This window comes from Marinimicrobium sp. LS-A18, assembly GCF_000463525.1.
In the GTDB taxonomy this organism is placed as follows: domain Bacteria; phylum Pseudomonadota; class Gammaproteobacteria; order Pseudomonadales; family Cellvibrionaceae; genus Marinimicrobium; species Marinimicrobium koreense.
In genome coordinates this window covers 55,020-170,362 of the sequence record NZ_AWEP01000003.1, presented here as the reverse complement: position 1 = coordinate 170,362, position 115,343 = coordinate 55,020, and the positions used below count along the sequence as shown (strand labels likewise).

Annotated in this window: 94 protein-coding genes and 1 pseudogene (2 of these 95 cut by a window edge); 46 read left to right on the top strand and 49 right to left on the bottom strand. The window is 59.2% G+C overall.

Features of this window, described 5'->3' with window-relative positions:
- From N645_RS0107035 to rhlB, 3 genes are all read left to right on the top strand, one after another.
- Positions 1-391, top strand: partial view of a DUF3617 domain-containing protein gene (locus tag N645_RS0107035; RefSeq protein WP_024460799.1) — the 3' portion only. Its footprint begins 137 nt before the window's first position; the window shows 391 of its 528 coding nt (coding positions 138-528); its start codon lies beyond the left edge, outside the window; it ends in the stop codon at positions 389-391.
- Positions 392-506: 115 nt separating this feature from the next.
- Positions 507-2,180, top strand: a complete 1,674-nt coding sequence (ilvD, locus tag N645_RS0107030) for a dihydroxy-acid dehydratase (protein WP_024460798.1) — start codon at positions 507-509, stop codon at positions 2,178-2,180.
- A 595-nt stretch (positions 2,181-2,775) separates the two neighbouring features.
- On the top strand, positions 2,776-4,476 hold the full coding sequence (gene rhlB / locus N645_RS0107025) for an ATP-dependent RNA helicase RhlB (RefSeq protein ID WP_024460797.1): 1,701 nt from the start codon (positions 2,776-2,778) through the stop codon (positions 4,474-4,476).
- Between the two features lie 78 nt (positions 4,477-4,554).
- Here rhlB and rrtA read toward each other — a convergent pair whose 3' ends face one another.
- The 5 genes from rrtA to gatC form a co-directional block, all read right to left on the bottom strand.
- Positions 4,555-5,091: a rhombosortase gene (gene rrtA / locus N645_RS0107020; RefSeq protein WP_024460796.1), complete on the bottom strand. Its 537-nt coding sequence runs from the start codon at positions 5,089-5,091 to the stop codon at positions 4,555-4,557.
- A gap of 60 nt (positions 5,092-5,151) precedes the next feature.
- Positions 5,152-5,451, bottom strand: a complete 300-nt coding sequence (locus N645_RS0107015) for a PA4642 family protein (protein ID WP_024460795.1) — start codon at positions 5,449-5,451, stop codon at positions 5,152-5,154.
- A 32-nt stretch (positions 5,452-5,483) separates the two neighbouring features.
- Positions 5,484-6,929: an Asp-tRNA(Asn)/Glu-tRNA(Gln) amidotransferase subunit GatB gene (gatB, locus tag N645_RS0107010; RefSeq protein ID WP_024460794.1), complete on the bottom strand. Its 1,446-nt coding sequence runs from the start codon at positions 6,927-6,929 to the stop codon at positions 5,484-5,486.
- Between the two features lie 337 nt (positions 6,930-7,266).
- Positions 7,267-8,721 (bottom strand): Asp-tRNA(Asn)/Glu-tRNA(Gln) amidotransferase subunit GatA, encoded by a 1,455-nt coding sequence (gene gatA / locus N645_RS0107005; RefSeq protein ID WP_024460793.1) that lies wholly within the window; start codon positions 8,719-8,721, stop codon positions 7,267-7,269.
- 101 nt (positions 8,722-8,822) lie between these two features.
- Entirely contained in the window at positions 8,823-9,110 is a 288-nt protein-coding gene (gatC, locus tag N645_RS0107000) for an Asp-tRNA(Asn)/Glu-tRNA(Gln) amidotransferase subunit GatC (protein WP_024460792.1), read from the bottom strand.
- A 384-nt stretch (positions 9,111-9,494) separates the two neighbouring features.
- Between gatC and N645_RS0106995 the strand changes: the two genes are divergently transcribed.
- The 9 genes from N645_RS0106995 (at position 9,495) to N645_RS0106955 (ending at position 20,898) form a co-directional block, all read left to right on the top strand.
- Positions 9,495-10,529, top strand: a complete 1,035-nt coding sequence (locus tag N645_RS0106995) for a rod shape-determining protein (protein ID WP_024460791.1) — start codon at positions 9,495-9,497, stop codon at positions 10,527-10,529.
- Positions 10,530-10,591: 62 nt separating this feature from the next.
- The gene (mreC, locus tag N645_RS0106990) at positions 10,592-11,479 is read left to right on the top strand and encodes a rod shape-determining protein MreC (protein ID WP_081665954.1); all 888 of its coding nucleotides are present in this window, start codon (positions 10,592-10,594) and stop codon (positions 11,477-11,479) included.
- Positions 11,472-11,963, top strand: a complete 492-nt coding sequence (mreD, locus tag N645_RS0106985) for a rod shape-determining protein MreD (RefSeq protein WP_036160409.1) — start codon at positions 11,472-11,474, stop codon at positions 11,961-11,963. Before mreC ends, mreD begins: the two co-directional genes overlap by 8 nt.
- A 48-nt stretch (positions 11,964-12,011) precedes the next feature.
- Positions 12,012-12,632 (top strand): nucleoside triphosphate pyrophosphatase, encoded by a 621-nt coding sequence (locus tag N645_RS0106980; protein WP_024460788.1) that lies wholly within the window; start codon positions 12,012-12,014, stop codon positions 12,630-12,632.
- A complete protein-coding gene (gene rng / locus N645_RS0106975) occupies positions 12,629-14,095 on the top strand; it encodes a ribonuclease G (RefSeq protein WP_024460787.1) in 1,467 nt (488 codons plus the stop codon). Before N645_RS0106980 ends, rng begins: the two co-directional genes overlap by 4 nt.
- 82 nt (positions 14,096-14,177) lie before the next feature.
- Positions 14,178-18,152, top strand: coding sequence for a YhdP family protein (locus tag N645_RS0106970; RefSeq protein ID WP_024460786.1), 3,975 nt, complete (start codon positions 14,178-14,180; stop codon positions 18,150-18,152).
- Position 18,153: 1 nt separating this feature from the next.
- The gene (gene msrB, locus N645_RS16735) at positions 18,154-18,714 is read left to right on the top strand and encodes a peptide-methionine (R)-S-oxide reductase MsrB (RefSeq protein ID WP_024460785.1); all 561 of its coding nucleotides are present in this window, start codon (positions 18,154-18,156) and stop codon (positions 18,712-18,714) included.
- A gap of 169 nt (positions 18,715-18,883) precedes the next feature.
- Positions 18,884-20,338, top strand: coding sequence for a phospholipid carrier-dependent glycosyltransferase (locus N645_RS0106960; RefSeq protein WP_238559216.1), 1,455 nt, complete (start codon positions 18,884-18,886; stop codon positions 20,336-20,338).
- Positions 20,335-20,898 carry a PA14 domain-containing protein gene (locus N645_RS0106955; protein ID WP_024460783.1) on the top strand — a complete coding sequence of 188 codons (564 nt, stop codon included), beginning with the start codon at positions 20,335-20,337 and terminating at the stop codon, positions 20,896-20,898. Before N645_RS0106960 ends, N645_RS0106955 begins: the two co-directional genes overlap by 4 nt.
- A 144-nt stretch (positions 20,899-21,042) precedes the next feature.
- Here N645_RS0106955 and N645_RS0106950 read toward each other — a convergent pair whose 3' ends face one another.
- A complete protein-coding gene (locus N645_RS0106950; RefSeq protein ID WP_024460782.1) occupies positions 21,043-21,330 on the bottom strand; it encodes a hypothetical protein in 288 nt (95 codons plus the stop codon).
- Positions 21,331-21,717: 387 nt separating this feature from the next.
- Complete coding sequence (locus N645_RS0106945) at positions 21,718-22,917, bottom strand: lytic murein transglycosylase (protein ID WP_024460781.1); 1,200 nt, start codon at positions 22,915-22,917, stop codon at positions 21,718-21,720.
- Positions 22,918-23,060: 143 nt separating this feature from the next.
- Here N645_RS0106945 and N645_RS0106940 point away from each other — a divergent pair, with 143 nt between their 5' ends.
- A complete protein-coding gene (locus tag N645_RS0106940) occupies positions 23,061-24,710 on the top strand; it encodes a glycoside hydrolase 43 family protein (protein ID WP_024460780.1) in 1,650 nt (549 codons plus the stop codon).
- A 200-nt stretch (positions 24,711-24,910) separates the two neighbouring features.
- A complete protein-coding gene (locus tag N645_RS0106935; protein ID WP_024460779.1) occupies positions 24,911-27,013 on the top strand; it encodes a hypothetical protein in 2,103 nt (700 codons plus the stop codon).
- A gap of 93 nt (positions 27,014-27,106) precedes the next feature.
- On the opposite strand, the gene N645_RS0106930 is transcribed toward N645_RS0106935, so the two are convergent.
- The 4 genes from N645_RS0106930 to N645_RS0106915 all read right to left on the bottom strand — a co-directional run bounded on the left by N645_RS0106930 (position 27,107) and on the right by N645_RS0106915 (position 29,647).
- Positions 27,107-27,799 carry an RES family NAD+ phosphorylase gene (locus N645_RS0106930; RefSeq protein WP_024460778.1) on the bottom strand — a complete coding sequence of 231 codons (693 nt, stop codon included), beginning with the start codon at positions 27,797-27,799 and terminating at the stop codon, positions 27,107-27,109.
- Positions 27,793-28,194 (bottom strand): antitoxin Xre-like helix-turn-helix domain-containing protein, encoded by a 402-nt coding sequence (locus N645_RS0106925; protein WP_024460777.1) that lies wholly within the window; start codon positions 28,192-28,194, stop codon positions 27,793-27,795. The genes N645_RS0106930 and N645_RS0106925 overlap by 7 nt, the downstream gene beginning before the upstream one ends.
- Positions 28,195-28,343: 149 nt before the next feature.
- A complete protein-coding gene (locus N645_RS0106920; protein WP_024460776.1) occupies positions 28,344-29,249 on the bottom strand; it encodes an OmpA family protein in 906 nt (301 codons plus the stop codon).
- Positions 29,246-29,647 carry a DUF4398 domain-containing protein gene (locus N645_RS0106915; RefSeq protein ID WP_024460775.1) on the bottom strand — a complete coding sequence of 134 codons (402 nt, stop codon included), beginning with the start codon at positions 29,645-29,647 and terminating at the stop codon, positions 29,246-29,248. The genes N645_RS0106920 and N645_RS0106915 overlap by 4 nt, the downstream gene beginning before the upstream one ends.
- 136 nt (positions 29,648-29,783) lie before the next feature.
- Here N645_RS0106915 and N645_RS17705 point away from each other — a divergent pair, with 136 nt between their 5' ends.
- From N645_RS17705 to N645_RS0106895, 4 genes are all read left to right on the top strand, one after another.
- Positions 29,784-29,942, top strand: coding sequence for a DUF3309 family protein (locus N645_RS17705; RefSeq protein WP_036160407.1), 159 nt, complete (start codon positions 29,784-29,786; stop codon positions 29,940-29,942).
- 44 nt (positions 29,943-29,986) lie between these two features.
- Complete coding sequence (locus N645_RS0106905) at positions 29,987-30,715, top strand: Crp/Fnr family transcriptional regulator (RefSeq protein ID WP_024460774.1); 729 nt, start codon at positions 29,987-29,989, stop codon at positions 30,713-30,715.
- 355 nt (positions 30,716-31,070) lie between these two features.
- On the top strand, positions 31,071-31,796 hold the full coding sequence (locus N645_RS0106900) for a Crp/Fnr family transcriptional regulator (RefSeq protein ID WP_036160404.1): 726 nt from the start codon (positions 31,071-31,073) through the stop codon (positions 31,794-31,796).
- A 185-nt stretch (positions 31,797-31,981) separates the two neighbouring features.
- Positions 31,982-32,929 (top strand): alpha/beta hydrolase, encoded by a 948-nt coding sequence (locus N645_RS0106895; RefSeq protein ID WP_024460772.1) that lies wholly within the window; start codon positions 31,982-31,984, stop codon positions 32,927-32,929.
- 76 nt (positions 32,930-33,005) lie between these two features.
- Here N645_RS0106895 and N645_RS17950 read toward each other — a convergent pair whose 3' ends face one another.
- The 6 genes from N645_RS17950 to N645_RS0106865 form a co-directional block, all read right to left on the bottom strand.
- Entirely contained in the window at positions 33,006-34,160 is a 1,155-nt protein-coding gene (locus N645_RS17950; RefSeq protein WP_024460771.1) for a family 16 glycosylhydrolase, read from the bottom strand.
- 145 nt (positions 34,161-34,305) lie between these two features.
- Complete coding sequence (locus N645_RS0106885; protein WP_024460770.1) at positions 34,306-35,478, bottom strand: AraC family transcriptional regulator; 1,173 nt, start codon at positions 35,476-35,478, stop codon at positions 34,306-34,308.
- A 155-nt stretch (positions 35,479-35,633) separates the two neighbouring features.
- A complete protein-coding gene (locus tag N645_RS0106880; protein WP_024460769.1) occupies positions 35,634-36,248 on the bottom strand; it encodes a class I SAM-dependent methyltransferase in 615 nt (204 codons plus the stop codon).
- A gap of 64 nt (positions 36,249-36,312) precedes the next feature.
- Positions 36,313-36,576, bottom strand: a complete 264-nt coding sequence (locus N645_RS0106875) for a MoaD/ThiS family protein (protein WP_202960778.1) — start codon at positions 36,574-36,576, stop codon at positions 36,313-36,315.
- A gap of 20 nt (positions 36,577-36,596) precedes the next feature.
- Positions 36,597-37,781 carry a sialidase family protein gene (locus N645_RS0106870; protein ID WP_024460767.1) on the bottom strand — a complete coding sequence of 395 codons (1,185 nt, stop codon included), beginning with the start codon at positions 37,779-37,781 and terminating at the stop codon, positions 36,597-36,599.
- 116 nt (positions 37,782-37,897) lie between these two features.
- On the bottom strand, positions 37,898-38,137 hold the full coding sequence (locus N645_RS0106865) for a TIGR02647 family protein (RefSeq protein ID WP_024460766.1): 240 nt from the start codon (positions 38,135-38,137) through the stop codon (positions 37,898-37,900).
- 168 nt (positions 38,138-38,305) lie between these two features.
- On the opposite strand from N645_RS0106865, the gene N645_RS0106860 reads away from it, so the two are divergent.
- From N645_RS0106860 to N645_RS0106850, 3 genes are all read left to right on the top strand, one after another.
- The gene (locus N645_RS0106860) at positions 38,306-38,722 is read left to right on the top strand and encodes a globin (protein WP_024460765.1); all 417 of its coding nucleotides are present in this window, start codon (positions 38,306-38,308) and stop codon (positions 38,720-38,722) included.
- Between the two features lie 213 nt (positions 38,723-38,935).
- Positions 38,936-39,913, top strand: coding sequence for a hypothetical protein (locus N645_RS17405; protein WP_024460764.1), 978 nt, complete (start codon positions 38,936-38,938; stop codon positions 39,911-39,913).
- 8 nt (positions 39,914-39,921) lie between these two features.
- Positions 39,922-40,287, top strand: a complete 366-nt coding sequence (locus N645_RS0106850) for a hypothetical protein (RefSeq protein WP_024460763.1) — start codon at positions 39,922-39,924, stop codon at positions 40,285-40,287.
- A 21-nt stretch (positions 40,288-40,308) separates the two neighbouring features.
- Here N645_RS0106850 and N645_RS16715 read toward each other — a convergent pair.
- Positions 40,309-40,959, bottom strand: a pseudogene (locus N645_RS16715) (HAD family hydrolase).
- Between the two features lie 351 nt (positions 40,960-41,310).
- Between N645_RS16715 and N645_RS17400 the strand changes: the two are divergent.
- Positions 41,311-44,013, top strand: coding sequence for a GDSL-type esterase/lipase family protein (locus N645_RS17400; RefSeq protein ID WP_024460762.1), 2,703 nt, complete (start codon positions 41,311-41,313; stop codon positions 44,011-44,013).
- A gap of 73 nt (positions 44,014-44,086) precedes the next feature.
- Here the strand turns inward: N645_RS17400 and N645_RS0106835 are convergent, their stop codons facing one another.
- The 9 genes from N645_RS0106835 to N645_RS0106795 form a co-directional block, all read right to left on the bottom strand.
- A complete protein-coding gene (locus tag N645_RS0106835) occupies positions 44,087-45,484 on the bottom strand; it encodes a hypothetical protein (RefSeq protein WP_024460761.1) in 1,398 nt (465 codons plus the stop codon).
- A gap of 117 nt (positions 45,485-45,601) precedes the next feature.
- Entirely contained in the window at positions 45,602-46,327 is a 726-nt protein-coding gene (locus N645_RS0106830; RefSeq protein WP_024460760.1) for a spermidine synthase, read from the bottom strand.
- 84 nt (positions 46,328-46,411) lie between these two features.
- Positions 46,412-47,248, bottom strand: coding sequence for a fumarylacetoacetate hydrolase family protein (locus N645_RS0106825; RefSeq protein ID WP_024460759.1), 837 nt, complete (start codon positions 47,246-47,248; stop codon positions 46,412-46,414).
- 16 nt (positions 47,249-47,264) lie between these two features.
- Entirely contained in the window at positions 47,265-48,590 is a 1,326-nt protein-coding gene (locus N645_RS0106820) for a GntP family permease (RefSeq protein WP_024460758.1), read from the bottom strand.
- Between the two features lie 66 nt (positions 48,591-48,656).
- On the bottom strand, positions 48,657-50,378 hold the full coding sequence (locus N645_RS0106815; RefSeq protein ID WP_024460757.1) for an IlvD/Edd family dehydratase: 1,722 nt from the start codon (positions 50,376-50,378) through the stop codon (positions 48,657-48,659).
- Positions 50,375-51,964: an aldehyde dehydrogenase (NADP(+)) gene (locus N645_RS0106810; protein ID WP_024460756.1), complete on the bottom strand. Its 1,590-nt coding sequence runs from the start codon at positions 51,962-51,964 to the stop codon at positions 50,375-50,377. The genes N645_RS0106815 and N645_RS0106810 overlap by 4 nt, the downstream gene beginning before the upstream one ends.
- Positions 51,965-52,127: 163 nt before the next feature.
- The gene (locus N645_RS0106805) at positions 52,128-54,605 is read right to left on the bottom strand and encodes a ThuA domain-containing protein (protein WP_036160396.1); all 2,478 of its coding nucleotides are present in this window, start codon (positions 54,603-54,605) and stop codon (positions 52,128-52,130) included.
- Positions 54,606-54,789: 184 nt separating this feature from the next.
- The gene (locus tag N645_RS0106800) at positions 54,790-56,763 is read right to left on the bottom strand and encodes a 5'-nucleotidase C-terminal domain-containing protein (RefSeq protein WP_024460754.1); all 1,974 of its coding nucleotides are present in this window, start codon (positions 56,761-56,763) and stop codon (positions 54,790-54,792) included.
- Between the two features lie 188 nt (positions 56,764-56,951).
- A complete protein-coding gene (locus tag N645_RS0106795) occupies positions 56,952-57,359 on the bottom strand; it encodes a GFA family protein (protein ID WP_024460753.1) in 408 nt (135 codons plus the stop codon).
- A gap of 197 nt (positions 57,360-57,556) precedes the next feature.
- Here N645_RS0106795 and N645_RS0106790 point away from each other — a divergent pair, with 197 nt between their 5' ends.
- Entirely contained in the window at positions 57,557-58,141 is a 585-nt protein-coding gene (locus N645_RS0106790) for a hypothetical protein (RefSeq protein WP_024460752.1), read from the top strand.
- A 13-nt stretch (positions 58,142-58,154) separates the two neighbouring features.
- Positions 58,155-58,496 carry a hypothetical protein gene (locus N645_RS0106785; RefSeq protein ID WP_024460751.1) on the top strand — a complete coding sequence of 114 codons (342 nt, stop codon included), beginning with the start codon at positions 58,155-58,157 and terminating at the stop codon, positions 58,494-58,496.
- A 1-nt stretch (position 58,497) separates the two neighbouring features.
- Here N645_RS0106785 and N645_RS0106780 read toward each other — a convergent pair whose 3' ends face one another.
- The 7 genes from N645_RS0106780 to N645_RS0106745 all read right to left on the bottom strand — a co-directional run bounded on the left by N645_RS0106780 (position 58,498) and on the right by N645_RS0106745 (position 69,136).
- Positions 58,498-58,818, bottom strand: a complete 321-nt coding sequence (locus N645_RS0106780) for a HigA family addiction module antitoxin (protein WP_024460750.1) — start codon at positions 58,816-58,818, stop codon at positions 58,498-58,500.
- 173 nt (positions 58,819-58,991) lie between these two features.
- Positions 58,992-61,079 (bottom strand): elongation factor G, encoded by a 2,088-nt coding sequence (fusA, locus tag N645_RS0106775; protein ID WP_024460749.1) that lies wholly within the window; start codon positions 61,077-61,079, stop codon positions 58,992-58,994.
- A gap of 216 nt (positions 61,080-61,295) precedes the next feature.
- On the bottom strand, positions 61,296-61,595 hold the full coding sequence (locus tag N645_RS0106770; RefSeq protein WP_024460748.1) for a DUF6122 family protein: 300 nt from the start codon (positions 61,593-61,595) through the stop codon (positions 61,296-61,298).
- Between the two features lie 140 nt (positions 61,596-61,735).
- Positions 61,736-62,575: a hypothetical protein gene (locus N645_RS17395; RefSeq protein WP_024460747.1), complete on the bottom strand. Its 840-nt coding sequence runs from the start codon at positions 62,573-62,575 to the stop codon at positions 61,736-61,738.
- Positions 62,576-62,770: 195 nt separating this feature from the next.
- Positions 62,771-64,228, bottom strand: coding sequence for a hypothetical protein (locus N645_RS0106760; protein WP_024460746.1), 1,458 nt, complete (start codon positions 64,226-64,228; stop codon positions 62,771-62,773).
- Between the two features lie 466 nt (positions 64,229-64,694).
- A complete protein-coding gene (locus N645_RS0106750) occupies positions 64,695-65,972 on the bottom strand; it encodes a ribonucleotide-diphosphate reductase subunit beta (protein ID WP_024460744.1) in 1,278 nt (425 codons plus the stop codon).
- A 212-nt stretch (positions 65,973-66,184) separates the two neighbouring features.
- Positions 66,185-69,136 carry a ribonucleoside-diphosphate reductase subunit alpha gene (locus N645_RS0106745; RefSeq protein WP_024460743.1) on the bottom strand — a complete coding sequence of 984 codons (2,952 nt, stop codon included), beginning with the start codon at positions 69,134-69,136 and terminating at the stop codon, positions 66,185-66,187.
- A 460-nt stretch (positions 69,137-69,596) separates the two neighbouring features.
- On the opposite strand from N645_RS0106745, the gene N645_RS0106740 reads away from it, so the two are divergent.
- From N645_RS0106740 to N645_RS0106700, 9 genes are all read left to right on the top strand, one after another.
- On the top strand, positions 69,597-70,514 hold the full coding sequence (locus tag N645_RS0106740) for an AEC family transporter (RefSeq protein ID WP_024460742.1): 918 nt from the start codon (positions 69,597-69,599) through the stop codon (positions 70,512-70,514).
- 86 nt (positions 70,515-70,600) lie between these two features.
- Positions 70,601-71,461: a formyltetrahydrofolate deformylase gene (purU, locus tag N645_RS0106735; RefSeq protein WP_024460741.1), complete on the top strand. Its 861-nt coding sequence runs from the start codon at positions 70,601-70,603 to the stop codon at positions 71,459-71,461.
- A 70-nt stretch (positions 71,462-71,531) separates the two neighbouring features.
- The gene (locus N645_RS16700; protein ID WP_152521646.1) at positions 71,532-72,434 is read left to right on the top strand and encodes an ABC transporter substrate-binding protein; all 903 of its coding nucleotides are present in this window, start codon (positions 71,532-71,534) and stop codon (positions 72,432-72,434) included.
- Positions 72,435-72,560: 126 nt separating this feature from the next.
- A complete protein-coding gene (locus N645_RS0106725) occupies positions 72,561-73,154 on the top strand; it encodes a TetR/AcrR family transcriptional regulator (protein WP_024460739.1) in 594 nt (197 codons plus the stop codon).
- Between the two features lie 175 nt (positions 73,155-73,329).
- A complete protein-coding gene (locus N645_RS0106720) occupies positions 73,330-74,523 on the top strand; it encodes a lipid A deacylase LpxR family protein (protein WP_051174333.1) in 1,194 nt (397 codons plus the stop codon).
- A gap of 75 nt (positions 74,524-74,598) precedes the next feature.
- Positions 74,599-75,015, top strand: a complete 417-nt coding sequence (locus tag N645_RS0106715; RefSeq protein WP_024460737.1) for a hypothetical protein — start codon at positions 74,599-74,601, stop codon at positions 75,013-75,015.
- A complete protein-coding gene (locus tag N645_RS0106710) occupies positions 75,012-75,716 on the top strand; it encodes an ABC transporter ATP-binding protein (RefSeq protein ID WP_024460736.1) in 705 nt (234 codons plus the stop codon). Before N645_RS0106715 ends, N645_RS0106710 begins: the two co-directional genes overlap by 4 nt.
- Before the next feature lie 6 nt (positions 75,717-75,722).
- Positions 75,723-78,083, top strand: coding sequence for an ABC transporter permease (locus N645_RS0106705; protein ID WP_024460735.1), 2,361 nt, complete (start codon positions 75,723-75,725; stop codon positions 78,081-78,083).
- A gap of 60 nt (positions 78,084-78,143) precedes the next feature.
- Positions 78,144-79,334 carry an efflux RND transporter periplasmic adaptor subunit gene (locus N645_RS0106700; RefSeq protein WP_152521645.1) on the top strand — a complete coding sequence of 397 codons (1,191 nt, stop codon included), beginning with the start codon at positions 78,144-78,146 and terminating at the stop codon, positions 79,332-79,334.
- Between the two features lie 10 nt (positions 79,335-79,344).
- On the opposite strand, the gene glgP is transcribed toward N645_RS0106700, so the two are convergent.
- From glgP to ppsA, 4 genes are read right to left on the bottom strand one after another with little or no spacing between them, the layout of a single operon-like run.
- The gene (glgP, locus tag N645_RS0106695; protein ID WP_024460733.1) at positions 79,345-81,858 is read right to left on the bottom strand and encodes an alpha-glucan family phosphorylase; all 2,514 of its coding nucleotides are present in this window, start codon (positions 81,856-81,858) and stop codon (positions 79,345-79,347) included.
- Position 81,859: 1 nt separating this feature from the next.
- The gene (locus N645_RS0106690; protein ID WP_024460732.1) at positions 81,860-84,589 is read right to left on the bottom strand and encodes an HAD-IC family P-type ATPase; all 2,730 of its coding nucleotides are present in this window, start codon (positions 84,587-84,589) and stop codon (positions 81,860-81,862) included.
- Positions 84,590-85,585: a 2-hydroxyacid dehydrogenase gene (locus N645_RS0106685; protein WP_024460731.1), complete on the bottom strand. Its 996-nt coding sequence runs from the start codon at positions 85,583-85,585 to the stop codon at positions 84,590-84,592. It lies immediately after the preceding gene.
- The gene (gene ppsA, locus N645_RS0106680; protein ID WP_024460730.1) at positions 85,582-87,969 is read right to left on the bottom strand and encodes a phosphoenolpyruvate synthase; all 2,388 of its coding nucleotides are present in this window, start codon (positions 87,967-87,969) and stop codon (positions 85,582-85,584) included. The genes N645_RS0106685 and ppsA overlap by 4 nt, the downstream gene beginning before the upstream one ends.
- Before the next feature lie 216 nt (positions 87,970-88,185).
- On the opposite strand from ppsA, the gene N645_RS0106675 reads away from it, so the two are divergent.
- A complete protein-coding gene (locus tag N645_RS0106675; RefSeq protein WP_024460729.1) occupies positions 88,186-89,352 on the top strand; it encodes an endo-1,4-beta-xylanase in 1,167 nt (388 codons plus the stop codon).
- Between the two features lie 67 nt (positions 89,353-89,419).
- Here N645_RS0106675 and wrbA read toward each other — a convergent pair whose 3' ends face one another.
- Entirely contained in the window at positions 89,420-90,022 is a 603-nt protein-coding gene (wrbA, locus tag N645_RS0106670) for an NAD(P)H:quinone oxidoreductase (protein ID WP_024460728.1), read from the bottom strand.
- Between the two features lie 183 nt (positions 90,023-90,205).
- Here wrbA and N645_RS16695 point away from each other — a divergent pair, with 183 nt between their 5' ends.
- Positions 90,206-91,201, top strand: coding sequence for a sensor domain-containing diguanylate cyclase (locus tag N645_RS16695; RefSeq protein WP_024460727.1), 996 nt, complete (start codon positions 90,206-90,208; stop codon positions 91,199-91,201).
- A 29-nt stretch (positions 91,202-91,230) separates the two neighbouring features.
- On the opposite strand, the gene N645_RS0106660 is transcribed toward N645_RS16695, so the two are convergent.
- Together N645_RS0106660 and N645_RS0106655 are read right to left on the bottom strand one after the other, a co-directional pair.
- Entirely contained in the window at positions 91,231-91,599 is a 369-nt protein-coding gene (locus tag N645_RS0106660; RefSeq protein ID WP_024460726.1) for a YqjD family protein, read from the bottom strand.
- A gap of 112 nt (positions 91,600-91,711) precedes the next feature.
- Positions 91,712-93,979: a heavy metal translocating P-type ATPase gene (locus N645_RS0106655; RefSeq protein WP_024460725.1), complete on the bottom strand. Its 2,268-nt coding sequence runs from the start codon at positions 93,977-93,979 to the stop codon at positions 91,712-91,714.
- A gap of 121 nt (positions 93,980-94,100) precedes the next feature.
- On the opposite strand from N645_RS0106655, the gene N645_RS0106650 reads away from it, so the two are divergent.
- Positions 94,101-94,859, top strand: a complete 759-nt coding sequence (locus tag N645_RS0106650; protein ID WP_024460724.1) for an ABC transporter substrate-binding protein — start codon at positions 94,101-94,103, stop codon at positions 94,857-94,859.
- Positions 94,860-94,864: 5 nt separating this feature from the next.
- On the opposite strand, the gene N645_RS0106645 is transcribed toward N645_RS0106650, so the two are convergent.
- From N645_RS0106645 to N645_RS0106635, 3 genes are all read right to left on the bottom strand, one after another.
- The gene (locus N645_RS0106645) at positions 94,865-95,272 is read right to left on the bottom strand and encodes an NIPSNAP family protein (RefSeq protein WP_024460723.1); all 408 of its coding nucleotides are present in this window, start codon (positions 95,270-95,272) and stop codon (positions 94,865-94,867) included.
- A 74-nt stretch (positions 95,273-95,346) separates the two neighbouring features.
- A complete protein-coding gene (locus N645_RS0106640) occupies positions 95,347-97,038 on the bottom strand; it encodes a GMC oxidoreductase (protein WP_024460722.1) in 1,692 nt (563 codons plus the stop codon).
- A 2-nt stretch (positions 97,039-97,040) separates the two neighbouring features.
- Positions 97,041-97,628: a gluconate 2-dehydrogenase subunit 3 family protein gene (locus N645_RS0106635; protein WP_024460721.1), complete on the bottom strand. Its 588-nt coding sequence runs from the start codon at positions 97,626-97,628 to the stop codon at positions 97,041-97,043.
- 328 nt (positions 97,629-97,956) lie between these two features.
- Between N645_RS0106635 and N645_RS0106630 the strand changes: the two genes are divergently transcribed.
- The 7 genes from N645_RS0106630 to N645_RS0106600 all read left to right on the top strand — a co-directional run bounded on the left by N645_RS0106630 (position 97,957) and on the right by N645_RS0106600 (position 105,703).
- Positions 97,957-99,312, top strand: coding sequence for an MBL fold metallo-hydrolase (locus tag N645_RS0106630; RefSeq protein WP_024460720.1), 1,356 nt, complete (start codon positions 97,957-97,959; stop codon positions 99,310-99,312).
- 37 nt (positions 99,313-99,349) lie between these two features.
- Entirely contained in the window at positions 99,350-100,066 is a 717-nt protein-coding gene (locus tag N645_RS0106625; RefSeq protein ID WP_024460719.1) for a DmsE family decaheme c-type cytochrome, read from the top strand.
- Positions 100,067-100,074: 8 nt separating this feature from the next.
- Entirely contained in the window at positions 100,075-102,192 is a 2,118-nt protein-coding gene (locus N645_RS0106620; RefSeq protein WP_081665943.1) for an MtrB/PioB family decaheme-associated outer membrane protein, read from the top strand.
- A gap of 31 nt (positions 102,193-102,223) precedes the next feature.
- Positions 102,224-103,522 carry a ferric reductase-like transmembrane domain-containing protein gene (locus N645_RS0106615; RefSeq protein WP_024460717.1) on the top strand — a complete coding sequence of 433 codons (1,299 nt, stop codon included), beginning with the start codon at positions 102,224-102,226 and terminating at the stop codon, positions 103,520-103,522.
- A gap of 22 nt (positions 103,523-103,544) precedes the next feature.
- The gene (locus tag N645_RS0106610; protein ID WP_024460716.1) at positions 103,545-103,922 is read left to right on the top strand and encodes a cytochrome b5-like heme/steroid binding domain-containing protein; all 378 of its coding nucleotides are present in this window, start codon (positions 103,545-103,547) and stop codon (positions 103,920-103,922) included.
- A gap of 83 nt (positions 103,923-104,005) precedes the next feature.
- Entirely contained in the window at positions 104,006-105,331 is a 1,326-nt protein-coding gene (locus tag N645_RS0106605) for a sensor domain-containing diguanylate cyclase (RefSeq protein ID WP_024460715.1), read from the top strand.
- A 3-nt stretch (positions 105,332-105,334) separates the two neighbouring features.
- Entirely contained in the window at positions 105,335-105,703 is a 369-nt protein-coding gene (locus tag N645_RS0106600) for a DUF6164 family protein (protein WP_024460714.1), read from the top strand.
- A 1-nt stretch (position 105,704) separates the two neighbouring features.
- Here the strand turns inward: N645_RS0106600 and N645_RS0106595 are convergent, their stop codons facing one another.
- From N645_RS0106595 to N645_RS0106585, 3 genes are read right to left on the bottom strand one after another with little or no spacing between them, the layout of a single operon-like run.
- Positions 105,705-106,700 (bottom strand): lyase, encoded by a 996-nt coding sequence (locus N645_RS0106595; protein WP_024460713.1) that lies wholly within the window; start codon positions 106,698-106,700, stop codon positions 105,705-105,707.
- 43 nt (positions 106,701-106,743) lie between these two features.
- Positions 106,744-107,547, bottom strand: coding sequence for a general secretion pathway protein GspB (locus N645_RS0106590; RefSeq protein ID WP_024460712.1), 804 nt, complete (start codon positions 107,545-107,547; stop codon positions 106,744-106,746).
- Positions 107,547-109,265 carry an ExeA family protein gene (locus tag N645_RS0106585; RefSeq protein ID WP_024460711.1) on the bottom strand — a complete coding sequence of 573 codons (1,719 nt, stop codon included), beginning with the start codon at positions 109,263-109,265 and terminating at the stop codon, positions 107,547-107,549. The genes N645_RS0106590 and N645_RS0106585 overlap by 1 nt, the downstream gene beginning before the upstream one ends.
- Positions 109,266-109,539: 274 nt before the next feature.
- On the opposite strand from N645_RS0106585, the gene N645_RS0106580 reads away from it, so the two are divergent.
- The gene (locus N645_RS0106580; protein WP_036160387.1) at positions 109,540-111,657 is read left to right on the top strand and encodes a methyl-accepting chemotaxis protein; all 2,118 of its coding nucleotides are present in this window, start codon (positions 109,540-109,542) and stop codon (positions 111,655-111,657) included.
- A gap of 441 nt (positions 111,658-112,098) precedes the next feature.
- Here N645_RS0106580 and N645_RS0106575 read toward each other — a convergent pair whose 3' ends face one another.
- Complete coding sequence (locus N645_RS0106575; protein WP_024460709.1) at positions 112,099-112,311, bottom strand: DUF2892 domain-containing protein; 213 nt, start codon at positions 112,309-112,311, stop codon at positions 112,099-112,101.
- A 283-nt stretch (positions 112,312-112,594) separates the two neighbouring features.
- On the opposite strand from N645_RS0106575, the gene N645_RS0106570 reads away from it, so the two are divergent.
- Both N645_RS0106570 and N645_RS0106565 read left to right on the top strand, forming a co-directional pair.
- The gene (locus tag N645_RS0106570) at positions 112,595-112,930 is read left to right on the top strand and encodes a metalloregulator ArsR/SmtB family transcription factor (RefSeq protein WP_024460708.1); all 336 of its coding nucleotides are present in this window, start codon (positions 112,595-112,597) and stop codon (positions 112,928-112,930) included.
- A gap of 164 nt (positions 112,931-113,094) precedes the next feature.
- Complete coding sequence (locus N645_RS0106565) at positions 113,095-113,979, top strand: MBL fold metallo-hydrolase (protein ID WP_024460707.1); 885 nt, start codon at positions 113,095-113,097, stop codon at positions 113,977-113,979.
- Between the two features lie 110 nt (positions 113,980-114,089).
- On the opposite strand, the gene lnt is transcribed toward N645_RS0106565, so the two are convergent.
- Positions 114,090-115,343: the 3' portion of an apolipoprotein N-acyltransferase gene (gene lnt / locus N645_RS16690; RefSeq protein ID WP_036160384.1), read on the bottom strand. The gene runs 255 nt beyond the window's last position; only the last 1,254 of its 1,509 coding nucleotides appear in the window; the start codon falls outside the window, past its right edge; it ends in the stop codon at positions 114,090-114,092.

The following is a 115,343-nucleotide window of genomic DNA, read 5'->3' as shown; positions in this document are numbered from 1 at the left end:
CCAGTTGGAGCAGCAGCTGGAAATGGTGCGCCAACAGATGGAAGCCATGCCGCCGGCCCAGAAAAAGATGATGCAGGACATGATGGCCGAGCAGGGCCTGTCCATGGATTTCAGTAACCAGACCGTACGCAATTGCCTGACCGAAGAAGAGGCCGCTCGAGGTGAGTTCCAGTGGGGCGATAACACCGACTGTGAGCACAACGTGGTCAGCCGCGGCGACCAGACCCGCATCGAGTTTACCTGCCCGGACGAACAGGCCCAGGGTGAGATGGTGCTGGATGGGGATACGGCGTATACCGGTCAGTCCACGGCGCTGATGGATTTTGGCGGGTCCCCGGAAAAGGTCACCATTACCCACAGTGGCCAATGGGTCAGCGCTGACTGCCCCTGACTGGGGGGGGCTCTCTCCACCACGGTTGCGAAAAAGGCCTGGCTCACCCACTATATTGGCTATTCAGGATAAGTAAGCACGCGTGAATCATAGTCAATCATAGGAGCCATCCCGTATGAGCCAGGACCATCGCCGCCGATACTCCAGCCCCGTGGTGGACGGGGTCGGTAAATCCGCCAGTCGCGCCATGCTGCGCGCCACCGGGTTTACCGATGAGGATTTCCGCAAACCCCAGGTCGGTATCGCCTCGACCTGGAGCAATCTAACCCCCTGCAATATGCACATCGACGGTCTGGCCCGGGAAGCGGCCGACGGGGCCGATGGCGCGGGTGGAAAGAGCCTGATTTTCAACACCATCACCGTCTCCGACGGCATTGCCAACGGCACCGAGGGGATGAAGTACTCTCTGGTCTCCCGTGAGGTCATTGCCGATTCCATCGAGACCGTGGCGGGCTGTGAGGGCTTTGACGGCCTGGTGGCCATCGGCGGTTGCGACAAGAATATGCCCGGCTGTCTGATGGGCCTCGCGCGGCTCAACCGTCCGTCCGTTTTCGTCTATGGCGGCACGATCAAGCCCGGTGCCAATCATACGGATATCGTCTCGGTGTTCGAAGCGGTGGGTGCGCACGCCAAGGGTGATAAAACCCTGATCGAAGTGAAGCAGATCGAGGAAACCGCCATCCCCGGTGCCGGCTCCTGTGGCGGCATGTACACCGCCAACACCATGGCCTCGGCCATCGAAGCCATGGGCATGAGCCTGCCCGGCAGTTCCGCCCAGAACGCCGAGGACAACGACAAACTGGCCGACTGCCGCGCCGCCGGCGCCGCGGTGCTTACTCTGCTGGAAAAAGACCTCAAGCCCCGGGACATCATGACCCGCGAGGCGTTTGAAAACGCCATTACCGTGGTCATCGCCCTGGGCGGCTCCACCAACGCCGTGCTGCACCTGCTGGGCCTGGCCCACACCGTGGACGTGGATCTGACCCTGGAAGACTTCACCCGCATCGGCGCCCGGGTCCCGGTGTTGGCGGACCTGCGTCCCAGCGGTCACTACATGATGAGTGAGCTGGTCGCCATCGGCGGTATCCAGCCCCTGATGAAGATCCTGCTGGAGGCGGGCCTGCTGCACGGCGACTGCATGACCGTTACCGGCCAGACGCTGGCGGAAAACCTGGCCAGCGTTAAACCCTACCCCGAAGAGCAGGACATCATTCACGCCCTCGACAACCCGGTGAAAAAGGACAGCCACCTGCGCATTCTCTACGGTAACCTGGCGCCCACCGGCGCGGTGGCCAAGATTACCGGCAAGGAAGGTACCCAATTCACCGGCCGGGCCCGGGTGTTTCACTCGGAAGAGGAAGCCACCGACCGGATCATGGATGGCACCGTGGTGGCCGGGGATGTGCTGGTGATCCGCTACGAGGGCCCCAAGGGCGGCCCCGGCATGCGCGAGATGTTGACCCCCACCTCGGCGATCATGGGCAAGGGACTGGGGGATTCGGTGGCGCTGATCACCGACGGCCGCTTCTCCGGCGGCAGCCACGGTTTTGTGGTGGGGCACGTCACACCAGAAGCGCAGGACGGTGGCCCGATTGCCCTGGTGGAGGACGGTGACGAAATCGTGATCGACGCTGAAGCCAACACCATTTCGGTGACGGTGGACGACGCTGAGCTCGACCGCCGCCGCAAACTCTGGCAGGAACCACCACTACGCTACACCCGAGGCGTCCTGGCCAAATACGCCAAAACCGTCAGCTCAGCCTCGGAAGGCGCCGTGACCGATAAGTGATTGTGGAGCTTCGTGGAAGAGTGCTGCGGGAGGGTATACCGTTCCGAGACACGCCGCTCGGATGGAGGGGTATACAATCTGCATCACGTCCGGGCCGGGGAGGGGAAGCCCTTTCAAGACACGCCGTAAACCCATCCCTGGGGGCTCGACGCGCGGAGTCCCTCCGCTTACGGTCTTGAAAGGGCTTCCCCTCCCCGTCCCTCAGTGGCATATATAACTCACGGACGCACTGTCACGGCGGATGCGCCTTGCTCCGAGACGTCGGACCGATCCGCCCTACGCGACCTGCTGTGCTATCCGTAGGGCGGATAAGCCAAAGGCGCATCCGCCGTTACCCAAGTGGCAGTTCGAAGGGTGCTATTTCCCGAAACGTTATGCAGGCACAGCGGAGGCTGGGTACCCCCTTGTGAGACCGTCGCCTGCCTGGACGGCAGGCGATCGAGCCTACAGGGATGTATTTACGGCGTGTCTCACAAGGGGGTACCCAGCCGTAGCGCTAGATCCGAAGTAACCACGCCGGACTCCTGTTCCACGGTGGGAGAGGGCGGCGGTTTCCTGTATACTTCGCGCAAAGTTTGTACAGTAGGTGATCGTTTTGATTGGAAAACTCTTCAAAAAGCTGGCCGGGGACTCCAAACCGGCCAACAACTCCGAGACCCGCAAAGGGCGCAGCCCCAAAAATCAAACCGACAACCCGCGCAGCGGCGCCGAGCAAAAGCCCCGCAACGGCAAGCCCGACGGCAACCGTCGGCGAAAGCCGCGCCGTGCCCAAGGCTCCGGCGGGCGTGCAAACTCGCAGGAAAAGCAGGGCCATCCGGAGCAGAAAAGCCAGAAGGGCCAGCCGGAGAAGGCCGGCAACGCCGAGGCCAACAATGAGCCCGGAAACCAAGGCTCCGGCAAGAAAGGTGGCAACCGCCGCCGGGGCCGGAACAACAATCGCCGCCGAGGCGGCCAAAACAAGAGCAACAATAAACCTATGGCCAACCAACCCTGGGATATCTCACAGTTTCCGGTGCCCGAAGTCGAGGGCAAACTGCGCTTTCACGATTTCGGGCTTGAAAATGACCTGATGCACGCCATTGCCGACCTGGGCTTTGAGTACTGCTCCCCGATTCAGGCGCAATCCCTGCCTCTGGCCCTGCAGGGCAAAGACGTGGTGGGCAAGGCCCAGACCGGTACCGGTAAAACCGCGGCCTTCCTCACCGCGGTGATCGACGACCTGCTCAAACACCCCATTGAAGAACAGCGTTATGCCGGCGAGGCGCGGGCCCTGGTGATTGCGCCCACCCGCGAGCTGGTCATGCAGATCGCCGATGACGCCAAGCTGCTGTGCAAGTACACCGACCTGCAGATCCACACGCTGGTTGGCGGTATGGATTACGGCAAGCAGCAGCGCCGCCTGCACGACAGCCTGGTGGATATTCTGGTGGCCACCCCGGGTCGTCTGCTGGACTTCTGCCGCCAGCGCGATGTGTTTCTCGACCAGTTGGAGATTCTGGTAATCGACGAAGCGGACCGGATGCTCGATATGGGCTTCATTCCGCAAGTGCGCCAGATCGTGCGTCAGACACCCAAGCGGGAAGACCGGCAGACCCTGTTCTTCTCGGCCACGTTCACCGAAGAGGTTGAGCGTCTGGTAGAGCAGTGGACCCACGAGCCCACCACCATCGAAATTCAGCCAGAAAGCGTGGCGACCGACACGGTGGAGCAGCATGTCTACCTGGCGGCGACCGAAGAAAAGTATCCGATGCTCTACAACCTGATTCAGCAGGACGATGTGGAGAGCCTGATCGTGTTTGCCAACCGCCGGGACCAGTGCCGCGACCTGCACGAGAAGCTGCGCCGCCACGATATCAAGGTGGGTTTGCTGTCGGGCGAGATTCCCCAGAACAAGCGGGTCAGCACCCTGAATGCCTTCAAGGACGGTGATCTGAAAGTGTTGGTCGCCACCGATGTGGCGGGTCGGGGCATCCATATCAGCGGCATCAGCCATGTGGTGAATTTCACCCTGCCGGAGGAGCCGGAAGATTATGTGCACCGCATCGGTCGTACCGGCCGGGCGGGCAAGCACGGCACCTCGGTCAGTTTTGCCTGCGAGGACGATGCGATGTTGTTGCCGCCGATCGAGGAGCTCTTGGGCGAGTCGATCAAGTGCGAGCAGCCGCCGGAGGAGTTGTTGGTCGAAACCCCACCCATGAAACCCGCCGCGCCCCGGCGCCGTTCGTCGGGCGGCAGTGGTGGTCGCCCAGGCGGCAATCGCAGCGGCGGCGGACGCGGTCGGCCTCGTAGTTCGTAGCGTTTGATTTGGGTTACGGCGGATGCGCCTTCGGCTTATCCGCCCTACGCGAGTTTATACCGCTGCGCTCGGCCGTAACTAAACGTGACGGCTTCGCCAAGTTCGCCACAAGAAAACCCCAACTCCCCAAACCAACCCAATCACCGCCCCATACAAATGTGCATCCACCGCTACCGGGACGGGCAAAAGCTCATGGGACGTGTCATACCCGGGCCACTGTTCCCGCACAATTTTATAAGCCACCACCGCCAACGCCAGACCGCTCATCCAGGGTGTCTGCCTGAAGGTGATGATCACTCCCGCTACCAGCAGTCCATGCAATGCACCGGACAGCCCCGCGTAATAATCCAGGTCGGTGTTGAACCACTGAATCCCGATGCCCACGCCCAGTAAACAGGTCAACAACAAAAGGCCATAGTGGCGCAGCGAAATATCCTGAAACAGAATCCAGCCGCACAACATGAAAGCGCCCAGGTTCATCGCCAGGTGGTAGGGGCCGTAGTGAATCCAGTGGCCGGTGAGCAGCCGCCAGAGTTCGCCCTGGCTGACGGCGTCGCGGTTGAGTTCAAGCAGGGGCTCGGCCACGCTCTGCAGTGCGCCGAGCAATACCATCATCACGCTCAACCCCAGTGTGAGCCAGAGGCTGGGCGTGAAACGGAGGAAGGGCAAGGCCGGTTACTCGGCGCCGGCCTGTTTCAGGGCGGCAATATACTCGTCCGCCAGGCGGTGGTCTTTGATGGTCTGCAGAAAGGTCTTGCCGTCGGGGCCGGGGGCGTCCAGGTTGTGGCCGCGCTCGACAAAAAACTGCACAAAGGTGGCGAAGTTTTCTTCACGCATACCGCGGTAGGCTTTCTCCAACAGGTGAAAGTCCGGGTCCATGCCCTCCGGAGCCGGGTATCCGAAAAAACTTTTGATGCGCTCATCATCAAACACTTCGCCCAGAACTTTCTTTTTGTCTTTCTTCAATTCGCTCATGACTGCTGTTGTCTCCACGTGGCTGAAAGGGTTTAACCTTCCAGCTTCTTGATCAGAATTTCGTTGACCGCTTGGGGGTTCGCCTGGCCTTTGCTGGCTTTCATGATCTGGCCCACAAAGAAGCCGAGCATTTTGGGTCGCTTGGCCGGGTCGGCGTTGCGGTAATTGTCCACCTGTGCCTGGTTGTTGGCGATCACCTCGTCCACCATTTTTTCCAGTGCACCGGTATCGGATACCTGTTTCAGGCCCTGTTTTTCAATGATGGTGTCAGCATCGCCTTCACCCTGGGTCATGGCCTCAAACACTTTCTTGGCGATTTTGCTTGAAATGGTGCCGTCTTTGATGCGCTCGATCAGGCCGCCCAGTTGCACCGGAGTGACCGGTGATTGCGCGATGCCGATTTCCTCTTTGTTCAGGTAGGCGGACAGGTCTGCCATGATCCAGTTGCCCGCCAGTTTGGCTTCGCCGCAGGCTTTGACCGTGGCTTCAAAGTAGTCCGCCGTGGCACGGTCGCCGGCCAGTTGGCCCGCGTCGTATTCGGGCAGATCGTATTCCTTGATGAAGCGGTCACGCCGCGCTTCCGGCAGTTCGGGCATGTCTTTGCGCACGGCTTCGATGAACTCATCGTCGATGATCACCGGTAGCAGGTCCGGGCAGGGGAAGTACCGGTAATCGTTGGAGTCTTCCTTGGTGCGCATGGAGCGGGCGGTTTTGGTGTCGCCGTTGTACAGGCGGGTTTCCTGTACGATTTTGCCGCCGTCTTCGAGCACTTCGATCTGCCGTTCGACTTCCAGAGCAATGGCTTCTTCCATAAAGCGGAAGGAGTTGAGGTTTTTGGTTTCGGTGCGGGTGCCGAGTTCTTCCTCGCCTTTGAGTCGCACGGAGATGTTGACATCAAAGCGCATGGAGCCCTGGGACATGTCGCCGTCGCAGATTTCCAGGGAGGTGACGATGTTGTGCAGTTGTTTGGCGAAGGCTACGGCTTCTTCGGCGCTGCGCATATCCGGTTCGGTAACCACTTCGATCAGCGGGGTGCCGGCGCGGTTCAGGTCGATGCCGGTCATGCCGTGGTAGTCTTCGTGCAAGGATTTGCCCGCGTCTTCTTCGAGGTGGGCGTGGTGGATACGCACGCGCTTGGTCCGGCCTCCTTTCAGTTGCAGGTCGACGTAGCCCGGGCCGACGATGGGTTCGGCCAGTTGGGTGGTCTGGTAGCCTTTGGGCAGGTCCGGATAGAAGTAGTTTTTCCGTTCGAATACGGAGCGCTTGCCAATTTCGGCGTTGACCGCGAGGCCGAATTTGACGGCATTTTTGAATGCCTGTTCGTTGGCCACGGGCAGGGTGCCGGGCAGCGCCAGGTCGACGGCGCAGGCCTGGGTGTTGGGCTCAGCGCCGAAGGCGATGCTGGCGCCGGAGAATAATTTGGTGTTGGTGGAAAGTTGCACATGCACTTCCAAACCAATGACTGTTTCCCATTCCATCTTTAATAACCTTAATTCGGTTGGTCTTGGGTACTTTGTATTTGAGTCCGGTGAGCGGTGGGGTACACCGTTTGGAGACCCGCCGTGAATACATCCCTGTAGGCTTCTCGTCGGCTCCCTGCCTCCGAGAGTCTCCAAACGGTGTACCCCACCGCTCACCTCAATGCCAAAATTCGGCGTAGGGCGGATAAGGCCGAAGGCCGCATCCGCCGTAATTACACGTTATGCCTCCACCAAACGTTACGCTTGGCAACGGCGGATGCGCTGCGCTTATCCGCCCTACGCGGGCCGCCGTGTATATGTCGTGCCGTATCCGCCCCGCGCGAGGCCCTTGGGGCTATTCGATTCCGGGCGCACTCTGCTGGTGAAAATCCGTCGCCTGTTGGAACTGGTGGGCGACGTTCAACAATTTGCCTTCGGCGAAATAATTACCGATCAACTGCAGTCCCACCGGTTTTCCATCCACCTGGCCGCAGGGGATGGATAGGCCGGGTAGGCCCGCCAGGTTGGTGGGGATGGTGAAGACGTCTTCCAGGTACATGGACACCGGGTCTTTGGTTTTTGAGCCAAAGGCGAACGCCGGTGAGGGCGATGTGGGGCCGAGGATGACGTCGACTTCGCTGAAGGCGTCGACAAAGTCCTGTTTGATCAGGCGGCGCACTTGCTGGGCCTTGTTGTAGTAGGCGTCGTAGTAGCCCGCGGACAGGGCGTAGGTGCCTACCAGGATGCGGCGTTTGACTTCTTCGCCGAAGGCTTCGCTGCGCGAGCGTTCGTACAGGTCGTTCAGGTCTTTCGGGTTTTCACAGCGGTAGCCGTAGCGTACGCCGTCAAAGCGCGACAGGTTGGCCGAGCACTCCGCCGGGGCGATCACGTAGTAGGCGGCGACCGCCAGGCCGGAGTGGGGCAGGCTGATGGTTTTGATGCTGGCGCCGAGGCTTTCATAGACTTTAATGGCCGCTTCTACCGCTTTGGCGGTGTCCGGGTCCAGTCCGTCGGTGAAGTATTCTTTGGGGACGCCAATTTTCAGGCCGTCGAGAGGCTTATCCAGCTCGGCGGTGTAATCCTCCAGCGGCTGGTCCACGCAGGTGGAGTCCTTGGGATCGAAGCTGGCCATGGCGTTGAGCATCAGCGCGGAGTCTTCGGCGGTGCGGGTCAGGGTGCCGGCCTGATCGAGGCTGGAGGCGAAGGCGATCATACCCCAGCGGCTTACCCGGCCATAGGTGGGCTTGAGGCCGGTGAGGCCGCACAGGGCCGCTGGCTGGCGGATGGAGCCGCCGGTGTCGGAGGCGGTGGCGCCGGGGGCCAGGTGGGCGGCCACCGAGGCGGCGGAGCCGCCGGAGGAGCCGCCCGGCACGCAGCCGGTGTCCCAGGGGTTTTTCACTGGCCCATAGAAACTCGTTTCGTTGGAGGAGCCCATGGCGAACTCGTCCATATTGGTTTTGCCCAGCATGACTGCCCCGGCCGCTTCGTAATTGTCGACGATGGTGGCGTTGTAGGGGGCAATGAAGTTGTCCAGCATTTTGGAGCCGCAGCTGGTACGCACGCCAGTGGTACAGAATATGTCCTTGTGGGCAATGGGTACGCCGCACAGCGCGGGCGCATCCCCCTGGGCCAGCCGCTCGTCGGCTTTGGCGGCCTGGGCCAGGGCCCGCTCTTCGGTCGGGGTGATGTAGCTGTTATAGGTCGGGTCCAGGCGCCGGATGCGGTCAATATAATGCCGGGTCAGCTCGGTGCTGGAAAACTCCCGGTTGCGCAGTCCCTGAACCAGTTGGGCAATGGTGTGTTGGTGCATTGCGATTTACATCCTCAAATAAGTGTCTGGGCTCAAGCCGCTTCAATGGCGCAGGGCGCTATAGAGGGCGGGCCGGTCAAAGGTCGGGCCGGGCGCGGCGATCATTCGATGACGCGGGGCACCAGGTAGAGCCCGTCTTCGGTCGCCGGGGCAATGGCCTGGAAGTGCTCGCGCTGATTGGGCTCGGTCACCTGATCCGCGCGCAGGCGCTGGGTGGCGTCCAGCGGGTGGGCCATGGGCTTGACGCCTGTGGTATCGACCGCCTGCAACTGGTCGACCAGATTGAGGACGTCAGAGATGCGCTCGGTGACTTGACCGACTTCATCGTCGGAAACAGCGATGCGCGCCAAATGCGCCAGCTTGGCGATGTCGGAAGAGGCGATGGCCATCAAGATGCTCCAGATTGGTGTGGCTCCGGGTCAAAAAGTGCTCAACCGGTGGCCAAAAAGGTCCAAAAGTTCGCGTTTGTGCAATAAGCCGCTAAAGTTATCACATTTGCGCCTTGCCCTAAATCCCTGCCGTTGATAGAGTGCCAGCATCTGCGCCGACGCTTCGGGCCCGCTCATGGGCCGGGCGCCCGCCAAGCCGCGTCGGGTAAAGCTGTTCAACCTCGTGTAAACTGCTTGAGCCGCGAGTGAATTCGCAGGCGGGGTGTCGGTCTAACCGCCGTCCGGACCGGGTCTGGCAGCACGGCGGACCATCCGAAAGAATTTTAGGCAGCAGGCCGGTTCCGGCCTGCTGCGAGACAGAACAATATAGGGTTGCGTGAACCAATGTTAAAACACCTGCGTGGAGCCTTTTCCAACGATCTTTCCATAGACCTGGGTACCGCCAATACACTGATCTACGTACGCGGCCGGGGCATTGTCCTGGACGAGCCCTCAGTGGTTGCCATCCGCCATCACAATGGCCACAAGATTGTCGAGGCCGTCGGCACCGAAGCCAAGCGTATGCTGGGTCGTACCCCGGGAAACATTACCGCAATCCGCCCCCTGAAAGACGGTGTCATCGCCGATTTTCAGGTCACCGAGAAAATGCTGCAGCACTTCATCAAAAAGGTACACGAGGCGAGCTGGTTCCAGCCCAGCCCCCGGGTCCTGATCAGCGTTCCCTGTCTGTCGACCGAAGTGGAAAAGCGGGCCATCCGCGAATCCGCCATGGGCGCCGGTGCCCGGGAAGTGCGCCTGATCGAGGAGCCCATGGCCGCCGCCATCGGCGCCGGTCTGAAGGTATCGGAAGCCAGCGGTTCCATGGTGGTTGATATCGGTGGTGGTACCACGGAAATCGCCGTGATCTCCCTTAACGGCGTCGTTTATTCGGATTCCGTGCGCATCGGCGGGGACCGGTTTGATGAAGCCATCGTCAATTATGTCCGCCGCCATTACGGCAGCGTCATTGGTGATGCCACGGCCGAGCGGATCAAGCAGGAAGTCGGCTGTGCCTTCGCCGGCAGCGAAGTGCGTGAAATCGACGTGCGTGGGCGCAACCTGGCCGAAGGGGTGCCGCGCAGTTTTACCCTGAACAGTGACGAGATTCTGGAAGCCCTGCAGGAGCCGCTGGCGGGCATTGTCCAGGCGGTGAAGAGCGCCCTGGAACAGTCCCCACCGGAGCTGGCGGCCGATATTGCCGAGAGTGGCGTTGTCCTGACCGGCGGTGGTGCGCTGCTGCGCGACATCGATCGGCTGTTGTCCAACGAAACCGGTCTGCCCTTCATTGTGGCAGAAGATCCGCTGACCTGCGTGGCACGCGGTGGTGGCCTGGCAATGGAAATGATGGACAAACGGAATATCGATCTGCTGTCTTCCTGACGGGTTGCTGGGCCCAGAGTTAACGGGATCCACACTGAGCGGGAGAGGGTGTTATTAAAACGCTGTTTACCAAAGGCCCGGCGGTTGCCTCGCGTGCGTTGTTCTTCAGCGTGGCGGCCGTCGGCCTCATACTTGTCAGTCTCTACACCGATTGGCTGGGGCCGGTGCGCGCCCAGCTCGGTGCCGTCGCTACCCCTTTCTATTGGGTGACCAATCTGCCCCAACGCATCGGAGCCTGGGGCGATGATACCTTTGCCGGCCGCCAGGCGCTGCGCGAGGAAAACGAAGCCCTCAAATCCGAACTGCTGATTCTCCAGCGCAAATTGCAACAGATGGCCGCTCTGGCCGCCGAGAACGTGCGCTTGCGCCGCCTGCTCGGTTCCAGTGACATGCTCCAGGATAACGTCCTGGTGGCGGAGCTGGTGGGAGTTTCCCCCAATCCACTGAGCCACTCCGTGGTCATCAATAAAGGCGCCCGAGACGGCGTCTATATGGGGCAGCCGGTGTTGGATGCCTTTGGTCTCATGGGGCAGGTGGTGGAGGCCAACCCGGGCAGCAGCCGGGTGCTGTTGATCACGGACACCAGTCACGCGTTGCCGGTGCAGGTCAATCGCAACGGCGTTCGCGCAATCGCCGAGGGCACCGGGCACATCAACCGCCTGCGCCTTCGCCACGTATCCAATACCACCGACATCCGGGTCGGCGACCTGCTGGTCAGCTCCGGGTTGGGGGATCGCTTCCCGGTGGGTTATCCGGTGGCCGAGGTCGAACAGGTGGTCCGGGATCCCGGGCAATCTTTCTCCACGGTCATTGCCCGCCCCATGGCACGCCTTGACCGCAGCCGACACCTGCTGTTGGTCTTTGCTGGCGGCACGTCCGAGCGCGGCGGCGCCGAGCAACCCGCCCCGGAGCTTCCGACTGAAGAGGCCGGGGGCGAGGCCAATGATTGATCTGACCCGGGGCCACAATCGCTGGCTGGTGCTGGTGGCTCTGTTGCTGGCCCTGACCTTGGCGGTGTATCCGCTGCCTCTGGATTGGCGCTGGTGGCGCCCGGAGTTTGTCATGCTGGTGGTGGTCTATTGGGTGTTTACCCTGCCGGATCACGTCAGCCTGACCCAGGTCGCGCTGCTCGGTCTGATTCAGGATCTGGTGGAGGGCACACCTCTCGGACAGCATGCGCTGGGGTTGGTGATCGTGACTTACATTGCGCTGCAATCCTATCGCCGGTTTGGCAACTACGCCCTCTGGCAGCAGGCCTGTTGGGTGTTTGTCCTGGTCGGCATTGCCCAGATGACCAGCAATTGGGTACACAGTCTGGCCGGGGGCCAGGTGTCCGGCCTGCAGTTCCTGTACCCGGCACTGGTCAGCGCGCTGCTGTGGCCTCTGGTCCACATCGGGTTTGAGGGCCTGCGTCACCGCTACCGCATCCAGTAGCTGGGGCGTCAGTTCTGGCCCACACAACAGACACTGGAGAGATGTGACATGACGGATCTGTATCTAGCCTCCCAATCCCCGCGCCGTCGAGAGTTGCTCGGTCAGCTGGGCGTACAGTTCGAGCCCCTGACACTGTCGGTGCCGGAAGAGCGGGGGGCGGATGAACCACCGGCTCAGTACGTCGAGCGCCTGGCGCTGGAGAAAGCCCGCGCGGGTCTGGCCCTGCTTGGTGAGTTGGGGCTGCCTGCCGCGCCAGTGCTGGGGTCCGATACCATCGGGGTCTGTCTGGGAAAAGTGCTGGAGAAGCCCCTCGGGCGTGACCATGCCCTGACCATGTGGCGGCTGATGTCCGGGCGCGAGCACCAGGTGATGACCGCCGTCGCGGTCTGTTCGCCGGAGCGCGAAGCGGTCTGCCGGGTTACCACCACCGTCTGGTTTCGGACCCTCGATGAGCGCGAAATGGAGGCCTATTGGGCCTCCGGCGAGCCCCGGGATAAAGCCGGTGGGTACGGCATCCAGGGCCTGGGCGGTGTCTGGGTGGATCGAATCGAAGGCAGTTACAGCGCGGTTGTGGGCCTGCCAATGGCTCAGACCGCCGAGCTGCTCAATCAATTTCAGGTGCCCTGGTGGGGCCATCCCGCCGGCGCACCCACAGGCGAGCGTCCATGAGTGAAGAACTACTGATCAATGTCTCTCCCGTGGAAACCCGGGTGGCCCTGGTGGAAAACGGGGTGGTCCAGGAACTACACATCGAGCGCAGTCACGGCAAGGGCTACGTCGGCAATATCTACAAAGGCAAAGTGGTCCGGGTGCTGCCCGGCATGCAGGCAGCGTTTGTGGAAATCGGGCTGGCCCGCACCGCTTTCATTCACGCCTCGGATATGGCCGAAGCGGATGAAGATGAGGGCCGCCGTGGAGAGGTTCCGGACATCCGTACCCTGGTGCGCGAAGGCCAGACCCTGCTGGTGCAGGTCAGCAAAGACCCCATCGGCACCAAAGGCGCCCGCCTGACGACCAACCTCAGTCTGTCTTCCCGTTATCTGGTCTACATGCCCAATAGCGCCCACATCGGGGTGTCGACCCGCATTGACGATGACGCCGAGCGTCAGCGGTTGCGCGGGCAGGTCGAATCGCTAGCCGAGGAAGCCGGTGTGTCCGGCGGCTTCATCCTGCGCACCGTGGCCGAGGGCGTCGGGGCGGACGAGCTGCGCAATGACATCGACTTCCTGCAGAAGCTGTGGCTCGATTTTCAGGATAAGTGCACCAATGCCCCGGTGCCCAGCGCCATTCACACCGACATGCCGCTGTTTCTGCGCGCCCTGCGGGACCTGGCCCGGGCACCGATCGAGAAAATCCGGGTGGATTCGCGCATGAGCTGGACTCAGATGCGCGAATTCGCCACCAGTTACTACCCCGAGCTGGTGGATCTGATTGAATGCTACAGTGGCGAACGCCCGTTGCTCGACCTGTACGGTGTTGAGGATGAAATTGCCCGGGCGCTGGACACCCGGGTGCCGCTAAAGTCCAATGGCTACCTGATTGTCGAGCAGACCGAAGCCATGACCACCGTGGATGTGAACACCGGTGCATTCGTGGGGCGGCGCAACCTGGAAGAGACCATCTTCAAAACCAATATGGAGGCGGCCAGTGCGATTGTGCGACAATTGCGGCTGCGCAACCTCGGGGGGATCATCATCCTCGACTTCATCGATATGAAGGACCCGGAGCACGAGCGTCAGGTGCTGCGGACGCTGGAAAAAGCCCTGGAGAAAGATCACGCCAAAACCAGCATCACCGGGGTGTCTGAGTTGGGGCTGGTGGAAATGACCCGCAAGCGCACCCGGGAGTCCCTCGGCCAGATGCTCTGCGAGCCATGCCCGCTGTGTTCGGGGCGCGGACTGGTCAAGTCGGCCGAGACGGTGTGCTATGAAATTTTCCGGGAAATCCTGCGCGAGGCGCGCGCTTACGATAACGACAAGTTCCTGGTGCTGGCCTCCCAATTGGTGGTGGATCGCCTGCTCGATGAGGAGGCGGCTTATGTGGCCGATCTGGAAGCCTTTATCGGTCGCACCATTGAGTTCCAGGTCGAGAGCCTGTTTACCCAGGAACAGTATGACATTGTGCTGGTCTGATGATCAGCCCGGGTAGAGAAGCGGATTCTGGCGCCCCCGCTGCCCCCTCGACCGGTTTGAGGAAACCCTCAGGTATGTTTCGGTGTTAGCTTACCTACTGAAAAAATTCTACATCCTCTGCGCGGTGCTGGTCATCGCTTTGGCGGTGGTGGTGCAGTCCGGGCGGAGCCTGTTTCCGCTGCTGGCCAACTACGACCGGCAGTTGACGGCGTATCTGTCGGAGCAACTGGATCTGTCCGTGTCGGTAGAGCGCCTGACCGCCGACTGGCAGGAGCTGAAGCCCAGCCTCACCCTTTACGAGCTCAGTGTCAGTGATCAGGAGGGTCGCCCTCTGCTCAAGGCCGACCGGGTCCTGCTTCGGCTGAATCTGGTCAGCAGCGCGCTGGAAGGGCGACTGGCCTGGGACAAGATCGTGCTGCGTCGCCCCCAACTATCCCTGTCCCAGGGGACCGATGGGTATTGGGGGCTGCCAGACTTCGTCGCCGATCAGGAGCGCCCGTCCGCCGATGAACCGCTCGCGCCAGACGATCTGCTCACCCTGTTCGAAGTCGGCACCCGGGTCGAGCTGCTCGATGCCAGTATTGACCTGTCTTTTGCCAGTGGTCACCAGCAGACCTTCTCCGCCCCGTACTTGTTGCTGGAGCATGAGGGGGACTTCCACCGGCTCTCCTTGCAGGTGGACCTGGAAGGGCGTGACCGTGCCCTGGTGGCCATCCTCGAAGGCCGGGGTGATCCGCGAGATCCGAAAAACTTCCAGACCGAAGGCTATCTGAACCTGCGCGACTTCCCCACTCTGGAGCCACTGACCGCGATTGGCGGCATCCTGGTGGGCGAGAGCAAACACCGTGACTGGTACCGGGAAGGGCGAATGAACGCCAGCCTCTGGTTCTCCAGCCAGGAAGACGGTGGCGGCTACGACTGGGTCGGCAATCTGGGGCTGGACGACGTCGCTCTGCCGTTGGAAGAGCTCACGCTGGACCGGGTCAGCGCCACCATCGGCGGCGAATGGCGTCGCTCCGGCCGGTGGCGGGTGGCATTGCAGGATCTCTCGGCGGAGTGGCGCGATCGGGCTCTGGAGCCGCTGCAGGTGTCTGTGTCCACCGCCCGGACCAACGCCCCGATCCACTGGATGGTCGATCACATCGATCTGCGCTACTGGACCACCCTGGCGGACCAGCTTGGATTGCTGGGGGACGGGCGCCTGCAGGAAGTGGTGCGCACCCTCAATCCCCAGGGTGACGTCCGGCATCTGCAGCTTACGGTGCCCCAGGACGACTGGCGGGGCTGGGAGCTGATGGCCGAACTCGGTGACGTAGCGGTGGAACCCTGGCAGGGCGTTCCGGGCCTGAGCGGCGTGACCGGGTTTGTTGAGGCCAATCAGCGCGGTGGCCATGTCGATCTCGATAGCCGCAACGGTTTCGAGATGTTCTTTGCCAAAACCTACGATGAGCCGATGGCGTATCAAAGCGCCCGCGGTCAGGTCGCCTGGCACTTGCGGCCGGAAGAGAATCAGATTTACGTCAATAGCGGGCCGCTGTCATTGCGCGGGCCGGGAGAGTCCGCCACGGGCAGTATGTGGTTGTCGCTGCCCTGGGAGCGCAACACCGGTGACATCGACCTGTACCTGGATATCCATGGCGAGGACCTGAGCGCTAACGTGTACGACAAGTACTTGCCCAAGGTCGTCCCGGCCTCGTTGACCGACTGGCTCACTCGCAGCCTCGGTGAGAATAACCCCGGCACTGCCCGCTCGGCGCACTTTCTGTTCCGTGGCACCCTGAATCGTCCGGGCCAACCCCGAATGCTCAGTTACCAACTGGCACTGGACATGGCCGGCGCGGACCTCAACTATCATCCGGATTGGCCCGCACTCAGTGATCTGACCGGTCAGCTCGTGCTCGATAATAACCGGGTCGATGCCCGGGTGGAGCAGGCCCGGCTGTACAACAGTACTCTGGAAAATGCTCGGATTCAGGTGGCAGAGAACCCCGTGGGCGAGGGACTGTTATTGAACATTGACGGACAGCTGCAGGCGCTGGCCAGTGATGGGCTGCAACTGCTCAGAGAGGGCTACCTGCGCCGATACGTCGGTGACAACATGGATGCCTGGAGCGTACAGGGCACCATTGATGCCGAGCTGGATCTGGCTATCCCCCTGCAACCGGATCAGCCCGGCGCCGCTCAACAGGTGGCGATGGATCTGACCTTGCCCCGACTGACCATGAACGACCTGAATTTGAGTGCAAGGGATCTGTCGGGCCCCCTCCGTTACGACAATGAGCAGGGGCTGAGCAGTGAGGGCCTGACCGGGGAGCTGTTTGGCGAACCGCTCACGCTGGCCATCGCCAGCCGGCAGGAGGAAGACCGATCGGTGACGGCCATTGATCTCAATGGTCGGGCCTCTGGCGCGGTGCTGGCGGAGTGGACTCAGCGCCCCGCACTGCAGTTTCTGGATGGAGCCTTTGCGTTCGACGGCGAGCTGGAACTCAGTCATTACCGGGATCCCCAGCCCGATCGCGACCAGCAGCTGGCGGCGTTCACGCTCAGCTCGGACCTGCGCGGGGTGTCGCTGAATGTCCCGGCACCGATCGGAAAGACCGCCGAGCAGACGCGGGAGCTTACCGCCAGCGTGATTCTGGGGCGTCAGAGTGCGCAGGCCGAGTTGTACTACAACGATCATTTGCAGGCCCGGGCCCAGATTGATCTCGAGCGGCAACAATTGCAGCGGGTCAGCGTGGGCCTGGGGGTGCCAGCACAACTGCCGGAGGCTCCCGGTGTGCATCTGAGCGGCGCCATGGAGACGCTGGATCTGGAGGGATGGCAGGATCTGCTTCGTCGCTATCAGGATCTGGTCGCGGACGATGAACAGCCGACACCGGAGACCGCCTTTGAGGGGCTCCCGGTCGAAGTGGACCTGGCGCTGGCCCGGTATTCACTGGGCCCACTGGAACTGGAAGAGATTGAGCTTGGGGCCGTCTCCACCGAGCGCGGCTGGCGCCTGACCTTCACCAATCCCGAGCTGGCGGGCGAACTCGACTGGGAGCCGGGGCAGCCTCTGGCGCTGCGTCTGGCCCGGGTTGATCTGCCCCGGTCGGTGCTGGAGTCGGCCGTCGGTGCGACGGAGTCGGCTGACCCATTTGATCCGAGGAACCTGCCCGAGGCCCAGGTCAGTATCGAGTCACTCATGCTCGGTGGTGAGGATTACGGGCAGTGGGAGTTCCGGTTGGCTCCAGTGGATCAGGGAGTCATTGTCGATCAGTTGCAAGGCCGTATCCGAGGTCTGACCGTCACCGGACAGGATGAAGGCACGGGTGGTCGACTGCTCTGGTCGCAGGCTGAAGACAGCCCCGAGCGGACCTATCTTGCTGCCAGCCTGCGTGCCGGTGACCTGTCGGAGGTGATGCAGCGCTGGGGGCAGTCCGACATTCTCGAAAGTGAATCGGCCAATTATCGGCTCGATGTCAGTTGGGCCGGGGCGCCCCAGGCGTTCGATCTCCAGACGCTGGAGGGCGACGTCCGGTTCAATGTCACCTCCGGGCGCTTCAAGCGCAACCCCGCCGCCGGTAGCGATGGTATTCTGCGGCTGTTTGCGGTGCTCAATTTCGACTCCCTGGCGCGTCGGCTGCGGCTGGATTTTTCCGATCTCTATCAAAGTGGTCTGGCGTACGACAGTATTGAAGGGCTCATGACCTTCGACAAAGGGACACTGGTGTTCTCGGAGCCGGTTCAGGTGCGCAGCCCCTCCAGCCGTCTCCAGCTCGCCGGTCGCGCCAATCTGGTGGATGAAACTCTGGACACCCGGTTGATTGCAACGCTGCCCGTCGCCGGTAATCTGACCTTTCTGACCGCGGTGGCGGCGGGGCTGCCCGCGGCGGCCGGGGTATTTCTGGTGAGCAAGCTGTTCGAGAAGCAGGTGGACCAGGCAACCAGCATCAGTTACACCATTCAGGGCGACTGGGATGATCCGACCATCAAGTTTGATCGAATGTTTGAGGGTGGGGCTGGTCTAACGACCGAGAACGGCTCCACAGAGCCTCAACCCCCCGAGGAGCCCTGATATGCGCTACATCAATCAGCATCGAATTCTGGCCAGCCTGCTGCCTCTGGCGCTCGGATTGCTGTTACTGGCGGCTCTGCCAGCGGCGTCCCAACCGGCTGTAGAACAGGCCCGTGCCTGGATCAAAGCCGGCGAAAATCTGGAACAGATCGACCAGAGCACCTGGCGCGAACTGCTGACCGACGAGCAGTACGACATTCTCTGGGAAAAAGGCACTGAGCGGGCCTACACCGGCGAGCTGCTGGACAACAAGCGGGACGGCGTCTATGTCACTGCCGGTTGTCGGATTCCGGTGTTCGATTCCCGGCACAAGTATGATTCCGGTACCGGGTGGCCCAGCTTCTGGACCGTCTTCGAGGACGATAACATCCGGCTCGAGGATGATTACAGTTGGTTTGGTCGCCGTCGGGTGGAAGTGCTCTCCGCCTGTGGCGAACACCTGGGGCACGTGTTCCCCGATGGCCCGGAACCGACCGGTAAACGCTACTGCATCAACTCCCTGGCGCTGGAGTTTGTCCCCCGCGAGGAGTGGCAAGCCGAGCAGAGTCGTCGCACCGACTGAGCCGCTGGGGCTCCTGTTTCCCGGCAGATTGTGATAACGTTCGCAGACCCTGAGGCGAGCGGGCCCTAGACTGCCCGCTCTTTATGGAAAGCCGTGACCCAACGGTTGGGCCTGACAACGACACAATAAGATCATGTTGCAATCCATCGCTCGAACCCGGCGCTTTTGGGTGCCTGCTCTCGTTCTGCTGGTCTCGTTACTGGTGTACGGTGTGAACTACGGTTCGCCCAAGGCCATGTTCTGGGACGAAAACTATCATGTGACCTCCGGACAGAAATACCTGGACGGCACCCTATTCATGGAGCTGCACCCGCCCCTGGGCAAGCTGCTCATCGCCGCCGGGGAAAAGCTCTTCGGAGGCAACGAAGACCTCGACAAAAGCCGCTTCAACCGCACCGATTACCTGCAGGGCTCCGCCGTCCCGGAGGGGATGAGCTACACCGGGTTCCGCTTCGCCTCGACCTTCCTGATGGCCCTGTCCGTGCTCTTTTTCTACGGTATTGTCTGGCGCGTCACACGACGGGTCTGGGTCGCCGCCGGCTTCAGTGCGCTACTGATTTTTGACAATGCGTTGGTGGTTCACTCCCGGGCTGCCATGCTCGAGGGCATACAGCTTTTTTTCATCCTCGCTGCACTTTATTACTTCGTCCATGTGCTCACCCGGGACAGGCCCATCCGCTTGCCCCAATACGCCATCCTGGGGGTATTGGTGGGGCTGGTGGTATCGGTAAAGCTCAACGGGGCGGTTCTGTTGCTGCTGTTTGTCATGCTCTGGGGCGTGGATCAGTGGGAGAACCTCAAGGCCTTTCACTGGAAAGCGTTGCTGCAGCGACTCGCCACCACCGTACCTGCGGCCGTGCTGCCGTTGCTGGCCGTTTTTGCCAGCATTCTGTACGTGCATATTGCCCTGGGCGAAAACATTGTGGGCAACCGCACCTACAAGGCGTCGGAGCCCTACCTCGAAGAAGTGCGGGCCGGTCGCAGCCACAGTCTCAGCGCGTTCTATCACGGTTTTCAGGACAACCTGCGTTACATGCTGGAATACTCCGACGGTGTGGCCCGGCTGGACATCTGCAAACCCGGCGAAAACGGCAGCTACGCGATTGGCTGGCCCCTGGGGAACAAAAGCATCAACTATCGGTGGGATAAAAACACCGTCGATGGCGAAGTGCAGGTTCGCTACATTCAGATTATTGCCAACCCGATTGTCTGGTTTTCGGTTGCCCTGGGGGTGATCTTGTCCCTCGGGCTGGCGATCAGCCGGTTTGTTTACGGCAACCCGGTCAAAGACGAGCGCCAGTTTTACTGGGTCATGGCATTTACCACGCTGTATGCGAGCTACATGATCGCCATCCTGCAGATCGAGCGGGTCATGTACCTGTATCACTACCTGGTGCCCCTGGTATTCGGCATGCTCAATCTGGCCATGTTGTTCACCTATATCTTCCGCGATGAGGTGCTCGCCAACCGGCGGCACACCATGGTGAACCTCGGGTTGTTTGTGGTGTTGGTGGTGACGATGTTTGCCTACTTCTCCCCGTTTACCTATGGGCTGCCCATCAATGAAGACCAGTTCGAGGCGCGCAACTGGTTTCATCTCTGGCAAATGAACGTGGTGCGATGATCATGCGGACCTGGTGGAATAAAAATACCGTACTGACTTTGTTGCTCGCTCTGGTGGCTCTGGCCATCGTGGTGCGAATCACGCCGCCCTACGTTCCCAAAGTGGTGGAGTTGACGCTGGTCAAGAACAAGGGGGCCATCCGGCGCATTGACCAGGAGCGGGAGGTGGACTTCCAGCGCACCCTCTGGGTGGACCGGTTGGACCTGTCCCGCAAAAACCAGCTACGTCACACCAAGCTGGGGCAAATCGGCTATGCCGACAACTTCTTTGTGGATATTGACCATACCTTTGAGGTGTTGGTGCCTGGGGAGTATCGCTTTCTGATTGGCAGTGACGACGGTTTTATCGCCAAGGTGGACGGGCGGGAAATTTGTCGGTTCAACCGGGATCGAGGGTATCGCAAGCAGAGTTGTCGGACGCGGCTGGATGAAGGTGAACACCGGTTTGAGCTGACTTACTTCCAGGGCGGTGGACACGCCGGTTTGACCGTGGAGTATCGGTTGAAAGACGGTACTCAGGCCTATTTCTTTGGTGAGGATTCGCAGTTGATGCGTTTCTGATACCCAGGGTAGCGCGCATCATCAGGGGTCAATCGAGAATAAAAAAAGCCCCCGAAACCGGGGGCCAAAAGAAAAGCGGGTTGAGGCCAGGGCCTCAGGTCTAACAAGGGGGCAAGCGCCCCGAATCTTGCAACAGCTCGCGTCTTAGTTGGACGCCAGCTTGAATTGACGTACCGCCTGGTTGAAAGAGTCGGCGTAGGCTTTCAACTCTTCCACCGCCTGACGCTTCTCGCGGTTGCTCATGCTTGAGCAGTTCAGGAATGCTTCCTGAGCCTGAACATACTGCTTTACTTCATTGTTGGTTTTGACCATCTGCGCGGTCACTGCCGTTGCCGGATCCGGGATCGCGGGCTTATTGGCCGGCGCTTCACAAGCCAGGGCGGAAACACTGAACAGAGCGGATGCACAAACAGCAAACAAAAACTTTTTCATAGTAAAACACCTGAATATTTTAACCGTCGGCCCTGCGGAGATATTGGCCGCAGAACCATATTTGACTGACTAGGTCTGTGACCGACTTCGCAACTTCCTGATCACGGGGCGCATTCTCCCACATGGATCATTGTTTCAAAAGGTTCTAAAAAGAACATTTTGTTATCGACATAAAGAATAAACAGGGAAAAAGTTATCAATCTTCCATGAAGTGGTCACATTCACCCTGAAAGTGCTGGAAGGTTGACGCGCGGCGGAATGCGGGTGGGTGGCTCGGGGAGCCTGACGAAAAGTTGGCGGCTTCGGAAGGTTAGGGGTGGCGGCTCCGGAAGGATGGAAATAGTACCCTTCCGGAGGTTTCGGGCCGACGGTTTTTGGGGGTCCGTGTTACCGGTCGATACCCAGCGCACTCAGTGTGTTCGGGTCCGGGAAGCCGTCCGGCACCAGATCCCGTTCACTCTGGAATCGACTCAGGGCCTGGCGGGTAGCGGGCCCCCAGATGCCATCCACCTTGCCCGCCTCATGGCCTTCGGTATTGAGCTTCTCCTGAATGGCCATTACCTGGTCCCGATTCAGCCGCGGGCTGTCTTCCGGGGGCGTTCTGCTCAGTGTGCCTGCGCCGGCAATCCGGTCCGCCAAATGGCCCACGGCCAGGGCGTAATACTCGGACTGGTTCCAACCCATGATCACCTTGAAGTTGTCGTACACCAGGAAGGCCGGGCCGCGATGGCCGGACGGTACCAGCAGGGCGGCTTCGATATCCGCGGAGGGCAGGGTGGTGCCATTGGTCTGGCGAATACCCATCTCGTGCCACTCCGACAGTGGGCGGCGCTGTTTCAGACCGGCTTCCAGGTACGGGAAGTTCTCCGGCAGGCGGACTTCCCGCCCCCAGCGGTATTCGTCGTCCCAGCCCATGCTGCTGAGGAAGTTGGCCGCCGAGCCCATGGCGTCCGGCAGGCTGTTCCACAGATCCCGCTTGCCGTCATTGTCATAGTCCACGGCGTGGCGAATAAACACCGACGGCATAAACTGCACATGCCCCATGGCGCCCGCCCAGGAGCCTTCCATACGCTCCGGTGCAATGGCCCCCTCGTCAACGATGCGCAGGGCCGACATCAACTCCCGGGTAAAGTAGGTGCTACGGCGCTCGTCGCAGGCCAGTGTGGCCAGCGAGTCGAGGACGGACATTTTGCCGAAGTAGCGACCAAAGTTGGTTTCCAGGCCCCAAAAGGCCACCAGATACGGCGCGGGTACGCCGTACTCCCGCTCGACCCGGGCGAGCAGGTCCCGATGCTCGCGCAGCAGGCGACGGCCGTCCGCCACTCGCTGGTCGGTGACGCGGCGACTCAAGTAGTCAGAGAAAGGCGTGGTGAATTCCGGTTGGCGGCGATCCAGTTCAATCACCCGCTCGACCCACTTAAGGTTCGCCAGGCTATCGCGGACGACCGCCGAATCCAGCCCCTGGGTTTTGGCCTCCTGGGAGAAGCGCTCGATACACTGGGCAAAACCCTCCTGGCTCATGGCCAGGGACGGTGCGCTGGCAGTGAGTGCAATCGCACCCGTCAACAATAAGGAACCCCAATACATACATACTCCAATGGGATAAAAAATGGCCCCGTGTGGATCGCTCCGGGGTGGAAGTGGCTCTGCGCCTGAAATTGACCAGTGCAATTGCGCCGTGCCATGATTCCGCTGGTCAATAAAGCATAATGCAATGAGAGAAATCAACCATGAGACAACGCACACTTCTGGCCGCGCTCGGCGCGGCGAGCCTGTTTTTGTTTGGCTGTCAGTCCACTCCGTCGTCAGACTCATCTACGGTGACCGCACCCTGGGTATCCGACCTCGGGGATGGTACCTATAAGAACCCGGTCATTTACGCCGATTACTCGGACCCGGATGTGGTTCAGGTCGACGGTACTTACTACATGACCTCTTCGAGCTTCAATAGTGCCCCCGGCCTTCCGCTGTTGACCTCCAAAGATATGGTCAATTGGGAGCTGGTGGGACACGCGGTTGACCGGCAAATTCCGCGCAAGGTGTTCGATGTGCCGCAACATGGCAATGGCATCTGGGCGCCCTGTCTGCGCTACCACGATGGCAAGTTCTGGATTTTCTGGGGCGACCCGGATTTTGGCATCTATCAGGTTCACGCCGAGGACTTTGCCGGCCCCTGGAGCGAGCCGCACCTGGTGGTGCCGGGCAAAGATGCCGGGCTGATCGACCCGACGCCGCTGTGGGACGACGACGGACAAGCCTATCTGTTGCACGGCTGGGCAAAGAGTCGCGCCGGGCTCAATAACATTCTGACCCTTCGGCGCATGGCACCGGATGCTTCGAAAGTCTACGACGAAGGCGAAACCGTGATTGACGGCTTTCAGTTGCCCGGCTATCGCACGCTGGAGGGGCCCAAGTTCTACAAGCGCAATGGCTATTACTACATCTTCGCCCCGGCCGGTGGTGTCGAGCCGGGTTGGCAGTCCGTATTCCGTGCCCGGAACGTTGACGGCCCCTACGAGGACCGGATCGTTCTGGCCCAGGGCGACACCGAGGTCAATGGCCCACACCAGGGCGCCTGGGTGCAGACCCCGGAAGGCGATGACTGGTTTATTCATTTCCAGTCCAAAGAAACCTACGGGCGGATTGTGCACCTGCAGCCGGTGCGCTGGCGCGATGACTGGCCTGAAATGGGCCAGAACGTGAACGCCGACGGCCTCGGGGAGCCGGTACTGCGGCACCGCAAACCCGTGGAAGGGTTCCTGGTCAAGGTACCGGTCACCACCGACGAATTTTCCGGTGACCAATTGGGTGTGCAGTGGCAGTGGAACGCCAATTACTACGATGAATGGTTTTCCCTGACTGAGCGGGCGGGGCACCTGCGCCTCTTTGCCCATGACTTTGACTCCCCCAATGGCGAGGACAACCTCTGGCTGAACCCGGCGCTGGTCATGCAGAAAGTGCCCGCGCCCGCATTCACCATGACCACGGTGCTCGAAGTGAATACCCGGCATAACGGTGACCGGGCCGGCCTGGTCATGTTTGGTGAGGATTACGGATGGATCGGGCTGGAACAGCGCGATGGGCAGGCCCGGCTGGTGCAGAAAACCTGTGTCGATGCCCGCACCGGGTGTGACGAACAGACTCAGGGCGACATCGCCTATGCCGGCGAGGGGCGCATTTACCTGCGGTTGCACTTTCACGATGATCAGACGGTCGATTTCGAATACAGTCTGGAGGGCGACGACTACCAGCCCCTGGGTGAGCGCTTCCAAACCCGGCGGGGCCGCTGGGTGGGCGGTAAAATCGGTCTGTTCGTGGAAGGCGGCGAGGGCGCCTATGCCGACGCCGATTACTTCCGGGTGACACCTCCCGCGCGTTAAGTCCGTTTCACCCCCGGATTGTAAACAGGCCACCACTGGGTGGCCTGTTTGCGTATGCGCCGCTAAAAGGTTTATTCAGGCGACGTGAACTTGGTCATGGCCCGGCGGCTGAGCTTCTGGCAGAATATGGCGGCGTTCTTACGCGCAGATCCTACGCCTTATCAGGATGTTAAATACGGAAAAACAAGGAATCTTCTCTTATGCAGAAAATAACCAAAATTTCGCTCGTCGTAGTGGTGTTGGTGGGAGTGGCCGTGGCGTTTGCCACCGGCGTTTTCACAGGCTCCCGAACCTCGGGCAACGGGCTGGATGAACTGCTCACCTTTATCCCGGCGGACAGCCCCGTGGTGGTGGTAGGGCAAACCAAGGCAGACTATACCGAGCTGTCCAACAAAACCCTTCAGAACATGAACCCCAATGATATCCAGCCGCTGATTGACCTGCTGGATGCCAGCGAAGAGGGTTCCGGTGCACAACTGGTACGCTGGTTGATCGATGACTACATTCAGACGGCGGCCACTCAGGGGCAGCAAGGTCTGGTGGATCGCTACGGTGCCAATCCCACCGGCCCTTATGGTTTCTACTTCAGCGGTGCTGCACCGGTAGTCCGCTTCTCGCTGACCAGCGCCGAGCCTCTGATGGCCGTACTGGCTGAAGCCGAGCAGGAAACCGGCGTAACCGCGGAGCAGAGCACCCTCGGAAGTGCCACCCTGTACGCCTGGTCTCTGAATGAAGAAAAGCCGGAGATCAAGCTGGGTCTGGCGCTGGATGAGCGCAGCCTGACGCTGTCTCTGCTGAACAGCAAGGATACGCCGGAGGCGCGGATGCTGCGCTTTGCCCGCCAGCCCCAGGCGGAGCCGCTGGCCGGTACCGAGCGCCTCAAACAACTGCGTAAGGACTATGCCGATGCGGATCAGTTCATGGGCTATGTGGACTTCCAGCAAATTGTGACCGCCCTGTTCTCGCCCGAGCAGAATGGCACTGGCCGTGAGCTGCGCACCTGGTTCCCGGAGTTTGAACAGGATTTCGCCCAGGACATGAGCGATGCCTGTCGTAACGACTATGTCGCGCTGGCGAGCCATATGCCGCGCATCACCATGGGCTCGGACGGCTACTCCGTCAACGGCAACGAGCTGGGGCAGGATCTGAGTTTCCTCTGGCACATCAACAACGAAAGCGTGGTCACGTCTTTGCATAAGCTGCAGGGCCATGTGCCGGGCTATGCCCGCACCGTGGATGACAAGCTGGCGGCTTACGCCCTGGGGCTGAATGTCAGTCAACTCGTGCCGGTGTTGAGCGAATTCTGGACCCAGTTCACCCAGGCCGAGTTCCAGTGCGAGCAACTGCAGGCGATGCAGCAACAAGCCCAGAGCTATAACCCGGCCATGCTCGCCATGGGTACCGCCATGGTCGACTCGGTGCGTGGTGCCGGTATTGCGCTGTTCAATCTCGAGTCCAGTAACGCCACGCCGGTGGGCCTGGATGGTTCCGTGCTGGTGTCCATCAGCTCTGAAAACCCCGCCGCATTGGCTTCCATGGCCAGCTCGTTTGTGCCGGGTATGATGGGCTTGAGCATTCCCTCAGACGGCACCGCGGTGGAAATTCCCGACCCGATGGGCCTGGGCGGTAACTTTGCGGCGATCAAAGGCAAGCATCTGGTGGTCTATCGCGGCAGTGCTGCCGAAGCAGCCGCTAACAACCTGGCCGGCGAAACGCTGGAAACCAACGGGCTGTCGGCACTGGCGCTGAATCTGCGCGAGCCCATGAAAATGTTCAACACCGTTGAGCCGGTGATGCAGACCATGGGCAACCCCGGTTGTGCTGAGACCTTTGTCGGCCTGCTGAACCTTACCCAGACGCCCATTTCCATGGGGTATCAGGAAGCGTTGGGTCAGCGCGGCTGGCGTGGTGACCTGTCCATCGAAATGGAAGTGGCTGATCCTGTCACTCCGGGTGATATCGCCGGAGAGTATGAACTGGCACTCCTGGATGACAGCAGCTGCTACTGGGAGCCGCTCGGTCAGGAAACCCTGGGCGAGGATCAGACCGGGGGCTTCGCATCCGAGTCGGCCGATGGCGCCTGCGATGAGTACCAGAGTGAATTCACCTGGAGCATGACCGGTCGCCTCTTGTCCCAGTCCACCCACGTTGAGCGTCAGCGTGACGCCTGTGACAGTGACTGGAACACCATGGAAACGGCGGAGAACTTCGAATGCGGTGTGATTGCTGCCGAAGGAGACCACTTCTACTGCAGCACCATGACCGACGGTGTGACCGAGCTGTATCGGTACAGCCGCCTGTAAGTCGCGCTGGTATTGGATGTTGAACCGGGCAGGGAGGCCCGGTTATCTCACGCTTGATGGAATGGCAGTCCTCGCCAGATCCGTACTCCCTCGTTAGCGTTTCGAAATTCGGTTTACGCTGGAAATTCCCTCGCCATCCCAGATCATTTCATAATGTGCTGACTGCACCATACTTTTGACTCCACGTGGGGTGAACAAAGCCCAGCAGGTGGCCCCAGGATTGCGCACCGAGAGGTAAGTCAGGCCTTTTGTTCCCTGTTGCCGCGCGGCACCGCCCAGCGACTGGCTGGCGGAGTAATCCTCGGGATGATAGATCTGGTGGTCCGGCGCCAGCCTGGTCAGATCCAGCAGGGTTTCCGAAAATCCGCACACCAGCGAGCGAAACACCAGACGGTCATAGCGCAGACCTTCCACCCGACTCAGGTATCGCTGCTGATGGTAGCGAACCTCGGCAATCGCCGTGGTGACGGATTCTGCCAGGTACAGTACGCCGAAGGCGCCATTGCTGAAGCGGCTGCCGTCCGGGTTTACATGAGTAAACGGTGCTACGGCGTAGGAACAGCCCCGAATCCCGAAGGGAATCTCACCCCGGGGAATCAGCCCCAGGTCGCCGGCTTCAGCCAGTAATCGGGGATTGGTCCGCGCCTGCAACTGGTACAGTGCCTCGAAATCCTCCGGATCGGCCACATCCTCGAACAGCGTAATCGGCGGAAACCGGGAGGGAATCAGCCGGTGGCAGGCCAATTGATCGACCTGCTGTTCGGGTACGTCGAGCGGTGCTACCACTGTGCCCCCCGCAGGGCATCCACGCGTTTGAAGGTCTCATATAACGCCGCCAGGGAGCCGGTACTGATGACCTCCATGGGAGTTTTGCCGCTGAAGTAGGGGTTGTGGTTCTTCATGCGCATAAAGCCGTAACGGTTTTCCGGGTTGTCGAATACCGTGTTCAGACTGGCATGAATGTTCAGCAGGTAGCTGATCCGGTCCAGATGGTCCCGGTCCAACTGGGCTTTGTCGGGCTGACTGCGGTACTTGTAATAGGTCGCTTTGGGCAGGCTGAGAATCGCTAACTGCTCATTCAGGCTGCAGTCCCACTTTTCCAGAATATTGAAGGCCGCCTTGAGCCCGGCGGGGCCCAGGGTAGCGGTATCTGGCTGTCGACGGGGCGTTGCGGTTGCCATGGGATCACCTCCCGAGAGACGGGGTTGCTGAGCGCTACTGGTCTCATTGTGAACCTTTATTTTAATTTTGTCTAGATGTGTAATGGTGGGGCAGTTCCCGCCAAAAGAAAAGGGGGAGCCGGTGGCTCCCCCTTTTGATCATCACGCGTTTAGCGTAGTTGGCTGGTTGATGCGGGTTGTGGGTTTTCGATGATGATCTCGACTCGCCGGTTTTGCTGTCGTCCCATGGCATTGTCGTTACTCGCCACCGGTTGGTTCATGCCGATGCCTGTAGCCGAAATCCGTTGGGAAGTGATTCCGTGCTGAACCAGATAGCGGCTGACAGAGTCCGCGCGCCGCTGCGAGAGCGCCTGATTGTACTCGGCGCTACCTACGCTATCGGTATGTCCTTCGACCTGGACTCGCCGCTCGGGATACTCGTTCAGAAAGTTCACCAGTTTGTCGAGATTGCTATTGGCGCCCGGTTGAAGATCGGCGCTACCGGTGGCAAACAGGACGTCGCCCAGCGTCAGAACCAGGCCGCGATCGGTCACCTCGGCCTGCAAGGCGTCAATCTGGCGCTGATACTTCTCGGCCTGCCGGGTCGCCTCGGCCGCACCCTGAGCCTCGGAATAGCGGGCTTGTTCGGCATCATCACGGGCTCTGCTCACTTCCCGGGTTCGGGATTCCAGGCGGGCTTCACTGCGTTCCTCGCCCAGTTGGGCCCGTTGATCCTCAGCGTAGCGGGTGGTCGCTTTGGCTTGGGCGATGGCGACTTTTTGTGTGGCCATGTAGACCCGGTGCTCACCTAATGCCGCATCCGAGGCGGGCAACGGTTGCTCGGCCAGACGCACCGCCGCTTCCGCTTCTCGTAGCTCGATCCGGGCCCGGGAGGCAAGATTGGGATCATTCTGTAATGTGGTCAGCTTGCTGCGTGCTTGCGCTGCCCCCAGGGGGCTGTCGGGCGCAGTGGCACATGACGCCAACACGAGCGCCGCGATGGCGAGTACCGTCAGAAACACCAGCGCTGCCAAAGCTGACTTGAATTTAAGTGGTTGAATGGTTGTCTTGTTCATCGCTGTTCTCCTGTCCGCCGCATTTCTTCGTCAAGGGCATCGGCGCTGCGGCGCATTTCCTCATTGATGGCGACCGCTTTGGCGGCCTCAGTCCGGGCGGATGCCAGCTCAGCAACAATCATCGCTTCCCGGGCGAGACGCTCAGCCTCAATCATCTGCTCACTGCTCACGGATCGTTCCGCGAACATCAACTTCTGTTGTGCTTCGTCCAGCTCGGCGCCGGCAAACTGCCGGGCTCCGGCTTGCTCGGCCGTGGCAATAGCTTCACGCGCTTCGTTCAACGCTGAAGTCGGCGCCATTGGCGCCGAAGTACAGGCGCTTAGCAAAACGACCGCCATCGCCAGACTCAAGGCGCCGGGTAGACGCTGTCTGGAACGTTGGGTGCTTACCTGTTTCATAGTGGTGCTCCTGAGGTGGGACTGCTTCAGGTCAACTGTATAAGGATGTGTGGTTGGTATCTGTACGATAGCGCACCGAAGTTTGGCTATTTGTTCGCTATTGTTCGAATTTCAGAGACTCCAAGGAGTAATGGAAATGAGCGTTTCAACGATTTTACTGATCATCTTGATTCTGGTGTTACTCGGCGCACTTCCTGCGTGGCCACACAGCAGGAGTTGGGGCTATATGCCAAGTGGGGTGGTAGGCGTCATTGTGGTGGTGTTATTGATTTTGTTGTTGACCGGAAGGATCTGAACCAGAAGTGACCGCCCAGTTCGAATTATGAAGAGGAGAAGGCGATGCCATCGTTGTCTGGCGAGCGTAGCCCGGGCGAGCCGTTGAAAAACGGAAACTCCTTGATTGACAGTCTGCCGGTTCGGCAAAGGAAAGGTGTGCTGGCCCTGTGCGATCGGGTAGACATTGCGCTCGGCACGGTGCTGTGCAAAGCGGGTGAACCCTTCCAGTATGTGTACTTTCCCATCAGCGGAAGTGTTTCCCTGATGCGCTCTCACCACGGGCGTGACCCTCTGGAGACGGAGAGTGTTGGTAGCGAGGGTATGCTGGGAGCGGTGTTGGTTTTGAATATCAATCGTGCCTTTCAGTCAGGTGTTGTTCAAACGCCCTGTGTTGCGTTGCGTATGACGGGGGCAAGAATGCGGGCGGCACTGAAAAACCAGCCGGCTCTTTTCCGTGCTTTGCAGCGTTACCTTTATGTGGTGTTGTCGGAACTGCCTCAAACTGCCAGTTGCATCAATTTTCATGATGTGGGGAACCGCCTCGCAAAAAGTCTGTTACAGGCTCACGATCGATCTCCGAGTGACCAGTTATCCCTCACTCACCAAAGGCTTGCCGATATGCTGGGGGTGCAACGAGGAGCCGTCACCATCGCCGCCATCAAATTACAGCGGGAGGAGATTATTCGCTATAGCCGTGGCAGGATTACTATTCTAGACCGAAAAAGGTTGGAGGAGTCATCCTGTGGTTGTTACAACGAAAGCTTGAACAACTATTCAGCCATATTCTCCTAAGTCGATTATCTGTAAAGCGTATTTTTTACTTCTATTAATGCCAATGTTCGATAGCGTACAGAGACTGTCAGAGCAATGCGTTATTCTTCTTTTTAATGGGTCTGAAAGCGATGGGCTATCAGTTTCCCGGACCGTTCTCGGGCAGGACGACTGAGAACGAGCCTACAGGGAAGATAGGGAACACAACTATACACTGAAGGACGACATGGACGTATGTATGGCGCGTCCGGGAAACTGATAGCCCATTGCCCCCGGTGGCTGGGATAACTTGGCCTTATGCCATGGTATCGCGCATAACCTCCAAAGATAGGCTAAACTGAAGCTCACCCGCCAGGACAGCAAGGAGATGTCACCGATGCCCATACCGCTTCAGCCGACGCAAAACCAGCTTCTTGCCGCCTTGGCGCCTGACGTTCAGCAACGAATATTCTCCCACCTCGAAGAAATTGACCTGCCCCTGGGCAAGGTGCTCTATGAGCCTGGCGATAAAATGCGCCATGTGTATTTTCCCACCGACTCCATTGTGTCCCTACTTTACGTCATGGAGAGCGGCGCTTCGGCCGAAATTTCTGTGGTGGGGAATGAGGGACTGGTTGGGATCGCGCTGTTTATGGGAGGCGAAAGCACCTCCAGCCGAGCCCTGGTTCAAAGTGGCGGTAGCGGCTACCGGCTGTTGGGGCAGAGACTGATAGACGAGTTCAACCGCCACGGTCAGTTGATGTCATTGGTACTTCGCTACACCCAGGCGCTGATTACCCAGATGGCACAGACGGCGGTCTGTAATCGCCACCACTCCATCGACCAGCAGTTGTGTCGTTGGCTTCTGCTGTCGCTGGATCGTTTGCCCACCAATCATCTGGTCATGACCCAGGAGCTGATCGCCAATATGCTCGGCGTACGCCGGGAGGGTGTGACCGAAGCTGCGGGCCGATTACAGAAGCTCGGAGTGATCGAGTATCGTCGTGGCCATATCGAAGTCATCGACCGTCCCAAACTCGAGAGACTCAGTTGTGAGTGCTACTCCGTGGTCAAAAAGGAGACGGACCGTCTGCTCAAGCCCAGCCTGCTACAGGCTCACTAACGGAGTGTCGGGCTGATGAAAACGACTAGTATACATTTACGCCGGGGCTTTACGTGTGTGGCGTCTTGTCTTATTGTCCATATGACTGATAGACGCTTCGGTACTGGACCCTGGTTTTGGAGCGAGCGTTCAATCAGTGAATGTTCCCAATGAAAGCCCAATAACAACGCACAGGCAGGAAAGTCATGAGCAAACACCCAATCCCATTTTTGAGTCAATGCCTCGCGGTCGCACTGATCGCCTTCAGCACCGCCGTCTTCGCGCAGGACGGCAAAATGTATCCGATCGACGCCCCCGATGAGCCCGGCGCCATTCCGCTGGAGACCGGAGGCGTGGAAGGGCAGACCGCGCCGGAAAGCTGGTTTCGCCAGTGGGGCGACCCCATGGCCCGCAATATTTCCAAGGCGACTCTGACGCCGGTACTGGCCGATCCGGAAAAAGCCAATGGCACCTCGGTGATTGTGGCGCCGGGCGGTGGCTTCATGTGGTTGTCCATGGGCAACGAGGGCTGGGAAGTGGCCGAAGCGTTGGCCGAACAAGGCATCAACGCCTTTGTCCTCAAATACCGGCTGCAACCCACGGCTCCCTCCCTGGAGGACTTTGAAAACCAGATGAACCGCCGGTTCGAAGAAGCCGACGAATCCTCCGAGGGTGGTGAACAGAACGAAGCACCCGAGCGCCCGCGCTGGGACCTGTCAAACCAGATTGCAGATGTTGAGGCGGCTTATTCGATGATACTCGAGCGCGCTGATGACTGGGGCGTTGATCCTGAACGAATCGGCATGATTGGTTTCTCTGCCGGCGCAGGCCTGACTATGGCCACCGCACTCGAATCCGAAAAAGTCGAGCTGGCGTTTATTGGTCCGATTTACGGCGGTATGAATGCTGTCGATGTGCCAGAGAGTGCGCCGCCGATGTTTGCGGCCATCGCTTCCGACGACTTCCTCTTCAACGGAAAATTCGGCCTGATCGAATCCTGGTACGAAGCGGGCATTCCGGTCGAGTTCCACCTGTACCAGAATGGCGGTCACGGCTTTGGGCTGGGCAATCCGGACCGGACCAGCAACAAGTGGTTTGGTTCGTTCATGTACTGGCTGGAAGTGAATGGCTTTCTGAAATCGGCAAAAGACTGAGGGAAAGCTCAAAGTCACTGCGATGAAATAGGGCTTAGCGATAAGCCCTATTTCAGTGTCTACCGCCTCTGGCGTATCAGTTGGCCGTGGCGGTACAGTCCGGCGTGCTGATTGATCCATTGGCATTGCCGAGAACCCCAAAGGTGGCGGTGCTCCCTGGAGCCAGGTTGGCGTTCCAGCTCAGGCTGCTGGCCACAATGTCGGAAGCGCTGGCCTGTACATTGGCGCTCCAGCTATTGGTCACCTGTGGGTCCTGATCAAAACCGAGTGTGGCGACCCAGCCGTTGATGGCGCTATTGGTGTCATTGGTTACCGTTACATCCATCTGATAACCCGATCCCCACTGATTGAGCCCCGTTACGCTGCAGCCAATAGTACCGGGTGTGGGCTCTGGTTCCGGTTCGGGCTCGGGATCGGGTTCCGGCTCGGGATCTGGCTCGGGCGTACCTCCGTCGGTGTCTTGTGGCGGCGTACCGTTATAGCCTTCCTGCCCTTCATGCGTCATGCTCAGCACCAGATAGCCATCGCGAGTGGTGACGTTGCTCGGGGTGAAATCGGCGCTGTTTTCCGCAAACGTCCAGTCGGCTGTGCCCCAGCGGGAGGGATCCAGCGAATCAAAATCATCACGCCAGCTAAGCTGGAAATTCTGTCCATCCCAGCGATGGTATTCCATCCAGTTTATGTACATGTGCACCGGTAGAATGCTGTCATCGAAGGGACCAACCCACTCGGCGATATTCGCCGGCCAGAAGTTCATGCGCGCCTGGGCGGGGCTGGTCAGGGCACTGGCCTGATTGCCATTCACTTCGCGTACCAGCTGCCCATCAATCAGCCAGCGAACCCGATCCGGGGTCCACTCAAGCGTGAACGTATGGTAGCTATCCCCCAGGCCAGACGCTGGGTGTACCTCCTCAGAGGTGATCTTGGTGCCCAGACCGGTAATGATGTTGCTCTGCCAGGCGTTGGCGCCGTCTTTGCCGAGCACCTCAATGTCTACCTCTTCCCAGAATACATCCTCGAGCTCCGAGCCTTCTTTCCAAAGGAAAAACGCCGAGATCAGGCCGCTGCCTTTACCGGCCCGCATGCGAATCACGTATTTGCCGTAGAGCTCCGAGTCCAGAGTAAACACTTCAGCGCTTTTGTAGGGTTTGGCATCTGCCAACAAAGGCGCCATGAGTAATAGCCCGCAGACGGGCACCGTGCGGGCGAGTCGCCGTAGAGAGGAAAACATAACGAACTCCTTAAAGTTATAAGAATGAAGATCGTAGGCGCCTGGCTCCCCGGGGAGAGTGGCGGCCGACCGGGCAATTTTCCGGTGGGGAGCGCGTGAGGAACAGTCTCAATAGGCGTTTTGCAGAAATTGAGACAGGGTGGGATCAGGCGGTACGAGAGCTGGCCGGCAGGCCGTCACAGTCCGGGTGGTGTTTCTGCCGGTAGGCGCATGGCGTGATGCCTTCGGTTTTCTTGAAGAACCGGTGGAAGGTGGCCTTGCTGTTGAATCCCGCCGCTCGGGCGATATCGGTAATGGTCTGATTCCTGGTTGCCGGGTCGCGTAGCTGACGTTTTACTTCCTCGAGGCGATAGCGACTGACAAAATCGTGAAAGTTCTGCTTGAAGCGGCGGTTTATGATGGTTGAGACGTCTCGCGGCGAACAGTCAACCTTCGCCGCAAAACGCTCCAGGGTAAGCTGAGGGTTCAGGTAGGCTCTATCTCGGGTCATGGCCGCTGTAATACGCGCCACGTCGGCATCGTCGATGGGGGCGGCACTGGCCGGGGGCGTGCTCTGTTGTGCTGTGAGGGTAGGGAGCGGTGTGAGCAATTCCCGGTAGAGCAAAAAGGCGACCAACGCCAGGGTGGCGTAATTGCCGACTACGCCCATGGCATCGCTGACCGGACCGGAATGCGCGCTGCCCACAAAGTGGGTAACGGCGCTCCACAACCACACCATGGTGAAGCCGCTTACGATACAACTCTGTTCACGAAAGACGTCTTTGTCGACGATCGTCGCTGAAACTTCGTGCCTGGAGCGAACAACGATGGCCAGACACCACAGGCCATAGGCAAGCGGCAATAATTTCTTCAGGGTAATAAAGTCGTCGTAATAGGCGTTCGGCTGCTGATACAGCTGCAGGTTCAGTAGCAGGTCCCTTTGTACCGCGTGGGGAAAACGGAAGCACTCAAGGTAAAGGTATATCAGCGCCAGCACCGCAGGGGTCAGATGCCACCACTGCCAGCGGGTCAAGCGGAACCCCGGGCTCATATGTGATCTCAACTGCCAATAGAGCAGGGGCCCCAGCAGAAAGCCCACGGCGCCCAAGACGAGATACAAGTAGGGGAGCAGCGCAAACACCGGGTGGCGAATGGGCTCTGCCCAGACAATCAGTGTATTCACGGCGACCAGCGCATTGATCGCGAGAAACAACCCAAAAAGATAACCGGAGCGCTTCGGTCGACGCCAGCCGCCAATGTGTCGGGAGCCCAGCAGCGCACAGGCGATGACTGTCACAATCAACGCAATATCATGAACATTGAACAGAACGGCTTTCATCCCCATCCGTGCCTGGTCCTCATCGGTTCAGGTCTCGCAACGCTGAACGATATTAACGGCCCATGACACGGCTTACTATGAAGCTCATCGCAAATCGGGTGGGTGCGATTTACCAAGGCAGAGTTCTCTACCAGCAATAATCTGCCATTGTCTCGCTACTTACGAGCGACGATAAAGATCGAGGCCTTGTTGGGCTGCCACTCGCGCTCGATACTGAACCCCGATCTGGTCAGTTTGGAAAGTAACGCTTCCTTGCTCAGGGCATTGACGTAAGGTGCCATGCCCACCCATTGCATAACGGGGATCAGCAATCGCCACAAGAAAAACAGGTCGCCCACCAGCGCGGTACTGGAAACGAAAACGCCGCCCGGTTTCAACAGCTTGTGGACGGTTGCGAGAGTGGCGTCCACATCCTCAAGCAGATGCAGAATATTGAGCCCCAGAATGACATCAAAGCGTTCTTTTTCGAAGCTGAGATCATTCAATGTGCCCTGCTGGAACTGGATGTTTTCAACCCCAGCATCCCGCGCCTTCTGCTCCGCGATATCGAGCATCTTCTGCGATATGTCGGTGGCGATAATCTGTCTGACATGGGGCGCGTGCACTAATGCCGTACTTCCGGTGCCGCACCCGAACTCCAGTACCGACGAGTCCGGGCGGAAGTATTTCTGAGTAATGGCCAACTTTTCCTGGTACACCGCTTCGTCCCGAACCGGGCTCTTGGCGTAGCGGGGTGCGCTCTTGTCCCAAAACTCTCTTGATGCTTTCATGGTTTGATGTTTCGTTTCTTTGAGAAAAGCCTATTGGTGGCAATGGTTTTATTGAGCCGTATCTTTAACCGCCACTCAGCGCTTGAAAGATAAACAGAGTATCACCGTCTTCAACCTGATCCGCGAGGGTTTTTCGATCAATCACAATGGTATCGTTAATGCACAGCTTCACGTGTCGCCGCACCGCACCCCGTTCGTCGAGAACATAGTCGGTGAAACCGGGCGCCTGCTCATTAATGGCATGCAGCACTTCGGCGACCGAGCCGGGTGGTGCGGTCAGCGTTCGGTCCTGTAATTGAGGAAAGAACCGGTACAGGTGTGAGGTCATCTTTACCGTAGGCATAGAGGTCAACCAAACCGCACGGAGTAAATGGGCGGAAAGTTGTTGCCCAGGCACTGCCAGGTTTCGCCCCGGTCTTCCGAAAGGTAGGCATTGCCGGTAGTGCTGCCAAAGCACAGGCAATCACCTGAGACGTCCAGGGCGTGGCGCAGCACGATGTCGTGGGCATTCTCCTGGGGCAGGCCGTTGCGCAGTGCCTGCCAGGACTGGCCGCCATCCTCGGTACGGGCGACAAACAGCCCGCCGTCGATGGTCATACGCTGGGCGTCGCTTCGGCCCGGCACCACCCAGGCGGTGCGGCCATCCTGTTCATCCACGGCCACCGGGAAGCCAAAGTTGACGCCCGTGTCCGGGTCGCTGACCTTCTTCCAGCTTTGAGCGCCGTCGTCACTGTAGAACACGCCACAGTGGTTTTGCTGCCAGAGGTGGTTCGGCTGCCCGGGGCAATGGGTTACAAAGTGCGGGTCGTGCCCCCAGTCGGCTTCTGGGTTCGGCAGATAGTCCATCAGCATGCCACGGTTGCGCCCGGCCCAGGTTTTGCCGCCATCCGTCGATTCAAGTACTCCGGCGGAGGAAACCGCCACATGCAAGTGATTCGGGTCGCGCGGATCGACAATGATGGAATGAATGCCCGGCTCAAACACCCCGTAATCAATACTCGCGGGGGTTCCACCCCATTGGTTTTCACTGGTGGCATCCCCGGCAAACAGATCGCCGCCGCGACTCTCATGGTTCCACAGCGGCCGGTTGAGCTCCCAGGTATCCCCGCCGTCATCACTGACAAACAGCCCCCCGGGAATGGTGCCGGCGTAAAGTCGACCTGGCTGGTCTGGCCCGCCAAAGGCCAGATGCCAGATCTTGTACACCGTCGCATCGGCGTATTCCGGCGTCCCGGCGGGCGCCTCGGGATCGAAATCCGGGGTGGGCAGCACCTGGGCGATATGACGCGCACCCCCCGGGTACTTCAGCGACGAGATATCCTCCCAGGTCTTACCGCCATCCCGCGAGCGAGATAGCTTGGGCCCCCAGTGGCCGTGATCCAGGGAGGCCCAGAGGGTGCCATCGCGAGGGTCCCGGGCGGCATAGCAGACCGGAACGCCGGAGTGAAGGATAGGACGGGGTCGCCAGCCCGCCCCCTGTCGGTCGATCATGACGGTACCTTTACGGGTACCCAAAAGGATGGTGTCGGTCATCAGTGTGCCCTCATGGTGTCCAGATACGAGTAGGGCCCGGTCAGTCAGCCCCGGTAACTGGTCGAACGGCACCTCTGATTATAGACAGGGGTTGAAAAATTGCCCGGCGTCGGTGTTCAGCTACTACGAAGCACGGCCTGGATTTTCTGTACATGCTCCACGACGTCACTGCCTAGCGGCGTGAGGTACCCACCGTCCTTCTGGGTAATCAGGCCCTTTTGGTGGAGTTGCTCCGCTGCGGCCACCATCGCGGGGTCGGCGGAGTGCTGGTGTACTTTGAGGCCCTCCTGAGAGGATGCTGAGTCGAACAGGGCCAGCAGGTTGAGTTCGTTGAGGTGGTCTTCAAAAAAGTTCATGGCACTTTCCTCGCGCAGTGTTGATACAGCTCAAATAAACGTCGTTTAACGTTGGTCATTAGGTAAATATGGACGACACTTGAGGTTTAAACAACAGGAATCAGCCCTTGCATAGGAAAATGCAGCTTCAGGCGTCAGCCCGGCTGTGGCATACCTTCGGAGTCTACGATGAGCTACGAACGGTTGTTTGACGAAAGCTATGAACGCGTAGCCGTTGGAGTACGGGACGGGCAGCCGTTTTTTGAGAGCTTTTATCATCGTTTCCTTGCCGCCTCTCCTCTGGTGCGTCACAAATTCCGCCATACGGATATGGTTCAGCAGCGCACCATGTTGAAAAAGTCCTTCTACAGCTTGCTGACCTTTTATGCGAGTGGATCGGTCGATAACGTGCTTGAGCGTATCGCCGCCAATCACAGCCGCAAAAGCCTGGATGTCCCCCCGTTTCTGTATGATCTCTGGCTGGAGTGCCTGATGGACACGGTCAAACGCTATGATCCTCTATTCGACGATGACGTGGAACTGGCCTGGCGGTTGGTGCTGAGTCCGGGTATTACTTATATGAAATTCAAATATGATCACTGCTGATCGGAGCCTTAAGAGATTGATTCGAACGATCTTCAGTTCAAAGTGGCGATCCTCATAAGGTATTTGATGTGTGAGTTTTTGTGACAGGGCTCACATGCCAGCCGCAGTCACAGCCACTATGTTTACTTTTTCGTTTGAATTAAGTAAATTTCGAACCTGAATTTTCGTCAGTGTAGACGAGGAGACCCGGTAAACCTACAAGGAATCGTTGCCATGTCAGAATTCTTTTTCCCGCATCAGCATATCCCTGCCAAAGATCTGTTCGCCGCCGGCGATCAAGAAGCCATTGATCGATTTCTTCAGCAAAATGCCGAATGCCGTAGTGGGCTGTATGCTCATAGTCCGTATTGTGAGGGCTCTGGTGGGGTGCAGGACTCATTCATTCTGAATCAGCTTCACCAGATCCCCAGCTCACACAGAGAACAGCTATCTTGTGCGATCGATGAATTCGGTGATGACACCCATATCATTGCCGAATTCTATGATCGACACCTTGCCAATCTGGACTTGGAGGCTACGTCCACTTTGGTGGGTGCCGGTGCGACCGCCAGTGGACAGCGATTGACCCGGTTTCAGCGCCTGCTGATCGATTATCAGGCGGCCCTGATTAAACTCAATGACCATAAATACGCTGGTCGAGCGGGTATGGCAGGCAAAGTGGAATTGGAAGCCATGGCACGCCGTAAATACGCTACTATGGCTCGGCAGTATCGGGCAGAGCTGAATAGTATTGCTCGCCCGGAGTTCAGAAACTCCAACCGCGGTCACATTCTGAATAATGCTGACCGTGGGATTACTCTGGCAAGGCACCATCGCAGGTCCAAACTCTCTATCGACAATGTCGCTCAGGTCCAGCGCCTGGATAGGCTGGCCCGAGGTGTACGCTTTGCGGGCAATGGTGTTTTGGTGCTTGATGCAGGGATGCGTCTTCATGGGGTGCATGAGAGTTATCAGAGGAATGAAAATTGGCAGCGGGAGTTGGCACTGGAAGCGACGGCTTTCGGGGCGGGTGGCGCCGCAGGGCTTTATGTGGGCAAGGCAACTATTGGTGCGTTAACCATGGTGGGACTTGGAGCAACGCCTCTCGGATGGGTGGTCATGATAGGGGCTGGAGTCGCAGCAGGGTACTATGCGGGTAGCCAAGGGACTGGTTTTGGTCGGTGGTTCGCATCCATAATTTTTGATAGATAAGGTGATCCATGAATTTCGATCTTGAAACATGGTTCTTTTGGTTGTCCCTTCCTGTGGTTATAGCCGCTTTCGGTTCCCTGCTGGTTTTTGGTCGTATGACGATGGCACCGCTTGAAAAGCGAATCAAACGAGACGGTCTTCCGCGCCCCTGTCCGTGGGATGGCCCCGGTGCAAGAATTTACTGGTATGCATGGGTTATAGCGATTCCCGTCGGTAGAGCGAATCGGGAGGACGACCCGCTGATAGACGTTCCATTGGTAAAGTCCTACGCCACTAAGGGAGATGTAACTAGGGCGGTTGTGTTCATGGTTGCTCAGACCTTGTTTCTAATTATGCTCATATTATTTAGCATACTTGATATCGACTCTTTATGACCTGCTCTCAAGACGTGAGCGTTAAGCATTTTCGATAATAGACAACAACTCAGCGTAACTTCGACATACGGCATCCGCTTCGGAACATTTGGCACCATGCAAGTCGCTGGGAATAAAAACGGTATACATTCCCATGTTCGCGGCGCCCCGGATGTCGGCAACTGGACTGTCTCCGACGAAAATGCACTTTTCAGGCGAAACTGACAGCTCCTTGCAGGCCAGCTAAAAAATGGCGGGTTCGGGTTTTCTGCAGCCTACTGCCTCGGAAACGATAATCGAATCAAAGAAGTCGGCTATGCCGAGCGCTGATAGGTTTTCTTCCTGTAAAGGGCTCTTACCATTAGAGATCAAGCCAATTTTATAGCCTTCGCGACCAAGCTGCCGAACTGCATCCGAAGCCCCTGGTCTTTCGGTACAAAAATTTCGAAAGTGGTTAAGGTACTCGTCCACCAGCTCGTCAACGCTCTGTGGAATAGAGAATTCGTCTTTCAGGCATTGGTAAACCTGGTCCTTCCAAACCGATCCATTGCTATCGAGCTCGACAAACCGTCCCACAAACTTCTCCGAGTTGTCGATTCCCAGTGAGCTAGTGGCTTGCCAGTGACAGAATCCGATAAGGGAGCTCGCTCTGTCCAGCAGGGTGTTGTCGAGGTCAAACAGTATGCTTTTCATGGGTTGCTCGTAGGAATGGAGTCAAGTGCTGTCTTGTCACTATATAGCATCGAAAACCTTTATCACGAGTGCACTCCTTTATAAATAATCCTAATAAATAACAAAGCCACTAATTTCAAATATTGATAACCACTCTGATTTCATTCGAGCCCAGATGTTCTGATTGATTCTGATCAAATCCGCCATAATAGTGAATCAACCATTCGTTCATAATGAATATATGACTTAATATTAATTTAAATGATCTAAAATGCTTGCAAATGACCTAGAATAGAATAATAGTGTGCGGTGAATCAGTTGACTGCTCTTTTAGGTTGTTACTACATAACATAAAAATTCAAGAGGAATAACATGAATAAATACCTATGGCTGCTACTCCTGACCATCGCACTTGCCGGATGTGGTGGGGGCAGTAACTCCACCCCCGACAACACTCCCAATGAGCCGCAAACACCGACCACACCTACCGCTCCCGAAGAGGAAGATGAGAACACCGGGGACGTCCCGGACGACGAAGAGCAGACGGAAGAGGACCAGACAGAGGAGGACCAGACAGAGGAGGACCAGACAGAGGAGCCAGTGGTTGACGAGCCGGGTGCCGATGTTCAGCTGTTTGTAGTCGGGGACTCAACGGTTGCCAGCTATAACTCGTCCTCCTATCCACAGGCAGGCTGGGGTCAGGTTCTCCAGCATTATTTCGATGAGAGTGACATTGAGGTTCTCAACCGGGCTCGAGGTGGTCGCAGCTCCAAAAGCTACAAAGTCGATGGCATCTGGGATGACGTTCTGGCCGAGGTGGACGAGGGCGACTATGTGATGATCCAGTTTGGGCACAACGACCGGGACTGGACCAAAGAAGAGCGCTATACCTCCACAGACGATTACGAAGTCTATCTGACCGAATACGTGGAAGAGACTCGTGCGAAGTCGGCGACACCGATACTGGTCAGCCCGATGGTCATGAATGCCTACCGCGACGGTGCACTGCGCAATGTGTTCACCGAGGAGGGCAATGACTATGCCGGTTCCATGGCCAAAGTGGCGACGGATCTGGACGCTGCCTATATCGACCTGAACGCCAAATCCTGGGAGTTGGTGAACTCCCTTGGGCAAGAGCAGGCATCGCATTACCTCTACCTGATTCTGGACGCTGGCGAGTACGAGAATTACCCAGAGGGCAGCAACGATGGCACTCACTTCCAGGAGTCCGGGGCTGTGGAAATGGCTCGTCTGGTGGTGGAAGGCCTTGAAGAACTGAATGGTAATGAGTCCCTGATGACGCTGTTGGACGGAGTAAAGCAACGATACGCCCTGACGGTCGAGCAGGAGGGCGCCAGCGACAGCCTTTACACCCAGGGGAACAACTACCCGGAGGGTACGCCGTTGACCCTCAAGGTGAGAGCTGGGGATAGCGATACCTTTGACGCCTGGTATACCGCTGGCCAGGTGGCCAGTGAAGTCAACCTGTATCAGACGACCATGCCGGTTGGAAAGCTCACCCTGATCGCCGCGTTCAACGGGGTTGTGCCTGAGTTCAATTTTGAGGCCGCGACCGCTTACCTGATTGGTGATTCGACCGTTGCCGATTACGCCGACGGTTACTACCCGCAAACCGGCTGGGGGCAAGTGTTTCAGCATTACTTTGATGAATCCAAAATCACCATCGACAACCGGGCCCTGGGTGGGCGCAGCTCAAAAAGCTACTATGAAAACCACTGGGCCGATGTCAAAGCCAGCGTTCAGGAAGGTGATTTCGTCTTCATTCAGTTCGGCATTAACGACCGCGCGCAGGATGAAGAGCGCAGAGCGCCCACCGGCGGCGTGTTCGAAGGCTATATGACCAATTTCGCGGAAGAGACCCGGGAGCTGGGCGCAACGCCCATCTTTGTGACCACGGTGCGTCGCAACCAATGGCAAAACGGCGTTCCCTACGATGCTTACCATGAACATCCAGTGGTCACCCGTGAGCTGGCCGCCGACCTTGGCGTGCCGCTGGTTGACCTCAACGCAAAAAACAAAGCGCTGCTTGAACTGGTTGGCGAAGACTACGCTAACGAGTTTTACTACATGGGCTTCGGTGCCAACCAGTACGGAAACGCCACGGCCGCCTCGGACACCGTGCACTTTCAGAAGCAGGGCGCCGTCGAAATGGCACGCCTGGTGGCGGAAGGGCTGGAGGAGTTGAGCGGGGTCAATTCAGTGGCACCCCTAGTCAGTGCGCTGAAACCAACTTTTGCCATGAGCGTCTCGTCACCCACGCCCGCTGCAGGCACTTACTCACAAGCGTTCGAGTATCCTGAAGGTGCTCCGATGACGCTCAAAGCGCTGGCCAACGAAGGCGATGAGTTTACTCAATGGCTGGATGGTGATCGAGCCGAAGCATCTGCGGACTTCATCTATGAGTTTGATACCGCGGCCATGGCTACCAGCTACGAGGCGGTATTCAACAACAGCGAAGGTCTGGGGTCGGTGATGACCAACCTGACCACCGAGTTCGAAAATACGAACATCGTGCTGAACTGGTCACTGGAGAATTTCAGTGGCGAGATTACCTATGTTGAAATCTACCGCAATGATCAGGCGAATTTTGATGGTCGCGAGCGTATTCTCGCCGGTGCCGCCACCAGTGGCCGCTTTGTCGATGAAACCGCCGAAGCCGGCAAAACCTATTGGTACATGTTCAAGGTGGTGCACGATGGCGAAACCACCAACACCGAGGCCGAAGGCGAAATCAGAAAGCCGTTTGTCGATGAAGTGCCCGTGACCAACTTGACAGCCACCATTGTCAACGGCACCTCCGTTCAGGTTTCCTGGAATCTTCAATACTTTGAGCCGGAAATTACGTATATCGAAATATACCGGAACGACGTGCAGGAGCTCTTGGGGCGCGACCGTATCGTTGCCGGTGCCGGCATGAACGGTACTTACCTGGATGAGGCTCTGGAGCCAGGTAAAACCTACTGGTACATGGTCAAGATTGTTCAGAACGGCAATACGATCAATACGGACCCGGAAGCGGAAACCACCATTCCTGAGGATGCGGTTGCCGAATAAGGGGGTGTTGTGCCAGTGAGGCTGGCACCCAAAAAAAAGAGGGCTCGCTTACTGCGGGCCCTCTTTTTTTGTGTCAATTGTAGCCAAACAACTTCTGGCGTTTGATTTTCTGGGCCACCACATCCGGAACCTGATGTTCCCACCCGGATTGGCCAGAGCCGATCTGTTCAAGCACGTTCGGGGAGAAAATATCCAGGTAGTCTTCGTTGTACCGCTCCAGTTGCACGATATGGCCATTGTCCAACAGGTGCTGGTAGAGGTGACGAAGAGGCTTGGGAACCTCAAGGTTGTCCGCTTTGATCAACTGGGTAGTTTTCGGGTCGCGATAGGGGTAGATATACAATTTGACCTTGTTTTTGAACAGCCTGCCGAAGCCTTCCAAAAGGCCGCCGGGTAGGTCTTTATAGTAGCTTTCCTCAAACAGCTCGGCGAGGCTGTGGGCGCCCATGGTGATGCCAATGCGGCCCTGAGTGTTCCGGCTGAGGTAAGACGCCAGGCGGTGATATTCCGGGTAGTCAGAAATCATTACCGTGTGGCCGGCGGCCTCCAGTACCTCGGCTCGGCTGATGAAATCGTCCAGATCGACGTCGCCCCCGGCGTTCAGGTTCTTCAGGGCCATTTCCATAATGGCGACCGTCTCTCCGGATTCGGCTCCGGTCTCGGCTTCCATGGCGGTCAATGCGGAGTCCAGCATGTCGATATTCACATGGGTCACCGGGCGAAAACGTCCACGCTCCACCAGCACGGATTTCTTGCGCAGGTGCTCGGAGGGCTGAAGCACGCGGCCGTCGGCGGCAAACATGGCGGCATCACTCAGGCCCAATTGGACCAGGCGCAGGCTGAGAACACGGTTGTCCACCTGCTCAAAGGCAGCGCCCGAAAAATCCACCATATCCACTTCCAGGCGATTCACACTGAGGCCGTCGAGCAGCGATTGCACCAACAGGTCCGGATCATCGCTCAAAAAGCAGGCGCCATAGACGAGGTTCACGCCGACGATGCCCAGGGCCTCCTGCTGCAACGCGTTTTCGCTGTCGAGCATGCGCACATGAATAATGATTTCGCTGGCCTGGGTGCCGGGCTCGGCCTGGAAGCGTATCCCCAGCCAGCCATGGCACTCGTTGGTGCCATGGTAGTTGCGCGCGGAGACGGTGTTGGCAAAGGAAAAGAAGGCGGTACTCTCACCCCGGTCTAGCGCCAGGCGCTCCAGGGTAAGGTCGTACTCGTAGGTGAGCATGGATTCCAGCCGCTCCCGGCAGACGTAGCGGGCGCATTTGCCGTAAATGGCATCGCTCACTGTCATATCGTAAGCGGAGATACTCTTCGCGATGGTCCCCGCCGCGCCGCCGGCCTGAAAGAACCAGCGCACTACCTCCTGACCTGCGCCAATTTCGGCGAAGGAGCCGTATCGGGTGTCCTCGAGGTTCACTTTCAGGGCTTTTTCGCGCGGATGCTTGGGATGGGGATCCATAGGGGCAGTCTCTCCTCGGGCTGGGTGGATGAGGCAAATGTGCAATCCTCATCCTAACCCACAAGCGGCCGTGAGGCTATGGCAGCGGCTTTACCCCTCACTCCCGGATTGTCCGTCTTAGCTGCCCTTCATGCAGACGTATACCGAGTTGGTCGATTCGCCGCTTTGAAACGGGTTATAGAAAGAAACCACGTGGGATTCCACACGCTCGAACACTGTTTTCAGTAAGGCCTCAAAGCGCTCCTCCGGCAGATTCTGGGACCACATGGCGAACACCCCCTTGGGTTTGAGCTTCTCTGCCATCAGCCCCAGGTTTTCCGTGGTGTAAAACCCGGCGTTACCGGCATTCAGGTATTCGGTGGGGGAGTGGTCGATATCCAGAAGAATCGCATCGAAACGCTTGTTCGGGTCATCCGGATCAAAACCGGCCTTGGGGTCCGTTGCCAGGTCGAAAAAACTGTCCAGCACATAGTGGTTGCGCGCATCGGCATTGAGTACTTTCCCGAGCGGTACTTTTTCATCTCGATGCCAGCCAATCACGGTATCCAGCGCCTCGACCACAAACAGCTCGGAAATCCGCTCGTCCTTCAGCGCCGCCACGGCGGTATAACCCAGACCCAGGCCGCCCACCACAACACTGAGCGGGTCGCCCTCCACGGCCGCCAGGCACAGCGTGGACAGGGCTTCTTCGGCTTCCACAAACATGCTGGACATCAGGAATTCATCGCCCAGCTTGACCTCATAGATATCCCGGTCGCCAAAGGCGGGCATGCGGCGACGACGAAGGGAGATCTCCCCGAGCGGGGAGTTCTGGCTGTCGATTTCCTCGAACAGTGCTGACATCGGAACCTTATCCTATTTGACACTCCTCCTGGCGAATTCCAGAGGAAACCCGAGAGTATCCCCTAAATCGGTATGGTTTCTCAACTAGGCGACCTGATTCGTTAAAGTGCCGATCTCCGGCACGGTAATGCTGACAATATCGCCGGACTCAAGGGTGAAGTCGCCGCCGGGCACAATGCCGGTGCCGGTCATCAGGAGGGCACCGTGCGGGAAGCTGCACTCGCGAAACAGAAATCCGGCCAACTCCTCAAAGCCGCGTTTGATCTGATTGATTTCAACATCCCCGGTAAAAATCGGTTCCTGATTTCGGCTGATGGTCAGCTGTATTTGGGTGTCACTGGCGAGGGGCGATTGCGTCACGAGAATGCAGGGTCCCAGGGCCGCACAGCCGTCGTAGGTTTTGGCCTGAGGCAGATAGAGCGGGTTTTCACCTTCAATGCTGCGGGAGCTCATATCGTTGCCGATCGTGTAACCGATGATTTTTCCGGAGCTGCTCAACACCAGAACCAGCTCCGGCTCGGGGACATCCCAACTGGAATCCCTCCGGATACGGACCTTGCCCCCGTGGCCGACCACCCGGTGGCGGCTGGCCTTGAAAAACAGCTCGGGGCGCTCGGCTTCGTAAACCCGGGCGTAAAAATCCGAGCCGCCGGTTTTCTCGCTCTCTTCCTGCCGGCCCTGTTTGCTGCGCATATAGGTAACGCCACTGGCCCAAAGCTCCTGACTCTGCATGGGTGCGTCCAGCGAGCTCGCCAACAGATTCTCGGCATTATCAATAGCGGTCATCCCGCTGACCAATGCTTCGGTTTGCCCGTACAGGTTATCGTCGTTAATAAACTCGTCCCAGGACTGGTCCTGCACCCGGTACCACTGGCCGTTGTGCTCAATCAGTATGCTGTCAGTCAATTTATGGATTTTCATGGCTCGATACCTCCCCCTACACCAATAGGCTGATGATGAACACGCAAGTCGCGGCACTGGTACCCATCACCAGTGTGCCTAACGTATGAGTTTTATAACCGGTCTTGGCATCCATGCCGGACATCTGCGTCACCACCCAAAAAAAGCTGTCATTGGCGTGTGAGACGACGGCCGAACCCGCGCCGATGACCAGCACCACCAATGCTTTTTCCAACCCGCTCACAAATCCCAGCGTCTCCATGAGTGGTGCCATGATGGAGGCAGCGGTGATCAACGCCACAGTGGACGAGCCCTGGGCAGTTTTGATGGAGGCGGCCAGTAAAAACGGGAGCCATATGCCAAGGTTCCAACTGGACACCGTTTCACCCAAAGTATCAGCGATTCCGGAACGCTGGAGCATATGGCCGAAAATACCCCCAGCGCCGGTAATCAGGATAATGGACGCTGCATTAGCCAGGGACTTTCCGATCCAGCCACTGGTGGACCACATTTCGACTTCCAGCTTCTTGGGCAACAAGAGCGACAGAAATACGCCGATCAACAACGCCACAAAAGGCTCGCCGATAAAGTTGACGATCTGAGTGAAGAGCGAGGGCGACAACTCAAAAATACTGAGCAACGACTTACTGACGATTAGCAGAATTGGAACCACTATGGGCAGAATCGATTTGACCAGAGAGGGCGCCTGGCGGGACAGCTCTTCCAGGCGGGCTTCATCCAGATCCGGCAAAGGGTCCACCTGAAACCGCGCGACGTACTTGGAGGCAAAGAGAATACTCACCGTCAAGGCAATCAGGCTGACCGGTAAACCCACCAATAGTACCTGCCCCAGATTCGCACCGAGAATGCCTGCGGCGGCAATGGGGCCGGGCGTGGGCGGCACCATGGTGTGCGACACCGTCAGACCCAAGCTCAGGGCAATGGCCGCGCCGGCCAGAGTGATGCCAGCCTTTTTGCACAGGGATTTGTTCAGGGGAGAAAGCAGAATAAAACCACTGTCGGCGAAGACCGGAATGGATACCACATAACCCATGATGCCCATGGAGGGCGCAATGTTCTTTCGCCCCAGCAACGCCAGTAGCCGATCGGCAATACGGTAGGCGGCGCCGGTGTGCTCCAGAAAACTGCCGATGATGATACCCAGAATGATGATCAGCCCGATCCCACCCAGCGTTCGACCGAAACCCTCATTGACCGCTGCGATAATATCGTCCGCCGGCATGCCCGCCAGAAACCCGTATAGCAGGGCTACCAGCAATAGGGCGATAAAGGGGTGCACTTTCAATCGGGAGGTAAGAAACACGATCAAAACGACACAAAGCACCAGATAGCCAATCAGCATACTCACTCCTACTTATTATTGTGGAGCGATAAACAGCCTGTCGCGTTAGCGCGACTTATCGCGGTATCAATGCAGGTCCCGGTCCACCTTCGCTCCGGATTTGCCTACCAATACGTCAAGGTCAGCCCCTCGATCGGCCTGTTCCACATGGTCGAGGTAAATTCTCACGTAGCCTCGGGTCGCCATGGGATCCGGCGCCTGCCAGTTTGCACGTCGTGCGGCCAACTCTTCGTCGGAGACGTGCAACTGCAACAGACGGCGTTCGACATCCAGCTCGATTTCATCGCCGTCTTGCACCAGCGCCAGGGTACCGCCGATGGTGGACTCGGGTGATACATGCAGCACCACCGTACCGTACGCGGTGCCGCTCATGCGGCCGTCGGAGATACGGACCATATCCTTGACACCCTGCAATGTCAGTTTTCGAGGCAAGTCCACATTGCCCACTTCGGGCATGCCCGGATAACCTTTGGGGCCCACGCCTTTCAGAACAATCACACTGTCCGCATCAATGTCCAGATCGGGCTCATCGATACGGGCGTGGTAGTCTTCCATGCTTTCGAAGACCACGGCCTTACCTCGGTGCTGCATCAGTTTGGGCGTGGCCGCGGAGGGTTTGATCACAGCACCGTTCTCGCACAGGTTGCCTTTCAATACCGCAATACCCGCCGCCGGATTCAACGGCTGGTCCCGGGAAACAATCACCTCCCGGTTGTAGCACCTGGCGTTGACATAATTGTCGGCCAGGTGTCGGCCATTGGCGGTCATCAACTGGCCGTGCAACAAGTCGCCCAGCTCGTTCATCACGACACCCAGACCGCCCGCGTAAAAGTAATCCTCCATCAGATACTTTCCCGACGGCATAAGATTCACCAGCAGCGGCACATGTCGGCCGATGCGATCAAAATCCTCCAGCTCTAGTGGGACGCCCATACGACCGGCAATGGCCTGCAAATGGATAATGAAGTTGGTGGAACCACCGACGGCGGCGTTGACCACGATCGCGTTTTCAAAAGCTTCCCGCACCAGAATATCGCTGAGCTTCAGATCGTTCTTGACCATCTCGACGATACGCCGGCCAGACAACTGCGCCATGGCTTTTTTGCGTGCATCCACCGCTGGAATCGACGAGGCGCCCGGCAAAGTCAGACCGAGGGTTTCGGCCATGGTGGCCATAGTGGAAGCCGTGCCCATGGTATTGCAGTGGCCGGCGCTTCGGGCCGCGCAGATTTCCGCCTCCAGAAAGTCCTCGTCGGTGAATTCCTCGGTGTCTTTCTTGGCCTTGATCTGCCAGTTGAACGAGCCCGAACCGATTTCGCCACCGCGAAATTTCCCGTTGAGCATGGGGCCACCCGGCACCACCAGGGTGGGTAGGTCGACGCTGCAGGCGCCCATGATTAACGACGGTGTGGTTTTATCGCAGCCGGTCAGCAGGATGATGCCGTCCAGGGGATTGGCCCGGATAGACTCCTCCACATCCATGCTCGCCAGATTGCGAAACAGCATGGTGGTCGGGCGCATGATGGTTTCGCCCAACGACATGACGGGAAATTCAAAGGGCACGCCCCCGGCTTCCAGAACGCCTTTTTTGACCACTTCGGCGATATCGCGCAAGTGGCCGTTGCACGGGGTCAGTTCTGACCAGGTGTTGCAAATACCGATGACCGGGCGGCCGCGAAAATAATCGTCGGGATAGCCCTGGTTGCGCAGCCAGGAGCGGTGCACAAAGCCCATCTTGTCATTGCCGCCAAACCATTCCTGACTGCGCAGTTTCTTCTTATGGCTCATAGGGCCTCCTGGGAAAGCGTGCCATTGACCACTCTGGTCAGCTTCAGTGGATTACTGTCGCGCAGCGCGTCGGGCAATAACGGCTCGGGAAAGTTCTGGAAGCACACAGGACGTAAAAAACGCTGGATGGCGGCGGTGCCGACCGAGGTAAAGCGCGCGTCGGTAGAGGCGGGGAAGGGGCCGCCGTGCATCATGGAAGGGCAGACTTCCACACCCGTCGGGAAGCCATTGATCACAAGGCGGCCCACTTTTTCGGTCAGCAGGTCCACTAACGCTTTGTGGTGGGCCAATTCCTCCTGGGTGCTATGAATAGTGCCGCTCAACTGTCCGTCCAGGGTATCCAGTACGCTACGCAGTTGGTTGGAGTCCTTGCAGACCACCACCAGGGATGCTGGGCCAAAAAGTTCGTCGTGAATCTCGGGATGTTTAAGAAAATCCTCGGCACGGGTTCGCAGCAGGGTGGGGCGGGCATGGAAGCCTTGCTCGCTCTGTGCCTCTCGGCCTTGGGCCAGCACCTGCACAAAATCCTGATTGAGATAACCGGTCAGCCCTTTGTCATAGGACGAACAGATGCCCTCGTTCAGCATCACCCCCGCGTCAGTCTGCTGTAACTGCTCACTGGCGGCATTGAGGAATGCTTCCAGTTCGGCCCCCTCTAGGGCCAGTACCAGGCCGGGTTTAACGCAAAACTGGCCGGTGCCCATGGTCATCGAACCCACGAAGCCTTTGGCAATCGTCTCGGCGGAATCTTTCAGCGCCTCGGGCAGCAGCACCAGTGGATTGACGCTGCTCATCTCCGCAAACACCGGAATCGGGTCCGGGCGCTCGTTGGCCAGCTTGTGCAGGGCCATCCCGCCCTTGAAAGAGCCGGTAAAGCCCACGGCTTTAATCTGGGGCGCCTGAACCAGTCGGGCACCGACTGCGTTATCGCCCCGCAAGAGGGAGAAAACCCCGGCGGGCATGCCTGACTTTTCTGCCGCCGTGGCCATGGCTCTACCCACAAGCTCGGACGTGCCCGGGTGAGAGGGGTGGCTCTTTACCACCACCGGGCAGCCGGCCGCCAGGGCCGAAGCGGTGTCGCCGCCGGCCACTGAGAACGCCAGGGGAAAGTTGGCCACCCCGAATACCGCCACCGGCCCCAGGGCCTGATTCACATAGCGAAGGTCGGGTTTGGGTAGGGGCTGGCGGTCGGGCTGGGCGGTGTCGATGCGGGCGTCCAGGTGGTCGCCGCTTTCGATGTAGTCGGCGAACATGCGCAGTTGGCCGCAGGTTCTGGCCCGCTCGCCTTCGGCGCGGGCGGTGGGGTAGCCGGTTTCGGCACTGACCCGGTCCGTCAAAGCCTCACCCAGGTTCATGATTTCATCAGCGCAGCAGCGCAGAAATCTGGCCCGCTCGGTCAGGCTGGTGTTCCGGTATTCGGCAAAGGCTTCGGCCGCGGCCTGAGCGGCGGTATCCACCTGGGCTTCGCTGGCGGCGGACATGACCGGCTCCAACGATTTGCCGCTGGCTGGATCGAGCGCCTGATATCCCTCGCTCTCGCCTTTGTGCCACTCCCCCTGATAGTAGATATCTCCAGAAATACGCATAATGCCCCCGTTTGCCGATGCTTATGGTTTGTAGGACATTATGACAATAGTCGATAACCAAAGCGCAGGCAAACCGTCGTTGGGTCAAATCGCCCCAACCAGGCATTCAGAGCAGGGGGTCGGCATCGTCGGGTTGCCCAGAGCGATGCCGGCCGAAGTGGCGTTATTCCTCGCCTTCCGGTGTGATGGATAAGATGTAGGCCGCCAATTTTTCCCGGGTCTCCTGTTCCAGGAAGTTATGGGCAGGCATAGCGTGTTCGCCCCATTTGCCGGAGCTGCCATTGGCGATGGCGCTGGCGATGTAGGCTGTGGGGTCATCCAGGTCGCCGTATTTCTGCTTGATGGCCAGGAAGCTCGGGCCCACGGAGTCAGCGCGTTCCTGGTGGCAGGCCACGCAGCTGGTGTTTTTGGCGGCTGCTTTACCTTCCGCGATTTCAAGCTGGGCTTCATGCCCGATGCCGTCGTTGCCAGCGGCGGGGGTTGCCTCATCTTCGTTCAGCTCGGCCAGCTCAGCGCCCGCGTCGTATTCCACCACACTCAGCTTGGCTTCTTTACCGCCGGCCCACCACTGGGAGCCGTATTCCAGCACCCACAGGCGGCCATCGGGGGTAATTTTCAGGTCCAGGGGCCCGGCAAAGTCGACCGCTGGGGCCAGGTCCTCGATTTTGACCACATTGTCGTACTCATCAAGGGTGACCACCTTGATCCAACTGCGCATAAAGTCGCCGATGATCAGTTTGCCCTTATAGTAAGCGGGGTAGGCCAACTCTCCAGAGTCCGGATACACGCCGGCCACCAGGGCATTGCGGCCGCCCTGGCCCAGTTCGGGGAAGCGCTCGGTGTTGTTGTAGGGGTACCAGATCAGCGCCGGTTGGGCCGGTGGCAGCACCTCCAACCCGGTATTGCGCGGCGAGAAGTTCTCCGGCGCCAGGGGGTTGAACAGCTTGCCACTGGTTTCTTCCTCGTAGTCGTACATGCGGTAGGGAATATTGTTGCCCACCATGGTAGGCCAGCCGAAATTACCGGCTTCGGTCACCTTGTTGATTTCATCGTAACCGCGCGGGCCGAAGTCGGCCGTCTCTTCCTTGGCGTCGGGGCCGATATCGCCGTAATAGAGTGTACCGGTGCTGTCATCCACGGCAATGGTGTAGGGGTTGCGGGTGCCCATCACATAAATTTCAGGTCGGCCCTGTACTGGGTCGGCGAACAGGTTGCCCTCGGGAATGCGGTAACCGCCGTTCTTGTCCGGCTGGATACGCAGGATCTTGCCGCGCAGGTCCTGAGTGTTGCCCGCGCTGCGCAGGGCATCGTGATGCGTGCCTTTGGCGGTGTTGTTGATCGGGCCGGAACCGTTGGACTCGAAGGGGTTGGCGTTGTCCCCCAGGGCGACGAACAGGTTGCCGTGCTGATCAAACTCCAGGTTGCCACCGGTGTGGCAGCAGGTGTCGTCGTTGGGGATGTCCATCAACACCTGCTCAGAGGCCATGTCCACGGTTTTTCCGTCCACCTTGAACTGCGCTAGCCGCTGCAGCAGATCGTGCTCGCCGCTCTCGTCCGGGAGGTTGTACATGGCGTAGATCAGCCCGTTCTCGGCAAAGTCGGGGTCGAAAGCCACCGCTATCAGACCAAACTCGATGTTCTTGGCGGGCGCGAACACTTCAAACTCGGCCATTTCGGTCATTTCCCGGGTGCCCACATCCACCCAGAAGAGCTTGCCCTGGCGCTGGGCGATCATGGCGGCGCTGTAGTCCTCGGTGACATCAAAGCTCACCGGCTCGTTCAGGTCATCCACCAGGATGTCGCGCTTGAAGCGGCGGGGGTCCGGTTTCACCTCGGCGTAGTCCAGCGGTCGACGTTCGGCCAAGGCATACTCAAGCCCGCCGTCCAGGTGCTTCAAAAACAACGGTTCGCTGAACATCTCGATGGTATGGCCCAGGCCGGTGTAGAAGGCCCGCCCGCCGTCAAAGTCGTGGTACCAGGCGATGGGGTGGTAAGCGCCGTGCTGGCCGCCCTGGTAGCTGAGCTCGTCCAGTGTCAACAGGTCGGTGCGGCGGTCGGACAGCTGCTGAAAATCGTACCACTCGTCCGCCAGCCGGAACTGCGCCGGCAGCGTTTCGGTGGCCGGGTGATGGGGATTGACCACCTTGACGGTGGCTGTCTGGACGTCCGCCGGATCACTCGGGTGGGACTTGAAGGTCGCACCCAGCAGGCGACGATACCAATGCCAGTCGCCCTCGGTGTCCGCCGCCGAGTGGATGCCCACAAAGCCGCCGCCCGCTTGAATGTAGCGCTCGAACGCCAGTTGCTGCTGTGTGTTGAGCACATCTCCGCGGGTGTTGACGAACACCACCGCCGCCATCGTCTGGAGCTGTTCATCGGTAAACACACTGGCGTCATCCGTTGCCACTGGTGTCAGACCGCGTGCCTCAACCAGATCGGTCACTGCCTGGACCCCGGCCGGGGTCGACTCGTGCTGCCATTCGGGGGATTTGGAGAAGATCAGCACAGAGCCCAGCAGGTCGCTCGGCTGGCCTGACAAGGGCTTTTCGGCGCTCTGCTCAGAGTCGGAGCACGCAGTGGTCAAGGCGCCCAGGAGTACCAGGGCGAAAACAGCGAAAATACGAGGGGTATTTACAGTCATGGGAAAGTTCACATTGCCGTTGGGATGTTATTGCTCTCCTGTTTATTGGGTACAGGCTGAGTGTGGAAATCGGTAGGGTGCCACTATAAACCAGACGTGGGAGCGATGCGAGTCGGGGTGACTATTAGGGGGCAGGCATAAAAAAAGGCTCCGAAGAGCCTTTTACAGGGTAGATCAACCGTTTTTATAGGTTATCGTCGTTCGCGCAGGTCGCCACAGCACTGTGGTCGCAGCCACCGGAATCGATGTAACGCTGAGTGGAGTACTCGGCTTCGGGCAGTTTGATCAGGTTCTGGCCGTCAGCGGTCAGGGCTTCGACGTAATCGATAAAGCCCTGGGCGTATTCGGTGAAGGTATCCTCGTAATCCCCGGCGTCGAAGGGAATCGCAAAGGTATCGTAGCCATCCTGCCCGGAGGCGATAAAGTCATTGGTGACCACGGTGTAGGTGGCCGAGGTATCAATGGCGGTCCAGTCACCGGCTACCTGTGAGTTCACTTCCACGTTGGACACGCGGCTGCCTTTCTCCTGAGAGGCATCCACTTCAAAACGCAGGCCGGAGGCGTAAGGGTAGGAGCCGGAAGAGCCGCCGTTGTCGAGGGCATTGGCCAGCGCGTCTTCCAGCACATCGATAATCTGCTGACCGGTCATGTCCAGCGTCACCAGCGTGTTGGAGAACGGCAGCAGAGTAAACGCATCGGCAATGGTATAGGGGCCGGTTTCCACATCCACCCGCACACCGCCGCCATTCTGAATGGCGATGTCGGCCGTTGGGGTCACCGTGAGAAAGGCTTTGGCAACGATATTGGAGATGTCACTACCGCGCTCGTAGGTCGCCGAGCCATCACACAGGGAAGACCGCCCCTGTCCCGGGAAACGCTCCAGGCACAGGTCTTCAGCGCTACTGCCAATCACGGTCTGTTCCAGCACGCTTACCTGAGCGTCGTAAATCGACAACAGGTTGGTGGTGTTCGCGTCCGGCTGGGTAACCACCACTTCCGGGTGGGCGGTCAGCGCCCGGACCACGGAGAACTGATCCGCAGCGTTCAGGCTGCGCGTCTCTTCTTCGTTGTATTCATAGACAAAGTTATCGCTGATGGGCATCAGCGGTATACCCGCGCAGGAAGAGACCACACCGGCCTCGTCAAAGCTCACGTGAAGCTTGCCCATCAGGTGAGCGTACTCCCAGGCCTGAACCACACAGACGGGCTCGCCATCGGCGTTGTTCACCTGTGTCGGGTAGCCACCGGCCGGGTTAAAGCCCAATTCTGTGAAAGTCTCGTCGCCCAGCAGCGTGTGGGAGTCGCCGCCTACAATTACGTCGACGCCACTCAGGCTGGCTGCCAGATCGAGATCGTTCTGATACTGGTAATGGGTCAGCAGAACGATCTTGTTGACGCCCATTTCGGACAGGGTGTCGATGTTGGCCTGGGCCGTCGTCACCTCGTCCAGGAGCTCGGTACCCTCGTCGGGATTGGACGAATTCTTGGTTTTACCGGCGATATCAATGCCGATAATGCCAATCTGCTCACCGTCTCGTTCGACAATGGTGTAGGGCTCAATATAGCCGTCGGCAATGGCGGAATCCTCCGCCGGCTCCACATTGGCCGCCAGTGCCGGGGTTTCGCAGGCGGTGGAATTCAGGGCGTCCAGGAAGGTCGCCAGGCCGCTGTCGCCATCATCGAACTCATGATTGCCCAGTGCAAAGGCGTCGAAACACACCTCGTTCATCACCGCCGCATCGGCCGCGCCGTTGAACAGCGAGTAATACAGTGTGCCGGTAATGGCGTCCCCCGCGTGCAGCTTCAGGACGTTTTCGTGTTGCCCAGCCACCGTATTGAACAGGCTGACCAGCATCGGGAAGCCGCCGTAGGTCACCTCGACCTCGGTGACGGCATCGCCGGCCTCATTGGTGGCATCCACCAACCCGGTCACGTCGAAATCAAAACCCTCGGCCGCGATATGGGAATGGTGATCGTTCATGTGCAGGATGGTCAGGTCGATGGCTTTCGGCGCCGGTTCACCCTGAGGACCCTGTTCCCCTTGAGGGCCTTGCTCACCCGGTTCACCCCTCGGGCCGACGTCCCCGTCGTCGCCGCTACAACCTACCAGTACCGCCTGTGCGAGCAGGCTCAATGCAAATACTCTGAAAACGCTCATGTTGTCCTTTACCCCTGATTTAACGAAGTCGTCGATGGTCAGGGGATGTTACGGACGCATTTTGAAGCTCTGGTGACAGTGGGGACGGCGGGAGTCCGTTCACTGAAAATTCATTGATTGGTAACAAAACTGAAATGCCCGCTTTTGTAGGCCCAAGAGCGGGAACCGCCTAACGTCATAAGTTCAGGCTAATCGTCTTTATTGGAAAATTGGGCGATCAGATCATCACCACTCATGGTTGGGGTATCATTGGCGAACTCGTAAAAGTCCGGCTTTTCATCGAAGAACACCTGGCCACTCAACTGGAAGTCCTCACCGTCTCCGAACAACCCGGCCGGCAGCATATAATCTCCCGTAGGGAGCAGATGGTAAAACAGATGCGTTCCGCAGGTGGGGCAGAAGCCGCGCTCGGCCCAGTCGGAGGAGCGATAACGGGCTGGCTCCAGGCTTCCGTCGAAGGTAACCTCCGGCCCGCAGTGCACCGCAAAAAAAGGGCCACTGCCCCAGCGCCGGCACATGGTGCAGTGACAGACGTCGACGTTATGTTTGCTCTCGGCAGTAATTTCAATGGCGCCGCATAGACAAGAACCTTTCATAAGCCAATTCCTATTCGTTGAGTGATGCGACAACTGCCTTGACTGACAAATCGCCCGGTTGTCTTTCGCGACAGCTCGTTACGAGAACGGAGTCACATTAATCGATAGTGACCCTCAAGGCGCTTTAGAGTAACATCTGTCTGCTCTGCGTGAATAGAATATTCAGTTTTAGGATGTTACTTAAAAGGAGGTTGTCTATGAATTCCGCAATACTTGATCAGCTGCACGAGCTCCGCCCCGAAACCGGCATTAAAGTGCTGGGTGACATGAAAGGTCTTAGGTTGTACCTGCAAGACATGGGACGCTCACCTCTTTTGCTGATAAATCCCAAAATTGATCGAGGTAGGGTGGTGTATGAACCAGCCGTTCCTCTGCCGAGCTTAGCGTCCAAAGAAGGCCGCGTTGCACAACGCAGGGCCATGACACTACCCAATGTAGTTGAAGATAATTACACATTCATGCTCAATAACTCGCTGCTGGGAGGCCGGGACTATCCTCTTCTGACATCTATCGCAGGCTTCGGCGCCGGGCTTGTCTCGGGTGGGGCGGGGCTTATATTCAGTGCTGCAGCGACAGGAGTGAGTCTTGGTAAAACCACTCACCGGATTTTGGCGCGTGGGGGAGACGAGCTGTGGCAAATGGAGGAAATAGGAAAATCCAAAAAGGGGAGCTCTTACGTGCCCATGCATGTACTCTCATACTTTCTGGTTGATCCGTTTCGAGGCACAAATCATCGGAAGGTCTGGTTGATACATGAAGAGCGCAATGAACTTGTTTTATAGGAGGGCGAGAGTAATGATTAAATCTGTTGAACAGGCATATAAGATTTTCGTCGTTCTTTCTTTCCTGGCAGTGGCTGGTTGTAGCAATGGTCAGGCGGAGGATACAGTTAGTCCTTATGATCGCGTTTGCTCCATATACGAAGAAGAACTGGACGGTAAAGCTTCAGCGGGGCCTTCGACCTTTCAGAAGTTGTCGGACAGGCTGTCTGAAGAAGTTCCTGAGCTGGAGGAGCAGCTGAATCACTTGACGAATTTCCCTAAAGAGGGGTTTTATCTGGCGCTTAAAAGTATGGCTGAGCACCACACCGGAAAATCCTGGGAGTGTAAATTTATTAAAAATCGCTATAAGCATTAAACTAAAGGCTCCCGTTATCCAGTGGCTCGATTCGGGCCACCTCATCTTTAGCTGACTGGGAGGCCTCCCATAGATCAACGGCTCTCTGCGCGTTCAGCCAAAACTCGGGAGAGTTGCCAAACAGGCGGCCCAGTCGCAGCGCCATTTCGGGGCTGACCGAGCGTCGCTCGCGCAGCAACTCGTCCACCGACTGGCGAGAGACCCTCAGCAGCTCGGCTAGCTTCGCGACACTTAAGCCGTAATCCGGGATAAAGTGCTCCCTTAGCATCTCACCAGGGTGGGTCGGTTTGCGAAGAATACCCTCAGTATTGGGTATCGCCATAGTTGTCACCTCACTTCAATGATAGTCACAGACTTCAACGTTTTACCCCTGGAGTATAGTTCCTGGGTGGGGGCTGTCGACTAGCCTGACCGGTGAGAGCTATGCTTTCTGATACCCAAAAAAAAGCCCCACCAGCTTTCGCAGGCGGGGCTCCGAGTGACACCAATCCGAGGTTACTTTTCGGCGGCGGCCTTCTCTTTTTCTTTGGCGATCACGGCCTCGGCCACGTTGGCCGGGCAGGCCGCGTAGTGCGAGAACTCCATGGAGAACTGACCGCGGCCAGAGGTCATGGTGCGCAGGGTGCTGATGTAACCGAACATTTCTGAAAGCGGCACATCGGCTTTAATGCGAACGCCGGTGGCACCGGGCTCCTGACCGGAGATCATGCCGCGACGACGGTTCAGGTCGCCAATAACATCACCCACGTGGTCCTCCGGGCTGTAGACGTCAACCTTCATAACCGGCTCGAGCAGCTGCGGGCCGGCCTTGGGCATAGACTGACGGAAGGCGCCCTTGGCGGCAATTTCGAACGCAACGGCCGAAGAGTCAACGGCGTGGTAAGCACCGTCTACCAGCTCAATATCCACGTCCAACACCGGGAAGCCGGCCAGAGGGCCAGAACCCATCAAGGACTGGAAGCCCTTTTCAATGGCGGGGAAGAATTCCTTGGGAACGTTACCGCCCACAACCGAGGAGCTGAAGGTGAACCCCGTGTTCGGCTCGCCCGGCTTGATGATGTAGTCGATCTTACCGTACTGACCGGAACCACCGGATTGTTTCTTGTGGGTGTAGCTGTCTTCGATCTCTTGGGTAATGGTTTCGCGGTAGGCCACCTGCGGCTGGCCGACGGTCAGATCAACCCCGTAGGTGCGCTTGAGGATATCCACTTTAATATCCAGGTGCAGCTCGCCCATGCCCTTGAGGATGGTTTCGCCGGAGTCAGCGTCGGTTTCGACACGGAAAGAGGGGTCTTCGGCGACCATCTTGCCGATGGCAATACCCATCTTCTCGGTGGCGCCCTTGTCTTTCGGGAACACGGAGATGGAGATGACCGGGTCCGGGAACACCATAGCTTCCAGGGTGCAGGGGTGCTTGGGGTCACACAGGGTATGACCGGTCTGCACGTTTTTCATGCCCACAATGGCGATAATGTCGCCCGCGGTGGCGAACGACAGCTCATTACGCTCGTCGGCCTGCATCTCGACCATCCGGCCCACACGCTCGGTTTTGCCGGTGAAGGAGTTAAGGATGGTGTCGCCTTTGTTCAGTTGACCTGAGTAGATCCGAACGAAGGTCAGGGCGCCGAAACGGTCGTCCATAATTTTGAACGCCAGGGCGCGGAAGGGCTCGTCGGGAGACACGATGGCGTGCTCGCCGGTCGGGTTACCTTCTTCGTCGGTCAGCGGCTGCGGGTTCACTTCCTGCGGCGCCGGCAGGTAGTCGACAACGGCGTCCAGCAGCAGCTGCATACCCTTGTTTTTGAAGGCCGAACCACAGTAGGTGGGGAAGAAGGCCAGCTCCAGGGTGCCCTTGCGGATGCAGCGCTTGATGTCCTCTTCGCTGACTTCCTCGCCTTCCATGTAGGCCATCATCAGGTCGTCGTCCATCTCGACGGCGTTTTCAATCAGCTGGTCGCGGTACATCTCGACGTCATCCACCATATCGGCGGGTACATCGGTGATGGTGTAGTTTTCCGGCAGGCCGGTCTCATCCCAGACGTAGGCCTTGCGGGTCAGCAGGTCCACCACTCCCGAGAAGGTGTCTTCGCGGCCGATCGGCAGGGTCATGATCAGCGGCTTGGCGCCCAAAACCTTTTTGACCTGATCGGTGACGCGCAGGAAGTCCGCACCGATGCGGTCCAGCTTGTTGACGAAGATCAGTCGAGACACCTTGGATTCGTTCGCATAGCGCCAGTTGGTCTCGGACTGGGGCTCCACGCCGCCAGAGCCACAGAACACGCCGATACCGCCGTCGAGTACCTTCAATGAACGGTACACCTCTACGGTGAAGTCAACGTGCCCGGGGGTGTCGATGACGTTGAAGCGGTGCCCCTTCCAGAAGCAGCTGACGGCGGCCGACTGGATGGTGATGCCGCGCTCGGCTTCCTGTTCCATGAAGTCGGTGGTGGATTCACCCTCGTGCACTTCGCCGAGCTTGTGAATTTTACCCGTCAGCTTGAGGATACGCTCCGTGGTGGTGGTTTTGCCGGCGTCTACGTGGGCGAAGATGCCGATGTTGCGGTAAAGGGATAGATCAGTCATAGCGCTCTCTGAAGCTGGGTTGAACACGGGGGTGAAAATAGGCAGCGAATATACAGGAACGGGAGAAATTTTGCTCGTTGAAAATGACGATTTTTCGACCAGCGGCCCAGTTTTGGCCCCTCAGGAGCCAATTTTGGTCAAATTCGCCTCTTTTTGGCCGGTCCGAACCGGTGAAAGCGTGGTTGATGTGGGGGGGGGAAGCCTTATTCCTGGGGCTCAGACGAAGCGGTCTATTCCGTCCAGCGCCATGTGAATCAGCAGGCCCAGGCCAATCAGCCTGGCTTTAGGCCTGGCAGCCAAGCCGGCATAGGCCGCTATGGAGGGCCAGCCATGGAGCGGATGATAGCCGATACTGCAACGGTCAGGATCGTAGATGGGGTCAGCCAGTAAGTGATCGAGGTTGACCACCATAGTCGCTACCATGATCAGCCAGGCTTTTAGCCATTTATCTTTAAAGAACACTCGGGCGACGATCGCCGGAACCGCGAAATGAAGGAAAATGTGAAAAACCGACATGAATGACCTGGTTGGGATGGGGCATTTTCGGGTTAGTGGATGGGCAAAAGGGGACTCGCTTTTTCTAGCAAGGCCGAGCTTGAGTGCGATGTGTGCTCGGGGTTTTCAAGGCATGGGCGTCCAGCTGAAAAATCATGTGGTTATGATGCACTTTTAAGGTTAAATTCATTGGCTAGATCACCTAAATACTTTCTGTGATTTTTTGAGCTGCAGATCGCTGTGAATTTTTCAACATCTTTATATACGAATGAAGTGTCATAAGGGATACTTTTGGCATCGCAAAACGCTTTGAGACGATCAAGGTGTTCAGATCGCTCTACATAGACAGAAAACTCCATATAACTGTCTCCCGCTAGAGCGTTAGAAAGTGGGCTATTCTTTTTTCGTAGATAAATTCTTTTTGACTGGTCGGCATCCAATAAAGATCGAAGGCCTGCTTTGAGTTCATCTAGTTGATTTTCAATCAACGAGAATTTTTTGTCTGCTAGCACTGAGACATCTGGTGTGCCTTCGGGGAGTTTTATTAAATCGACGTCGACCACTCTATATACCGGGTTATCTGTTGTGTCCTCGTCAAGAGTCTTTGGGATCATCTTTCTTAGCTGATCCTTTAGCTCTTCAGCGCCGGTCATGTCGTTCTGGAAAAATATAGTTCGCTCATCACTTAGATCAAAAGGAAGGGTGGTGCCCTCTCTGGCAACCACAATCATTGGTTTCCGGGCGCAATGTCTAATTCCTACTTCATACATGACATTCGGGTTTAGGTTGGTCAAGTTGGCAATGACCAAATCAGATTCGATAATTCTCTTTATTACTTGTCTGGTGATGCTGCCTGTTTCAGATATTAGGTGTGCTGGTACTGGCTGTAGGTCAAATTCAGAAAGTACTGGGCTAAGGACGCTAGCGACAAGGCCGTCTGTTTCTCGTCTAATGTCTGATCCAGAGCCTCCAATTGGTGTGATAATGAAGCACTCTTTCATGTCATTCCTTACAGTTGGTTTTTACTCAAATAGTAAATGTCTTGGTTAAGTGTGCAAGCCTACTATTATTTCTATCTCTGCGTAGCTTCTCGAGTTCCATAGTGCCCTCTATGCCTCGATTCAACGGAGTGCAAAATCAACGACTCTGACTCCAGAGGTTTCTGTCGTTTTAAAGGGTCGGTGTTCGAAATCATTTTAAGTAAAGACTTTTTTTACTTTTTCCATTGATGAAATTAACCCGTCGACGCCTTCGTGAGCTGGAGTTTTATCTCCGTGTTTGCTGTCTAGTGTATCGGACGCATTTTTTGAGACTGCGTCAATGGCTGAGATAAGCAGCTTTTTCATTAATTCTGGATCTGTCTGATTTAGTGCTTCAATTTGAGTTTTGAAGTTCTGGTATGACTTTGCCAGAGCTTCCTTGTGTGCGTATTCTTGCTGCAATCTTAAGCTTTCACTTCTTCTTTTTGATGCGAAAAGTGTTAGCCATAAAACAGGTATGATGATTGGAAGTTTGTACAATATGTTTGAAAATAATTTGCTGAAGTTGGTAACGTCAACGAATCTCACATAAAGCCAACCTGCTTCTTGAGTTATGGATATGAGTGCAACTAACATTAATGTTGCGATAGAAGCATAGAATAACCTTGAATAGTTTTTGATTGGTTCATCAAATGATTTCTTAAGCTCATAGTAAGCCGAGGCTAGTCCCGCACTTGTGGCACCAGGGAGTAAGCTTTCAATTTCTTCATTTAGAGTTCTATATTTAAGCTCTTGCTTCTTTTTGAACTCGTCTAAGTGTTCTTTTCTTGCGTTAATCTCGTCTTTTAATCCGCCCTTGAAGTTACCTTCATCGTCTTTGGTTCCAAAAACATCAGCGTGATACTGCTTAAAATCCAATAGCTTACTCTTGACGTCGGAAAGCAATTGATTAATATTTTCAGAATCCTGTTCTGCTAGTTCTAGTGCATCCTTTATTTCAGATGAGATTGAGTTGTTCTCGGAGTCGCCATCAAATAGCTCCATTTTATACTGATTAAATCTTTTATAGTTTTCCTCAATGGAGCTCTCAAGATGAGTAATTCTTGTGTTTAGGCTTTCTTGTTCGGAGTCATCAAAATAATATGCTTCAAGCTCCTTTATTCTTTCATTGGCTGCTTCTGCCGCATTGGCCTTGTTGAGAGCGTCTTCGTTATGTCCGGATATTTCCGCTAATATTGAACGAGCCTTTTCATGAAAAGAGTCCATGCTTGAATCGATTACTTTTTTATATGCAGTATATGATGCGCTAGCTGACTTGGCGGCTTTTCCAGCAACAACTTGATACGGCCTCAGATAAGATAATAGGTTGTCTAGATGATTGTTGGCATTATTGATATGTCCAATATTTCTATTGTTTTGATAGTTGTTGATGTGCTCTAAGCAAGAGTTGGATTGAGAGTGGAAGTTGTTCCATGTCGTGATTGGGATTAATTCTGGATCGCAGGCTTCTATTAAGCTATCTAGGTATGTGACTACTTTTTTAAGGCGGGCAATTTCTTCGACGTTAGTTGCGACGGTCTCGTCGTCCACAAAGATCTTTTCAGTGACTGCTAGGATTTTTCTCCATGTAGATTGAAATCCATGGTTTTCAAACTGTTCAATCCAGCGGCTCATATAATCCTCTAAATTTCATCTTATATTTGCAAGAGCAAGAATTTAGCGCTAAGGCGTACAGTGCTGTCAGTATTCTTCGCCCCGATTGAGTTGGGTTTCTTTTATGCTAGAAGTATTAGTGTTGACTTGCTTTTCGCCCTAATGCGTTCACGAATTTAATATAGAGGGAAGTGCAGAAGGCCATCACACCCAAGTTATAATCAATTGTTCTATAAATGAAAGCCTGAGTTGCAGACATTCTCCCTATGGCGTTGATATATTGCTCTGTTGAATAAATGTTGGTGCTGTCCATTTTATGAAGTTTTCTGCAAAAGCTCATGGGCTTTGCAGCGAGGCGCAATTCAAAGCTGCGGGCCACCATAAGCAAAGCTCACTTGGGAATAGCGCGCCCTAAATACGCCTTTACGTGCCTAGCCCTCCTTGGCCAGATTTTGGGGGCTTGCGCGGAGGGATAATTAATTACCAATCAATCCCAGCTCAAAGCACCACCCGTCTGATACTCAATCACGCGCGTCTCAAAGAAGTTCTTCTCCTTACGCAGGTCCATGATTTCGCTCATCCAGGGGAAGGGGTTCTGGGCGCCGGGGTACTGCTCTTTCAGGCCGAGCTGCGCGAGGCGGCGGTTAGCGATGAAGTGCAGGTACTCTTCCATCATACCGGCGTTCATGCCCAGTACGCCGCGGGGCATGGTGTCGCGGGCGTAGGCGATTTCCAGCTCGGTGCCTTCCAGGATCATCTGGGTGACTTCTTTCTGGAATTCCGGGGTCCAGAGGTGCGGGTTTTCCAGTTTGATCTGGTTGATGACGTCGATGCCGAAGTTCAGGTGCATGGACTCATCGCGCAGGATGTACTGGAACTGCTCGGCCACGCCGGTCATTTTGTTGCGACGGCCCATGGACAGGATCTGGCTGAAGCCGCAGTAGAAGAAGATGCCTTCGGTGACGGCGTAGAAGGCGACCAGGTTGCGCAGCAACTCTTGATCGTTTTCCGGGGTGCCGGTGTTGAAGGTGGGGTCGCCCAGGGTCTGGGTGTGCTTGAGGCTCCAGGCGGCTTTGGCGGCCACGGAGGGCAGCTCACGGTACATGTTGAACACTTCCGCTTCGTCCATGCCCAGTGACTCGATGCAGTACTGGTAGGCGTGGGTGTGAATGGCTTCTTCAAACGCCTGGCGCAGGATGTACTGGCGGCACTCCGGGTTGGTGATCAGGCGGTAGATGGCCAGCACCAGGTTGTTGGCGACCAGGGAGTCGGCGGTGGAGAAGTAGCCCAGGCTGCGCATGATGATGCGACGCTCGTCGTCGGTCAGACCGTCGCGGCTTTTCCACAGGGAAATGTCCGCAGTCATGTTTACTTCCTGGGGCATCCAGTGGTTGGCGCAGCCGTCCAGGTATTTCTGCCAGGCCCAGTCGTATTTGAAGGGCACGAGCTGGTTGAGGTCGGCGCGGCAGTTGATCATCATTTTGTCGTCAACTTCGATGCGCGAGGCGCCCATTTCGAGTTCTTCGAGGCCGGGGGCGACGTCGAGGTGTTCGAGGGATTCTCGGGCCTGGGCGACGGCGTCGGAGACGTTGCCGTTGCTCTGGGTGGCTTCCGCGGCGGCTGCGGCCTGTGCAGGGGCGCTGTCGTAGCTGGCGGCCGGTTCCTGGACCTTGGGCTCGGGTTCCGGGGCGCGCGCGGGTTGCGGGGCCGGTTTGGCTTTTTGCGGGGTTTCTTCGGCGGCGTCGAAATCGTCCCAACTTAGCATGGCGCTTTCCTCTGTTGTTTGGTTTTGCGGCACGGTTTGGTGGCGCGTTGAGTTTGGGTTACGGCGGATGCGCTTTGCTTATCCGCCCTACGCGGACTTTTGGTGCCGCGTTGGGTTTGGTTACGGCGGATGCGGCCTTTGGCCTTATCCGCCCTACGCGGGGTTTGGGAGCGAGTATCGGTCGGTCCCAAACCCCGCGTCGGTCATTGCCGTTACTGGCAGGCTTCGCAGTCTGGGTCGTCCAGGGAGCAGGCCTTGGGTACTGGCGCGGCTTCGCCATTGCTCGGGGCTGTGCTGGCCGCCGATGCGCTGGCGGCGGCTACGCCGTTGCCGCCACTGGAGGACACGGCGTTGTGCGTGCCGGTGGTGATGGTGGATTTTTCGGTGGTGCTGGCGGCTAGGGCACGCAGGTAGTAGGTGGTTTTCAGGCCACGGAACCATGCCATGCGGTAGGTGATGTCCAGCTTTTTGCCGTTGGCGCCGGCGATGTAGAGGTTCAGGCTCTGGGCCTGGTCGATCCACTTCTGGCGGCGGCTGGCGGCGTCCACGATCCACTTGGGTTCAACTTCAAAGGCGGTGGCGTACAGCGCTTTCAGGTCGTCCGGTACGCGGTCGATGGGCTGCACGGTGCCTTCGTAGTATTTCAGGTCGTTGACCATCACGTTGTCCCACAGGCCGCGCGCTTTCAGGTCGTGCACCAGGTAGGGGTTCACGACGGTGAATTCGCCGGACAGGTTCGATTTCACGTACAGGTTCTGGTACGTGGGTTCGATGGACTGGCTCACGCCGGTGATGTTGGCGATGGTGGCGGTCGGGGCGATGGCCATGACGTTGGAGTTACGCATGCCGTTGGTTTTCACCTCTTCGCGCAGGCTGTCCCAGTCCAGGGTTTCGCTCAGGTCCATTTCGATGTACTTGCTGCCGCGTGCTTCGGCCAGCTTTTCAATGGAGTCTTTGGGCATGATGCCCTGGCTCCACAGTGAGCCTTCGAAGGTGGCGTAGCGGCCACGCTCTTTGGCCAGTTCGCAGGAGGCCTTGATCGCGTGGTAGCTGATCGCTTCCATGGAGATATCGGCAAACTGCACCGCTTCGTCCGATCCATAGGCCAGGCGCTGACGGTACAGAGCGTCCTGGAAGCCCATCAGGCCCAGGCCGATCGGGCGGTGGCGCAGGTTGGAGTTGCGCGCGCTGTCCACGGAGTAGTAGTTGATGTCGATGACGTTATCGAGCATGCGAATGGCGGTTTTCACGGTCTTCGCCAGTTTGTCATGGTCGAGCTTGCCGTCGACGATGTGCTGAGCCAGGTTCACGGAACCCAGGTTGCACACGGCGATTTCTTCATTCGCCTTGGTGTTCAGGGTGATCTCGGTGCACAGGTTGGAGGAGTGCACCACACCGGCGTGCTGCTGCGGGCTGCGCAGGTTGCAGGCGTCCTTGAAGGTGATCCAGGGGTGGCCGGTTTCAAACAGCATGCCCAGCATCTTGCGCCACAGGTCCAGCGCGCGCACTTTTTTGTACAGGCGCATCTCGCCGGTGTCGCACATACGCTCGTATTCGTTGTAGCGCTCCTCGAAGGCCTTGCCGTACAGGTCGTGCAGGTCCGGCACGTCGTTCGGGGAGAAGAGGGTCCACTCTTCATCGTCGAACACGCGCTTCATGAACAGGTCCGGTACCCAGTTGGCGGTGTTCATGTCGTGGGTGCGACGGCGGTCGTCACCGGTGTTTTTACGCAGCTCGACGAACTCTTCGATGTCCAGGTGCCAGGTTTCCAGGTAGGCACAGACGGCGCCTTTGCGCTTGCCGCCCTGGTTCACCGCCACGGCGGTGTCGTTGGCGACTTTCAGGAAGGGCACCACGCCCTGGGAACGGCCGTTGGTGCCTTTGATGTAGGCGCCCAGAGAGCGTACGGGAGTCCAGTCGTTGCCCAGACCGCCGGCGAATTTGCTCAGCATGGCGTTGTCCTGAATCGCGCCGTAAATGCCGTGCAGGTCGTCCGGTACCGTGGTCAGGTAGCAGGAAGACAGCTGCGGGCGCAGGGTGCCGGCGTTGAACAGGGTCGGGGTGGAGCTCATGTAGTCGAAGGAGCTGAGCAGCTTGTAGAACTCGATGGCGCGCTCTTCGCGGTTGTCTTCTTCCACCGCCAGGCCCATGGCCACGCGCATGAAGAACACCTGGGGCAGCTCGATGCGCACATCGTTGCTGTGAATGAAGTAGCGGTCATACAGGGTCTGCAGGCCCAGGTAGGTGAACTGCAGGTCGCGCTCGGCGATGATCGCCTTGCCCAGCTTCTCCAGGTCAAAGCTCAGCAGTTCCGGGGCCAGCAGCTCCAGTTCTACCCCTTTCTGAATATAGGCGGGCAGGGCCTGGGCGTAGTAGGTTTCCATTTCTGCCTGGGTGGCGAAGTCGGCCACACCCAGGAAGCTCAGCGCCTCGGCGCGCAGCTTGTCCAGCAGCAGGCGGGCGGTGGCGTAGGTGTAGTTGGGCTCTTTTTCCACCAGGGTGCGGGCGGTGATCACCAGGGAGGTGTTCACATCGCGCAGGCTCACGCCGTTATAGAGGTTGCGCATGGCCTCATCGAGAATGGCCTTTTCGCTCACGTCGGTCAGGCCGGCGCAGGCTTCACGCACGATGGTGCGCAGGCGCTGGGTGTCCAGCGGGGCCTTGCTGCCGTCGTCCAGGGTGACTTCGATGGTGGGGTATTCCGGGTCTTCGGCCTGGGTGTCGGCGCTGGCGGCCGGCTGCTTCTCGGCGCGCAGGCGGGCGTGCTCTTCGCGGTAGAGAACGTAGTCCCGGGCGATTTTGTGCTCACCGGAGCGCATCAGTACCAGCTCGACCTGATCCTGCACCTCTTCAATATGGATGGTGCCGCCGGAGGGCATGCGCCGCTTGAAGGTGGCAGTGATCTGGCCGGTCAGGTTTTCCACGGTCTCGCGCACCCGGCGCGAGGCGGCGGCGGTACCGCCTTCCACGGCCAGGAAGGCCTTGGTCATGGCCACGGCGATTTTGCTGGGGTCGTAGGGGACCACGGTGCCGTTGCGCTTGATGACCCGAACCTGGCCCGGCGCGGTGGCCGAGAGGTTGGAGGCGCTGCGCTGCTGCGATGAGCCTTCCGTGTGGGGCTGGGAGCCGGTGGTGGTGTTCTGTGAGTCGGTTTCTGTGTGCATGGACGTCTCCGCGAGCGATCTGAATTCCGTGACTGTAAGCGGTCACCCTGGGCAGGTGACAGGTGTTTGGTGAAACTGGATAACCCGGTACCGCGCACAGCGTGAAGCGTTGGGGCGGGGTATCGAAAAACCCTATATATAGGGGTACCGGGTGAATGCGCTACAAGATAATGCGCTTTGGGCGGGAATGCAAGCGGACAAAAACGGGGATGGCCTGTGGATAAAATGTGTGTAAATCGTCAGGTCAGTGACCACTATCCTGCGGGCCGTGTCCTCAGGGAGGGGTACCCTGAAAGTGGTGTAAAGTTGGCCAATGTGGGCTGAATAGATTTTTTTATTCTACCGGCTTTGGCTGTTATCGCCAAAAATAACATAGCGGCCTTTTTGCGCTAGTGTGTCGCTCGCATTCCGGTACAATGGGTGTTGACCGTCCTGACCACCACGCGACATTAGGAGCGACATGTTCGCGGAATTAGCGGCCATTATGGCCCCGCTGTTTATCGGAACCGCTATCGGCTACGGCTGGGTGCGCTCCGGTGCCGACTACCCATCCGAGTTTGTCTCCCGCGCGGTGATGAACATCGCCACCCCCTGCCTGATTGTCTCGGTCATGGCGCGGGTCGAGGTGGAGCCGAGCATCATGGGCGGCGTGGCCCTGGCGGCGGCCGTGGTGATTCTGAGCATGGGCGTGATTGGTTACCTGCTGACCCGCTGGCTGAAGCTGCCGCCGGTCCACTATATTCCCTCTCTGATGTTCCCCAATAACGGCAACCTGGGGCTGCCGCTGTGCCTGTTTGCCTTTGGCGATACCGGGCTGGCCCTGGCGCTGGCCGCGTTTATGGTGATGACCCTCAGTACCTTTACCGTGGGCATCATGATGGTGTCCCGCGCCGAGGGGCTGGGCGCACGGCTCAAGGCGCTGGCGCGCCAGCCGGTGCTCTACGCCATGGTGCTGGCGGTGGCGCTGTTGCTGACCGATACCACGCTACCGCTGTGGCTGGCCAATACGGTGGACCTGATGGGCGGTTTTGCCATTCCGCTGATGATTCTGACCCTGGGGGTTTCTCTGGCGCGCCTGAAGTTGGTGGCCTGGCGGCTGAGCCTGGCGTTCAGTACCTTGCGGGTGTTGGGCGGCCTGGCGCTCGCCTATCTGGCCGCGCGGCTGATCGGGTTGGAAGGTGAAGCACTCGGGGTGGCGGTGCTCCAGGGCGCCATGCCGGTGGCCATCTTCAATTACCTGCTGGCCCTGCGGTACGACCGGGCGCCTCAGGAAGTAGCTGCCATGGTGCTGATGTCCACGCTGTTGGCGTTTGTGGTGCTGCCGATTGTGCTGGTGTTTGTTCTGCCGCTGGCTGGCACTACCCTGGCCGCGCCATAAAGCACTTGAGCCCCTTGTCCGCAATCCAGTAGTCTTGCAGCCTTTCATCTATTGTTCATTCTCTATTCGATATCAGGAATTGTTCCATGGCCGGTGTGCGGGAAGTAGTACTTACCTTCAGTTGTCAGGATGCCCAGGGTCTTGTGGCGGCGGTGGCCAGTCTGTTTGCCCAGCGCGGCTTCAATATCCGCGAGTCCTCCCAGTTTGAGGATGTGACCCAGCGGCGCTTCTTTATGCGCACCGTGTTTGAATGCCCCCAGGGCTATGAGCTGCCCGCAATCCGCGAGCTGTTCCAGCCGGTGGGCGAGAAGTACGGCATGGACTGGGCGATTTACGATGTGGACTGCAAGCCCAAGGTGCTGATTGCGGTGTCCCAGTGGGGCCACTGCCTGAACAGCCTGCTCAACAACTGGAAGAACGGCTCCCTGCCCATCGATATCGTCGGGGTGGTGTCCAACCATGAAGTCATGCGGGACCTGACCGAGTGGTACGAGCTGCCGTTCCACTACTTGCCGGTTACCCCCGATACCAAGGCCGAGCAGGAAGCGCAGATCTGGTCCCTGATCGAGGCGCATGAGGTCGAGTGCCTGGTGTTGGCCCGCTACATGCAGATTCTCTCCGATGACCTGTGCCGTAAACTCAATGGCAAGGCCATCAATATTCACCATTCCTTCCTGCCCGGTTTCAAGGGTGCCAAGCCATACCATCAGGCCTATGAGCGCGGGGTCAAGCTGATCGGTGCCACCGCCCACTTTGTGACCGCCGATCTGGATGAAGGCCCAATCATCGAGCAGTCCGTGGAGCGTGTCTCCCATGTGAATCTGCCCGAGGAAATGGCGGAAATCGGTCGTGACATCGAAGCGGTGGTGCTCAACCGCGCGGTGCGCTGGCACGCCGAGCACCGGGTATTGCTCAACGGCAGCAAGACGGTGGTGTTTGCCCGCTAGAGGGTTGCCGGGTCGGCGCATAACCGTTAACTTGTCGGTCTATGTTGAATCACAATAAAGACAATAAAATATGCGACCGCTCCGTAAGACGCTGTTACTCGCTCTGTTGCTGGGCGCCGGCTCTGGCTGGTGCGCTGAGGGAAATGAGTCCTCGGTTATGGATGTCCGGTTCTGGGACAGCACCGAAGGGCGACTTAACTACGAGTACGAACTGCTCCAGCTCGCCCTGGAGAAAACCGCCGATGATTACCCCGCCTATGACCTGAAGCGCCACGACGAGGATTTTGGCTCGCTGCGCGGGCGTCGTGCGCTCGCCGAGGGGCTGCAGATCAATGTCTATGCGGCGCCAGCGCGGGATAAAGAGGGGCCGCTGGAAGCGCAGATCATCTCCATCCCGGTTCCGATTCTCGGTGGCCTGATGGGCTACCGGCAATTGATCGTCCGCGAGGACCGCTTGCCGGCCATGGCCGAGGTGACCTCGGAGGATCAACTGAAGCGATTGACAGTAGGGCAGGGGCAGCGCTGGCCGGACGTGGCCATTTTCCGTCGCAACGGCTATTCAGTGAACGACACCGGTCGTTACAGCAATCTGTTCACCATGCTGGAGCAGGACCGCTTTGATTACCTGTCTCTGGGCATCATCGAGGCGCGCCGGGAGCTGGCCAGTCACCAACCGGTGAATGGAGGCTTGGCGCTGGTACCGGACCTGTACCTCTACTATCCCTTTCCGGTGGTGTTTCATGTCAGCGCCAAAGCGGGTCCCCTGGCGGCTCGCCTGGAGCAGGGGTTAAAGCAGGCAATGCAGGATGGCTCGATGGAAGCGCTGTTCCAACGTCATTATGCTGAGGAACTGGCGGCCATACACGGTGAGAACCGGCGGCTGATTGTGCTGGAGGCGCCACTTCCCGATCTCGACTGGATACCCCAATCCCGGTTGCCGCCGGTCATGCGGCTCAGAACCTCGGCCCAATGAAGGCATCCTTTTGGGGTTTTTGACGAACGGAAAACGGGCTATTATGCCCTGGCCTATGGTGCTTATAGAAAACAACCATAAGCGATCCCCTTGTAAAACCAGACGACCGGTCATATATTGATGGGCATGAGCAAGCGCGAGTTAAAAAAAGACCTCTTACTGGAAGCTGGCCTGGGTGTCATGGCGACCCACGGTTATAACGGCACCAGTATCAAGGACATTGTCGACGCCGCCGAGGTGCCGAAAGGGTCTTTTTATACCTACTTCAAAAGCAAGGAGGACTTTGCGCTGGAAGCCCTGGAGCGGGCCACCGAGGCGCGCAACCAGGAGAGCCGGGCGTTGCTGGAAGATACCAGTCTGCCGCCGTTGGAGCGCTTGACCCGGTATTTCCGGGACTACACCGGCGCCTGTGACAGTGGCGTCACCGGCGGCTGCTTTATCGGCAACATGTGCCAGGAGATGTCGGATTCCAGCGAGGTCATTCGCCTGAAGGTGCGCCAGCTACTGCGCAACAATACCGAGGCGATCGAAGCGGTGCTGGAAGAGGCCCGCCGGCAGGGTAGCCTGAGCAGCCCGCAGCCCTCATCGGTGCTGGCGGAGTATCTGTTCAATGCCTGGGAGGGCACGGTCATGCGGATGAAGGCCGCCAAATGCCGCGAGCCGCTGGATGCCTTTCTCGCGCTCTTGCCTATCGTCGTCGGACAAGTAAACGCCAACTGACGTGCTGGCGGACCAGAACTCGTCTTTATACCCACAATAATACCCGCTACAGCGCTTCATAAAATGGTCTCCGTCAGTGGCGGGGCTGATAAGCGCTGCGCGGTGTAAGACTGTGCTTTTAAAGACGACTGGTCATCTATAGTTGATTGGAATCTGAACTTGGGGGAACACGGTAATGAATTCGGAGCAATTACAAACGGAAAAAAGACGACCGGTCACTTTATTTTGGGCGGCAACGCTCTGGACGGTGGTGTCGCTGTTGATGATGGCGGAGCCCGCCGACGCACAGACGCTGCAGGCCGAGGCTGTCCCGAGCGCTCGCGCCCAGGAACCGTTGCAGGTGGCCTGGTTGATCGAGGATCAAAAACGACCTGCCGCGCCGATTCGCTCGCTGCCTTATACAGAGCCGGAGCGTTCGAGCTGGGCGCTGGCCATTGATAATGATTACATCGCTCTGGGGGGCAAGGATCAGGATTACACCTATGGTTTCAATTTCACCTACACCGGCCGGTCCGCGAAAGACGGCTGGCTCTCTCTGGACGCGCCGCTCGGCTGGCTGGACTCGGCGTTGGGCTTTGAGCATCTCTCTCCCGTAGGGGTCAGCAAGCACAGCCGCGAAGCGGGGCTGTTCGGGTTTACCCCCAGCGAGATCGAGGTGGCCCAACCGCAGTATGGCGATCGGCCCTATGCCGGCCTGGTATACCTGGCGAACTCCCGAGAGCGGCTGGATATCCGCAATCGGGTGGCATGGAAAAGCACCTTGACCGTGGGGGTTCTCGGGCTTGATCTGGTGGGGGATGTGCAGAATGAATCCCATGCGATTCTCGGCAGTACGCCGGCCCGGGGCTGGGACAATCAGATCAGCGACGGCGGCGAACTGACGGCCCGCTACACCGTGGCGCGGCAACACCATGTCGCCACGCTGTTCGACAACCTGGAAATCAAAAGCACCGTACAGGGTTCCGTGGGCTACCTCACCGAGGCGAGCTGGAGTTTGTCGGTTCGTGGCGGCGACTATCACACCGCCTGGTCTTCATTTAACCCGGAGCTGGTGAGCTATGGCGAAAAATCCTCCTACACCAACAGCGGTATTTCGGTCGATGAGCATTACTTCTGGGGCGGAGTGTCGGTTAAAGCGCGAGCTTATAACGCGTTTCTGCAGGGGCAGTTTCGCGACAGTGAAGTCACTTTTGAGCGTAGTGAACTGCGCTCAGTCATGCTCGAAGCCTGGTTGGGTTATACCGTGGCCTTTGCGGAGGGGTATCGCATCAGCTACGTCGTGCGCGGCCACAGCTCGGAGATCAAACAGGGCCCCGGGGACCGCAATCTGTTGTGGGGTGGCCTGATTCTGGCCCGCACCTTTCGCTGATGATGCCCGTGCAGATGCCGCCGGGATATGTAAAGATGAGGAACACACCGCGACATTAGGTAAAAGGAGCGAGCGATGTATCGACTGATGTTTACCGGCGACCTGGTCACAGGCTTTCAGCGCCAGGAAGTGATCGGCAACATGGCCAGGCGACTGGAGATGTCCCCGGATAAAGTGCGCGAAACCTTCTTTACCGGTTCGCCGGTCGAGTTCAAAACCGTCGATGACAAAAAAGCCGCCGACCACTGGCGCCGGGATTTCGCGGATGACGGCGCACTGCTGATCGTGCTGCCCGGTGATGAAGACACCCCCGGCGGCTCCCGCTACGCCGGCGCCGACCCCGCCAACACCAACATCGAAGAGCCCACCATTGCCTCAACCACCGCCCGGCTCGATGCCGTGCGCCGGCGCAATGTCGCCTTTATGAAACTCGGAGGCATTGCCGGCCTGATTGCCCTGGTGATCATCGTGCTCGCCTGGATCATTGGATGACACCGGTATTCCGCACCCGGGGCCTCACCCGGGTGTTTCGTATGGGCGAGGTGGAAATTCACGCGCTGCGCGGCGTGGATATGGAGCTGTACGCCGGGGAGTCTGTGGTGTTGCTCGGGGCCTCGGGCAGTGGCAAGTCCACCTTACTCAATATTCTCGGGGGGCTGGACAGCGGTACCGAAGGGGAAGTGTGGTACCGGGATACCGACCTGAGTCATGCGACTGAGCGGGTGCTGACGGACTTTCGTCGTCACCATGTCGGGTTTGTTTTTCAATTCTACAATCTGATTCCCAGCCTGACCGCGCGGGAGAATGTCGCCATCGTTACCGACATTGCCCGCCATCCCATGGACCCGGCCGATGCCCTGGCGCTGGTGGGACTTGAGGAGCGGTTGGATCACTTTCCCGCCCAGCTTTCGGGGGGTGAACAGCAACGGGTGGCCATTGCCCGGGCCATCGCCAAAAATCCCGAAGTGTTGTTGTGCGATGAACCCACTGGTGCACTGGATTCAAAAACCGGTATCAAGGTGCTGGAAGTGTTGCGCCGGATCAACCGGGAGTTGGGTACCACCACAGCGGTGATTACCCACAATGCGGTGATTGCGGATATGGCCGAGCGGATGATTCGCCTGAGCGACGGGCGGGTGAGCGAAGTCACGGAAAACCCGCACCCCGTTGATCCCGACCAGTTGCACTGGTAACCCGCCATGCGCGCTCTCAATACCAAACTGCTGCGCAACCTCTGGACCCTGAAAGGGCAGGGCCTTGCCATTGCGGTGGTGATTGCCACCGGCGTGGCCATGTTTGTGATGTCCTTTACCGCCCTGGATGCACTGCGCCTCAGCCAGCAGAGTGTGTATCAGAGCCAGCGCTTTTCCGAGGTGTTTGCCAATCTCAAGCGCGCGCCTGAATCCCTGGCCGATCGTCTGCGCGCCGTGCCCGGCGTCGCCACCCTGGAAACCCGCGTGCAGGCGCCGGTGAAACTGCAGGTGCCCAGGTTCGATCAGCCCGTTACCGGCCTCGCCCAATCCATTCCCGACGGGCGCCAGCCCCAGCTCAATCAGTTGCATCTGCGCACCGGCCAGTTGCCCGAAGCGGGCCGCAACGATCAGGTATTGTTGAGCGAAGCCTTCGCCGAGGCGCATGAATTGCAGCCCGGTGATCGCCTGTCGGTGGTGATCAATGGTCGCTACCAGACGCTGTGGATCAGCGGCATTGCCCTCTCGCCGGAGTACATCTATCAGATTCGCCCGGGGGATCTGTTTCCGGATTTTTCCCGCTACGCCATTCTCTGGATGAATCGCGATGCCCTGGAATCCGCCTTTGATATGGAAGGGGCCTTCAACAACGTTACGCTGACGCTATACGCGGGGGCCAACCCGCAGACCACCATCGACCATCTGGATGGTTTGCTTGAGCCCTGGGGCGGGCTCGGCGCCTATGGTCGCGACGATCAACTGTCACACCGTTTTATTGAACAGGAGCTGGAACAGATTGCCGCCATGGCGGTGTTTCTGCCGTTGATTTTTATTGGCGTGTCCGCGTTTTTGTTGAACGTGGTGGCGGCCCGATTGATCCGCACCCAGCGCGAGCAGATCGCGGTGCTGAAAGCCTTCGGCTACGACAGCCTGACCGTGGCCGGACACTACCTGATGTTGGTGTTGGTGATTGTCCTGATCGGTTCAATTCTCGGGGTATTGTTGGGCACCTGGCTGGCCAGTGCCCTGGCCGGTCTGTATCAGGACTTTTTCCGCTTTCCCTGGCTGGAGTTCCGGCTGCGGGCCTCGGTGGCGCTGACCGCTATTGTTATCGCCGGCGGCGCGACGGCGCTGGGTACCTTGACTGCGGTGTACCGGGCGTTTCGATTACCTCCGGCGGAAGCCATGCGCCCGGAACCGCCCACCCATTTTCGTCGCACGCTCATCGAGCGGCTGGGCATTCGGGGCCTGAGTCAGCCAACCCGAATCATCCTGCGCAACCTGGAACGACAACCGGTCAAGGCGGGCCTGTCAATTCTGGGTATCAGTCTGGCGGTGGGCATGATGATGCTCACCGGGTTTCAGAAAGGCTCCATCGATTACATGATGGATGTGCAGTTTCGCCTTGCCCAGCAACAGGATATGACCGTCAGTTTTATTGAACCCACCCAGCGCGGTGCTCTGCACGAGCTGGCAGCGCTCCCCGGCGTTCGTTACGTCGAGGGCTTTCGCAGCGCCTCGGCGATTCTGCAGTACGGACATCGTTCTTATCGGGGTGGGGTCCAGGGTTTTTCCGAGCCCCGGCATCTGGTGCAGGTGCTCGATGATCAATTGCAGCCCATCGCCATTCCCGACGAAGGGGTGTTGCTCACCGACCATCTGGCGACCATGCTCGGTATTGGTGTGGGGGACACCCTGCAGGTCAAGGTGCAGGAAGGGCGGCAGCCGGAGCTCGCCATTCCCGTGGCCGGTTTGGTCACCGAATTTATCGGCGTGGGCGCGTATCTGCGGCAGGACACCCTGGCCCGACTGCTGGGTGAGGGCGATACGGTGAGCGGCGCTTTTCTGGCGGTGGACCCGGAGCTGGTGGACGAGGTCAATCGCCGCCTGGAGGCCATGCCCCGGGTGGCGGGAGTGAACCAGCGGGACACCACCATCCGCGCGTTCGACGATATGATGGCGGACAGTATGCTGGTATTCACCTTTTTCAGTGTGTTTATGGCCGGGTCGATCGCCTTTGCCGTGGTGTACAACAACGCGCGCATCGCCTTTGCCGAGCGCAGCCGGGAGTTGGCGACCTTGCGGGTATTGGGTTTTACCCGGGCGGAAATTGCATTTATTTTGTTGGGTGAACTGTTGCTGCTGACCGTGCTGGCCATGCCGCTCGGCTTCCTGCTGGGAGCCGGTCTGTGTCAGTTGCTCACCCTGGGCATGCAGACCGATCTTTACCGGGTGCCGCTGGTGCTGACCGCGGACACCTATGCCAGCGCGGCCCTGGTGGTGCTGGTCGCGACCCTGTTGTCCGCCTTGATGATGGGGCGGGCACTGGTCAAACTGGATATGGTGTCGGCCCTGAAGTCGGCGGAGTAAGTAAACCTTCTGGCGCCGGAGCGAACCTCCTGGCTCAAGACAGTCCAAGGACTTATGGCTATGAAACGCCCGAACCGTCGTACCCTGATTTTTGCCGCCATCACCTTGCTGGTGATTGTGGTAATGATCATCAGTTTTCGCGATCCGCCCGCGCTGGTGGACTCGGCGCAGGTGATTCGTGGTCCCTTCCGGATTACTGTCGAGGAGGAGGGGCGCACCCGCCTGCCGGATCGCTTCGAGGTCTCGGCGCCGGTGGCGGGTTACCTCAATCGAGTACTGCTTGAGCCCGGCGATGAAGTGGCTCAGGGCGATACCCTGTTTACTCTGAATCCGGCACCGGCTGACGCGCTGGATGCCCGCACCGGCGCCCAGGCCCGGGCGGCTCTGGCGCGGGCCGAGTCGGCTTTGGCCGCCGCGGAATCCGCCGTTGAAGTCCAGCGCGCCCAGGCCGAATTGGCGGACCGGGAGCTGGTACGGGTACAGCGGCTGGTGGATCAGGGCCATCTGTCCCGGGAAGCATTGGACCGGGCGCTGGCGGAAGCACGCAGTGCCAGTGCGCGTCTGCGCACGGCACAGTTTCAGGTGGATGTGGCGCGGCACGAGCGGGAAAACGCCGAGGCGGCGTTGACCATTTCCGGTGGCGAAGTCCGTTCGGAGCCGCTCAAGGTCACCGCACCCACGGAGGGCGTCGTACTCACCCGTGAACGACAGAGTGCCGGGCGGGTTCAACCGGGTGAACCGATACTGACCCTGGGTGATTTGAGCAGCCTGCAAGTGGAAGTGGATCTGCTCTCACCGGACGCCGTGCGTCTGAGCCCGGGAATGCGTGTGGAATTGGAACGCTGGGGCGGCGACGAGGTGTTGCCGGGACGGGTGCGCCGGATCGAACCAGCGGGCTTTACGCACATTTCCGCGCTGGGAGTGGAAGAGCAGCGCGTCTGGGTCATTGTCGATTTTGATGCGCAGCGCGAACGCTGGAAAGACCTGGGTGACGGTTACCGGGTGGAAGCGCGCTTTATTCTCTGGGAAGGTGACGATGTCTTGCAGGTGCCGGCCAGCGCCCTGTTCCGGGAAGAGGAACGCTGGGCGGTGTATGTGATTGAGGACGGTGAGGCCGTGCGCCGAACCGTGACGCCGGGACGGCGCAGTGGGCTGTTGACCGAGATTGAGGATGGCCTGGAGCCGGGCGAGCGGGTGATCCTCCATCCCGGCCAGGATATTGAACCGGGCCGACGCGTAGAGGCTCGCTGAGGGTTCAACGCTACCGCGATTGCCAGATGATTTTCTGGTGCTCCGCCGGAATCATCGCCGCCGGATGTCTGGGAACCACTCGGGCGGTGAAGTCGCCATCCGGGCGCGCGCTGTCCAGCTGCCCTTCATACCGGTAACTGTGAGTGGCGCTCTGCAAGGTACTCGCCGGTGTCAGTGCCAGGGTGATGGCGCTCTCCGCGTCGGTGGGGTCGGCGATCAACTCTACGGTCAGATGCTCTGGGTTCAATCCGCCGAGTTGTACATTCAGCCCGACCCGACGATGCCCATCCCGCTCATCGAACTGCAGCTCACCCAAGTGGATTTCGTGCCAGTGTTGGGACAGGCCTGAATGCCATTGAAACAGTTCGGCCGCAAGGGCGCCTTTTTCCTTTGTGCGGTTCGCCAGTAATTGGGCGGCCGGGAGATAGTAGCCTTCAATGTATTCCTGAAGCATCCGGTTGCAACTGAAAGACGCGGTCAGTTGGGCCATGCTGTGTCGTACTCGTTCCAACCAGTCAGTGGGTATATCGGCGTCGTCTCGATGATAAAAAAAGGGCGCGATATCCTGCTCTAGGAGTTCATACAGCGCCGTGGCATCGTCATCGTCCTGCTCCTCGCCGTGGACGTCACCATCTCCCAGGGCCCAACCCACTTCCGCGTGCCAGGCCTCGGCCCACCAGCCGTCCAGGCTGGACAGGTTCAGGCCACCGTTGACCAGCACTTTCATGCCGCTGGTGCCGCAGGCCTCCCAGGGGCGGCGCGGTGTGTTCAGCCAGACATCGACGCCCTGCACCAGATGTTGTGCCAGCTCGATATCGTAGTCCTCCAGAAAAACCACACGGTCTTTAACGTCGGCGCGACGGGCAAACCGGTACCAGGCCTGTAACGCATTCTTTCCCCACTGGTCCGCGGGATGGGCTTTGCCAGCCACAATCAGTTGCACCGGGTGCTGAGGGTGGTTGAGCAGGGCGGCGAGTCGATCCGGATTGTGCAGCAACAGGTTGGGTCGTTTGTACTCGGCAAACCGTCGGGCGAAGCCCAGGGTAAGGACATTCGGGTCCAGCGGTTGTTCGCTGAATACCGCACACTGACCGGGGTCGCTTTCGCGGCGCCACTGATGGCCCAGACGTCGGCGTACGTAGTCCACCAGTTGTGCCCGGCCCTGACCCTTCATCTGCCAGAGGCGGTGATTGTCCAGCTGCTCAATGGTGTCGGTGGGCATGCGCTCCAGGTCCTGACGCCAGCGGTCCGGACCGAACAGTTGGCGCCACTCGTTATCGGCCCGGGAGGAATCCCAGGTGGGCACATGGACGCCATTGGTGACGTGGCCAATGGGCACTTCGCGCTCTGGCCAGCGGGGGAAAAGGGGCTGAAAAATGGTTCGGCTGACGGCGCCATGCAAGGCGCTGACGCCGTTGGCAAAAGCGCAGGTGCGCATGGCCAGCCAGGCCATATTGAACCACTCTGTCGAGTCCTCTGGATTGGCTTTGCCCAGTGCCAATAACCGTTCCGCCGGGACGCCGAGTTGTTGGGAGAATTCGTCAATATAGCGACGCAAGACTTCGATGGGATAGCGATCGAAACCGGCTGCCACTGGCGTGTGAGTGGTGAAAATATTTCCCGCACGGGTGGCCCAAAGTGCTTCATCAAAGGAGACTTTGTGTCGCTCGCAATAGGTGCGCATGCGCTCCAGTGTGGCGAATGCCGCATGTCCCTCGTTCAGGTGACAGACGTAGTCTCCACAACCGAGGGTGTCCAGCAATCGCCAGCCGCAAATGCCCAGAGCAATTTCCTGCACCAGACGCAGCTCGCGGTTGCCGCCGTAGAGTTGACTGGTGATGCCCCGGTCGCCCGCCTGGTTGCGCGGATCATTACTGTCGAGCAGATACAGGGTGATGCGTCCGACCGTGACCTGCCAGACCCGAAAACGCACCCGCCGACAAAGAAATTCGGTATCAATATGCAGCCAGCTGCCGTCTTTCGCCTGAGCCCGGCGCAGGGGCAGGCTGCCCGGGTCGTTGTACAGATAGGTTTCCCGTTGCCATCCGGTGTCATCCAGGCTCTGGTGGAAATAGCCCTGCTGATACAGCAGCCCCACGGCGACCACCGGTACACCCAGATCGCTGGCGGTTTTCAGGTAGTCCCCGGCGAGCATGCCCAGCCCCCCGGCATAAAGCGGCAGGGCATCGCAGAGGCCGTACTCCATACTGAGATAGGCAATGCCTTTGAGCGCCGAGTTGGCGTAGTGCTGTTGATACCAGCTGGTGTCGGTGAGGTAGGCATCCCTCGCCTGAGTCAGAGTGTTCAGTGCGGCGAGGAAGTTTTTGTCCCGGGCGATTTTCTGTAGTTGTTCGTCGCTGGTCAGTTGCAATACCTCCACCGGGTTTTGGGTGTGTTCCCACACCTCCGGGTTCAGTTGTTGCCAGAGCTGGTCGCCATCGTGATTCCAGCTCCAATACAGATCCAGGGACAGCTCTCGCAAAATGGCGAGGGCTTCCGGTAACGGGCGAGAGGATAGGGCCATGTCAGTGTCCGCGCAGGTGTCGGGTCAGAAACTTTTCCAACTCGACGATCAATAGAATCGGACTGGTCGACAGCACCAGTACCAGCCAATGACTCACACTCAAAGCGCCGACATCAAAAATACGTTGACTGATCGGCCAATAGGTAAACACCCCCTGAAACAACAGCACCAGTGCAATGGCCACCAGTGTCGGGCGTAACCCCTGCCAATAGCGACGGTGCCACAGGGAATCGTTCAGGGTACGCGCACTCAGTAAATAGAATATTTCAAACAATACCAGAGCATTGACCGCAACGGAGCGTGCCAGAGCCTCGTCTCCCGAGGCCGACATCTGCCACTCAAACAGGGTGAATACCGTGAGCGCGCCAAGACCACCGACCAGCAGGATCCGGTAGAGCAGCGTGCCGGTAATCAGGCCCTGGTTACGGGGGCGGGGCGGGCGCTGCATGATGTTGGCTTCGCTCTGCTCGAAAGCCATGGCCAGTGCGAGAGTGACCGCAGTGACCATATTGACCCATAGAATCTGCACCGGTGTAATCGGCAACAGCCAACCGAACAGAATGGCGAGCACGATGACGACGGCCTGGGCCAGATTGGTGGGCAGGATGAACGCAATGGCCTTCACAATATTGTCGTACACAGTGCGCCCTTCTGCTACGGCATGCGTAATGGTGGCAAAGTTGTCATCGGTCAGTACGAAGTCGGCGGCCTCCTTGGCGGCATCGGTGCCTTTCTGGCCCATGGCGATGCCAATGTCAGAGGAGCGCAGGGCGGGGGCGTCGTTGACGCCGTCGCCGGTCATGGCCACGGTATGCCCCCGGGCTTGCAGTGATTCCACCAGTTGCAGTTTGTTGGCCGGACTGGTGCGGGCGAACAGATCGACCTGATCGACCACGGCGGTGCGCTCGGCATCATTCATCCGGTCGAGCTCCGCTCCGGTAACCACCCGCTCACCGTTCAGGCCCAGCTCGCGGCCGATGGCGGCGGCGGTTACCGGATTGTCGCCGGTAATCATCAGAACCCGAATACCGGCCGCGTGACACTGGGCGATTGCCTCGACAGCTTCGGGGCGGGGCGGATCGCTGATGCCGACCAGCGCCACCATGACCAGACCGCTTTCCATATGGTGGTGATGCAGCTCGGTCTGTTCGCTGTCCATCGGTTTGCGAGCCAGAGCCATGACCCGCATCCCTTTCGAGGCGAGCTGCTCCATCTGGCGGTGCCAGTAATCCCGGTCCAGGGGTTCCGGGCCATTCGGACCGAGCTGCTCGCGGCACAGCTCTAACAGCCGATCGGGCGCGCCCTTGATCGCCATTTCCCGGTCGCCGTCGGGGTGGTCATGCAACACGGCCATATAGCGTTTTTCGGTTTCGAACGGGAGACTGTCAATGCGCGGCCATTTGCGTCGACACTGATTGGCCTCCAACCCGTGTTTCATTGCCAATACCAGCAGAGCACCCTCGGTGGGGTCGCCGTGCAACTGCCACTCGCCCTGCTCCTCGGTCAGGTTGGCATCGTTGCACAACAGGGCGATGCGGGAGGCGGTGGTAACGGAGTCACTGCCGGCACTGTCGCCCGAGGAGTGAGGCTCCGCCTTGATATCGCCTTCCGGCGTGTAGCCCTCGCCGCTTACCGTGTACCGGTGGGTGCTGGTGACCAGCGCACGCGCGGTCATGGCATTGGCGGTGAGGGTGCCGGTTTTATCCGAACAGATCACGTCCACCGAACCGAGCACTTCCACCGCGGGCAGGCGCCGCATCAGTGAGCGTTTGCGGGCCATGCGCTCCACCCCGAGCGCGAGGGTGATGGTGACCACGGCGGGCAGGCCTTCGGGAATGGCCGCAACGGCAATACCGATCGCGCCCTGAAACAGCGTGGCCAGGCTCTGGTTATGCAGCAGCGCACCCAGAACAACGGTGGCGACGGTGATCAACAGAATGGCCAGGGTCATTTGTCCGGCGAAGCGTTGCAGTTGGCGCTGCAGCGGCGTCGAACTCAAGGTCACGCCCTGAACCATCCGGTTGATGGTGCCAATCTCGGTGTGTGAGCCGGTCTGAGTAACCACACCGCGACCGCTGCCGTAGGTGATCAGGGTGCCCATATAGGCCATATTGAGCCGTTCCGCCAGGGGCGCTTCGGCGCTTACCGGTGCGGTGACTTTATCAACGGCCTGGGATTCACCAGTGAGTAACGCTTCGTCACAGCGGATGCTTTTACTTTCCAACAGACGGATATCGGCGGGGACTTTGTCACCGGCTTGCAGCAGTACCACATCACCCGGTACCAGTGCTTCGCTGTCGAGCGTGAGAGTCCCCCCGTCACGCAGCACCAGGCACTGGCTTCGGCTCATGGACAGAATGGCGCGCAGGGCCTGCTCGGCTTTGCCCTCCTGCACAAAACCGATGGTGGCATTGATCAATACCACCCCGGTAATAACGCCGGCATCCACCCAATGACCGAGAAACAGACTGATCAACCCGCTGACCAGCAGAACGTAAATGAAGAGATTGTGAAATTGCCGCAGCCAGCGCTTCCAGCCCGGTGTTGGCGGTTGGGTGGGCAGGGCATTCGGCCCCCACTGTGTCAGTCGCTGTCGGGCATCATCGGTGCTCAATCCGTTTGGGGTGCTGTCGAGTTGCTCCAGCGTCTGTTCGGCGCTGAGCGCGTGCACCGGCTCTCCGTCCGACGAGGGCGGAGGCGTTGTGGCGTTGCGGGTGTCCATGGCGGTCATTCACGGTGACTCGATCAAGTGCATCAGGGACCGGTCTTGCTGTTCGAATCCGGTGAGGTTCTTCAGGGTGGTGTCTGCAATGGCGGCCAGTGCCTCGCGGGTGAAGAACGCCTGGTGTCCGGTGATCACGACGTTGGGGAATGTCAGCAGTCGGGCAAACACATCATCCTGCAACAGTTGGCTGGAGTGATCTTCAAAAAACAGATCGCTTTCCTCTTCATACACGTCCAGCCCCAGGTAACCCACCTGTCGGGATTTCAGTCCGGCAATCACCGCTTTGGTATCGAGCAGGCCGCCGCGACCGGTATTGATCAGCATCACCCCCGGTTTCATTTTTAGCAGGGCATCGGCGTTGATCAGGTGATGGTTGTCCGGGGTCAGCGGGCAGTGCAGGGAGATGATGTCGGACTGCGACCAGAGGGCGTCGAGTGCCACGTAATCCACGCCGGCGGTTTGCAGCGCCTCGTCGGGAAATGGGTCGTAGGCGATCACCCGGCAGCCCAGCCCGAGCATGATCCGCGCAAAGGTAGCGCCGATTTTACCGGTGCCGATCACCCCGACCGTTTTGCCGAACAGGTCGAAGCCGAGCAGGCCGTCAAGTGAGTAGTCGTTTTCATGAACACGGTAGTGCGCCCGATGCAGTTGCCGGTTCAGCATCAGAATCAGGGCGAGTGTGTGTTCGGCAATGGCATGGGGAGAATACTCCGGCACCCGGGTCAGGGTGATTCCCAGGGTCCGGGCGGCGTCCAGATCAATCTGGTTGTACCCGGCGCAGCGCATGGCAATGAGTTTTACGCCCTGCTTTGCCAGAATCTCCAACACGTCCGCGCCCAACTGGTCGTTGACGAAACAACAGACGGCGGTGCAGTCCTGGGCGAGAAGCGCGCTGGCGGCGTTGAGCGCGGCTTCGTGAAACACCAGCTCGTGGCGCCCCTGATTGGCACTGGTCAGAAACGCTTTGTCGTAAGGTTTGCTGCTGAATACGGCAACTTTCATTGTTTCTCCGCTTGGGCAATATGTTGGCTGGCCCGGATGATGGAATCCGGGTTGAGGGAAATGGAATCAATGCCGCATTCCACCAGAAACGCGGCAAAATCGGGATGGTCGGACGGAGCCTGGCCGCAGATGCCGACCTTGCGATGGTGTTCGTGAGCGACCCGAATGACCTGGGCGATCAGTCGTTTGACGGCCTCGTCCCGGGCATCGAACAGCGGACGCAGGGCTTGTGAATCCCGATCGATGCCGAGCACCAGTTGGGTCAGATCGTTGCTGCCGATAGAGAAGCCGTCGAACCGCTGGGCAAACTGCTCGGCGAGAATGACGTTCGAGGGAATCTCACACATCACGTAAACCTGAAGGCCGTTCTCGCCGCGTTTGAGCCCGGCGTCGGCCATCACCGCCAGCACCTGATCCGCCTCGGCCGGTGTGCGGCAGAAGGGAATCATGGCGATGATATTGTCAAAGCCCATGACCTCCCGGGCGCGCTTCAATGCCTGGCACTCAAGCTGAAAGGCTTCCCGGTAGCGCTCGTGATAGTAGCGCGAGGCGCCGCGCAACCCGAGCATGGGGTTGTCCTCTTCCAGTTCGAAGTCTTCACCACCAATCAGCCCCCGGTATTCGTTCGACTTGAGGTCTGAAAAACGCACGATGGCCGGGTGGGGGTAACAGGAGGCGGCAATTTTGCCAATGCCGGTGGCCAACTGATCGACAAAGTACTCACTCGGGGTGGCGTAGCGCTGAGTCAAGGCGGCGATGGTGTCCAGGGTTTCAATCGGGGTGACCCGCTCCGGGTGCAAAAGGGCCATGGGGTGAACACCAATCTGGCTGGAGATGATGAACTCGATCCGGGCCAGGCCGATTCCCCGGGTCGGCAGCTGCCACCAGTACAGCGCGCCGTCGGGCATGGCGACATTGATCATCAGATCGGTGCGGGTGGGCACCACTTCGTCCACCCGAATCTGCTTTACCTCAAAGGCCAGCTTACCTTCGTACACCTTGCCCTGGGCGCCTTGGGAGCAGTCCAACGTGACTTCCGCTCCTTCGGTCAGACGCTCCGTGGCGTTGCCGGTACCGACGATGGCGGGCACCTTCAGCTCCCGGCTGACAATGGCTGCGTGACTGGTGGCACCGCCGCTGTTGGTGATGACGCCTGCCGCGCGGCGCATGATCGGTACCCAGTCCGGGTCGGTCCGGTCGGTGACCAGAATGGCGCCTTTCGGGAACTGCTCGCTCTGGTCGTGTCGGTCCAGCTTGCATACCGGGCCGGTGGCGATGGCGCTGCCGACACTGGCGCCTTCCACCAGGACAGTGCCCTGTTCCTTCAGTTTATAGCTGGAGAAGACCGCGCGGTCTTTTTGTGACTCGATGGTTTCCGGGCGCGCCTGGACAATATAAAGCTGTCCGGTATCACCGTCCCGCGCCCATTCGATATCCATGGCGCGCTGGTAGTGCTGTTCGATCTGTATCCCCCAACGGGCCAGGGTGAGAATGTCCTCATCGTTCAACACCAGACGCTGGCGTTCGGTTTCGCTGGTGGCAACCGTGCGCGTGGTTTTACCGGGTTCGTCGGCCGAGTCGGCATAGAGCATCTTTTCCGCTTTGCTCCCGCAAGTGCGCTCTATGATGGGTTGAAATTCACGTTCCAGCAGCGGCTTGTAAACCATAAACCGGTCCGGGTTGACGCTGCCCTTGACCACCGACTCGCCCAGTCCCCAGGCGCCGTTGATCAGCACCACATCGGGGAAGCCGCTTTCGGTATCCAGGGTAAACAGAACGCCGGCGCAGCCGAGGTCCGAGCGCACCATCTGTTGCACACCCACCGAAAGCGCCACCTGCTCGTGGGCAAAGCCGTGCTGCTCCCGGTAGGCGATGGCGCGGTCGGTGTACAGGGAGGCCAGACAGGCCCGGCTGCTTTCCAGTAACCCATCCAGCCCCCGGACGTTGAGAAAGCTTTCCTGCTGACCGGCGAAACTGGCCTCCGGCAGGTCCTCAGCCGTAGCGGAGCTGCGCACGGCGACCGGGGCGTCGGGCTTTTGCAGTCGGTCGCAAAGCCGCTGGTAGGCGTCCTCAATAGCATTTCGTTGCCCGGTGGTGAACTCCCCGCCGAGAATCAGTGCCCGAATGGCTGCCCCGGTATCGGCCAGACTTTGCTGCTCATGTTTCAGCGCCGCCAGTTGTTCGGCGATCCGCCCGGTCAGTTGGTTCGCCTCGATGAAATCCCGGTACACCTGGGCGGTAATGGCAAACCCCGGGGGAATGGGGACGCCGGCGGACCGAAGCGACCGGGTCATCTCGCCCAGGCTGGCGTTCTTGCCGCCAACCCGGCCGATGTCCTCCAGGGTGATCTGCTCAAACCATACGATGGCTTCTGTCGGCGTCATGGCTCAGCTCCTGGCGTGAGATGTTCCTGAAAGGGTCGTTGTTATCAGTCTAGTCGTTGTGGGAGGGCCAGGCCTTGCGCCAGATCAGAAATCGGGCCGACAGGCGGCGCAGAGTTTGATATAGTTGTTGTGACTCTTAGTGATTTGTCGAGCGGCCTGTCAGGCTGCCCGGCGCGCCAGCGCCATCCAACATGATAAAACCAGGGTATGACTGTTATGAAACCTGTTTTGATACTTGCCGCGGCAGCACTGCTGTCCGCCTGCCAGCAATCCCCCTACCAGAGCCAGAATGACGTGGAGCCCGCCGCCGAGACGCTCAAGGCGGCTTATGCCGATGCCTTCAAAGTGGGCGTGGCGATCAATGCGGGAATCGCCGCCGGCGATGACCCCCAGTCCCGGGACATCGTGTTGAACCACTTCAATACCGTGACTCTGGAAAACGCCATGAAGGCCGAGGAGATCAACCCGGAACCCGGCGTGTACCGCTTTGGGCCCGCCGATGCGTTTGTTGAATTCGGGCGGGAAAACGACCTGTTTACCGTGGGGCACACCCTGGTCTGGCACAATCAGACACCGGCCTGGTTCTTTCACAATGAAGACGGCGAGCCCAACACCCCCGAGCAGCAGAAAGAGCGTATGCGTCAGCACATCGAGGTGGTCGCCGGGCGTTATGCCGGCAAGGTGCACGCCTGGGATGTGGTCAATGAAGTGATCGCGGACGATGGCTCCTACCGTCCCACCACCTGGGTTAACAGCATTGGCAGTGGCGATGAGCTGGTGAAACTAGCCTTCCAGTACGCCAGCGAGTACGCACCGGATACCGAGCTCTATTACAACGACTTCAATGCCTGGCGTCCGGCCAAGCGCGACGGTATTGTGCGTATGGTAAAAATGTTGCAGGACGCCGGTATTCGCATTGACGGCGTCGGCATCCAGGCACACTGGGGCTTGAATTACCCGAAAATGGAATACATCGAGCAGGCCATTGATGCCTACGCCGAGCTGGGTGTGAAAGTGATGATTACCGAGATGGACATCGATGTGCTGCCGCTCACTCGTGAGGGCCAGATCATCGGTACCGGCATGCTTCATCCACAATATCAGAATGAAGAATTTGTGGAGTACCTGAACCCCTACGCGGACGGCTTGCCGGATGATGTACAGCAGCAACTGACCGAGCGCTGGCGGGAACTGTTCGAACTGTTTTATCGCAAGCGGGATAAAATCGACCGGGTTACCCTCTGGGGCGTGACCGATGATATGTCCTGGAAAAACGGTTATCCCATCGAGAACCGCATCAACTACCCCTTGCTGTTCAACCGGGATTATTCGCCCAAGCCGGCAGTGGATGCGCTGCTGAGAGTGCCAACCAGCGCCGAGTAGCACTCAGTACGACGAGTACAAAAAAGCCCGCGCGAATAGCGCGGGCTTTTTTATTGGCGCAAGGGTTTTACGCGCTCTGCTTGATGGCAATTTTCGCCACATGCTCACCCTGATAGCGGGCGATGGTCAGCTCGTTTTCGGTCGGTTGGCGGCTGCCATCGGCACCGGCCAGGGTGCTGGCGCCGTAGGGCGTGCCGCCGCTGACTTCGTCCATATTGGTCAGTGCGGGTACGGCATAAGGTACACCCACAATGATCATGCCGTGGTGCAACAGGGTGGTGTGGAACGAGGTGATGGTGGTTTCCTGACCGCCGTGCTGGCTGGCAGTGGAGGTAAATACACTGCCCACTTTTCCGACCAGTTTGCCTTGCGCCCAGAGTCCGCCGGTCTGATCCAGGAAATTGCGCATCTGACCACACATGTTGCCAAAGCGCGTGGGGGTGCCGAAGATGATGGCATCGTACTGATCGAGCTCTTCCGGACTGGCCACTGGCGCATCCTGGTCGAGCTTGGCGCCGGCATTGCGGGCCACATCCTCAGGCATGGTTTCCGGCACACGTTTCAGGGTGACTTCCACCCCATCCACCTGCCTGGCTCCCTCGGCGATGGCGTGAGCCAGGGTTTCGATGTGGCCATACATGCTGTAGTAAAGAACAAGAACCTTGGACATCAAACAGACTCCTTTTCGGGTAAGTTAAAGTGGTAGATACGACGCTAACAGGCGAGCGGATGGTTTGTCTTGTTGCGGGGCGGACGGCGCTTACCAATCTTTACGTAAGCCATGCGGGGACGCCGATAGGCCACTTTGGCGCCTGATGCTGCATCTTTGGGCGCTTTGCGCTAGTATCCGGATATGACCGACTTTCACGCTGCTCTGGACCAACAGGCGCTGCTGCAGTTTTTTGAGGCGCTCTGGCATCACGCTCGCGATCCCTTCTGGATTGCGAAGGTGCTTGATGACGACTTTGAAATCGTCAACGCCAATGAGGCGGCCCGAGCTCTGGAGCCCAGACAGGTGCCCGGCGCCCGATTCCGGGACTTGCTGGCCGGTTGGGAGGGCGCCGAGGAAATCATTGAAGGCTACCGGCGCTGTGTGGCCCTGGGCAGCACCGTGGTTACAGAGCAGAAGCCGGTGCTCGACGGCCGTCAGCGGTTGTTTGAAACCATTCTGGTTCCGATGCGCGATGATCGCGGGGTGGTGACCCATATCTGGGGCACGTCCAAGGAGCTTACCCGCTTTGTGGAAACCGAGCGTGAGCTCAAAGAACTGAATGAACAGCTGGAAGAGAAAATCGAGCGGCGCACCGCAGAGCTGCGACAGGCAATGCGGGAGTTGCAGGCGCTTTCACTCACCGACCCCCTGACCGGGCTGGCCAATCGCCGTCGCTTTGATAAGGTGGTGGTCAGCGAACTGGCGCGGATCAAGCGCACCGGCGGCGTGCTGTCGTTGTTGATGGTCGATATCGATCACTTCAAGGAGTACAACGATCGTTATGGTCATCTGGCGGGTGACAAATGCCTGGTGGCCGTGGCCGATGCCATCCGCAGTGCCAGTCACCGTACGATGGATCTGGGGGTTCGCTATGGAGGCGATGAGTTTCTGGTGTTGCTTCCCGAAACCGACAGTGCCGGCGCTCGACGTGTTGCGGAGCGTATTTTGGCGTCCATGCAGGCTTCGGGGATCCCGCACGAACACACCGCTACTGACGGGGTGGTGACACTGAGTGTCGGGGTGGTGACTTCGGACCTGATCAGTGTTGATACCCCGGATGATCTTATCGTGGCCGCCGACGACTGCCTGTACCGGGCCAAGGACCGGGGACGCAACCAGTGGGTCGCCAGTTCGTAGGCAGACCACTGGTGTGTCCGGTCACCGCCTTATTTACGCTTGAAGATCAACAGCCCGACCGCAACTCCGAGCGCCAGGGTCGCACCGGTGACCGTCCAGGGGTGCGTCCGGGCGTAGTCACCAGCCTGATGCAGGTTTTCTTTGGTGTACTGCGCCAGGCGATTGCCTTTTTCGTCAACCACACCTTTGGCTTTGTGGACGCGCTCCTCCAGCGCCTGGCGGGCGCGGGCCAGCTCTTCCCCCTGCAGCGATGCGCTGTTCTTGAGCATGGCTTCCATATCACCCACAAATGACTTGAATTCATCGGTGAGTTCGGCCGAGCGTTCAGACAGGTGTTCCATCGCGCTGGGGTTGGATTTCTTCCGGGCCTGGCCCGGGATCAAGTCTCGAACTTGCATAACCTACTCCTTAGTAAAACGGTGAATACTCGTCAGCTAAAGGACTCTCGCAAGCCTTTTCGCAAACCAGTGTAGGCTTATGAGCGCCCAATTGAAACGCTTGGCGCTCACTTCATCGTACGGCGTCGGGGCCGGATTGGATGACCGCCTGAAAGCGTTTCAGGCGCAGGGCATTACCCAGCACAAACACGCTCGACAATGCCATGGCGCCCGCCGCGAACACCGGCGACAGCAGCAAGCCGAAGGCCGGGTAGAGCAGCCCGGCGGCCACCGGAATCAGCGCGGTGTTGTAGGCGAAGGCCCAGAACAGGTTCTGCTTGATGTTGCGCAGGGCGGCGCGAGAGACGGCAATGGCGTTGGCCGCTCCGACCAGATCGCCTTTGACCAGCACCACATCGGCGCTTTCGATGGCGACGTCGGTCCCCGTGCCCATGGCGATACCGATATCGGCTTGTGCGAGAGCGGGGGCGTCGTTGATGCCGTCGCCCACAAAGGCCACCTTCAGGCCCTCGTCCTGCAACTTTTTCAGCGCCTCGACCTTGCCGTCGGGCAGCACATCGGCCACCACTTCATCAATCTTGAGCTGATCGGCGATGGCCCGGGCGGTGTGCTGGTTGTCGCCGGTCATCATGACCACTTTGAAGCCTTCCCGGTGCAGAAAGTCGATGGCCGCCGGCGTTGTGTCTTTTACGGTGTCGGCCACGGCGAGCAGGGCGGCCGGTTTGCTGTCCACCAACAGATAAAGCGGGGTCTTTCCCTCGTTGGCCAGGGTGTCGGCCTCGGCTTCAAACGGATTGTCGCCCTGGCTGTACTCCTGCAGAAGCCGCAGCGCGCCGATGGCGACCTCCCGCCCCTCGATGGTGGCCTTCACACCATAGCCGGTCAATGAGTCGAACCCCTTGGCCTCCGGAAGCGTCAGACCTTCCTGCTCCGCCGCCTTGAGTATCGCCTCGGCAATGGGGTGCTCGGAGCGTTTTTCCAGTGCCGCTGCCCAGGTGAGCAACTCCGAGCGCTCAAAACCCTTGGCGGGAACCAGGTCGGTCAGCTCCGGTTGGCCCCGGGTCAGGGTGCCGGTTTTGTCAAAGGCAATGGCGTCCATGCCCCGCAGTGCCTGCAGGGCTTCACCGTGGCGAAACAGGATACCCATTTCCGCCGCCCGGCCGGTGGCCACCATGATGGACGTGGGTGTGGCCAGCCCCATGGCGCAGGGGCAGGCGATGATCAGCACCGCCACCGCGTTGACCAGCGCAAAGGTGAGGGCCGGTTCGGGGCCGAATACCAGCCAGACCACCAGAGTCACCAGAGCCGCAGCCATTACTGCGGGCACAAACCAAAGGGTGATTCTATTGACCAGGGTCTGGATCGGCAGTTTGGAACCCTGGGCGCTTTCGACCATATGAATGATCTGGGCCAGCAGGGTATCCTCCCCGGTTTTGGTGACCTTGAAGGAGAAGCTGCCGGTTTTATTGAGGGTGCCGCCCACCACCGTGTCCCCAGTGGATTTTTCCACGGGAATGGCTTCGCCGGTGAGCATGGATTCGTCCACATAGGAATGTCCGTCGACCAGCTCACCGTCGAGGGGAATTTTCTCGCCGGGGCGGACCACAATGGTCTCCCCAAGCTGTATCTCTTCGGGCGCCACCTCGACCTCTTGCCCGTCGCGCAGCACCCGCGCACTTTTGGCCTGCAGGCTCACCAGGCGGCTGATGGCCTGGTTGGTGCGGCCCTTGGCCCGGGCTTCCATAAACCGGCCGAGCAGAATCAGGGTGACGATGACCGCCGAGGCCTCGTAATAGACGTTGACCGCATTGTCAGGCAGTACCTCGGGCACAAAGGTGGCCACCACCGAGTAGCCCCAGGCAGCGGTGGTGCCCAGGGCCACCAGTGAATTCATATCCGGCGCCAGCCGTGCCAGAGCCGGCACACCGAGCCGGAAAAAGCGCAGGCCGGGCCCGAACAGCACCAGGGTGGCCAGGGTGAACTGGATCAACCAGTTGGCCTGCTGACCGATACTGTCGTTGATGGCGTGGTGCAATGCCGGAAAGAGGTGGCCGCCCATTTCCATCACAAACACCGGCAGCGTCAACGCCGCCGCAAACCACAGAGAGCGTTTGAGACGCAGGGCCTCCTGAGCCCGCTCTTCCGCCAACTGATCGGTCTGGTCGGAGCGTGCGGGTTCGGCCTGGTAGCCGGCCTGGCGTACGGCGTCGATCAACGTATCGGCCTTGGCGCTGCCCTTCACCTGAGCGGTTTCCGTGGCCAGGTTGACGTTGGCTTCGGTGACGCCTTCCACGGCATTGAGGGCTTTTTCAACCCGGCCGACGCAGGATGCACAACTCATCCCGCTGATGTGCAGATCAATTTCATTCGAGGATGTCATAAACGCCTCCGTAGTAGGGAATAGGGCCACTCTAAACCTTCCAATCACTGGAAGGTCAAGGGGCGACTATTCGGTGCTATACTTTTTCTGGCTGTTCCTCCAAAAAGGATGGAGATCCTCCATGAGGCGTATTGTGCTGACGGTTTTGCTGGTGTGCATCAGTTGTGCGGCCAGCGGGACCACGTTGGTGGCGGCGGTAGCCGAAAAGGACTACCCGCCGTTCTATTATTTTGACGATCAGACCAGCCAGTGGCGAGGCATTTCCGTCGATGTGTGTGAACGGGTGGCCCAGCAGTTGGGGTATAAGCTCGAGTACCGGCGCTATCCGTTCAGCCGGCTGTTGCAGCATGTCGGTGACGGACGGGCCGATATTGCCTGCACCCTGTTCAACACCTCCAAGCGCGCCCCGGGCGTCACCTTCACCTCCATTCCCCACGCCTTTGAAACCGTATCGGTGTTTCGCCGCGCCGGGGATGAGCCTCTGGATTCGTCCGATATCAACTGGTTGCGCGAGTTTCAGCTCGGGGGAATTCGCGCTTACTACTATGGCGAGGCGCTTGAAGACGATACCGCGTTCAAAAAGCTGCGGGTCAATGATGAGGAGCAGTTGATCAAAGTGCTGCTCGGTGGCCGGGTGGACTATGCCCTGGGCAACAAGCCGGCCATTGAACTGCACGCCGAGCGGCTGGGGGTGCGGAATCAGATCGAGTTCATGGAGCCGCCGGTATTCCGGGGCCCCATTTACATCGCCATTTCACGTCAACGCGAGGATGCCCATAAACTGGCCGCTGACTTTACCCGGGCCGTGCAGCGCTTTCGGGACACCGACGAGTACGTATACCTGCTGGAGCGCTACGGTATAGAGTCCTTGCTGTTTTAATGGGTTTAGCGAATCCGCGAGTAGTCGGTGGGCTTCATGAAAGTGGAGTCGATGTGTTTGACCAGTGGTCCATTCTCTCGGGACTTCTGGTAAACCGCCTGCCACTCGGGGTCGTTGGAAAACGCCTTCCAGCTTGCCTCGGCCGCTTCCCGGCTTTCGTGCACCAGGATATAGGTCAGGGTGTTGTCGGCCAGGGCTTCATCGGTGGGTGTCCAGTAGGCGATGTTCCTCATGCCGTGTTTTTCGAACAACCAGCGGGTGTGGTTTTCGAAGCGGGCGTGCAAGTCGGGCAGTTTGCCTTCATGGGTGGTGTAGGTCCGCAGCTCGAACACTCGCTCGGAGTCGGCCAGTGTCGGGGCGCTGGCCGTGGTCGCCAGAGTGATCAGGGACAGGGTGCGCAAGAAAGCTTTCATGGTTATTACCTCAAAAAAATCGGGCAACCCGCAAGGCTGCCCGCAGTGGGTGTGTGGGCCAGAACCGGGTGAGCTTACAGCTCGCCGGCCTGAATCTGTTTGTGAGCATAGTCTACGGCCCGAGCGGTCAGCGCCATGTAGGTGATGCTCGGGTTCTGGGTGCCGGAGCTGGTCATGCAGGAACCGTCGGTCACAAACACATTGGGGACATCGTGCATCTGGTTCCATTTATTGAGCACGCTGGTTTCCGGGTCGTGGCCCATGCGCGCGGTGCCCATTTCATGGATGCAGGCGCCGGGCGCGGTGGCGCTGTTGTACCAGGTGATGTCGGTACAGCCCGCCGCTTCCAGCATTTGCACCGCGCTTTTCACGCCGTCCTGGCGCAGCTTCATTTCATTGTCCCGAAGTTGGGCATCAAAGGTGATCAGCGGCATTCCGTACTGATCGGTCTTGCTGTGATCCAGGTACATCCGGTTTTCATGATAGGGCAGCATCTCGCCGAAACAGGTCATGCGGATGGTCCAGGTGCCGGGTTTGAACACCGCCTCTTTCAGGGATGAGCCGACCGCGCCCACCGGAATATTTTCAGCCCGTTGTGCTGAGCCCTGATAACTGAAACCGCGCACATAATCTTCCCGCCGGGTTTCTTCATCCAGGTTGGTAAAGCGGGGAATGTAGAAGCCACCGGGTTTGCGACCGGAGTAGTATTCGTTTTCCAGTGCGGGCAGAACGCCGGCGGCGCCCATGCCGTAGTGGTGATCCATGATGTTGTGGCCCAGCTCGCCGCTGCGGTTGCCCAAGCCATTGGGGAAGGCGTCGGAGCGGCTGTTGAGCAGGATGGCGGTGGTGCCCACGGTGCTGGCGTTGCAGAAAATGATCCGTGCGGAAATTTCCAGCTCTTCTTTGCTCTGGGCATCGATCAGACGCACGCCGGTGGCGCGCCCGGAGTCGGCATCGTACACAATTTCCTTGACGATACTGTGCGGGCGAATGCTCAGGTTGCCGGTCGCTTCGGCCACGGGCAGGGTGGCGGACTGGCTGCTGAAGTAAGCGCCGAAGGGGCAGCCGCGCCAGCAGCGATCCCGGGACATACACTGGCCACGCTTGCCGAGGTGAACGTCCGGGTTGTACTCGGACAGGTTCGCTACCCGGCCTGGAGTCACCACCCGGAACGGATATTTCTGGGCGACGGTTTCGCGCAGGTGCTGCTCAGCGCAGTTGAGCGGGAAGGGTTTGAGGAATTTGCCATCGGGTACCTGTTTCAGGCCTTCGGCCTGGCCGGCAATACCCACAAAGGGTTCCACATAGTCGTACCAGGGCTCGATGTCCTTGTAGCGAATCGGCCAGTCGATGGCGATGCCTTCTTTTTTGTTGGCTTCAAAGTCAATGTCGCTCCAGCGATAGCAATGACGGCCCCACATGATCGAGCGGCCCCCGACGTGATGCCCGCGAATCCAGTCAAAACGCTGGTCTTCCTGATAAGGGTATTCGTCGTCTTTGTTGATCCAGTGCTTGTTGGCCTGGGTGACCCACCAGTTGAGACGGTTCTGCTTGGGGTAGTGCTCGGCAATTTCGTCCCGGGGCACCTTGTCGCGGTGGGGAAGGTCCCACACATCGTCGTGGGCGGTGGGGTATTCGCCGTGTTGCACATCGCGGCCACGTTCCAGCACCAGCGTTTTGTAGCCTTTTTTGCACAGCTCCATGGCGGCGTAACCGCCGCTGATGCCGGAGCCAATCACAATTGCGTCGAATTCAGTCGTTGCCATGATCAGATTGCCCACTTCTTGTTATCAACGTCGTCCACCGAGATACAGGGTTTGTACTCGCCGGGGATGGGAAGGTAGTTCAGGTACTGCTCGCCAATGGTTTCGCTGGTGAGGTAATAGATCACCACCTGTTGCTTCAGCATTACCATGGCATCGCGGGCGCTGGCTTGAGCGGCGTCCGTGCTGGTTTCCAGTTGGCTGAGAAGTGCTTCGCGTTCGGCCTGGCTCTGGCTGGCAAAGTTGGCCTGGGTGAGGGCGGTCTCCAGGTCGGTCCAGAGCCGTTGGAACTGTTCCACGTACCCCTGTTCGAGGACCTTGCCGAGCATGGTGTCCAGCGTTTGCGGTACCCCGACGTCGCTGGCCGAGGGGCTGTCGGTGCGCGGCAGCAGGGTATCGGCGATTTCGGTGATCAGGCCGAAAGCCTTGGGGCTGAAAAAGTGAAGCAGTTGGCCGTCGGCCGGTGTGGCGCTGGGGGCGGCATCCCCCGGGGGTGCTTCGGAGCAGCCGGTCAGTACCGCCGAGGCCAGCGGTGCGGCCACAGAGGTGCCGGTCAGCCAGGCGGTGTAACGTAAGATTTCTCGTCTGTTCATGCGTGTTTTCATGATCGGAAACCGAGTCTGGGTGAGTGAACTGCGGCAATCGGTTTGGGTTGCTACAGGGCGATTGTTATTGATGTTATGCGCTGGGCACTGGGGCCGGTGGCCCGGGTGCAGGAACCTGTCCCTGAGGAGTGGCGCTTAAATCACTAATTGTTGTGTGGACTATAATGTAAGCAAGTTGCCTCGAGGGCGCAAGCTTTGAGGGGCAATTTCCTTTTTGGCCTCCCGGGTTGATTCAGGTCAATACGGGGTGCCCGGCCTGTGTCTATGCTGGCTATCAGAACCACTGCAGTGCCACGGCAGAAGCTCGGGGGTGCGTGTGAAGATAGTCTTTCTCGGCGGTACGGAAACGGTGACCGGCTCCAAGTTCCTGCTGGAGACCGGTCGAACCCGGGTGTTGATCGACTGTGGCCTGTTTCAGGGCTACAAATGGTTGCGTCGGCGCAACTGGCAAAGCCTGCCGGTGGATCTGAACACCCTGGACGCGGTGCTCCTGACCCACGCGCACCTGGACCACTCCGGCTACATTCCGCGGCTGTATCAGCAGGGGTATCGCGGGCCGGTGTACACCCACGCGGCCACCCGGGCGCTGTGCGGCATTCTGCTGCCCGATAGCGGTCACATCCAGGAAGAGGACGCCCGGTTTTTCTCCCGTCACAAGCTGAGCAAGCACGATCATCCCGAGCCCCTGTACGACCAGCGTACCGCCGAAGACAGCCTGAAGCTGTTTGAGCCCGTGCATTTCAATCAGGCCCTGCAGCTCGGGGACCTGTCCATTACCTTTCAGCCCGCCGGACATATTCTCGGGGCGGCCAGCATCATCGTGGAGGCGGAAGGCAAGCGGATCGGGTTTTCCGGCGATGTGGGTCGGCCCCACGATATTCTGATGTATCCCCCGAAACCCTTGCCGGCGCTGGACCTGCTGTTGCTTGAATCCACCTATGGTGATCGTCCGCACCCGGACAGCGACCCCTGGAATCAGCTTGCGGACATCGTCAACGCCACGGTCAATCGCGGCGGGGTGCTGATGATTCCCAGCTTTGCCGTGGGGCGGGCCCAGTTGCTGCAGCATATGCTGGCCAGGCTGATGGATGAGCGACGCATCCCCACGCTGCCGGTGTTCCTCGACAGCCCGATGGCCATCGACGTGTCCGCCATTTACCACCAGTACGCTGACCAACACCGGCTGAGCGACGCCGACTGTGCCCGTATGGCGGAGCTGGTGACCTATACTCACAGTGTCGATGAGTCCAAGGCGCTGGCCGACCTGTCGTACCCGCATATCATCATCGCCGGCAGTGGCATGATGAGCGGCGGTCGCATTCTGCATCACATGAAGCGGCTGCTGCCGAATCACCGCAACACGCTCCTGTTGAGCGGCCACCAGGCGGGTGGTACCCGCGGAGCACATCTGATTGCGGGGGGAGAAACGGTCAAGATTCACGGCGCCTATATTCCACGTAAAGCGCAGCTGGATGTGCTGCATGGGCTGTCCGGTCACGCGGACTTCCGGGAACTGGGACAGTGGTTGAAGGACTCCCGGCTCAAGGCGAAAACACCGATTCAGCTGATTCACGGTGAGCCGGAAGCGGCCGACTGCCAGCGCCTGTATTTACAGGATCATGGCGATTACGCGGTCGAGGTGGCCGAGTACCGATCCATTCTCACCCTTTAGCCGGGCGGGCAACAGGGTTCTTGTAAGGAGCGCAGCCATGCACCATCAAAAGATCGGAACCGTCCTGTTGGGGATTATATGGCTCGCTTGGGCATCGGTTGGCTGGGCGCAGGACAGCGCCTATAACGTGCACGCCAACCTGCCCGATGACCCGGCGGTGTGCGCTGCCTGCCACAAAGAGGACTCACTGGGGCTGCTCTGGTCCGGCAGTGCGCACCACCGAGCCGAGGTTTCCTGTGTCGCCTGCCACCAGGATCTGGCCAAGCCGACACCGCAGAGCCGGGTGCGGGGCCAGACCCAGGTGTGTATGGAGTGTCATACCGACGTTCGGGCCGATATGCACCGGCCCTTCGGGCATCCGCTGCGCAATGGCCAGATGCACTGTACCGATTGCCACGCCCCGCACGGTGGTCCCGGTCCCGCCGAGCTGATTCAGGCGACGGTGAACGATCAGTGTTACCAGTGTCATGCCGAAACCCGGGGACCCTTTCTCTGGGAGCATGCGCCGGTCACCGAGGACTGCGGTCACTGCCATAAACCCCATGGTTCCAACCACCGGGCGCTGTTGCAGGCACGCACGCCCTGGTTGTGCCAGCAGTGTCATATGGCGGCTTTCCATCCCAGCAGTGCCGAAACCGGCATGGGAGTGCCACCCAACGGCGCTTCCAGTAACTTGCTTGGGAAGGACTGTGCCAACTGCCACAGTCAGGTTCACGGCTCCAACCATCCCTCGGGCTCCGGCCTGACTCGTTGAGGTGACCCATGAACCGCACACCTCAAACACATAGGGGCCGGTTCGCCGGCGCACTTTCGGCCCTGGCCGTGTCGATGCTGGCGTCGTCGGGGATGGTGCGGCCGGTTGCCGCGGCGGAACTCGAGGGGACTCTGGAGCTGTCCGTGGGCGCGATGATCAGTGGCGAAGAGGGAGGGCGTACGCCCGGGCCACGAACGGATCTGGAGTTGCTCCTGGAATCCGCTGACGAGCAGGGGCTGCACTTGCACTATCAACGGCTGCCCAGCGATGGCGCCGGCACCGGCCTGACACCGCTGAGTCGGGAGGGGAACCGCTACCGCTTGCCTGGCGGTTGGCAGAGTAACGACAACACCACAAGCGGCATGAGCGGGCTCAGTGAGCGACTTGAGAGCGTCGACCTCTGGCAGGAGCGGCGCACGCTCAAACTGGATTACTGGCGGGCCCTCGCTCCGGAATGGACGTTGACCGTTGATTTTCGGCGTGACCAGGTGCAGGGGAACCAGCCACTGGGTGGGGCAACCGGTGCCACCGGCGGCAATGTGCGGGCGATACTGTTCGCCGCGCCCATCGACCGCGAAACCCATACCGCCCAGTTGGGGGTGAGCCACACCGGGGTGCGTTCGCGCTGGCAGCTCAGCTATCTGGGCTCATTTTTCGACAATGGCTACCAGAGCCTGAACTGGCCGACCCCGTTTGGTCCGCACCCGCAGTGGGGGCCGGGCACCGCCTATCCCGAGGGCCGCAACCAACTGGCCCGCGAGCCTGACAATCAGGCGCACCAGGTGCGCGGCAGTGGCCACTGGACGCTCACCTCCGATACCCGGCTGATGCTGGATGCCGCTTTCGGCCGACACTCTCAGGATCAGGCGTTTCTGCCCTACACCGTCAATGGTGACATGGTGGCGCCAGAGCCCTTGCCGAGCGGTTCTCTGGACGGGCAGGTCGATACGCAGCGGGTCGTGCTGCGAATGACCCATCGCCCGAATCAAAAGGTCCACCTGATCGGCCGCCTGGGCTATCGGGAGCGCGATAACCAGACCCCGATCCACGCCTACCAACGGGTTCGAGGCGATGCGGCCAATCAGGTGGAGCCGCTGGCGGCCCGGCTGAACCGGCCATACAGTCGCACCCACCAGGAGGCGTCACTGGAGTGGCAATATCGCCAGAGCCGGGGACTGCAATGGTACGGGGGACTGTCCCGCGATGAGCTTGAGCGGGACTACTCCGAGGTGGCCGAATCCCGGGAGCAGGGCGTCAATGTGGGGGTGCGCAGCACCTCATCGGAATCCTGGGCCGTGGCGCTGGACTACCACCGGCTGGAGCGGCGGGCCGAGCGCTACATCGGTAATCAGCCGTTGCTCGATACCTACCTCCCAGGCGCCATCGATGCCGATGACTTTGAAAATCACCCGCTGTTGCGCAAGTACTATCTGGCGGATCGCGACCGTGACCAGTGGCGGTTGCGCGCGGATTGGTATCCGCACCAGCGGGTTTCGGTCGGGCTGTTGCTGGCCGATCACCGGGATGATTACCCGTCGGGCTACTTCGGTTTGAGCGCCTCGGACATGATATCGACGAACCTGGATGTGACCTGGACGCCCTCCGACCGGATGCGGTTGTCGGGCTTTGTCGGACGCGAGCGCTACCTCAGTGACCAGAGCGGACGCTCGTTCCGGGGCAATGTGCCGACGGATGTCGATGACCCGGCTCGGAACTGGGCGCTCGAAGCGAGGGATGAACACACCAGTGCCGGGGTCAACCTCGACTGGACGGGCCTTCAGCCCCGCTGGGGGGAGTGGCGGGCGAGCGGGGTGCTGGACCTGTCCGTTCACCTGAGTCGTTCTCTGTCCGAGGGGCGCTATCGGCCCACGGTGGGCGAGGGGCTGCTCGGCGCGCCTTTGCCGGAGGTGCGCACCCGGTATGCCCGGGGGGAAGTGAGCGCCCGTTACCACTGGGCCGAACGTCATTCGGTGCGTCTGGCCCTGGAGCGGGAGCACTACCGGGACAACGACTTCGCGGCGCGCGACATTGCGCCGGATACCCTGGCCAATGTTCTGTTGATGGGCGCGGGCACGCCGGCCTATTCGGCCACCTGGTTCACGCTGGGGTATCGCCACCACTTTTAGCCTACCGGCCACAAGGGTCAGGAGTTTGTTCATGGGTCACTCTCCGCTCATTGCTCACCTCGCGGTCTGGTTGTTGGCGCTGCTGCCGGGGTTACTGGCCCTGCCGTATGTTGGGGGCGGCCTCGATAACGCCCAAGGGGGCTTGAATGCACTGGGGCGGCTCGCCGGTATCTGGGGTCTGGCCCTGTTGTTGATGGCGGCGGCACTGTGCTGTCGGGTGCCGGGGTTTGATCGTCCCTTCGGGGGCCTGACCAAGTTGTGGCAGTTGCATCATCGCCTGGGCGCCAGCGCGTTTCTGCTGTTGCTGGCCCATCCTCTGTTGCTGGCTTTCTCGGCCACTGGCACGTCCCTGGATGCGGCGGTCGGGACCCTGTTGTCCACGCAGCCGGCGTCGGTCTGGGGATGGGTGGCGCTGCTGGCACTGATGGCGTTCATGGCACCGAGTTTCGGCTTTTTTGGCGAGCCGGATTACCAGCGCTGGAAATGGCTGCACCGCCTGAGTGGGGTTACGGTGATCCTGGCGCTGCTGCATACCGGGTTATTGAGCCGAACCCTGCCGGGCTGGCTGGCCTGGGGGCTATGGACGACCTTGGCCCTGCTGGCGATTGCCGCGCTGGGCTACCGGTGGCTGTATGCACGCTGGCGGGGTCGGAGCCCCTATCGGGTGACCGGAATCGGCCACCCGGCCCGGGATGTGGTGGAGCTGACGCTGGCCCCGGAGCAGCAGCACATGGGCTATCGAGCCGGGCAATTCATTTATCTGACGCCGGAGTGGGGCGGCCATGTGGGGCACGACGAAGAGCACCCTTACACTCTCTCCTCGGCCCCGGATGAGCCGGATCTGCGGGTGGCGATCAAGGACCTGGGGGATGCCAGTCACGCCATGCTGAGTATTCCCGAAGGCACCCAGCTCTGGGTGGAGGGCCCCTACGGCGATTTTTTTTCGACGGTATCCGCCCGGCCTGAACTGTGGATCGCCGGAGGCATTGGCATCACGCCCTTTCTCGGGCGGGTACGTGAGGCGGTGCGAGCGGGGCGGTCACTGCGGGTTCACCTGATCGATTGTGTTCAGGACGAGACGCGCTTCCTCTTTGCCGACGAGCTGAAGGCCGCGTTCGAGGGCTGGCCCGACAGCCAACTGAGCGTGCACTATTTTTATCGGGAGGGGCCGCTGAATCAGGCCTTCATCCAGCAGGTCTGTCCGGATGTGGCTGACCGGGCGGTGTTTGTCTGTGGACCGCTGCCGCTGCTGGAACGGGCTCGGGAGGCGCTGAGCGCCTGCGGTGTGCCCGCCGGGCGCCTGGTAACCGAAGAATTTGTTTTGCTTTGACAATCTGAGCGGGAGGTAACCCATGAAAAAAACCGCCTTTGCGGCGTTTGTCGCATTCTGGTCTTCGGTCGTGACCTTGCTGGTGACCTGGACGCTGGTGCCGGCGGTGACGCTGGCCGAGGAGGAGCAGCAGACCTTTACCCTGGAAGAAGTCGCCAGGCACGATCAGCAGGATGACTGCTGGATGGCGATCCGGGGTGAGGTGTATGACCTGACCGACTACCTGCCGCACCACCCGGCGCCACCGGCGGTGATTCTGCCCTGGTGTGGGCGCGAAGCCACCGAAGGCATGACCACCAAAGGCTATGGTCGGGACCACAGCCCCGCCGCCTGGGGTCAGCTTGAACACTATCGGATCGGGGTTCTGGAGTCGGCTGCGGATACCTCAACCGGTCAGTGACGGGCAGGGAGGCGTCGCTCGTGCTTGCCACGGCTTTCGGGGCTTGCGAAGATAGCGCTAATTGAGGTAATTCGAGGCATGGTGTGTCCCAGGTAAGTGCAAGCGAGCAGCTCAACCGGCTGAAGGCCATCATCGAGGGTACCCGAGCCGGCACTTGGGAGTGGAATGCCCACACCGGTGAGCAACGGATCAACGAACGCTGGGCGGAGATGCTCGGTTACAGCTCCCGGGAGCTGGCGCCCATCAGCATCGCCATCTGGCACCGTCTCTGTCATCCCGACGATCTGGCCCGTTCCAACGAAGCCTTCCAGCGCCACTTCGACGGTGAAACCCCCTACTACGAATGCATTGTGCGACTCCGGCACAAAGACGGGCACTGGGTCTGGATTCACGACCGTGGCCGCCTGATGTCCCGCACCGCGGAGGGCGATCCGGAGTGGGTGGTGGGCACCCACATCGATATCAGTCAGCAGCACATCAATGCTCAATTGCTCAACAAGCTGGCCGAGACCATCCCCGGGGTCATCTATATTTTCCGGATGTACGCCGATGGACGGGTGGAGTTTCCCTACGTCAGTGAAGGAGTGCGGGAATTTTACGGGCGGGAACCCGAGGCCATTCTGCAGGACGCCTCACTGGTGTTTGACCTGGTGCACCCGGAGGACGCGCAGCGGCTGCAGCAATCCATTATGGAAAGCTATCGGGCCCTCGGGCAGTGGACCTGCGAATACCGGGTGGTGGTGGATGGCCGGGAAATCTGGCTGGAAGGCATCGCCACTCCGGAGCGGGAGTGGCTGGATCAGGAAGTGGTGACCTGGTATGGCATGGTGGTGGACATCAGTCATCGCAAGGCGCTCGAAGCCCGGCTGCTGGAGTTGTCGGTCACCGATGAGTTGACCGGCCTGTATAACCGGCGCTTTCTGCTGCAGCGGTTGGCGGAGTTACTGGACGATTATCGACGTCATGAAGTGGTGTTTTCTCTGGTACAGGTGGACCTGGACTGGTTCAAGTCCATCAACGATACCTATGGGCACCTGATGGGCGATGAGGTGCTCAAAGCTTTCGCAGCCACGCTCAAAAACCGCCTGCGCAAAGGGGATATCGCGGGGCGCTCGGGCGGGGAAGAATTTCTGATTCTCTTGCCCCACACCGACACCGGTGAAGCGCTGGAGCTGATTGACGATATTCGGGCGGTGTTTGCCGGAACCGAATTTTTCAACGACGAGCTGCAGACATTCAAGGCGAGTTTCAGCGCGGGTATTACCCAGGTGCAAGCTGAGGATGAACGGTTTGATCAGTTGCTGTCACGGGCGGACAAGGCACTGTATCAGGCGAAGGATGCAGGGCGTAACCGCGTCCACATAGAACCGGATCACCACTGTTCCAAAGGGGGGAAGCGTACGCGCTGAGCAATGGGTCAACTACTGTTTAAACTGAATCAGGTGCCTGACGATGAGGCGCAAGAGGTTCGCCAGCTTCTGGCGGATCACGACTTTGCCACCTATGAAACCCACGCCGGTTTTTGGGGGTTGGGGGTGTCCGCCATCTGGCTGACCCACCCGGAGCAGCTGCCCGAGGCCAAGGCCCTGCTGGCGGACTATCAGGCCCGCCGCCTGGAACAGCAGCGGGCGCTGAGAGAGGAGCGGGAGGCCGCCGGCGAGCAACCAACGCTCTGGCAAAGAGCGGCCGCCGCCCCCCTGCGATTTACCGCTCTGGTCATTGCCATCGGGGTCATCCTGACCCTGTCCATCCTGCCTTTCGTGGCGCTTATCGGTCAGTAAGCTACTCGATCACGGCCCGGCCAAGTGTGTTGGCATCGGTGCCGAACCAGAAAGCCCGTTTGTCCCGATCAAACGCCATGTGACGGACGGTAATACCGCCACTTTCAATGTCGGCCGGTTCGGTGAAGGTTTCCGTCTCGGGGTCAAAGCCCACGAACCGGTTCGGGCGGGGCCCGGTCTCCACAAACCAGGGGCGGTTCTGGTGGTCCGTCCCCATGGCGTAGGGGTAGGCCTGTTCCCCGCCCGGCGCCTGCCATTCGGTAATTTCCCCGGTCTTGGGGTGATAGCGGCCGAGATACCCTTTGGCGTAGTCCACATACCAGACGACCCCGTCGGCACCCATACCCAGGCGACGCGGGCGGGCCGATTCCCGGGGCAACTCGATTTCCTCCACACGACCTTCGGTGGTGACGGTGGCCAATTTATGAGTGCCGAACAGGGTCGCCCAGGGGCGATCGTCGGCGTCGACCACCAGACCGTAAGGGCGCGCCGAGCGGGTAGGCACATCGAACAGGGTGACCTCCCGTTGCTTCACATCCAGAAAGCCTATCTGGTTGGCCCCTTGAAGGGTGAACCAGATATCGCCCTCGGAGGTGAATGCCATGGTGTGCACGTCTCCGTAGCCGTCGCCGGGCATTTCAATCTTCTCAATGTCACCCGTGTCGGGGTCGATCAGGCCGATATGACGGTTGCGGTTGCCCGCATACCAGGCGCCCTTTTCGTTGGCGATGACCGTGTGCGGGCCAGTACCCTTTTCCAGGTCATAGCGTTTGAAGGTTTCGGTGTCCGGGTTGAAGGTGGCGGCGTAATCGTCCGCCTGGCCGACAAACCAGATGGTCTGGTCATTCAGGGGCCAGGGATCTCTGGGGCGGGTTGGCTTCCAGGGAACGTCCCACTCGGTGAGGGTAACCTGGGCGAAGGGTTCGGCACTGGCGGTGCCGATGCAGACGGCTGACAGACACAGCAGTCGGGTCAGGTAGAGGCGGATTTTACCCATGGTAGAACTCCTTCCTGTCAGATGAAAAGGAAACAGAGTGCGCCTACATATTGATCCAACTGTTCAAGGCTTGCAATTTGAATGATTGCCCCTTGAACGTCAGCACCACCCCGTCTTCTTCTATTCGCTCAATGCGCAGGTCGGTCGCAATCCGGTCACCGGTGCGATACTCGCGCTGATTGATGGTTACGGTACTGCCTTCCCCTTCCCGGTATTGGTGGGCCTGGTAATTCAACGACGGAATGTCCTGTTGCAGGCTCCAGGACAGGTCCCGAATCCCCGGAACAGCCGGCCTCGGTGTGGTGGCCGGTTGTGGCTCTGGTTCGGCTTCCTGGCGAGATGAAGACGGCTCCTCCGGTGTGTCGTTGAGTGTGACACTGGCGCTGTCGCGCGACGGAGCGAGGCGCTCGGTGGCCGCCTCCGATGGGGTCACCTCGGGGCGGGTCGGTTCTGGCGCCTGGGCCCGGCGGTACAACGAGGCAATGGAGTCGTCCGACGGTTCGGGACGAGCGGGGGCCTGGTAGAGACGTTCAACCCCCGGTCGCTGGGGCTCGGTGATGCTCGTCTCCGCTGTGTTTTCAGGGGTAGGGGCGCTTGCGGTTGCCTCCACCGGGGGAGTGGGTTCGGGCGGCTCAGCGCCTCTGAATAGCCAGTAGGCCAGCAGTCCCGCGGTGGCCAATCCTGCAATGGCCACTGGGAGCCCCCATTTGCGCCTGGCTCCCGTTGGCCGGGGCTGAACCGGTGGGGGTGTTGCCAGTGCGGAGGTTGGGGGCAGCGCCTGTGCCGGCGATTCGTCCCGGCGCCGCTCCCGATCGGCCCGTTGCAGGGCGTCCAGAATCATGGACATCAGGGCGCCTCCGCAATTGGCAGCAATCCCGGGTCCAGCCCGAGTCGTCGTGCCAGTTGGTTCAGGGTGTTTTCCCCGAACAGTCCGTCCGGGGTCAGCCCCTCGGCGCGCTGAAAAATCTCTACCCGGGCCTGCAGGGGCTGGTTATAGCGATCCCGGCTCAGAGGCTCCGCTTCACTGTCCAGTTCGGCAAACTGCTCGGCCAGCCAGCGGACGGCGGGACCGCGCTCGCCGGGGCTGAGGCCGCCGTCAAAACCGGCGGGGCGGAACCAGAAATGGTGAAACTCCCCGGTCCAGAGCTGCGCGACATCGGCCCAGTCAACGGTCTGCGGACGACCGTCCAGCCAGGTCAATGCCTGTTGGTCATTGAGGCCCAACAGCGGGATGTAAGCGAGTTTGCGCTCCGGGGTGATCAGGGTCAGCACACCGGGGCGGTCCAGTTCGATCAGCTCGTTCCAGGTGGTGAGCATACGTCGCCCACAGGCATGGCCCGGCGCGGGGCTCTCGGTGCAGGGGCTGCCGGCGGTGGGTACACTCAGGCTGAAGTGGTCGGCCAGGTGGCGAAGGGCATCATCCAGTTTCCGGGGCCAGGGCCGATCCGGTAGCGCCGGGGGATCTGTGTTCGGCATCGCCTCGGAATCGGTGTCGACCGATCCGGTCGCGTCCGGGGCGGTTAGATTTGTGGGCGGCACTTCCGATGCAACGGACAGTGAGGCGGCGCTGAGTTCCGGGACGGTCGGTTCCGGCTCCGGTGTCGCTTGCCAGGGCAGCTCGTTGCCGAGGCCGCCAAACAGCAGGGCGCCCAATGTGATACCCCCAAACCCCGCGATGGCACTGGCCAACCACGCTGGCCGTGCCCGCTTTGGTGTCGGCGCTGCTGTTGTGCTGGGTCGGTCCGAGGCGGGCTCCCCGGTGATTTCCCGCCGAGCCTGGCGAAACAGCTCCCGGTCGATGACGTTGCGGTTCTGCCCGTAGGCGCCGAGCAACATGCGCTCGCAAATGATATTGATCAGGCGGGGAATGCCGCCGCTGAAGCGGTGCACTTCCGTCTGAATGTCCTCGGGAATCAGGGTGCTGCCGCTGGCCAGGCCCGCCACCTGCAGGCGGTGCTGAATGTAAGCGGCGGTTTCTTCCCGGCTCAGTGGGTTCAGGTGGAAGCGCGCGGTGATGCGTTGAGCGAGCTGGCGCAGGGAGGGCTGAGCGAGCAGATCACACAATTCCGGTTGGCCCACCAGAATGATGTTGAGCAGTTTCTCGGTGTGGGTTTCCAGGTTGGTCAGCAGCCGGATCTGCTCCAGTGCCTCGGCGCTGAGCGACTGTGCCTCGTCGATCAGCAGTACCGTTTTGCGGCCGCGCCCATGGTTGTCCAGCAGCCGATCATAGAGCGCATCGGTCAGGGTTTTAATGCTGGTGTCGTCGTCCGAGATATAGCGGGCGCCGAGCTCGTCACAGATGGTACTTAGTAATTCGGGCACGGAGGCCATGGGGTTCAGAATCAGGGCGATGTCGGTGTCGCTCGGAAGCTGTTCCAGAAGGCAGCGGATGATGGTGGTCTTGCCGGTGCCCACTTCGCCGGTCAGTTGCACAAAACCGCCGCCGCGCAGGCCAAACAACAGGTGCGCGAGGGCCTCCCGGTGCTGCTGACTCATATAGAGGTAGCGCGGGTTGACGGCGATGGCGAAGGCCGGCTCCTGAAGGCCGAAAAACGGGTGGTACATGGCGATCCTTGGTCCCGGTGTCAGACCGCCAGAATAGCCGGAAACTCGGGTCGGTTAAAGCCTCCTCACCGGGTCGGTCTGTGTCGGGCCTGACAATTATTCTGCCTCACAAAGGTGCACCGAACGGGTCGCTGATGCAAGCCTGGCACCGATTCGGTGCAAACAGAGCGGCTTGGCGCCTTATTCACCGTCTTTCGATTGGCCTGTTTCCTGCTATGGCTTGGGGTATCAACCCGCAAATTGGAATGACTCAATGAGTTTAAGAAGTACTCGTATGAATCTGTCCGGCGCTGAACGGCGCTGGCTGAACTGGTTTGGCGCTACCGGTAAAGTGCGCATGGGCTGGTCCTGCTGGCTCAACCGCAATCGCTATGCGCTGATGGAGCAGGCCTTTGAAAGCGTCGCCCAGACGCGAATCAACATCCTCAACCAGTGGGTGGACGGTCAGTGGGAGCAGATGGTGTCCCTGGCGGCCAGCGTAGAGCAGGATCCAACCCGCTGGGATACCTTATTGCCACAGCAGCTTCAGCGCTGGGTGGATGCATCGGAGCTGTTTGTTGTGGACGACACCGGCAAAGTGCTGGCCTCCAGCTATCGCGCCAGAGTCGGTGCACGTGACCTGGATGCCCGGGCCCTGGAGGAGGGATTGAAAGGGGCGTTTCTGCACGGGCCCTATGTGGATCGCACCACGCTGGATATTGGCCCCTCCTCGTCGCGCTTTCACGACGAAGTGACCCTGATGTTTTACCAGCCGGTGGAATTGGCGGACGGAGCCATCGGCTGTGTCTGCGCCCGGGTTCCCAATGACGTACTCGGCGATCTGATTCAACGGGAAGCGGGGCATATTTTTACCGAGTCCGGTGACAACTATCTGTTTATGGTGGAACCGGGTTTTGATCGGCGCATCGTTCCTGGGACGGCTCTGTCACGGTCCCGCTTTGAAGACAGTACGTTCTCCCACGGCGAAAACCTCAAAAGCGGTATTCACACCGATTGGGGCGTGGTGGGGGTCAAGCGACACACCGAATTCGAAATCCGCTTTACCGACCCGGCCACCGGCCAGTTGCACCCCGGCGTCCGCGAAACCATCCGCAACGGCGAGAACCTGTTTGTCACCTATCCGGGTTATTCGGATTACCGTCACATTCCGGTGATCGGTAAGGGGGTAACCTTTACCCTCAAGGGCTCCAAAGACCGCTGGGGCATGATGTGCGAAGGGGACCTGGAGGAGGTGTATCGCTTTCGCTCCATTACCTACCGATTTATGGGATTGCTGCTGTTGCCTCTGCTGCTGGTGTTCGGCGGCAATATGGCACTGCACGCCTGGAGCGACTGGCCCTTGTGGACCATCAACCTCGCGACCGCTGGAGCATTGACCGTGGGCGCCTGGAGTTTTCTGGCCCGAGGGCCTAGGCGTCTTGCCCGGCGCCTGGGGAAAATGACGGAAATCATTCACGCCTTGGGCGAGGGCGGTGGCAACCTCAAACAGCGCCTGGATACCCGCAAACTGGTGGCCGATGAAACCGGCGATCTGGGGCGTTGGACCAACAGCTTTATCGACAATCTGGATGGCATTATCGGCTCGGTGATCCGCTCGGCCAACGAGGTCAAGCAGAACAGTGAGCAGATGCTTCAGCGCAATGACAGCGCCAATGCCACCATGACTCAGGTGACCGCCGCCATGGAGCAGATGCTGAGCCTGTTGGAAGAACAGATCGGTGAAATCAGCAACGCCTCCGGCACCGCCACCGAAATGAAACAGGTCATGGAAACCGTGGTGCGAGAGGCCCGGGCCCAGTTTGAGTCCGCCAGTTCCGGTACCCAGGCGATTCGCAATGCCGTGGAGAATTCCGCGCGCACCATTCATCAGTTGAACGAACGGACGCGGGAAATCGGAGGCATGGTTTCTCTGATCAGCAATATCACCAGTCAGACCAATCTGCTGGCGCTGAACGCGGCGATTGAAGCGGCTCGCGCCGGTGAACACGGACGAGGTTTTTCCGTGGTGGCCGATGAGGTGCGGGGCCTGGCGGCACGCACCGCCGATGCGGCCAAAGAGATTGAACAGCAGATTGCCACCATTCAGGAAGAGGCGGCGCAAGCGGCCACCTTCATGGAAAGCAGCGTGGCGGATGTCGATCGGGGGCTGCAACTGGCCAGCGATGCTTCGTCCGATAACTCCGAGCTGCACGGGATTGTGGAGCGGATGTTTGAGATCATCCGCCACATTGAAGCCCACAGCCAGGAACACGGGCAACAGACCCGCGAGGTGGTGGGGGCCAGCAATGACATGCGGCAGGTGATCCGGGCCCTACACAGCAGCTCGGATCGACTGCGCAGCACCGCGTCGAATCTGCATCACCTGACCAGTGCGTTTCAGGTCAGCGGGTAAGGTGGGGTTACGGCGGATGCGGGCTTCGCCCTCCGAGGCGTCGGACCGATCCGCCCTACGCATGTTTCGGTCGTTGTGCGTGGGGAACGGCGGATGCGCTTCGCGCTCCGAGGCGTCGGACCGATCTGCCCTACGCATGTTTCGGTCGTTGTGCGTGGGGAACGGCGGATGCGCTTCGCCCTCCGAGGCGTCGGACCGATCCGCCCTACGCATGTTTCGGTCGTTGTGCGTGGGGAACGGCGGATGCGCTTCGCGCTCCGAGGCGTCGGACCGATCTGCCCTACGCATGTTTCGGTCGTTGTGCGTGGGGAACGGCGGATGCGCTTCGCTCCGATACGTCGGACCGATCCGCCCTACGTAAACCACGGCAGCTCGCGTAGGGCGGATAAGGGCGCAGGCCGCATCCGCCGTAACCAAGCCACGCTGCATCCGCCGTAATGTCTATAACCTCGCCAGTTCCGCCTCGGTCTTCAACCCAAACACCTTACGCATAAACGACGCCGCCGGACAGAATCCGGTGAAGGATTGCTGAAACAGATTGGCGCCCACAAAGACCGTCAGCCAGACAAAACCGGGGTGAACCCAGTAGGTCAGGGCAACGGACAGCAGGACCATAAAACCGGCGAAAGCGGTGACAGCACGTTCAAGACTCATAGTGGCTTCCTCATTGATTGGTCGGGTAAAACCCGTGGTTCGCTTCAACTGGCGATAAGTAGCTAAGTTGGTCCCCTGCCTTTGGTGTACTCTCCGGTTGAAGCAACTTCTGCTGGCCAGCAGTAAATTAGATTGTTCTAATAAATATAGCCGATGGTGGGAATGCTGTCACCACAAAATCGATAAATCTTCTAATTTAGATTAATCTAAATTAGAAATATTGACAAGTCGGAGGTTTTGCGGTGTAGTGGGCGTATCGTAACGACCGGTTCGGGAACTTGAGATGAACGCATTCAACGCAGGCCTGGAAGAAATGCAGGCCCACAGCCGCGACGCGGCCGACCTGCTCAAACAGATGAGTAATGAACACCGGTTGATGGTGCTGTGCACCCTGGGAGCCGGGGAGATGTCCGTGGGCGAGCTGAACGAGCACATTCCCCTCAGCCAATCGGCCCTGTCCCAGCACTTGGCCAACCTGCGCCGGGCGGGCCTGGTGGCGACCCGCAAGGAGTCCCAGACGGTGTATTACCGCCTGACGGGGGACAAGGCCATGCGCGTGATCCGGGTGCTGCAGTCCATTTATTGCCCGGGGTTGATGCCCGAGCAGGCCGAGGCGTAAGTAGCGATTACGAACAGATACCCCGACAGGTTGCGTAGGGCGGATAAGGCCGCAGGCCGCATCCGCCGTAACCGAACCACGCTGCATCCGCCGTAACCAAGCCTCGCCGCCCCAACGCCCCCCGGCCGCAACCCGAACATCAAACATCCAACACCGGAGGCCCCATGCCCAAACAACCTTTGGTTGAACCCTTTCTCGATCCGGACACCGAAACCTTCAGCTACGTGGTCTATGACCATGAAGGCGGCCACGCCGCGGTGATCGACCCGGTGCTGGACTACGACCCAAAGGCCGGCCAGACCAGTACCGAGGGCGCCCAGCGGCTGGTGGATTTCGTGCGCGAGAAACAACTGACGGTCGACTGGATTTTTGAAACCCACGCCCACGCGGACCACCTCTCCGCTGCGCCCTTTGTGCGCGAGCAGGTCGGCGGCGAGCTGGCCATTGGCGATCAGATCGTCCAGGTGCAGGAAATCTTCCGCAAGATCTTCAACTTCGAGAAAGAATTCCTGCCCGATGGCAGTCAGTTCGACAAACTGTTTGCCGAAGGGGAGACCTTCACCTTTGGCGAGCTGGAGGGGGAGGTGATCTACACCCCCGGCCACACCCCGGCGGATATGGCCTGGCGGATTGGCGATGCGATCTTTGTTGGCGACACCCTGTTTATGCCGGACCGGGGCACGGCCCGCTGTGACTTTCCGGGCGGCGATGCGCGCCGGATGTACCGCTCGGTGAAGAAGTTACTGGAGTTTCCGGATGAATACCGGATGTTCATGTGCCACGACTACCCGGGTGAGGAGCGCGACCACCAGTGTGAAACCACCGTGGGGGCACAACGCAAGGGCAATATCCATGTCGGTGAGGGGAAAAGCGAAGACGAATTTGTGCAGCTGCGGGAGGAGCGAGATGCGACCCTGGGAATGCCGCGGTTGATTCTGCCATCGGTGCAGTTGAATGTCCGGGCGGGCCAGTTCCCGCCGGCGGAGGATAACGGCACCCGGTATTTCAAGATTCCGATCAATACCTTGAGTGGGTGCGGTAAGCCGTAATTTGTTTTTTGGTGACGGCGGATGCGCCTTCGGCTTATCCGCCCTACGCAACCCACGCCACTCCGCGTAGGGCGGATAAGGGCGAAGCCCGCATCCGCCGCTTCCCAAATTTACCGCCGCGGAAACACCCGCAACAACACCAACACGATCCCGCATACTATGGCCACAGGCCAACTCCCCCACCTCATAAACAACGTGCTGCCGGTTCGGGGCTGCACGCTGCCCTCGAGATTCGTCTGCACAAACTGCTCGGCCCGCTTTTCAATCTGACCTTTATGACCCACAAAGGCGCTGACTCCATTATTGGTGGCCCGAATCATCGGCCGCCCGGTTTCCAGCGCCCGCATCCGGGCCATCTGCATATGCTGCAGCGGACCGATGGAGTCGGCAAACCAGCCGTCATTACTGATGGTAAGCAGCACCTGCCGATCCCGCGCACTGCGGGCCACCAGGTCCGGGTACACGACTTCATAACAGACAGACGCGGAGATTCCCACATCGCCAATCTGCAATCCGCTTTGCTCCCAGGGGCCGCGGCTGATGATGGAGGTGGGCAGGTCAAAGAAGTCGATCAGCCCGCGCAACCAATCCTCCAGCGGCACGTATTCCCCAAAGGGCACGAGCCGGCGCTTGTGGTAGATCCCCAGCGCCGGGCCGAGCCCGACCACGCTGTTGTAGTACTCCCCTTTGCGTCGCTCATCGAAAATGATCCCGGTGATAAAGCCGGTCTCGGTCTCCTCCGCGCGCTCATTGAGCGTTTCGAGATAGGGCAGCATCTGGTGGTACACCCGGGGAATGGCCGCTTCTGGCCAGATCAGCCAGTCGTTGTCCCAGAGGTCTTCGCTCAGGCCATCGAGCCGCTTCAGAGTGGGCTCAAAAAATGTCGGGTCCCACTTACGGTCCTGGGGAATGTTGGGCTGGATCATACCGACGGTGACCGGCTCTCCCTGAGGCTGGGTCCATTCAATCTGGTTCAGCCCCCAACCGATGGGCCAGAGGCCAAACACCAGGAGAGTGGCAGCGATTTGCGTGCGCGGGCGGGATGGGCGCAGGAGCCATTGAGCGATGACGCTGGCGGTCAACACCAGGATCAGGCTCAGCCCCAGTACCCCGGCAATTGGCGCCCAACCGGCCAGCCAGGTATCCAGGTGGCCGTAGCCGAGGTACAGCCAGGGAAAGCCGGTCAGCAGCCAGCCGCGCAGCCACTCACCCAACAGGTAAAGGGCAGGGAAGGCGAGCAGGGGGCCAAGTGGGTGCTGGCTGAACCAGCGGCCATAGAGGTAAAACGGCAGGCTGAACACCAGAGCGACAAACAGCACAAACAGCCCGGTCATGACCGCCGCCAGTGGGGCCGAGGCATTGCC

Excerpts from the sequence above, each read along its gene's own strand:
- ilvD (WP_024460798.1), top strand. The coding sequence starts at position 507 with ATGAGCCAGGACCATCGCCGCCGATACTCCAGCCCCGTGGTGGACGGG.
- rrtA (WP_024460796.1), bottom strand. The coding sequence starts at position 5,091 with ATGATGGTATTGCTCGGCGCACTGCAGAGCGTGGCCGAGCCCCTGCTT.
- N645_RS0107015 (WP_024460795.1), bottom strand. The coding sequence starts at position 5,451 with ATGAGCGAATTGAAGAAAGACAAAAAGAAAGTTCTGGGCGAAGTGTTT.
- gatB (WP_024460794.1), bottom strand. The coding sequence starts at position 6,929 with ATGGAATGGGAAACAGTCATTGGTTTGGAAGTGCATGTGCAACTTTCC.
- gatA (WP_024460793.1), bottom strand. The coding sequence starts at position 8,721 with ATGCACCAACACACCATTGCCCAACTGGTTCAGGGACTGCGCAACCGG.
- gatC (WP_024460792.1), bottom strand. The coding sequence starts at position 9,110 with ATGGCCATCGCCTCTTCCGACATCGCCAAGCTGGCGCATTTGGCGCGC.
- N645_RS0106995 (WP_024460791.1), top strand. The coding sequence starts at position 9,495 with ATGTTAAAACACCTGCGTGGAGCCTTTTCCAACGATCTTTCCATAGAC.
- mreD (WP_036160409.1), top strand. The coding sequence starts at position 11,472 with ATGATTGATCTGACCCGGGGCCACAATCGCTGGCTGGTGCTGGTGGCT.
- N645_RS0106980 (WP_024460788.1), top strand. The coding sequence starts at position 12,012 with ATGACGGATCTGTATCTAGCCTCCCAATCCCCGCGCCGTCGAGAGTTG.
- rng (WP_024460787.1), top strand. The coding sequence starts at position 12,629 with ATGAGTGAAGAACTACTGATCAATGTCTCTCCCGTGGAAACCCGGGTG.
- msrB (WP_024460785.1), top strand. The coding sequence starts at position 18,154 with ATGCGCTACATCAATCAGCATCGAATTCTGGCCAGCCTGCTGCCTCTG.
- N645_RS0106955 (WP_024460783.1), top strand. The coding sequence starts at position 20,335 with ATGATCATGCGGACCTGGTGGAATAAAAATACCGTACTGACTTTGTTG.
- N645_RS0106950 (WP_024460782.1), bottom strand. The coding sequence starts at position 21,330 with ATGAAAAAGTTTTTGTTTGCTGTTTGTGCATCCGCTCTGTTCAGTGTT.
- N645_RS0106945 (WP_024460781.1), bottom strand. The coding sequence starts at position 22,917 with ATGTATTGGGGTTCCTTATTGTTGACGGGTGCGATTGCACTCACTGCC.
- N645_RS0106940 (WP_024460780.1), top strand. The coding sequence starts at position 23,061 with ATGAGACAACGCACACTTCTGGCCGCGCTCGGCGCGGCGAGCCTGTTT.
- N645_RS0106935 (WP_024460779.1), top strand. The coding sequence starts at position 24,911 with ATGCAGAAAATAACCAAAATTTCGCTCGTCGTAGTGGTGTTGGTGGGA.
- N645_RS0106925 (WP_024460777.1), bottom strand. The coding sequence starts at position 28,194 with ATGGCAACCGCAACGCCCCGTCGACAGCCAGATACCGCTACCCTGGGC.
- N645_RS0106920 (WP_024460776.1), bottom strand. The coding sequence starts at position 29,249 with ATGAACAAGACAACCATTCAACCACTTAAATTCAAGTCAGCTTTGGCA.
- N645_RS0106915 (WP_024460775.1), bottom strand. The coding sequence starts at position 29,647 with ATGAAACAGGTAAGCACCCAACGTTCCAGACAGCGTCTACCCGGCGCC.
- N645_RS17705 (WP_036160407.1), top strand. The coding sequence starts at position 29,784 with ATGAGCGTTTCAACGATTTTACTGATCATCTTGATTCTGGTGTTACTC.
- N645_RS0106905 (WP_024460774.1), top strand. The coding sequence starts at position 29,987 with ATGCCATCGTTGTCTGGCGAGCGTAGCCCGGGCGAGCCGTTGAAAAAC.
- N645_RS0106900 (WP_036160404.1), top strand. The coding sequence starts at position 31,071 with ATGCCCATACCGCTTCAGCCGACGCAAAACCAGCTTCTTGCCGCCTTG.
- N645_RS0106895 (WP_024460772.1), top strand. The coding sequence starts at position 31,982 with ATGAGCAAACACCCAATCCCATTTTTGAGTCAATGCCTCGCGGTCGCA.
- N645_RS17950 (WP_024460771.1), bottom strand. The coding sequence starts at position 34,160 with ATGTTTTCCTCTCTACGGCGACTCGCCCGCACGGTGCCCGTCTGCGGG.
- N645_RS0106885 (WP_024460770.1), bottom strand. The coding sequence starts at position 35,478 with ATGAAAGCCGTTCTGTTCAATGTTCATGATATTGCGTTGATTGTGACA.
- N645_RS0106880 (WP_024460769.1), bottom strand. The coding sequence starts at position 36,248 with ATGAAAGCATCAAGAGAGTTTTGGGACAAGAGCGCACCCCGCTACGCC.
- N645_RS0106875 (WP_202960778.1), bottom strand. The coding sequence starts at position 36,576 with ATGACCTCACACCTGTACCGGTTCTTTCCTCAATTACAGGACCGAACG.
- N645_RS0106870 (WP_024460767.1), bottom strand. The coding sequence starts at position 37,781 with ATGACCGACACCATCCTTTTGGGTACCCGTAAAGGTACCGTCATGATC.
- N645_RS0106865 (WP_024460766.1), bottom strand. The coding sequence starts at position 38,137 with ATGAACTTTTTTGAAGACCACCTCAACGAACTCAACCTGCTGGCCCTG.
- N645_RS0106860 (WP_024460765.1), top strand. The coding sequence starts at position 38,306 with ATGAGCTACGAACGGTTGTTTGACGAAAGCTATGAACGCGTAGCCGTT.
- N645_RS17405 (WP_024460764.1), top strand. The coding sequence starts at position 38,936 with ATGTCAGAATTCTTTTTCCCGCATCAGCATATCCCTGCCAAAGATCTG.
- N645_RS0106850 (WP_024460763.1), top strand. The coding sequence starts at position 39,922 with ATGAATTTCGATCTTGAAACATGGTTCTTTTGGTTGTCCCTTCCTGTG.
- N645_RS17400 (WP_024460762.1), top strand. The coding sequence starts at position 41,311 with ATGAATAAATACCTATGGCTGCTACTCCTGACCATCGCACTTGCCGGA.
- N645_RS0106835 (WP_024460761.1), bottom strand. The coding sequence starts at position 45,484 with ATGGATCCCCATCCCAAGCATCCGCGCGAAAAAGCCCTGAAAGTGAAC.
- N645_RS0106830 (WP_024460760.1), bottom strand. The coding sequence starts at position 46,327 with ATGTCAGCACTGTTCGAGGAAATCGACAGCCAGAACTCCCCGCTCGGG.
- N645_RS0106825 (WP_024460759.1), bottom strand. The coding sequence starts at position 47,248 with ATGAAAATCCATAAATTGACTGACAGCATACTGATTGAGCACAACGGC.
- N645_RS0106820 (WP_024460758.1), bottom strand. The coding sequence starts at position 48,590 with ATGCTGATTGGCTATCTGGTGCTTTGTGTCGTTTTGATCGTGTTTCTT.
- N645_RS0106815 (WP_024460757.1), bottom strand. The coding sequence starts at position 50,378 with ATGAGCCATAAGAAGAAACTGCGCAGTCAGGAATGGTTTGGCGGCAAT.
- N645_RS0106810 (WP_024460756.1), bottom strand. The coding sequence starts at position 51,964 with ATGCGTATTTCTGGAGATATCTACTATCAGGGGGAGTGGCACAAAGGC.
- N645_RS0106805 (WP_036160396.1), bottom strand. The coding sequence starts at position 54,605 with ATGACTGTAAATACCCCTCGTATTTTCGCTGTTTTCGCCCTGGTACTC.
- N645_RS0106800 (WP_024460754.1), bottom strand. The coding sequence starts at position 56,763 with ATGAGCGTTTTCAGAGTATTTGCATTGAGCCTGCTCGCACAGGCGGTA.
- N645_RS0106795 (WP_024460753.1), bottom strand. The coding sequence starts at position 57,359 with ATGAAAGGTTCTTGTCTATGCGGCGCCATTGAAATTACTGCCGAGAGC.
- N645_RS0106790 (WP_024460752.1), top strand. The coding sequence starts at position 57,557 with ATGAATTCCGCAATACTTGATCAGCTGCACGAGCTCCGCCCCGAAACC.
- N645_RS0106785 (WP_024460751.1), top strand. The coding sequence starts at position 58,155 with ATGATTAAATCTGTTGAACAGGCATATAAGATTTTCGTCGTTCTTTCT.
- N645_RS0106780 (WP_024460750.1), bottom strand. The coding sequence starts at position 58,818 with ATGGCGATACCCAATACTGAGGGTATTCTTCGCAAACCGACCCACCCT.
- fusA (WP_024460749.1), bottom strand. The coding sequence starts at position 61,079 with ATGACTGATCTATCCCTTTACCGCAACATCGGCATCTTCGCCCACGTA.
- N645_RS0106770 (WP_024460748.1), bottom strand. The coding sequence starts at position 61,595 with ATGTCGGTTTTTCACATTTTCCTTCATTTCGCGGTTCCGGCGATCGTC.
- N645_RS17395 (WP_024460747.1), bottom strand. The coding sequence starts at position 62,575 with ATGAAAGAGTGCTTCATTATCACACCAATTGGAGGCTCTGGATCAGAC.
- N645_RS0106760 (WP_024460746.1), bottom strand. The coding sequence starts at position 64,228 with ATGAGCCGCTGGATTGAACAGTTTGAAAACCATGGATTTCAATCTACA.
- N645_RS0106750 (WP_024460744.1), bottom strand. The coding sequence starts at position 65,972 with ATGCTAAGTTGGGACGATTTCGACGCCGCCGAAGAAACCCCGCAAAAA.
- N645_RS0106745 (WP_024460743.1), bottom strand. The coding sequence starts at position 69,136 with ATGCACACAGAAACCGACTCACAGAACACCACCACCGGCTCCCAGCCC.
- N645_RS0106740 (WP_024460742.1), top strand. The coding sequence starts at position 69,597 with ATGTTCGCGGAATTAGCGGCCATTATGGCCCCGCTGTTTATCGGAACC.
- purU (WP_024460741.1), top strand. The coding sequence starts at position 70,601 with ATGGCCGGTGTGCGGGAAGTAGTACTTACCTTCAGTTGTCAGGATGCC.
- N645_RS16700 (WP_152521646.1), top strand. The coding sequence starts at position 71,532 with ATGCGACCGCTCCGTAAGACGCTGTTACTCGCTCTGTTGCTGGGCGCC.
- N645_RS0106725 (WP_024460739.1), top strand. The coding sequence starts at position 72,561 with ATGAGCAAGCGCGAGTTAAAAAAAGACCTCTTACTGGAAGCTGGCCTG.
- N645_RS0106720 (WP_051174333.1), top strand. The coding sequence starts at position 73,330 with ATGAATTCGGAGCAATTACAAACGGAAAAAAGACGACCGGTCACTTTA.
- N645_RS0106715 (WP_024460737.1), top strand. The coding sequence starts at position 74,599 with ATGTATCGACTGATGTTTACCGGCGACCTGGTCACAGGCTTTCAGCGC.
- N645_RS0106710 (WP_024460736.1), top strand. The coding sequence starts at position 75,012 with ATGACACCGGTATTCCGCACCCGGGGCCTCACCCGGGTGTTTCGTATG.
- N645_RS0106705 (WP_024460735.1), top strand. The coding sequence starts at position 75,723 with ATGCGCGCTCTCAATACCAAACTGCTGCGCAACCTCTGGACCCTGAAA.
- N645_RS0106700 (WP_152521645.1), top strand. The coding sequence starts at position 78,144 with ATGAAACGCCCGAACCGTCGTACCCTGATTTTTGCCGCCATCACCTTG.
- glgP (WP_024460733.1), bottom strand. The coding sequence starts at position 81,858 with ATGGCCCTATCCTCTCGCCCGTTACCGGAAGCCCTCGCCATTTTGCGA.
- N645_RS0106690 (WP_024460732.1), bottom strand. The coding sequence starts at position 84,589 with ATGACCGCCATGGACACCCGCAACGCCACAACGCCTCCGCCCTCGTCG.
- N645_RS0106685 (WP_024460731.1), bottom strand. The coding sequence starts at position 85,585 with ATGAAAGTTGCCGTATTCAGCAGCAAACCTTACGACAAAGCGTTTCTG.
- ppsA (WP_024460730.1), bottom strand. The coding sequence starts at position 87,969 with ATGACGCCGACAGAAGCCATCGTATGGTTTGAGCAGATCACCCTGGAG.
- N645_RS0106675 (WP_024460729.1), top strand. The coding sequence starts at position 88,186 with ATGAAACCTGTTTTGATACTTGCCGCGGCAGCACTGCTGTCCGCCTGC.
- wrbA (WP_024460728.1), bottom strand. The coding sequence starts at position 90,022 with ATGTCCAAGGTTCTTGTTCTTTACTACAGCATGTATGGCCACATCGAA.
- N645_RS16695 (WP_024460727.1), top strand. The coding sequence starts at position 90,206 with ATGACCGACTTTCACGCTGCTCTGGACCAACAGGCGCTGCTGCAGTTT.
- N645_RS0106660 (WP_024460726.1), bottom strand. The coding sequence starts at position 91,599 with ATGCAAGTTCGAGACTTGATCCCGGGCCAGGCCCGGAAGAAATCCAAC.
- N645_RS0106655 (WP_024460725.1), bottom strand. The coding sequence starts at position 93,979 with ATGACATCCTCGAATGAAATTGATCTGCACATCAGCGGGATGAGTTGT.
- N645_RS0106650 (WP_024460724.1), top strand. The coding sequence starts at position 94,101 with ATGAGGCGTATTGTGCTGACGGTTTTGCTGGTGTGCATCAGTTGTGCG.
- N645_RS0106645 (WP_024460723.1), bottom strand. The coding sequence starts at position 95,272 with ATGAAAGCTTTCTTGCGCACCCTGTCCCTGATCACTCTGGCGACCACG.
- N645_RS0106640 (WP_024460722.1), bottom strand. The coding sequence starts at position 97,038 with ATGGCAACGACTGAATTCGACGCAATTGTGATTGGCTCCGGCATCAGC.
- N645_RS0106635 (WP_024460721.1), bottom strand. The coding sequence starts at position 97,628 with ATGAACAGACGAGAAATCTTACGTTACACCGCCTGGCTGACCGGCACC.
- N645_RS0106625 (WP_024460719.1), top strand. The coding sequence starts at position 99,350 with ATGCACCATCAAAAGATCGGAACCGTCCTGTTGGGGATTATATGGCTC.
- N645_RS0106620 (WP_081665943.1), top strand. The coding sequence starts at position 100,075 with ATGAACCGCACACCTCAAACACATAGGGGCCGGTTCGCCGGCGCACTT.
- N645_RS0106615 (WP_024460717.1), top strand. The coding sequence starts at position 102,224 with ATGGGTCACTCTCCGCTCATTGCTCACCTCGCGGTCTGGTTGTTGGCG.
- N645_RS0106610 (WP_024460716.1), top strand. The coding sequence starts at position 103,545 with ATGAAAAAAACCGCCTTTGCGGCGTTTGTCGCATTCTGGTCTTCGGTC.
- N645_RS0106600 (WP_024460714.1), top strand. The coding sequence starts at position 105,335 with ATGGGTCAACTACTGTTTAAACTGAATCAGGTGCCTGACGATGAGGCG.
- N645_RS0106595 (WP_024460713.1), bottom strand. The coding sequence starts at position 106,700 with ATGGGTAAAATCCGCCTCTACCTGACCCGACTGCTGTGTCTGTCAGCC.
- N645_RS0106590 (WP_024460712.1), bottom strand. The coding sequence starts at position 107,547 with ATGTCCATGATTCTGGACGCCCTGCAACGGGCCGATCGGGAGCGGCGC.
- N645_RS0106585 (WP_024460711.1), bottom strand. The coding sequence starts at position 109,265 with ATGTACCACCCGTTTTTCGGCCTTCAGGAGCCGGCCTTCGCCATCGCC.
- N645_RS0106580 (WP_036160387.1), top strand. The coding sequence starts at position 109,540 with ATGAATCTGTCCGGCGCTGAACGGCGCTGGCTGAACTGGTTTGGCGCT.
- N645_RS0106575 (WP_024460709.1), bottom strand. The coding sequence starts at position 112,311 with ATGAGTCTTGAACGTGCTGTCACCGCTTTCGCCGGTTTTATGGTCCTG.
- N645_RS0106570 (WP_024460708.1), top strand. The coding sequence starts at position 112,595 with ATGAACGCATTCAACGCAGGCCTGGAAGAAATGCAGGCCCACAGCCGC.
- N645_RS0106565 (WP_024460707.1), top strand. The coding sequence starts at position 113,095 with ATGCCCAAACAACCTTTGGTTGAACCCTTTCTCGATCCGGACACCGAA.